Source organism: Acidovorax sp. FG48, from assembly GCF_057809085.1.
The window spans coordinates 1-89762 of sequence record NZ_JBMDJH010000020.1 but is presented as its reverse complement, the minus strand read 5'-3'; the positions used below and the strand labels follow the sequence as shown (position 1 = coordinate 89762).

80 protein-coding genes, 2 tRNA genes and 1 pseudogene are annotated in these 89762 nt (G+C 66.0%); 33 read left to right on the top strand and 50 right to left on the bottom strand.

Annotation, left to right across the window (positions count from 1 at the left end; genetic code table 11):
• Positions 1-136 precede the first annotated feature (136 nt).
• From lon to ACODSU_RS21300, 7 genes are all read right to left on the bottom strand, one after another.
• The gene (gene lon / locus ACODSU_RS21330) at positions 137-2578 is read right to left on the bottom strand and encodes an endopeptidase La (RefSeq protein WP_015014883.1); all 2442 of its coding nucleotides are present in this window, start codon (positions 2576-2578) and stop codon (positions 137-139) included.
• A gap of 200 nt (positions 2579-2778) precedes the next feature.
• Positions 2779-4044 (bottom strand): ATP-dependent Clp protease ATP-binding subunit ClpX, encoded by a 1266-nt coding sequence (clpX, locus tag ACODSU_RS21325; RefSeq protein WP_488844604.1) that lies wholly within the window; start codon positions 4042-4044, stop codon positions 2779-2781.
• A gap of 102 nt (positions 4045-4146) precedes the next feature.
• Positions 4147-4755, bottom strand: a complete 609-nt coding sequence (clpP, locus tag ACODSU_RS21320) for an ATP-dependent Clp endopeptidase proteolytic subunit ClpP (protein WP_015014885.1) — start codon at positions 4753-4755, stop codon at positions 4147-4149.
• A gap of 134 nt (positions 4756-4889) precedes the next feature.
• On the bottom strand, positions 4890-6203 hold the full coding sequence (tig, locus tag ACODSU_RS21315; protein WP_015014886.1) for a trigger factor: 1314 nt from the start codon (positions 6201-6203) through the stop codon (positions 4890-4892).
• 75 nt (positions 6204-6278) lie between these two features.
• Positions 6279-6365 (bottom strand) — tRNA-Leu (locus ACODSU_RS21310).
• A 90-nt stretch (positions 6366-6455) separates the two neighbouring features.
• Complete coding sequence (locus ACODSU_RS21305; protein WP_291446182.1) at positions 6456-9638, bottom strand: efflux RND transporter permease subunit; 3183 nt, start codon at positions 9636-9638, stop codon at positions 6456-6458.
• Between the two features lie 8 nt (positions 9639-9646).
• A complete protein-coding gene (locus ACODSU_RS21300) occupies positions 9647-10870 on the bottom strand; it encodes an efflux RND transporter periplasmic adaptor subunit (protein WP_288851132.1) in 1224 nt (407 codons plus the stop codon).
• A 243-nt stretch (positions 10871-11113) separates the two neighbouring features.
• Here ACODSU_RS21300 and hpnC point away from each other — a divergent pair, with 243 nt between their 5' ends.
• The 10 genes from hpnC to ACODSU_RS21250 all read left to right on the top strand — a co-directional run bounded on the left by hpnC (position 11114) and on the right by ACODSU_RS21250 (position 22696).
• Positions 11114-12022: a squalene synthase HpnC gene (gene hpnC, locus ACODSU_RS21295; RefSeq protein WP_488844601.1), complete on the top strand. Its 909-nt coding sequence runs from the start codon at positions 11114-11116 to the stop codon at positions 12020-12022.
• A gap of 302 nt (positions 12023-12324) precedes the next feature.
• The gene (locus ACODSU_RS21290; protein ID WP_488844599.1) at positions 12325-13734 is read left to right on the top strand and encodes an L-serine ammonia-lyase; all 1410 of its coding nucleotides are present in this window, start codon (positions 12325-12327) and stop codon (positions 13732-13734) included.
• Positions 13735-13800: 66 nt separating this feature from the next.
• Entirely contained in the window at positions 13801-14334 is a 534-nt protein-coding gene (locus ACODSU_RS21285) for a C4-dicarboxylate ABC transporter substrate-binding protein (RefSeq protein ID WP_488844597.1), read from the top strand.
• Between the two features lie 10 nt (positions 14335-14344).
• Complete coding sequence (locus ACODSU_RS21280) at positions 14345-15856, top strand: TRAP transporter large permease subunit (RefSeq protein WP_488844595.1); 1512 nt, start codon at positions 14345-14347, stop codon at positions 15854-15856.
• 111 nt (positions 15857-15967) lie between these two features.
• The gene (hpnD, locus tag ACODSU_RS21275; protein ID WP_488844593.1) at positions 15968-16807 is read left to right on the top strand and encodes a presqualene diphosphate synthase HpnD; all 840 of its coding nucleotides are present in this window, start codon (positions 15968-15970) and stop codon (positions 16805-16807) included.
• A 6-nt stretch (positions 16808-16813) separates the two neighbouring features.
• The gene (hpnE, locus tag ACODSU_RS21270; protein ID WP_488844591.1) at positions 16814-18145 is read left to right on the top strand and encodes a hydroxysqualene dehydroxylase HpnE; all 1332 of its coding nucleotides are present in this window, start codon (positions 16814-16816) and stop codon (positions 18143-18145) included.
• Positions 18146-18313: 168 nt separating this feature from the next.
• Complete coding sequence (locus tag ACODSU_RS21265; protein WP_488844589.1) at positions 18314-19324, top strand: Bug family tripartite tricarboxylate transporter substrate binding protein; 1011 nt, start codon at positions 18314-18316, stop codon at positions 19322-19324.
• Positions 19325-19550: 226 nt separating this feature from the next.
• Positions 19551-20219: a response regulator gene (locus ACODSU_RS21260; RefSeq protein WP_295940887.1), complete on the top strand. Its 669-nt coding sequence runs from the start codon at positions 19551-19553 to the stop codon at positions 20217-20219.
• A 3-nt stretch (positions 20220-20222) separates the two neighbouring features.
• Positions 20223-21611, top strand: a complete 1389-nt coding sequence (locus ACODSU_RS21255) for a sensor histidine kinase (protein ID WP_488844587.1) — start codon at positions 20223-20225, stop codon at positions 21609-21611.
• 35 nt (positions 21612-21646) lie between these two features.
• Positions 21647-22696 (top strand): tripartite tricarboxylate transporter substrate-binding protein, encoded by a 1050-nt coding sequence (locus ACODSU_RS21250; protein ID WP_488844586.1) that lies wholly within the window; start codon positions 21647-21649, stop codon positions 22694-22696.
• 170 nt (positions 22697-22866) lie between these two features.
• On the opposite strand, the gene ACODSU_RS21245 is transcribed toward ACODSU_RS21250, so the two are convergent.
• The 11 genes from ACODSU_RS21245 to ACODSU_RS21195 all read right to left on the bottom strand — a co-directional run bounded on the left by ACODSU_RS21245 (position 22867) and on the right by ACODSU_RS21195 (position 31913).
• Entirely contained in the window at positions 22867-23079 is a 213-nt protein-coding gene (locus ACODSU_RS21245; protein WP_060984975.1) for a DUF2788 domain-containing protein, read from the bottom strand.
• Positions 23076-23939, bottom strand: coding sequence for a DUF2189 domain-containing protein (locus ACODSU_RS21240; RefSeq protein WP_488844583.1), 864 nt, complete (start codon positions 23937-23939; stop codon positions 23076-23078). The genes ACODSU_RS21245 and ACODSU_RS21240 overlap by 4 nt, the downstream gene beginning before the upstream one ends.
• Before the next feature lie 112 nt (positions 23940-24051).
• Positions 24052-24759, bottom strand: coding sequence for an HAD-IA family hydrolase (locus ACODSU_RS21235; RefSeq protein WP_015014902.1), 708 nt, complete (start codon positions 24757-24759; stop codon positions 24052-24054).
• Between the two features lie 265 nt (positions 24760-25024).
• The gene (locus ACODSU_RS21230; protein WP_488844581.1) at positions 25025-26101 is read right to left on the bottom strand and encodes a LacI family DNA-binding transcriptional regulator; all 1077 of its coding nucleotides are present in this window, start codon (positions 26099-26101) and stop codon (positions 25025-25027) included.
• The gene (locus ACODSU_RS21225) at positions 26098-27123 is read right to left on the bottom strand and encodes a 2-hydroxyacid dehydrogenase (RefSeq protein ID WP_488844579.1); all 1026 of its coding nucleotides are present in this window, start codon (positions 27121-27123) and stop codon (positions 26098-26100) included. The genes ACODSU_RS21230 and ACODSU_RS21225 overlap by 4 nt, the downstream gene beginning before the upstream one ends.
• Positions 27120-28070, bottom strand: coding sequence for a sugar kinase (locus ACODSU_RS21220; RefSeq protein WP_488844577.1), 951 nt, complete (start codon positions 28068-28070; stop codon positions 27120-27122). The genes ACODSU_RS21225 and ACODSU_RS21220 overlap by 4 nt, the downstream gene beginning before the upstream one ends.
• Positions 28067-28822 carry a sugar phosphate isomerase/epimerase family protein gene (locus ACODSU_RS21215; protein ID WP_488844575.1) on the bottom strand — a complete coding sequence of 252 codons (756 nt, stop codon included), beginning with the start codon at positions 28820-28822 and terminating at the stop codon, positions 28067-28069. The genes ACODSU_RS21220 and ACODSU_RS21215 overlap by 4 nt, the downstream gene beginning before the upstream one ends.
• A 77-nt stretch (positions 28823-28899) precedes the next feature.
• Positions 28900-29679, bottom strand: coding sequence for an amino acid ABC transporter ATP-binding protein (locus ACODSU_RS21210; protein ID WP_488844573.1), 780 nt, complete (start codon positions 29677-29679; stop codon positions 28900-28902).
• A gap of 27 nt (positions 29680-29706) precedes the next feature.
• Positions 29707-30513, bottom strand: coding sequence for a transporter substrate-binding domain-containing protein (locus ACODSU_RS21205; RefSeq protein WP_066784158.1), 807 nt, complete (start codon positions 30511-30513; stop codon positions 29707-29709).
• Between the two features lie 63 nt (positions 30514-30576).
• Entirely contained in the window at positions 30577-31230 is a 654-nt protein-coding gene (locus tag ACODSU_RS21200) for an amino acid ABC transporter permease (protein WP_015014909.1), read from the bottom strand.
• An 11-nt stretch (positions 31231-31241) separates the two neighbouring features.
• Positions 31242-31913 (bottom strand): amino acid ABC transporter permease, encoded by a 672-nt coding sequence (locus tag ACODSU_RS21195; protein WP_015014910.1) that lies wholly within the window; start codon positions 31911-31913, stop codon positions 31242-31244.
• 202 nt (positions 31914-32115) lie between these two features.
• Here ACODSU_RS21195 and hemH point away from each other — a divergent pair, with 202 nt between their 5' ends.
• The 4 genes from hemH to ACODSU_RS21175 all read left to right on the top strand — a co-directional run bounded on the left by hemH (position 32116) and on the right by ACODSU_RS21175 (position 37562).
• A complete protein-coding gene (hemH, locus tag ACODSU_RS21190; protein WP_488844570.1) occupies positions 32116-33228 on the top strand; it encodes a ferrochelatase in 1113 nt (370 codons plus the stop codon).
• Positions 33229-33469: 241 nt separating this feature from the next.
• The gene (locus tag ACODSU_RS21185) at positions 33470-35956 is read left to right on the top strand and encodes a Lon protease family protein (RefSeq protein WP_488844568.1); all 2487 of its coding nucleotides are present in this window, start codon (positions 33470-33472) and stop codon (positions 35954-35956) included.
• 208 nt (positions 35957-36164) lie between these two features.
• Positions 36165-36584 (top strand): hypothetical protein, encoded by a 420-nt coding sequence (locus tag ACODSU_RS21180; RefSeq protein WP_121942520.1) that lies wholly within the window; start codon positions 36165-36167, stop codon positions 36582-36584.
• A 102-nt stretch (positions 36585-36686) separates the two neighbouring features.
• Complete coding sequence (locus ACODSU_RS21175; protein ID WP_488844566.1) at positions 36687-37562, top strand: hypothetical protein; 876 nt, start codon at positions 36687-36689, stop codon at positions 37560-37562.
• A gap of 155 nt (positions 37563-37717) precedes the next feature.
• Here ACODSU_RS21175 and ACODSU_RS21170 read toward each other — a convergent pair whose 3' ends face one another.
• The 4 genes from ACODSU_RS21170 to ACODSU_RS21155 form a co-directional block, all read right to left on the bottom strand.
• Positions 37718-38602: an alpha/beta hydrolase gene (locus tag ACODSU_RS21170; RefSeq protein ID WP_488844564.1), complete on the bottom strand. Its 885-nt coding sequence runs from the start codon at positions 38600-38602 to the stop codon at positions 37718-37720.
• 71 nt (positions 38603-38673) lie between these two features.
• Entirely contained in the window at positions 38674-39474 is an 801-nt protein-coding gene (locus ACODSU_RS21165; RefSeq protein WP_488844562.1) for an alpha/beta fold hydrolase, read from the bottom strand.
• Between the two features lie 174 nt (positions 39475-39648).
• Positions 39649-40074 carry a hypothetical protein gene (locus ACODSU_RS21160; protein ID WP_488844560.1) on the bottom strand — a complete coding sequence of 142 codons (426 nt, stop codon included), beginning with the start codon at positions 40072-40074 and terminating at the stop codon, positions 39649-39651.
• A 217-nt stretch (positions 40075-40291) separates the two neighbouring features.
• Positions 40292-40990 carry a class I SAM-dependent methyltransferase gene (locus tag ACODSU_RS21155; protein ID WP_488844559.1) on the bottom strand — a complete coding sequence of 233 codons (699 nt, stop codon included), beginning with the start codon at positions 40988-40990 and terminating at the stop codon, positions 40292-40294.
• A gap of 127 nt (positions 40991-41117) precedes the next feature.
• Here ACODSU_RS21155 and ACODSU_RS21150 point away from each other — a divergent pair, with 127 nt between their 5' ends.
• The 3 genes from ACODSU_RS21150 to ACODSU_RS21140 all read left to right on the top strand — a co-directional run bounded on the left by ACODSU_RS21150 (position 41118) and on the right by ACODSU_RS21140 (position 42678).
• Entirely contained in the window at positions 41118-41999 is an 882-nt protein-coding gene (locus tag ACODSU_RS21150) for a LysR family transcriptional regulator (protein WP_488844557.1), read from the top strand.
• Positions 42000-42121: 122 nt separating this feature from the next.
• Positions 42122-42370: a DUF2805 domain-containing protein gene (locus tag ACODSU_RS21145; RefSeq protein ID WP_488844555.1), complete on the top strand. Its 249-nt coding sequence runs from the start codon at positions 42122-42124 to the stop codon at positions 42368-42370.
• A 140-nt stretch (positions 42371-42510) separates the two neighbouring features.
• Entirely contained in the window at positions 42511-42678 is a 168-nt protein-coding gene (locus tag ACODSU_RS21140) for a hypothetical protein (protein ID WP_488844553.1), read from the top strand.
• A gap of 43 nt (positions 42679-42721) precedes the next feature.
• On the opposite strand, the gene ACODSU_RS21135 is transcribed toward ACODSU_RS21140, so the two are convergent.
• The 8 genes from ACODSU_RS21135 to ACODSU_RS21100 all read right to left on the bottom strand — a co-directional run bounded on the left by ACODSU_RS21135 (position 42722) and on the right by ACODSU_RS21100 (position 50931).
• On the bottom strand, positions 42722-43762 hold the full coding sequence (locus tag ACODSU_RS21135; protein ID WP_488844551.1) for a phosphotransferase enzyme family protein: 1041 nt from the start codon (positions 43760-43762) through the stop codon (positions 42722-42724).
• Between the two features lie 134 nt (positions 43763-43896).
• Positions 43897-44634 (bottom strand): SDR family NAD(P)-dependent oxidoreductase, encoded by a 738-nt coding sequence (locus tag ACODSU_RS21130; protein ID WP_488844549.1) that lies wholly within the window; start codon positions 44632-44634, stop codon positions 43897-43899.
• A gap of 47 nt (positions 44635-44681) precedes the next feature.
• Positions 44682-46232 carry a cryptochrome/photolyase family protein gene (locus tag ACODSU_RS21125; protein WP_488844547.1) on the bottom strand — a complete coding sequence of 517 codons (1551 nt, stop codon included), beginning with the start codon at positions 46230-46232 and terminating at the stop codon, positions 44682-44684.
• Complete coding sequence (locus ACODSU_RS21120) at positions 46229-47545, bottom strand: DASH family cryptochrome (protein WP_488844545.1); 1317 nt, start codon at positions 47543-47545, stop codon at positions 46229-46231. The genes ACODSU_RS21125 and ACODSU_RS21120 overlap by 4 nt, the downstream gene beginning before the upstream one ends.
• Entirely contained in the window at positions 47542-47715 is a 174-nt protein-coding gene (locus ACODSU_RS21115; RefSeq protein ID WP_488844543.1) for a DUF2256 domain-containing protein, read from the bottom strand. Before ACODSU_RS21115 ends, ACODSU_RS21120 begins: the two co-directional genes overlap by 4 nt.
• Before the next feature lie 3 nt (positions 47716-47718).
• Entirely contained in the window at positions 47719-49290 is a 1572-nt protein-coding gene (locus tag ACODSU_RS21110) for a cryptochrome/deoxyribodipyrimidine photo-lyase family protein (protein ID WP_488844541.1), read from the bottom strand.
• 43 nt (positions 49291-49333) lie between these two features.
• Positions 49334-50368, bottom strand: a complete 1035-nt coding sequence (locus ACODSU_RS21105) for an NAD(P)/FAD-dependent oxidoreductase (RefSeq protein ID WP_488844539.1) — start codon at positions 50366-50368, stop codon at positions 49334-49336.
• The gene (locus ACODSU_RS21100; RefSeq protein ID WP_488844537.1) at positions 50365-50931 is read right to left on the bottom strand and encodes a lipocalin family protein; all 567 of its coding nucleotides are present in this window, start codon (positions 50929-50931) and stop codon (positions 50365-50367) included. Before ACODSU_RS21100 ends, ACODSU_RS21105 begins: the two co-directional genes overlap by 4 nt.
• Before the next feature lie 116 nt (positions 50932-51047).
• Between ACODSU_RS21100 and ACODSU_RS21095 the strand changes: the two genes are divergently transcribed.
• Together ACODSU_RS21095 and ACODSU_RS21090 are read left to right on the top strand one after the other, a co-directional pair.
• Positions 51048-51290, top strand: a complete 243-nt coding sequence (locus ACODSU_RS21095; RefSeq protein ID WP_295940833.1) for a glutaredoxin family protein — start codon at positions 51048-51050, stop codon at positions 51288-51290.
• Positions 51291-51539: 249 nt separating this feature from the next.
• On the top strand, positions 51540-51791 hold the full coding sequence (locus tag ACODSU_RS21090) for a DUF2789 family protein (RefSeq protein ID WP_015014942.1): 252 nt from the start codon (positions 51540-51542) through the stop codon (positions 51789-51791).
• A gap of 47 nt (positions 51792-51838) precedes the next feature.
• Here the strand turns inward: ACODSU_RS21090 and ACODSU_RS21085 are convergent, their stop codons facing one another.
• The 14 genes from ACODSU_RS21085 to ACODSU_RS21020 form a co-directional block, all read right to left on the bottom strand.
• Complete coding sequence (locus ACODSU_RS21085) at positions 51839-52714, bottom strand: alpha/beta fold hydrolase (RefSeq protein WP_488844535.1); 876 nt, start codon at positions 52712-52714, stop codon at positions 51839-51841.
• A 175-nt stretch (positions 52715-52889) separates the two neighbouring features.
• Entirely contained in the window at positions 52890-54056 is a 1167-nt protein-coding gene (locus tag ACODSU_RS21080) for an ABC transporter substrate-binding protein (protein ID WP_488844533.1), read from the bottom strand.
• 98 nt (positions 54057-54154) lie between these two features.
• Positions 54155-56311 (bottom strand): D-(-)-3-hydroxybutyrate oligomer hydrolase, encoded by a 2157-nt coding sequence (locus ACODSU_RS21075; RefSeq protein ID WP_488844531.1) that lies wholly within the window; start codon positions 56309-56311, stop codon positions 54155-54157.
• 93 nt (positions 56312-56404) lie between these two features.
• Entirely contained in the window at positions 56405-57478 is a 1074-nt protein-coding gene (locus ACODSU_RS21070; protein ID WP_060986968.1) for a branched-chain amino acid ABC transporter permease, read from the bottom strand.
• A gap of 16 nt (positions 57479-57494) precedes the next feature.
• Positions 57495-58481, bottom strand: coding sequence for a branched-chain amino acid ABC transporter permease (locus tag ACODSU_RS21065; RefSeq protein WP_056640195.1), 987 nt, complete (start codon positions 58479-58481; stop codon positions 57495-57497).
• Positions 58482-58596: 115 nt separating this feature from the next.
• A complete protein-coding gene (locus ACODSU_RS21060; protein ID WP_488844529.1) occupies positions 58597-59334 on the bottom strand; it encodes an ABC transporter ATP-binding protein in 738 nt (245 codons plus the stop codon).
• Positions 59331-60113, bottom strand: coding sequence for an ABC transporter ATP-binding protein (locus ACODSU_RS21055; protein ID WP_015014949.1), 783 nt, complete (start codon positions 60111-60113; stop codon positions 59331-59333). Before ACODSU_RS21055 ends, ACODSU_RS21060 begins: the two co-directional genes overlap by 4 nt.
• Before the next feature lie 82 nt (positions 60114-60195).
• A complete protein-coding gene (locus ACODSU_RS21050) occupies positions 60196-61680 on the bottom strand; it encodes an extracellular catalytic domain type 2 short-chain-length polyhydroxyalkanoate depolymerase (protein WP_488844527.1) in 1485 nt (494 codons plus the stop codon).
• Between the two features lie 201 nt (positions 61681-61881).
• Entirely contained in the window at positions 61882-63075 is a 1194-nt protein-coding gene (locus tag ACODSU_RS21045) for a substrate-binding domain-containing protein (RefSeq protein ID WP_488844525.1), read from the bottom strand.
• Between the two features lie 151 nt (positions 63076-63226).
• Positions 63227-64738, bottom strand: coding sequence for a sigma-54 interaction domain-containing protein (locus ACODSU_RS21040; RefSeq protein ID WP_488844523.1), 1512 nt, complete (start codon positions 64736-64738; stop codon positions 63227-63229).
• A gap of 134 nt (positions 64739-64872) precedes the next feature.
• Entirely contained in the window at positions 64873-65502 is a 630-nt protein-coding gene (locus tag ACODSU_RS21035) for a DUF2325 domain-containing protein (RefSeq protein WP_488844521.1), read from the bottom strand.
• A 202-nt stretch (positions 65503-65704) separates the two neighbouring features.
• On the bottom strand, positions 65705-67210 hold the full coding sequence (locus ACODSU_RS21030) for a tripartite tricarboxylate transporter permease (RefSeq protein ID WP_488844519.1): 1506 nt from the start codon (positions 67208-67210) through the stop codon (positions 65705-65707).
• 64 nt (positions 67211-67274) lie between these two features.
• Positions 67275-67796, bottom strand: coding sequence for a tripartite tricarboxylate transporter TctB family protein (locus tag ACODSU_RS21025; RefSeq protein ID WP_060987085.1), 522 nt, complete (start codon positions 67794-67796; stop codon positions 67275-67277).
• Positions 67796-68755 (bottom strand): Bug family tripartite tricarboxylate transporter substrate binding protein, encoded by a 960-nt coding sequence (locus tag ACODSU_RS21020; RefSeq protein ID WP_015014956.1) that lies wholly within the window; start codon positions 68753-68755, stop codon positions 67796-67798. The genes ACODSU_RS21025 and ACODSU_RS21020 overlap by 1 nt, the downstream gene beginning before the upstream one ends.
• A 129-nt stretch (positions 68756-68884) precedes the next feature.
• Between ACODSU_RS21020 and ACODSU_RS21015 the strand changes: the two genes are divergently transcribed.
• Genes ACODSU_RS21015 through ACODSU_RS21005 form a run of 3 tightly spaced genes read left to right on the top strand, consistent with a single transcriptional unit; the run spans position 68885 to position 71450 of the window.
• On the top strand, positions 68885-69568 hold the full coding sequence (locus tag ACODSU_RS21015) for a response regulator transcription factor (RefSeq protein ID WP_043566725.1): 684 nt from the start codon (positions 68885-68887) through the stop codon (positions 69566-69568).
• Complete coding sequence (locus tag ACODSU_RS21010; RefSeq protein WP_488844516.1) at positions 69565-71025, top strand: sensor histidine kinase; 1461 nt, start codon at positions 69565-69567, stop codon at positions 71023-71025. The genes ACODSU_RS21015 and ACODSU_RS21010 overlap by 4 nt, the downstream gene beginning before the upstream one ends.
• Entirely contained in the window at positions 71022-71450 is a 429-nt protein-coding gene (locus ACODSU_RS21005; RefSeq protein ID WP_488844514.1) for an RNA-binding S4 domain-containing protein, read from the top strand. Before ACODSU_RS21010 ends, ACODSU_RS21005 begins: the two co-directional genes overlap by 4 nt.
• 104 nt (positions 71451-71554) lie before the next feature.
• Here the strand turns inward: ACODSU_RS21005 and ACODSU_RS21000 are convergent.
• The 6 genes from ACODSU_RS21000 to cysS form a co-directional block, all read right to left on the bottom strand.
• Positions 71555-71647 (bottom strand) — tRNA-Ser (locus ACODSU_RS21000).
• A 207-nt stretch (positions 71648-71854) separates the two neighbouring features.
• Positions 71855-72805, bottom strand: a complete 951-nt coding sequence (tilS, locus tag ACODSU_RS20995; RefSeq protein ID WP_488844512.1) for a tRNA lysidine(34) synthetase TilS — start codon at positions 72803-72805, stop codon at positions 71855-71857.
• Between the two features lie 176 nt (positions 72806-72981).
• Complete coding sequence (locus ACODSU_RS20990; protein ID WP_209819945.1) at positions 72982-74832, bottom strand: methyl-accepting chemotaxis protein; 1851 nt, start codon at positions 74830-74832, stop codon at positions 72982-72984.
• A 189-nt stretch (positions 74833-75021) separates the two neighbouring features.
• Positions 75022-75999: an acetyl-CoA carboxylase carboxyltransferase subunit alpha gene (locus ACODSU_RS20985; protein ID WP_015014962.1), complete on the bottom strand. Its 978-nt coding sequence runs from the start codon at positions 75997-75999 to the stop codon at positions 75022-75024.
• A 78-nt stretch (positions 76000-76077) separates the two neighbouring features.
• Positions 76078-76752, bottom strand: a complete 675-nt coding sequence (locus tag ACODSU_RS20980; protein ID WP_488844509.1) for a DNA-3-methyladenine glycosylase family protein — start codon at positions 76750-76752, stop codon at positions 76078-76080.
• Positions 76753-76799: 47 nt separating this feature from the next.
• A complete protein-coding gene (gene cysS / locus ACODSU_RS20975; RefSeq protein WP_488844507.1) occupies positions 76800-78182 on the bottom strand; it encodes a cysteine--tRNA ligase in 1383 nt (460 codons plus the stop codon).
• Positions 78183-78401: 219 nt separating this feature from the next.
• Here cysS and ACODSU_RS20970 point away from each other — a divergent pair, with 219 nt between their 5' ends.
• The 11 genes and pseudogenes from ACODSU_RS20970 (at position 78402) to ACODSU_RS20920 (ending at position 89572) form a co-directional block, all read left to right on the top strand.
• Positions 78402-79502 carry a L,D-transpeptidase Cds6 family protein gene (locus ACODSU_RS20970; protein WP_488844505.1) on the top strand — a complete coding sequence of 367 codons (1101 nt, stop codon included), beginning with the start codon at positions 78402-78404 and terminating at the stop codon, positions 79500-79502.
• 70 nt (positions 79503-79572) lie between these two features.
• Positions 79573-80880, top strand: coding sequence for a L,D-transpeptidase family protein (locus tag ACODSU_RS20965; protein ID WP_488844503.1), 1308 nt, complete (start codon positions 79573-79575; stop codon positions 80878-80880).
• Positions 80877-81458, top strand: coding sequence for a peptidylprolyl isomerase (locus tag ACODSU_RS20960; RefSeq protein WP_488844501.1), 582 nt, complete (start codon positions 80877-80879; stop codon positions 81456-81458). Before ACODSU_RS20965 ends, ACODSU_RS20960 begins: the two co-directional genes overlap by 4 nt.
• A gap of 21 nt (positions 81459-81479) precedes the next feature.
• The gene (locus ACODSU_RS20955) at positions 81480-82007 is read left to right on the top strand and encodes a peptidylprolyl isomerase (RefSeq protein WP_015014968.1); all 528 of its coding nucleotides are present in this window, start codon (positions 81480-81482) and stop codon (positions 82005-82007) included.
• A gap of 36 nt (positions 82008-82043) precedes the next feature.
• On the top strand, positions 82044-82820 hold the full coding sequence (locus tag ACODSU_RS20950; protein WP_488844499.1) for a UDP-2,3-diacylglucosamine diphosphatase: 777 nt from the start codon (positions 82044-82046) through the stop codon (positions 82818-82820).
• A gap of 46 nt (positions 82821-82866) precedes the next feature.
• The gene (locus tag ACODSU_RS20945; RefSeq protein ID WP_488844497.1) at positions 82867-83685 is read left to right on the top strand and encodes a M90 family metallopeptidase; all 819 of its coding nucleotides are present in this window, start codon (positions 82867-82869) and stop codon (positions 83683-83685) included.
• Between the two features lie 240 nt (positions 83686-83925).
• Positions 83926-86169 carry an NHL repeat-containing protein gene (locus tag ACODSU_RS20940; protein WP_488844495.1) on the top strand — a complete coding sequence of 748 codons (2244 nt, stop codon included), beginning with the start codon at positions 83926-83928 and terminating at the stop codon, positions 86167-86169.
• Between the two features lie 148 nt (positions 86170-86317).
• Entirely contained in the window at positions 86318-88537 is a 2220-nt protein-coding gene (locus ACODSU_RS20935) for an NHL repeat-containing protein (protein ID WP_488844493.1), read from the top strand.
• A 205-nt stretch (positions 88538-88742) separates the two neighbouring features.
• Positions 88743-88952 (top strand): pyridoxal-phosphate dependent enzyme, encoded by a 210-nt coding sequence (locus ACODSU_RS20930; RefSeq protein WP_488844492.1) that lies wholly within the window; start codon positions 88743-88745, stop codon positions 88950-88952.
• Between the two features lie 74 nt (positions 88953-89026).
• Positions 89027-89320, top strand: a pseudogene (locus tag ACODSU_RS20925) (pyridoxal-phosphate dependent enzyme); the annotation flags it as partial.
• A gap of 57 nt (positions 89321-89377) precedes the next feature.
• Positions 89378-89572 carry a hypothetical protein gene (locus ACODSU_RS20920; protein ID WP_488844490.1) on the top strand — a complete coding sequence of 65 codons (195 nt, stop codon included), beginning with the start codon at positions 89378-89380 and terminating at the stop codon, positions 89570-89572.
• Positions 89573-89762 lie beyond the last annotated feature (190 nt).

Sequence of the window (89762 nt, the reverse complement as noted above, 5' to 3'; positions counted from 1 at the left end):
CTCGACCTCAACCTTGGCAAGGTTGCGCTCTACCAACTGAGCTATTCCCGCATTTATCGAAGCCTTACATTGTACAACGTTTGCTGCGATGGGATGAATTGTAGCGCATTTTTTGGGGCTCCCAAAAAAATTTGCATCAATGTTTCAATCCATCGACGGCGGCAGACGACGCTGCGGCTTTATCCGTCGACACAGCTACCGCTGCAGCAGCCACGGCTACCTCTTCATCCGTCAGCGGCACAGGCTTGCTCTCCAGCGCCACCTCCAGTACCTTGTCGATCCAGCGCACAGGCACGATCTCCAGGCCGCTCTTCACGTTGTCCGGAATCTCTGCAAGGTCCTTCACGTTCTCTTCAGGAATCAGCACCGTCTTGATGCCACCGCGCAAAGCGGCCAGCAACTTTTCCTTGAGGCCGCCGATGGCCGTCACCTCGCCCCGCAGCGTGATCTCGCCGGTCATCGCCACATCGCCGCGCACAGGAATGCCGGTGAGGGCCGAGACAAAGGCCGTGGTCATTGCGGCCCCGGCGCTGGGGCCATCCTTGGGTGTGGCGCCATCGGGCACATGGATATGGATGTCGCGCTTCTCGAACGTTTCGTCCTTGATGCCCAGCATGCGTGCGCGGCTGCGCACCACCGTACGGGCTGCTTCCACGGATTCCTTCATCACGTCGCCCAGCGAACCCGTGCGCGTGATCACTCCCTTGCCAGGCATGATGGCTGCCTCAATGGTCAGCAGATCGCCCCCCACCTCCGTCCAGGCCAAGCCCACCACCTGCCCCACTTGGTTTTGCAGTTCGGCACGGCCGTAGGTGTACTTGCGTACGCCCAAAAAGTCCGGCAGGTTGTCGGCGGTGACGACGACCTGAGGCTCCAGCTTCTTGAGCTGCAAGCCCTTGACCACCTTGCGGCAAATTTTGGACAGCTCGCGCTCCAGCGAGCGCACGCCCGCTTCACGGGTGTAGTAACGCACCATGTCACGCACCGCAGGCTCGGTGATGAGCAGTTCTTCGTCCTTCACGCCATTGTTCTTGAGCTGCTTGGGCAGCAGGTACTTCATGGCGATGCTGGTCTTCTCGTCTTCGGTGTAGCCCGACAGGCGAATCACTTCCATCCGGTCTAGCAGCGCTGGCGGAATGTTCATCGAGTTCGACGTGGCGACGAACATCACGTCGGACAGATCGAAGTCCACCTCGACATAGTGGTCGCCGAATGTGTGGTTCTGCTCGGGGTCAAGCACTTCCAGCAGCGCGCTGGACGGGTCGCCCCGGAAATCCGTACCCAGTTTGTCGATCTCGTCGAGCAGGAACAACGGGTTGCGCGTACCGACTTTCGAAAGGCTCTGCAGCACCTTGCCCGGCAGTGCGCCAATGTAGGTGCGGCGGTGCCCGCGGATCTCGGCTTCATCGCGCATGCCGCCCAGGGCCATGCGCACGTACTTGCGTCCGGTGGCTTTGGCAATGGACTGTCCCAGCGAGGTCTTGCCCACGCCAGGAGGTCCCACCAGGCACAGGATAGGCGCTTTCACCTTGTCCACGCGCTGCTGTACAGCGAGGTATTCCAGGATGCGATCCTTGACCTTGTCGAGGCCGTAGTGGTCTTCGTTGAGGACGCCCTCGGCATTCACCAGGTCGTGCTTGATCTTGGTCTTCTTGCTCCAGGGCAGCGCGGTGAGCACGTCGATGTAGTTGCGCACCACCGTCGCTTCGGCCGACATGGGCGACATCAGCTTGAGTTTTTTGAGCTCAGCTTCTGCCTTCTTGCGCGCCTCGGCTGGCATCTTGGCGAGCTTGATCTTTTTCTCGATCTCCTCGATGTCGGCACCTTCGTCGCCCTCGCCTAGTTCCTTCTGGATGGCCTTGACCTGCTCGTTCAGATAGAAATCGCGCTGGTTCTTCTCCATCTGGCGCTTGACGCGGCCACGGATCTTCTTGTCGACGTTGAGGATGTCCACCTCGCGGTCGAGCTGCTCGAACAGGTTTTCGAGGCGCACCTTCACATCCGACAGGTCCAGCACCACCTGCTTGTTCTCAAGCTTAAGGGGCAGGTGCGCAGCGATGGTGTCCGCAAGACGGCCGGGATCGTCAATGCTGGAAATGGAAGTCAAAATCTCCGGCGGAATCTTCTTGTTGAGTTTGACGTACTGGTCAAACTGCTGCATCACGGCGCGCCGCAGGGCCTCAATTTCGCTGGGCTTGTTGGCGTCCGGCGTGGCCTCCACCGGCGTCACGGTGGCCATGAAGTGCGACTCCGCATCTTCAATCGACGTCACCAGAGCGCGCTGCTGGCCTTCCACCAGCACCTTCACGGTGCCGTCGGGCAGCTTGAGCATCTGCAGGATGGTGGAGACACAGCCCACATCGAACATGTCCGCCACCGAAGGCTCATCCTTGGCTGCGGCCTTTTGGGCCACCAGCATGATGCGGCGGTCGGCCTCCATGGCCATCTCAAGAGCCTTGATGCTCTTGGGGCGGCCCACGAAAAGCGGGATCACCATGTGGGGGAACACCACCACGTCACGCAGAGGCAACAGCGGCAGGTCAAGGGGGGTAGCTGGCAGGGGGGTATGTCCGGACATGGAAATCCTCAAAGTGCTCTGTGGAAGTGGGTCCACATGTGGGGATTTTCAACCCTCGCGCGCAGCCGTGCTGGCACAAGGGTTGATGGTTCGAAGGGCGGCCACAGGGCGCCCGCTCCGGTCATCTCAGACCGCGTGAAGAAATCCGTCTGATCCATGGAGGCACCAGCGGACTCTTGCACGCCTCTTCTCAGGCCTTTTCAGGCCTTCTTGGCTGCTTCGCGGTAGACGAGCAGCGGTGGCTTGTTTTCTTCGATGGTGGACTCGTCCACCACCACCTTTTCGACGTTGCTGGTATTGGGCAGGTCGAACATGGTGCCAATCAGCGCTTGCTCCAGGATGGAGCGAAGACCCCGCGCGCCCGTCTTGCGGGCCAACGCCTTGCGTGCGATGGCTTTCAGGGCAGCAGGGCGAATTTCTAGGTCTACACCTTCCATTGCCAAAAGCTTGCTGTACTGCTTGACGAGCGCGTTCTTGGGCTCTGTCAGGATCTGCACGAGCGCATCTTCGCTCAGCTCGGCTAGCGCCGTCACCACAGGCATCCGTCCCACCAGTTCAGGGATGAGACCAAACTTGATCAGGTCTTCTGGCTCGATCTCGGTGAACAACTCGGTGAGGGAGCGCTGCTTCTTGCTCTTGACCGAAGCGCCGAACCCGATGCCTGAGGCCTCGGTACGGTTCTCGATGACTTTTTCCAGCCCGGCGAAGGCACCACCGCAGATAAACAGGATGTTGGTCGTGTCGATCTGCAGGAAGTCCTGGTTCGGATGCTTGCGCCCCCCTTGTGGCGGCACGCTGGCCATGGTGCCTTCGATGAGCTTGAGCAAGGCCTGCTGCACGCCCTCGCCCGACACGTCGCGCGTGATGCTGGGGTTGTCGGACTTGCGCGAGATCTTGTCGATTTCGTCGATATAGACGATGCCACGCTGGGCGCGCTCGACTTCGTAGTTGCAGCTCTGCAGCAGCTTCTGGACGATGTTCTCCACGTCCTCGCCCACATAGCCCGCCTCGGTCAGTGTGGTGGCATCGGCCATCACAAAGGGCACATCCAGCATGCGTGCCAGGGTTTGCGCCAACAGCGTCTTGCCGGAGCCGGTGGGGCCGATCAGCAGGATGTTGCTCTTGGACAGCTCCACATCGTCCTTGTGGGCCTTGTCCTTGTGGCGCAGGCGCTTGTAGTGGTTGTACACCGCCACGGCCAGTGTGCGCTTGGCAACATCCTGACCAATCACGTAGTTGTCCAGGTTGGCCTTGATCTCGACCGGCGTGGGCAGGTCGCTGCGGCCTTCGCGGGCCAGATCACCAGCCGGCAGTTCGTCGCGGATGATCTCGTTGCACAGGTCAATGCACTCGTCGCAGATAAAGACCGACGGACCGGCGATCAGCTTCTTCACTTCATGCTGGCTTTTGCCGCAGAAAGAGCAGTAAAGGGTTTTTTCGCTGGAAGAGCCTTTTTTCTCGGCCATGGGGGCAATGCCTTGCTTGTTTCGGAAAGTTGTCGGGATGATAACCAAATAAAAAACGGCGTCTTCCCCTCGGGAAAACGCCGCTTCGCCGCCCTCGGGCGATCAGGCGCGCTGGCTGATCACCTGATCGACCAGACCATAGTCCTTGGCCTCGTCGGCCGAGAGGAAATAGTCACGTTCGGTGTCGCGCTGGATCTTCTCCAACGGCTGGCCAGTGCGCTCGGCGAGGATCTTGTTGAGCTGCTCGCGGGTCTTGAGGATTTCGCGGGCGTGGATCTCGATCTCGGTCGCCTGGCCTTGCATGCCGCCCAATGGCTGGTGGATCATGACCTTGGAGTTGGGCAGCGCAAAACGCTTGCCCTTGGCGCCTGCCGCCAGCAGGAACGCGCCCATGCTGGCCGCCATGCCCGTGCACAGGGTCGAGACATCGGGCTTGATGAAGTTCATGGTGTCAAAGATCGCCATGCCGGCACTCACAGAACCACCGGGCGAGTTGATGTAGAACGAGATATCCTTATCAGGGTTTTCGCTCTCCAGGAACAGCAGCTGTGCCACCACCAGGTTGGCCGTCTGGTCATTGACCGGGCCCACCAGAAAAATCACGCGCTCCTTGAGCAGGCGCGAATAGATGTCATAGGACCGTTCGCCACGGCCCGACTGCTCGATGACCATGGGGACCATGCCCAGGCCTTGTGTTTCCAATGCGCTCATGTATTTCTCCAGTCAAGCAGGTACTGTACCCAGAAATGAATTGGGGCTTGTGCACGAAAGCACAAGCCCCTGGTGTGTCTTGACAACCAAAGTCGGGCAGTTGCACGAAGCAGGCCACCCGGCCCGAGGGCCTATCAGCCCTGCTGCGCCATCAAGTCATCGAAGGAAATAGCCTTCTCGACCACCTTGGCCTTGGACAGCACGAACTCGGTCACGTTGTTTTCGATGACAACGGCTTCGACTTCGGCCAGACGCTGGCGGTCGCCGAAGTACCAGCGCACCACGTCTTCGGGCTTCTCGTAGCTGGCAGCCAGCTCGTCGATATGGGCCTTGAGCTGCTCGGGCTTGGCCTGCAGTTCATTGGCGCGCACCAGCTCGGCCAGCACCAGACCCAGGCGCACACGGCGCTCAGCCTGAGGACGGAACACGTCTTCAGGGATTTCTGCCTTATCGGCATCCTTGACGCCGCGTTGCTTGAGTTCAGCGCGTGCGCCTTCCATCAGGCGGGCGATTTCGGCCTGGATGCTTGCGTTAGGCAGGTCCAGCTCGGCCTTGGACACCAGGGCGTCCATCACGGCAGCCTTGTTGCGGGCCAGCAGGCGGAACTTGACTTCGCGCTCCAGGTTCTTCTTGATGTCAGCGCGCAGGCCTTCCACGGAACCGTCGGCGATGCCGAGCGACTTGGCCAGGGCGTCGTTCACTTCGGGCAGATGGGCTGCTTCGATCTTCTTGATGGTCACCAGGAAGTCGGCGGTCTTGCCAGCAACGTCCTTGCCGTGGTACTCGGCGGGGAAAGCCAATGGGAACGTCTTGCTCTCGCCAGACTTCATGCCGCGCACGGCGTCTTCAAACTCCTTGAGCATCTGGCCTTCGCCGACCAGGAACTGGAAGTCTTCGGCCTTGCCGCCGTCAAAGGGTTCGCCGTCGATCTTGCCTTCGAAGTCCACGGTCACGCGGTCACCGTCTTGCGCAGCGGCGTCCAGGGCGCGCTGGGCAAAGCTGCGGCGCTGCTTGCGCAGGATGTCGAGGGTCTTGTCGATGGCGCTGTCGGTCACTTCGGAGGACAGCTTTTCGACTTCGGCGTCCGACAGGTCGGCGATCTTGACTTCGGGGAACACTTCAAAGACGGCGTCAAACGTGACTTGGCCCTCGGGAGCGCCTTCCTTTTCGGTGATGCGGGGCTGACCGGCCACGCGCAGGTTGGCTTCGTTCGCAGCCACGGCAAAAGCCTCACCCACCTTGTCGTTCAGCACTTCGTACTGCACCGAGTAGCCATAACGCTGGGCAACCACGTTCATGGGCACCTTGCCGGGACGGAAACCGTCCATCTTGACCGTACGGGCCAGGCGCTTGAGGCGCGTGTCCACTTCGGACTGGATCAGGGTGACGGGCACGCTCAGCGTGATCTTGCGCTCGAGCTTCTCTAGGGTTTCAACAGTAACGGCCATGGCTATTCCTCTTATGAATGTGGATCGTGCTGGCTGCAGCGCAGCAGCGCCGTGTTCCGCAAAGTCTCACATGGGTGGTGCGCGGGGGGGGACTCGAACCCCCACACCATTGCTGGCGTCAGGACCTAAACCTGGTGCGTCTACCAATTTCGCCACCCGCGCGGTTCTACAAACAAACAGGCGGCAAGCTGAGCTGCCGCCTGTGTGAAATCGGTCAACCTTCTATTTTACCTGATGCGGACGCCCTGCCGTTCAAGCAGCCCCAGGAACCTCTGGCGCAGGCCGCTTGACACGGAACCAGGCCGCGTACATCGCAGGCAGTGCCAGCAGCGTGAGCACCGTGGCCACGACCAGCCCGCCCATGATGGCCACAGCCATCGGGCCCCAGAACACGCTGCGCGACAGCGGGATCATGGCCAGCACAGCGGCGGCGGCCGTGAGCACGATGGGGCGCAAGCGGCGCACGGCCGATTCCACAATCGCATCCCATGCGGGCACACCCCGAGCGCGGTCCTGCTCGATCTGGTCGATCAGGATCACCGAATTGCGCTGGATCATGCCCATGAGCGCGATCACGCCCAGCAGCGCCACAAAGCCGAACGGCCGGTTGAGCAGCAGCAGCGCCGCCGCCACACCCGCCATGCCCAGCGGCCCGGTGAGGAACACCAGCATGGCACGGCTGAAGCTGTGCAGTTGCAGCATCAGCAGCGTGAAGGTGATGAACAGCATGATGGGAAGGCCCGCCGCGATGGACGCCGAGCCCTTGGAGCTTTCCTCCACGGCGCCCGCCACCTCGATGCGGTAACCCGTCTGGCCCGCCGACCGCCACTTGGCCTCGATCTCCTTGAGGGACGGCAGCAGCGCCGCCGTCACCGTCGCGCCCTGCAGGCCCTCGGTCACGTCGCCCTGCACGGTGATGGCGTAGTCGCGGTTCTCGCGCCACATCACGCCGGGCTCCCAGGTGAAAACGGGCTTGGCGATCTGCGTGAGCGGGATCGACTTGCCCGACGCCGTGGGCAGGTAGGCGTTGGCAATGTCGGTGATGGCATTGCGCTCATCCAGCGGCTGGCGCAGCAGGATGTCGATGAGCTTATCGCCCTCGCGGTACTGGCCCACCTGGGTACCCGACAGAATGGTCTTGGACGCCTGGGCGATGGACTGGCTGGTCACACCCAGAGCGCGTGCCTTGGCCTGGTCCACTTCCAGGCGCAGCACCTTCACAGACTCGTTCCAGTTGTCGTTCACGCCGCGCATGTTGGGGTTCTGGCGCAACTGGGCCTTGACCTCGTCGGCACGCTCACGCAGCACCAGCGGGTCGGGGCCTACCACGCGGAACTGCACGGGGTACGGCACCGGTGGCCCGTTGGGCAGCAGCTTGACGCGGCCGCGCACTTCCGGGAATTCCTCAGCCAGCAGCGCGGGCAGCTTCACCCGCAGCGATTCGCGCACCTTCAGGTCCTGCGGCACCACGATGAACTGCGAGACGTTGCTCTGCGGGAACACCTGGTCCAGCGGCAGATAAAAACGCGGCACGCCCGAGCCCACCCAGGTGCTCACCGTGTTCACGCCCGGCTCGGCGAGGAGACGCTGCTCCACGCGCTTGGTGACGGCCTCGTTGCCCGCAAACGACGTGCCTTCCGGGAACCAGATGTCCACCAGAATCTCGGGCCGGCTGGAATCCGGAAAGAACTGCTGCTGCACCTTGCCCATGCCCACGATGCCCAGGGCAAAAGTGAGGATGGTCGCACCGATGGTGATCCAGCGGTGCTGCACGCACCAGTCCACCAGACGGCGGAAGCTGCGATAGAACGGACTGTCAAACACCTCATGCGGGTCGTCGGTGATGCCCTTGTTGGCCTGGGCGGCCAGCACATGGGGAGGCACCTTGAGCAGCAGCGTGCCCAGGTAAGGCACAAAGTAGACCGACACGAACCAGCTGAGCACCAGCGCAATCACCGTCACGGCAAAGATGGCAAAGGTGTATTCGCCCGTGGTGGACTTGGCCAGTCCGATGGGCAAGAAGCCCGCCGCCGTGATCAAGGTGCCCGTGAGCATGGGCATGGCCGTGATCTCGTAGGCGAAGGTGGCGGCGCGCACCTTGTCATAGCCCTCTTCGAGCTTCAGCACCATCATCTCAACCGCAATGATGGCGTCGTCCACCAGCAGGCCCAGCGCGATGATGAGCGAGCCGAGCGAAATTTTGTGCAGCCCGATGCCCCAGTACCACATGGCCAGGAACGTGACAGCCAGCACCAGCGGGATCGTGATGCCCACCACAAGCCCCGGGCGGGGGTCGATGTACCAGCGCTTCCACAGCGGGTTGTTGCCAGGGCGTTTGTGAAATCCCAGGCTGATGAAGCTCACCGCCAGCACGATGACCACAGCCTCGATCAGCACCTTGACAAATTCATTCACCGAGGTGGACACCGCCTTGGGCTGGTCCTGCACATTGACCAGCTTCACACCGGCCGGCAGCGTGGCGCCGATGCGGTCGGTGGCCGTGTGCAGGGCCTTACCCAGCGCAATGATGTCGCCGCCCTTGGCCATGGAGACGCCCAGCGCGATCACCTCGCGGCCCTGGTGGCGCACCTTCACGCCCGGTGGGTCCACATAGCCGCGCTGCACTTCAGCGATGTCGCCCAGCCGCAGTTGCGCGCCCGAGGGGCCACGGATCGGCATCGCGCGCAGGTCCTCGATGGCGTTGAACTGGCCCTGCACGCGCACCTGCACCTGGTCTTGGGGCGTCTGAATGGTGCCCGCGCTCTCCACTGCGTTCTGCTGGCCCAGCTGAGCGAGCACCTGATTCATGTCCAGGCCCAGTTGCGACAAGCGCTTTTGCGAGATCTCGATGAAGAGCTTTTCGTCCTGCACGCCAAACAGCTCGACCTTCGCCACATCGGGCACGCGCAGCAGCTGCTGGCGCGCGTCATCGGCAAACTGCTTGAGCTCGGCGTAGCTGAAGCCCTCGGATTCCAGCGCGTAGATCACGCCGTACACATCCCCAAAGTCGTCATTGAAGAACGGACCCTGGATGCCCTGCGGCAAGGTGTAGCGCATGTCGCCCACCTTCTTGCGCACGCTGTACCAGACGTTGGCCACGTCGCCGGGCTTGGAGGAGTCCTTGATCTGGAAAATGATCTGCGACTCGCCGGGCTTGGAGTAGCTGCGGATCTTGTCGGCGTACGGCACTTCCTGCAGCGTGCGCTCGATCTTGTCGGTGACCTGCTCGGCCACCTGCTGGGCCGTGGCACCGGGCCAGTAGGTGCGCACCACCATGGCACGGAAGGTGAACGGCGGGTCCTCGTCCTGCCCCAGCTGGAAGTAGGCCGCAAAGCCCAGCAGCATCAGCACCACCATGAGGTAGCGGGTGAGCGCGGGATGGTCGAGCGCCCATTTGGAGAGGTTGAACCCCTCTTTGGGTTGGATTTGCGTCATGGCGGGCCTCAGTTGGCGGCAGAGGCCGTGGCGGTGGCGGGTGCAGCAGCGGTTGCAGGAGCCGATGGCACCGCCGGAATTGCTACAGATTCAGGAGCTGTCTGTGCTTTATTCACTGGCGCCTGGGCCACTTTTGGCTGGTATACCGTCACTTTTTGGCCGGGAGACAGCACATGCACGCCGGTAGCCACCACCTGCATGCCGGGGGTCAGGCCCCCTGCCACCACGGCATCGTTGCCGTCGGCCGTGGCGATCTGCACCACCTGCGACTTGACGGTGCTGGTCGCGGGGTCGTACACCCACACGGCGGTGGACTGGCCCTCCTGCCGCAGCGCGCTGGTGGGCAGCTTGATGGCGGCAATGCCGGCATGGCTCAGTGCCTTGGGCGTGGCGTACACGGTGGCGCCCAGCGCTGGGGCGTCCGCAGCGTCAATGGCCACCTTGACCTGGAAGGTACGGGTCGCAGCGTCGGCGCTGGCAGCCACTTCGCGCACGCGGCCCGTCAGGGTCGCGCCGCCAGACCAGCCGCGCACAGCCACCTCGGAGCCCGTCGTGATCTGCGCCACCTTGTCCTCGGGCACAGCAAACACCACGTCGCGCGGGCCGTCCTGCGCAATGCGCACCACCGGCGCACCGGCCGACACCACCTGGCCCGGCTCGGCATCGATGCCCGTCACCACGCCCGACACGTCGGCCACCAGCGTGGTGTAGGCCGCCTGGTTGCCCTGCGACGACAGCTGCGCGCGCGCCTGGTCCAGCGTGGCCTGGGCCGCCTTGAGCGTGGCCTCACGGCGTTCCAGCTCGGCACCGCTGATGAAGTTCTGGTCCTTGAGCGCCTGGTAACGCTTGAGGTCCGCCGCCGCCAGATCACGCTGCGTGGTAGCCGATGCGAGTTGCGCACGCGCCGCATCAGCCGCCAGCTGGTAGTCCTTGGGATCCAGTTGCGCCAGCACCTGCCCGGCCTTCACGCGCTGGCCCAGCTCGGCCTGGCGCTGCACGATCTTGCCCGCCACGCGAAAGCCCAGGCGCGACTCCACCCGCGCGCGCACCTCGCCCGAATACTCCAGGCTGGACTGCAGCGCGCCCACGCCCACCGTCATCAGCTTGACGGAGCGCACGGGCTCCTCAGGCGGTGCGGGACGCGAACAGGCGGCCAGCACGGTAGCGGTGGCCAGCACCAGCAAAAGCCTGGAATGCCGTGAAGAGGGCCGCAGGGCGGAGGATGTGCGCATGGGAAATCCGGTGAAAAAAGAAGGGGCCACAAGGATCAGCAAGCAAAACGCAGGCCGGAGCGCCCGCGCAGCGACAGTAAACCAGGCACCCGCCCACCACCGACCCGCAGCCATGCAGGGCGCTTGTGAACAGGTGCAGGGGCCAGCCGCCTTGTCCCCCACTGAATTGGTTTTTATGATTACTGACTGACCGGTTAGTAATCTATGAGAAGCCCTTGAGCTTGTCAAGCGACAATCCGGGGTGTGAACGACCGTCCCAGCCCCTCTCCCCACCCCGGCGCAGCCTCCGCGCCACAGCCCACTGCGACTGATGCGGTGGCGCCCCCCGTGACCCATTACGAAAACTTCCCGGTCGCATCCCTGCTGTGCCCGCCCCGCCTGCGTCAGCCGATAGCCGCCATCTACGGCTTCGCGCGCACGGCGGATGACATGGCCGACGAAGGCGATGCCCTGCCCGCCGCCCGGCTGGCAGACCTGGCCGCTTACCTGGCCGATCTGCGCGCAATTGCTCAGGGCCAGGCGCCCTCGCCCCGCTGGGCCAGCGTGTTTTTGCCGCTGCAAAGTGTTTTGCGCAGCCACCAGTTACCTGTGCCGCTGCTGGAAGACCTGCTGAGCGCCTTTGCTCAGGACGTGGAAAAAACCCGCGACGGCGAGGGCTACGCCGACCGCGACGAGCTGCTGGACTACTGCCGCCGCTCTGCCAACCCCGTGGGCCGGCTGCTGCTGCACCTGTATGGCGTACACGACGCCGAGGCGCTGCGCCAGAGCGACGCCATCTGCACTGCGCTGCAGCTCATCAACTTCTGGCAGGACCTGTCCGTGGACATTCCCCGGGGGCGCCACTATCTGCCGCGCGCCGACTGCGCGACCTATGGCGCCTGCCAGGCCGAGCTGCTGGCGCTGCAAAGCACCCGCGAGAACGCCCGCCTGATTGCCGACTGCGCCCACTGGGCCCGCACCATGATGCAGAGCGGCGCCCCCCTGGTGCATCGCCTACCCGGCCGCGCTGGCTGGGAGCTGCGGCTGGTGGTGCAAGGCGGCCTGCGCATCCTCGACAAGGTCGATGCCCTCAAAGGGGGCAGCCTGCACACCCGGCCCAAGCTCCGTGGGTGGGACTGGTGCGTGATGCTGGGCCGCGCGCTGGTGATGTAAGAAAGATTCATGGGCCGCAAGGCGGGCTCACACACTCGCCCGCCAGAGCGCCATGCAGTGCCAAAATGGCCTATAGCGCTTGATTTATGTGCACCACCAGCTATGTAATTCATAGCAATCTGCAGAGATTTTCCACGCCCTCGGCCTGGCCGGGGCAGGGATAGCGAGCATGCCCCGGCCACCGCACCCGGTTAGCCTCGCGGCCACCGTGGCAGGGCGGCGGCCAGCGCACCACCCTGCCGGCCCGTGCCCGCGCGCCACAAGCACTGCGGCACTTCTTTTTAGCCAGGGTCACCCCCACCATGTCCGTCAGCGTTTTCGACCTCTTCAAGATCGGCATCGGGCCGTCCAGCTCCCACACCGTGGGGCCCATGATTGCGGCGAGGCAGTTTGCCTGCCATGTGCGCGACACCGTCGGCTTGGCGGCCGTGCACCAGGTCACGGTGGAGCTGTTCGGCTCCCTCTCGGCCACCGGCGTGGGCCACGGCACCGACCGGGCCGTGCTGCTCGGCTTGGCCGGGCATGAGCCAGACCATATCGACCCCGACCAGATCGCCCCCGCCATCGCACAGATCCGCCAGAGCGGCACGCTCGCGTTGCTGGGCGAGCATGTGGTGCCGTTTGTCGAAAAGGACCACCTGCTGTTTCGCCGCAAAAGCCTGCCGCTGCACCCCAACGGCATGGCGTTCCATGCACTGGATGCGCAGGGCAACGACATCGCCATGCGCGAGTACTACTCGGTGGGCGGCGGCTTTGTGGTCGATGCGGCCGGCCAGCGCGTGCTCAACACGCCCGCCAGCGCCGGCGCCGATATAGCAGGCCATGGCCAGGGCCTGCCACACCCGTTCCGCACCGGGGCCGAGCTGCTGGCGCAGTGCCGCACTACGGGCCTGAGCATGGCCCAGCTCATGGCCGCCAACGAACAGCACTGGCACAGCCCGGCCGAGGTAAGGCGCCAGCTGCTGGCCATCTGGCAGACCATGGCGGGCGCCGTGCAGCGCGGCTGCGCCAGCACTGGCACCCTGCCCGGCCCCATGCATGTGCGCCGGCGTGCGGCCGAGCTGCACAAGAACCTGAGCCGCTCGCCCGAGGCCGCGCTGCGCGACCCGCTGTCCATGCTGGACTGGGTGAACCTGTACGCCATGGCAGTGAACGAAGAAAACGCCGCAGGCGGCCGCGTGGTGACGGCCCCCACCAATGGTGCAGCAGGCGTGATACCGGCCGTGCTGCACTACTACGTCAACTTTCTGCAGGGCCCCATCCCGGCCAACGATGACGGCATTGCCACCTTTTTGCTCACCGCAGGCGCCATCGGCATCATCTACAAGGAGAACGCGTCACTCTCCGGCGCCGAGGTGGGTTGCCAGGGCGAAGTGGGCGTGGCCTGCTCCATGGCCGCCGGCGCACTGGCCGCCGTGATGGGCGGCACGCCCGAGCAGGTGGAGAACGCCGCCGAGATCGGCATGGAGCACAACCTGGGCATGACCTGCGACCCCGTGGGCGGGCTGGTGCAGATCCCCTGTATCGAGCGCAACGCCATGGGCGCGATCAAGGCCATCAACGCCGCCCGCATGGCGCTGCGTGGCGACGGGCAGCACGTGGTCTCGCTCGACAAGGTCATCAAGACCATGATGCAGACCGGCGCAGACATGAAGGTGAAATACAAGGAGACATCGCGCGGCGGGCTGGCGGTGAATGTGGTCGAATGCTGAACCCAGCCGCCCAACGGCCTCTATTGCATCCCCTCTCGCAGCACGTTTCGTAGCCCTTTCACCTGCATGCATCCGCCGCCTGGCCTGCCCCCCCCCTTACCACTGGAGCGCTGGCTCAACCGCCTGGGCGCACTGGTGATGCCGCTGGCGCTGCTGGTCGTGCTGCTGCTGTTTTTGCAATGGCCGTTGCGCGACGGGTGGGGCGCGGGGTCCAGCCAGGCCAACGACCTCGCGCAGGTGCTGTTTGCGCTGTATGTGGCGGTGGCCCTGCGCCATGCGGACCGGCGCGGCGCCCACCTGGTCAGCCGCCCCGACCTTGCCCATGCGGGCCGGGGCCCGGTGCGCGCCATGCGCCTGCTGGGCGCGCCCCTGGCTGTGCTGCCCTGGGCGGTGTTTGTGTGCATCAACGCCGCGCCCACGGTGTGGCGGTCGGTGCGGGGGCTGGAGAGTTTTCCTGAAACCGCCAACCCCGGCTACTTCGCCATCAAGCTGGCCTTGCTGATGCTGGCCGTGCTGCTGGCACTGCAAGCACTGGCCGACCTGTGGAAGGCCATGCATACCCTGCGCACGCCCACTGGCACACCGGCGGACCCTGCATGAGTCTCATCCCATGAATGCCATCGGCCTGTTGCTGCTGGTGCTGGCCCTGGTGCTGATGATGACCACCGGCTGGGCCACCTACGCCGTGCTGCTGGGCGTCAGCACCCTGGGCGCGGTGGCAGGCCTGGCGCTGGGCGCGTTTGATGGCGCGGTGCTGCGCAGCCTGCCGGAACGCGTGGTGGGCCTGCTCGAACACGACCTGCTGCAGGCGCTGGTGCTGTACGCCGTGGTGGGTGCGCTGCTCAACCATATGGCACTCGTCAACGGCCTGTACAGCGGCCTACGCAAGCTGCTAGCGCGCGTGGTGGGACAACGGGCCGCGCCCGATATGGCGGGCCTGGGCGTGGGCATGCTGATGGCGCCCATGAACGGATCGGTGGGGGCCAGCCTGGTGACCCTGTCGCACACCGCCGGGCAGGCCTGGGCCCACGAAGGCATGCCGCCCGCCCGCCGCACCGCCCTGGTCGCCGTGGCCAGCACGCTGGGCATCATCGTGCCGCCGTCGCTGGTGCTGTTGCTGCTGGGCGATGCCATGCTGCGCGCCCACACCGAGGGCCTGACCCTGGCCACGCAACTTGGGCTGGCCAGCGCCCGCGCGGGCACCCGCATCATCAACACTCAGGACGTGCTGCAGGCCGCCCTGGCCCCCGGTGCGCTGCTGCTGGTGCTGTGGATGGGCGTGACCTGGTGGCTGGCCCAGCGCCGCACTGGCGGCATCGCAGATCAAGGGGCCGCATCCTCAGCACCCGTGCCGCTGACCCGCGGCGAGCGCTGGACGCTGGGCGTGGTGCCCACGCTCATCGTGGCCCTGCTGGCACTGGTCACCACCGGCCGCGTGCGGGCGGTGGAGGCGGCCGCCACCGCCGGGGTGCTGCTGCTGGTGTGGGGCGTGGCGTCGCGCCAGCTCACGCTGCGGCGGCTGGCGCAGGTGCTGGACGACGCCATGGCGCTCACCGGCGCGCTGTTTGCGCTGCTGGTGGCGGCCGTCACGTTCTCGCTGGTGCTGCGCGCTTACGGCACCGATGTGCTGGTGGCCGAATGGATGCGTGCCCTGCAGGGCCAGCCCCTGCTGGCCATGGGGGTGGTGCTGGCCGTGCTGCTGGGCTCGGCGTTTGTGCTGGATGCGTTCGAACTGATCTTTCTGATCATCCCCATCGTCATGCCCCCTTTGCTGGCGCTGGTGGACGACGCGGCCTGGGTGGCCGCGCTCACCTTGCTGGTGCTGCAGGCGGGGTTCCTGCTGCCGCCGCTGGGCTACGCGCTGGTGCTGTCCCGCGCCCAGGTGGCGCCCCGGCCCGCCATGGGCGCGGTGGCGCGCGCGCTGGCGCCCTACCTGCTCTGCCTGGCCGGCGTGATTGCCCTGGTGATGACCGTGCCCGCCACCACGCAGTGGCTGCGCAGCACACCCGCCACACTGCCCGAGATGTCGATCCAGGGCGACGACCTGGATGCGCTCATGCGCGAGATGTCGCAACCCGAGGCGCCTGCCCCTGCACCCGCCGCCTCTGCAACACCACCCTAAAGCTATCATTTGAATAGCAACCCGGGCATGCTGCACTAGCGCATCCGCCCGAAAACACCTCAAACCCCGACAACCGGCCCGCCCCAGTGCGCCATGGGACAATCTCGCCCCATGACACCGCAGCAGTACGTACAGCAAAAAGCCGTGGCCTCGGGCAGCAGCTTCTATTACGCCTTTCTCTTTCTGCCCGCGCCCCGCCGCGCGGCCATCACGGCGTTCTATGCGTTTTGCCGCGAGGTGGACGACGTGGTCGATGAAGTGAGCGACCCGGGCGTGGCCCGCACCAAGCTGGCCTGGTGGCAGGCCGAAGTGACCAAAGCCTACGCGGGCCAGCCCACGCACCCCGTGATGCTGGCGCTGATGCCGCTGGCGGCCGACTACGGCATCGAACAGCGCCACCTGCAGGCCGTGATCGACGGCTGCCAGATGGATCTGGAGCAGACCCGCTACCTCGACTTTGCAGGCCTCACGGGCTACTGCCACCTGGTGGCGGGCATCGTGGGCGAAGTGGCCGCGCGCATCTTCGGCCAGACCGAACCGCGCACCACCGAATACGCGCACCGGCTGGGTCTGGCGTTCCAGCTCACCAACATCATCCGCGACGTGGGCGAAGACGCCATGCTGGGCCGCATTTACCTGCCGGTCAGCGAGCTGCAGCAGTTTGACGTGAAGGCGCACGAGATCTTGAAGCGCCAGTACTCCGACCGGTTCACCGCACTCATGCGCTTTCAGGCCGAGCGTGCACACCGGCTGTACGACGAGGCCTTTGCCCTGCTGCCCGACGCAGACCGCCGCACCCAGAAGCCCGGCCTGATGATGGCCAGCATCTACCGCACCTTGCTGCGCGAGATCGAGCACGAGAACTTCCAGGTGCTGCACCAGCGCATCCGCCTCACGCCGCTGCGCAAGTTCTGGCTGGCCTGGAAGATGCAAGCCCTGGGCAGGATGTAGCCCCGCGTGGCACCGCAGAAAGTCGCCGTCGTCGGGGCTGGCTGGGCCGGCATGGCCGCGGCCATCGCCCACCGGCAGGCAGGCCGCCAGGTCACCGTGTTCGAGGCCGCGCGCACCGTGGGCGGCCGCGCCCGCGCCGTGCCGGTCGTGCTGCCGGACGGCACAGCGGCCACGCTGGACAACGGCCAGCACATCCTGATCGGTGCCTACACCGAGAGCCTGCGCCTGATGCGCCTGGTGGGCGTAGACCCCACCACCGCGCTGCTGCGCCTGCCGCTGACTCTGCAGTTCCCCGACGGCCAGGGCCTGCAACTGCCCGACCTGCCCCCGCCGCTTGATGCGCTGCTGGGCATCGTGCGCGCCAAAGGCTGGGGCTGGCAAGACAAGGTCGCCCTGCTGCGCACGGCCATCGCCTGGCAGCTGCGCGGCTTTCGCTGCGCACCCCACACCTCGGTGGCAGACCTGTGTGCCCCGCTCACGCCCCGGCTGATGGCCGAGTTCATCGACCCGCTTTGCGTATCGGCACTCAACACCCCCGCCCGCGAGGCCAGCGGCCAAGTGTTTTTGCGGGTGCTGCAAGACAGCCTGTTCAGCGGGCGCGGTGGCTCCAACCTGCTGCTGCCCCGCACCGACCTGGGCGCGCTGTTCCCCGAGGCCGCGATGCGCTGGCTGGTGCAGCAAGGCGGCCAGGTGGTCACCGGCCAACGCATCCAGCGGCTCGTGCCCCTGCCCAGCGGACGCTGGCAGTTAGCGGGGACTGTGGGCGCGGCACACGGGGCGGAAGAACCCGACGCCTTCGACCACATCACCCTGGCCTGCCCCTCGTGGGAGGCCGCGCGTCTGGTCGATGGCCTTGCCACCACGGCGGGCCTGGCCGCTGCTGCACGCTGGGGCGCCACCGCCAATGCCCTGCGGTTTGAGGCCATCACCACCGTTTACGCCCACGCCAGCGGCGCGCGCTTGCCCCTGCCCATGCTGGCGCTGCGCAACACGGCCGAGCACCCGGCGCAGTTCGTGTTCGACAGGGGCCAGCTGGACGGCCAGCGGGGCTTGCTGGCCTTTGTGGTGAGCGCCAGCGATGGCGACCGGGCACTCATCGAGCAACAGGTGCTGCAGCAAGCCGCCGCTCAGCTGGGCCTGCCCGGCCTGCGCCCCGTGCAGACCGTGGTCGAAAAGCGCGCTACGTTTGCGTGCACCCCCGGCCTGCAGCGGCCCGCAATGCAGGTGTTGCCGGGGCTGACGGCCTGCGGCGACTATGTGAACGGCCCCTACCCCGCGACGCTGGAAGGCGCGGTGCTCAGTGGCACCGCCGTGGCGGCCTGCGCGGCAGCGGGCTGACACAACACTACCCGGGCCAGCAGGCCACCCCCGGGTAACTACCAAGCCCGCTGACAGCATTCCGAAAGCACGGTCCGGGCACCATGGGGCCACACGCATACCGCATGCGCCTTGTTCGCCTTTGGGCCCTTTGGCCTTTCGGCCTATCGTTTTGACGGAGACACCCCCATGCTTTCACACGAACACCCAGCCCTCTGGTCCCCCACCCGCCGCCATCTGCTGGACGCCAGCGGCGCCTTGGCCCTGGGCGGCCTGCTGCCCGCTGGTGCCTCGGCCCAGGCGGCCTGGCCCTCCAAGTCGGTGCGGTTTGTGGTGCCGTTCGCTCCCGGCGGCAGCTCGGAGATCGTGGCCCGCTCCACCGCTGCCGAGCTGGGCAAGACGCTGGGCCAGAGCGTTTATGTGGACAACAAGCCCGGCGCCGCCGGCAACATCGCCATGGGTGAAGTGGCACGCTCCGACGACCAGCACACGCTGATCCTGGGCCACATCGGCACGCTGGCCGTCAACCCCTTCATCTTCGACAAGCTGCCCTACGACGCCAACAAGGACTTCAAGCCCGTGAGCCTGCTGGCGAAGGTGCCCAGCCTGTACGTGGTGCACCCCGACGTGCCCGCCAAGAACCTCAAGGAGTTCATCGCCTACGCCAAGAAGAACCCGGCCAAGCTCAGCTACGGGTCTGCGGGCAACGGCAGCGCAGGCCACCTGGCGTTTGAATACCTCAAGATGACCGCCGAGATCTTCATGCTGCACGTGCCCTACCGTGGCACCGGCCCCATGATGACCGACCTGCTCTCGGGCCGCCTTGATGCCGCTGCCGTGGGCGCCGCCGCCCTGCTGCCTTTCATCAAGGCCGGCAAGGTGCGCTGCATCGCCACCGGCTCGGCCAAGCGCCTGCCCCAGTTGCCCGACGTGGCCACCGTGGCCGAACAGGGCTTCCCGGGCTTTGAGATGACGCAGTGGTACGGCATGCTGGCCCCTGCGAACCTGGCACCGGCCAACCTCGACAAGCTGGCGGCCGAGACCGCCAAGGCCGTCAAGGCACCCGGCTCGCTGGAGCGTCTGAACGCGGATGCGGCCGAGGCCATTGGCGGCACGCCCGCGCAGTTTGCGCAGTTCATTGCGTCCGAACAGGAGCGCTGGAAGAAGGTGCTGCTGCGCGCGAAGGTCAAACCCGATTGACCCCCTGAGCCGCTTCGCGTCTTCCCCCTTTCTCTCGCCCCGCTGCGCGGGCCGGGAAGGGGGACGCAGCCAGTGCGGCGGGGCGGCCCTTGCACGGCTGCCTGGCCTGAGCAGCGCGTGCGCACAGTTTGGCTGCTGGCGCCTACGCGCCCTCACCGCTCCGCATTGAATGGCTCCACGCTGAATGCAAGCCCTGGGCCTTCCGCACAAACGGTAGCATCCCTCCATGCGCATCCTTCTGGCCGAAGACGACCACAACCTGGGCACCTGGCTCAGCCGCGCGCTGGAGCATGCGGGCATCCAGGTCGAATGGGTGAACGATGGCCGCCTGGCCGACCGCTCGCTTCAGCAGCACGACAACTACGACGCGCTGGTGCTGGACCTGGGCCTGCCGGGGCTGGACGGGCAGGCGGTGCTGCAGCGCTTGCGCGACCGCGACCAGCGCCTGCCCGCGTTGATCCTGACGGCGCGCGACTCGCTGGACGAGCGCGTGCGCTCGCTCAACGCGGGGGCGGACGACTTTCTGGCCAAGCCCTTCGAGCTGGCCGAGCTGGAGGCACGCCTGCACGCCCTGGTGCGCCGCGCGCGTGGCAACGAGCACCAGCGCCAGGCCTGCGGCGCGCTGGTGTATGACAGCGCCCGCAAGCAGTTCACGCTGCGCGGCGAGCCCCTGGCTCTGTCCCCGCGCGAACACGCCGTGCTGCGCGTGCTGGTGCAGCGCAGCGGCGAGCCGTTTTCCAAGCAGCAGATCCTGGACCGCGTGTTCACCGACGATGACGACGTGCACCCCGAAGCCGTGGAGGTGTTTGTACACCGCCTGCGCAAGCGGCTGGATGGCAGCGGTGTGCGTATCACCACGCTGCGCGGCCTGGGCTACGCGCTTGAGGCTGACTGACCGATGGGCCTGACCGCACGCCTGCGCCGCGCCAGCCTGTGGCGCCTGCTGGCCATGCTGTTGCTGCCGCTGCTGGCCCTGGTGACGGGCGTGGAGCTGTGGATGACCCGGCACGATGCGCTGGAGGCCGCCAACGCGGCCTACGACCGCTCGCTGCTGGGCGCGCTCAAGTCCATCGACGCCAACATCTCCACCGCCTCGGGCGGCCTCTCGGCCGAGCTGCCATACAGCATGCTCGAATTCTTTGAGCTCACGGCCAGCGGCAACGTGTACTTTCGCGTGGCGTCGTCCGACGGGCTGGTAGAGCTGGGCAATGCCGACCTGCCCCTGCCCGCTGGCGATCTGGAACCCGGCGTGCCGCGGTTTTATGACGCCACCTACTTTGGCGAATCCGTGCGGCTGGCCGCCTACCGCCGCGCGCTGGACCGCGCAGAACCCGCATCCACCGTGCTGGTGCAGGTGGCCGAAAGCACCCGGTCGCGGCAGGACTTCACCGACCGCTTTGTGCGCCGCGCGGTGCAGCGCGATGCGCTGGTGCTGGCCCTCATGGTGCTGGGCACTGCGGCGCTGCTGGCCGTGGCGCTGCGCCCGCTGGCGCGGCTGGCGCGCGAAGTGCAGGCCCGCAGCAGCGACGACATGACCCCGCTGGCATCCAACGACCTGCCCGCCGACATCCGCCCGCTGGTGGACGCGGTCAACCAGCAGATGGCGCGCACACAAGACCTGGTGGCGCAGCAGCGACAGTTTCTGGACGACGCCTCGCACCAGCTGCGCACCCACCTCACCACGCTGCAGATGCAGATCGACTACGCGCGCCGCGAGGGCGACAGCACGCAGGTGCAGCACACGCTGGCCGCCATCGGGGGCGAAATCGCCCGCGCCACGCGCAGCACACAGCAACTGCTGGCACTGGGCCGCAGCGACACAGCGGCGGTGGAGCTGACCCCGTTCGACCTGGCCCCGCTGCTGCGCACGGTGGCGCTGGAGCTGCTGCCCCAGGCGCGCGCCAAGCAGATCGACTTTGGCATACATACGCCCGCCGCTGGCATCGAGGCCGTGGGCGACAGCGGCCTGCTGCGCGAGGCCCTGACCAATCTGGCCGCCAACGCCATCGCCTACACCCCTGCGCAGGGCACCGTCACGGTGTCGGCCGCGGGTGACAGCCTGGGCTGGAGCATCAGCGTGGAGGACAACGGTCCCGGCCTGCCCGCCGAGGAGCGCGACGCCCTGGGCCAGCGCTACCGGCGCGGCTCGCAGGCCACGGCGGGCGGGTCGGGCCTGGGGCTGGCGATTGCACGGTCGATTGCCGAGCGGCACCGGGGCAGCCTGCGGCTGCAGGCACGCGCCGAGGGGCCGGGGCTTCTGGCGATACTCTGGTGGCCCCGCGCCTGACGCAGCCCGCTGAACCACTGAACGTTGCACACCCCATGCCGCAGCCCTTGCCCGCCACGGACCGCCTGCTGACCGCGCCTTGCAGCCGCCGCCAGCTGCTGCAGACGCTCGCGGCCGCCGCCAGCGCTGGCGCGGGCTTGGCTCCCTTATCAGCAGCGGCCGACGCATCCCGTGAACCGGCAGAGTGCATTGCGCCCTCACGCCCCGGCGGTGGATTTGACCTGACCTGTGGCTTGGCCTCCCAGGCGCTGCAGGCCGTGCGCCCCGGCCGCACGCCGCTGCGCACCCGCTACCTGCCCGGCGGCATTGGTGCAGTGGCGTTTGACCAGGTGGCCACGGGCCGCCTGGGAGGGCCCGGCACGCTGGTGGCGTTCTCCAGCGGCTCGCTGCTCAACCTGGCGCAGGGCCGCTTCGGCCCCCACCCGGTGAGCGCCGTGCGCTGGATTGCAACGCTGGGCAACGACTACGGCGTGGTGGCGGTGCACCGCGACGCCCCCTACCAGCGCTTGCAAGACGTGGTCACCGCGTTGCAAAAAGATTCGGGCCGCGTGGTGTTTGGCGCCGGCGGCACGCTGGGCAGCCAGGACTGGGTGAAGGCTGCGCTGCTGGTGCGCGCAGCGGGGCAAGACCACAAGCGCATGCGCTTTGTGTCGTTTGAGGGCGGTGGCGAAGCGCTCAAGGCGCTGGGCGGCCGGCACATCGACATCTTCACCGGCGACGCCGCTGAGGCCACCCGTGCCGCTGCCGAAGGCCTGCCGGTGCGCATCCTGGCGGTGCTGGCCCCCGCGCGGTTGCCCGGCACCCTGGCCGCCCTGCCCACCGCACGCGAGCAGGGCATTGACCTGCAATGGACCACCGTGCGCGGCCTCTACATGGCTGCCAGCGTGCCGGACGCGGCTGCCCACGCCTGGACGACCGCCCTGCAGGAAGCCCAGGCGGCGCCCGGATATGCCGCGTTGTGCGCCCGCCATGGGCTGTACCCCTTCGCGCTGAGTGGCCCAGCCCTGGACGACTATGTGCAGCGCAGCCTGGCCGACTATCGCCGCCTGGCGCAGGATCTGGGGCTGCGGTCCTGGCCGCGTTGAAGCGGCCAGCGGGCCGGGTCGGCCGATGCCCATGAGTCCAGCCCCAATGAACGAACTGCCTGCAACGCAGTCATCCACCCAGCCGACACATACTGACTGGGAATCAGCGGCTTATGCCCAAAGAACAGCCCATGTGACATGGGATCGGACCAGACTGTGAAGATGCCTGATCACTTCTCCAGCCACCACTGAATCACCACCTTGGCCAGAAACCCCAAAAAGCCCACGCCCAGGCCCAGGAAGATCACGAACGTGCCAAAGCGCCCGGCCTTCGATTCCCAAGCCAGCTGCCCGATGATGAACAGCATGTAGGCAATGAACGCCCCCACCCCGTAGGTGAGGAAGAAGCCCGAGATCTGCGCCTCGGTAAATCCAAAAATCACGATGTCCCTCCTGGCCGACGCATAGAGGCATTCGGTACAGCGGGGGCCACCAAGTCACGCTCGGGCAGGCTGGATGCATCCACTAGGTCGCGGTAGGCATGCCAGCTGGCGTGGCCCAGCATGGGCATCACAGCGATCAGGCCCAGCAGCAGCGAGCCCAGGCCCAGCAAGGTAAAGCCCAGAATGATGGCGGCCCAAAATGCCATCGGCAGCGGGTTGGTGATGACCGCCTGCCAGCCGGTGAGAACGGCCTGCAGCAGCGTGGCGCGGCGGTCCAGCAGCAGCGGCATGGCCACCACGCTGGACGCAAAAATGGGCGCGGCCATCAGGCTGCCCAGCGCCAGCCAGATTTCAAACAACCAGCCGTCACGCGCCATGACCACATGGCGCAGAAAATCGAGCGGCGTCTCGATGGGCACGGGCGCCAGCAAGGTGATGAGCGCCGCCGAGGTCATGACCCAGCCCGAGGCGGCCAGCGCCAGCAGGGCCCCGAACTGCAGCATGCACCAGTAGTCGCTGCCCCATTTGTTCACATGGCTGTTCTGCCAGTTGAGCCAGGTCTTGAGCACCACGCCCAGGTTGGCGGCCTCGCCACGCTCCAGCGCGCGGCTCAGCGCGTACAGGCTGGTGGCCAGCACCGGTGCCACCACCAGAAACCCCGACAGCGCACCCGCCAGCAGCCAGAAGCGGTGGTGTGCCACCGCAAAGATGGCGGCGCCAAATAGGGTGAGCGCCAGGCCATGCGCAAAACTGATCCAGCCCGCCCGTGCCATGTCGCGCCAGGCCAGCACCAGCCAGGTCATGGGCTGCATCAGGCCGATGGTGCGGATGGCAGGTAATGGTGGGGGAGTACGGGGCATGGTAAGAGGGGTCGCTGAGCGACGATGGAGTGTGACCTGATCGGGCCGCAGCTTCAACCGCCGCGCGCCCAAACCTTGACCTGAGGCAAGAAACCGAACCCTGTAGAACCCGTCAGGCCAACAGCCGGCAAAGCGCGGTAAGGCTGTCCACCGTGGCATGGGGCGGTGTGTCGTCGTGCGGCCAGGGGTGGTTGGCACTGTTGATCCACACCGCCTGCATGCCCGCGTTCAGCGCGCCCTGCGCATCCAGCGTGGCGTCGTCGCCCACGTGCAGCACCTCGTGGGGCAGCACATCCACAGCCGTGGCGGCCGCATGGAAGATGCGCACATCGGGTTTGGCGATGCCAAAGTCCGACGCGCTGATGCTGTGGCGAAAGTAGTGGCCGATGCCGATGCGGTGGATATCGGCATTGCCGTTGGACACCGCCACCACCGGGTAGCGCGCTGACAAGAAAGCCAGCGTGTCGTGCGCATCGTCAAACAGCTCCACCCGCTGCCGCTCGGCAAAGAACAAATCAAACGCCGGTTCGGCCAGCGCGGGCTCGTCACCGGCCTGCGTCAGCGCCAGCCGGATGGACTCGCGCCGCAGCGCGCTCAGGTCGCCCTTCAGGTCGGGGCGCAGGGTCACCATCTGGTTGCGGATCGCGCGCAGCGCCTCAGTGTCCGAGAACAATGCTGCCGTGGCGGGCGCGTGGTGGGTCAGCCAGTCCAGCAGCACACTTTCGGCCCGCGTGATGGTGGGCCAGATGGGCCAGAGCGTGTCGTCCAGATCAATGGAGATGGCGCGGATGCGGGAGGTGTCCAGAGAGGGGTTTGGCACAGGGCGCACCTGAAGGATGAAGGCGAAAAAAGAGGCCCTGGCGATGCACCGGGGCGAGGGCCACAAAGCATACCGCAGGCCCTAGGGACCCTCTGCACAAATCAGCGCGCCGTGTGCATCAGCGGGCTCGGGCGGTCTGCCGCGTTGCAAATACTCGCAATAGCTACGGCTATTGCTGCGTTTTGCGCCTTGCAGCCCCTCCCGATCCGCTGCGCCCACTTGGCCAGCGAGATTCGTGCAGAGGGTCCCCGGGGATGCAGCGCGTTCAGTCTGCGGATGCAGCGCCCGCAGGCCCCAACGACGATCCGCGCACCACCAGCAAGCCCGGCAGCAGGCTCTCGCGTGCAGGGCCTTCCAGGCCGTTGATGCGCTCCAGCAGGCACTGCGCGGCGCGTTGCCCGATGGCATCGGTGGGCTGTGCCACAGCGCTCAGGCCGGGCCGGATCAGCGACGCCCACTCAGGGTCGTCAAAGCCCACAAAGCCCAGCTGTTGTCCAAAAGTCCACCCCATGCGCGAGACGGCTGCAGCCACCCGCAGCGTGACCACTGAATTGCCCGCCACCACAGCGCAGCGCTCGCCGGGCCGGGCCTGCCGAAGCAGATCGGTGAGTGCCTGGTCCAGCACCTCATCGCCCTGCTCCGCCGCTAGCTCCAGCACCGTGCCGCGCACCGCCGAGCGTTTGGACGACACCAGCGCACGGAAGGCCTCTGTGCGCTCGATGCGGGAACTCACGCCCAGCAAGGGCTGGGTGATGTAGAGCAGACGCTGCCAGCCTTGCTGCTGCAGGTGGGCACAGGCTTCGCGCATGGCGCCCTGGTTGTCCAGCGAGACGAAGTCTGCGGCCAGCCCGGCGTGGCGCCGATCCACCAGCACGGCGGGTTTGCCGTGCAAGGTGTTCACATCCGCCTGCCCCTCGCCCTGCCCCAGGGTGTTGAGGATGAAACCGTCCACCTGGTAGCTGGCCAGCGCGTCGATGGCCGCGCGCTCGCGCTCGCGGTCATTGCCCAGGTTGAACAGCATGACCAGGTAGCCCGCGTCCTGGCAGGCTTTCTCGGCGCCCCGCAACACGGCCACCGAATAGGGGTTGGTGATGTCGGCCACCACCAGGCCAATCAGGCGCGAGCGGCCGTGGCTCAGCGCCTGGGCCATGGGGCTGGGCACGTAGGCCAGCTTGGCGATGGCGGCCTCAACCCGCGCCGCAATGTCGGGGCTGAGCAGGCGTTCACGGTGGTTGAAGTAGCGCGACACCGTGGCCTTGGACACCCCGGCCTCAGCCGCCACATCGGCAATGGTGGGGCGGGCGCGGGGCGTGGCGGAGGATGCGGGTGTCGGCGGGCTCATGCGGGTACGGGGTTGTACACAGCGGCGGGCCGTTCGCCCGCCAGAGCCTGCAGCAGGTTGGTGGTGGCCAGCGCCGCCATGGCATGGCGCGTGTTGTGCGTGGCCGAGCCGATGTGGGGCAGCGGCGTCACGCGCGGGTGGGTGCGCAGGGGCGACGCCAGCGGCAGCGGCTCGGTGGCAAATACATCGAGCCCCGCAGCGCGCAGCGGGCCGTAGTCCAGCGCGTGCAGCAGGTCTTGCTCGACCACGGTGGCGCCCCGGCCGCCGTTGATGAAGATGGCGCCGGGCTTCATGGCCGCAAACAGTTCGGCGTTGACCATGCCCCGCGTGCTGTCGGACAAGGGCAACATGGCCACCACAAAGTCCGATTGCGCCAGCAACGCGGGCAGCGGCGTGTGGATGGCCTTGCCCTGCAATTCAGGAGCCTGGGTGGCGAGGTCCACCGGGCGGCGGGCGTGGTACGTCACGGGCATGCCAAACCCCAGTGCGGCGCGGCGCGCCACCGCCTGGCCAATGCGGCCAAATCCGAGCAGGCCCAGCGTCTTGCCATGCACATCGCTACCAAACAGGTCTTCTCCAATGTTCTTCGTCCACCGGCCCTCGCGCACCAGCTGCGACAGCTCCACCAGCCTGCGGCTGGTGGCCATGAGGAGGGCGAACACCGAGTCTGCCACCGTTTCGTCGAGCACTCCGGGGGTGTGGCACAGCATGATGCCGCGCGCCTGCAGCACGTCCAGCGCGTAGTTGTCCACGCCCACCGAAATGCTGGACACCACCTGCAGCTGGGGCGCACGCGCCAGCACGGCGGCATCGATGGGAAAGCTGGAGCCGATGAGCCCGTGCGCCTGCGCCAGCGCGGCATCGAATCGCGCGCGTTCACCGGGCTTGCGCGGGTCGGCCACGGTCACGTCGTGCATGGCGGTCAACCGCGCCAACTGGTCGGGCGGCAGCTCGCGAAACACCAGCACCTGCTTGCGCGCTGGGTTTGTGGTGCTGTCTGTTGAAGGTAGCGTCAGGCTCACAGGCCCGCCTCCTGCAGTTGTGCGCGGGTGGGAAGCCCCTCGGTGTCGCCCAGCACCTGCACGGCGCGGGCACCAATCCAGGCGCCACGGCGCACAGCGGCGGGCACGGGCAGGCCTTCCAGCAGGGCGCTGATCACGCCCACCGCAAAGCCGTCGCCCGCGCCCACGGTGTCCACCACCTGGGCCACGGGCACGCCGGGCACGCGGCCGGTGCCAGCCACGTCGCTGTCGTAGTAAGCGCCCTCGGGGCCGAGCTTGACGACCACCAGCTTGGCGCCCCGCTCACGGTAAAAGCGCGCCACGCCCTCGGGGGTGGTTTCGCCGGTCAAAAACACGCCCTCCTCCATGCCCGGCAGCACCCAGTCGGCGTAGGTGGCCAGGGTGTTGATCCAGTGGCGCATGGTCTCGGGCGACGACCACAGCGTGGGGCGCAGGTTGGGGTCGAACGAGATGGTGCGGCCTGCGGCGCGCATCACCTCCAGCGTGCGGATGGCGGCCTGCAGGCTGGTGTCGGAGATGGCGGCAAACACGCCCGTGGCATGCAGGTGGCGCGCAGAACGCAGCCAGGGCTCGTCCACATCGGCGGGCCCCATCTGGCTGGCGGCGGAGCCCTTGCGGTGGTACTCCACCTGCGGGTCGCGGCCATCGGTCACGCGCTCCTTGAACTGGAAGCCCGTGCGCTGTGTGGCATCACACACAACGTGCGAGCAATCGATGCCTTCGCCCTGCATGGCGGCCAGCAGCGCGCGGCCCATCGAATCGGTGCCCAGGCGGCTGACCCAGCCCACCTTCAGGCCCAGGCGCGCCAGGCCAATGGCCACATTGGTCTCGGCCCCGGCTGTGCGCTTGTGAAATCCGGTGGCGTTCTCCAGCGGGCCCGGCTCGTTGGCCACCAGCAGCAGCATGGCCTCGCCAAACAGTGCCACGTCGAAGGCTGAATCGCTCATGCAGCCTCCCGTGCAGCGCGGATGAAGGCAACCTGCTCGCGCGTGACGGCCACCAGGTCGTCACCCACCAGAGGGTATTCAATAGCATGCGGCACATCGGCAGGCAAGGCGCGCAACACGGCGCGCCAGGGCGCCACCGAGTCGGCCAACGGCACCGCCACCCACTTGGCGGGCAGGCGCTGCACACCCTTGCAGTGCACATAGCGCACATAGGGTGCCAAGGCCTGCGCGGCCTGCAGCGGGCATTCGCCCTGCCAGTGCCAGTTGCCCATGTCAAAGGTCATGCCCAGGTCGAGCCCGGCCTGCGCCTGGGCTGCAAAAAAGGCCTGCATGGCGGCCAGCGTGCCTGCGGTGGCGGTCTGGTCGTTTTCGATCACCAACTCCACCTGCGGGGCGGCCTGCAGCAGGGCCTTGAGGCGGTGCAGCGATGCCTGCGATTGCTGCAGCGTTGGGCTATAGCCGCCAACCGACATCTTCAGGCGGGGCGCACGCAGCACCTGCGCAGCCTGCAGGCCACGCGCCAGGGCTGCTTCATCCAGCGCGCCCTGCTGGGTCCACAAGCCTTCGGGGCTGGAGTACACCGCTGCCCGGCCTGCCAGTGCGGGCAGCTCGGTGGCTGCGTCGCGCAGCAGTTCGCCGCGCACCTCCACGCCGTCCGCACCCGCTTGCTGGGCGAGGTCGGTGCACCACAGCTGGCCGTGGCGGCCGGTTTCGGCCGCGCCGAAGGAGGACAGGGAAATCAATACCTTCATGTGTTTCTTTCAGGCTCCGCCCACCAGGGCAGAGGCCATCAACCGCACGACCTGCCAGGTCTGATTGTGCGTGGGTCTCAATGTGCGTGGTGCGAAGTCAGGATCTGGCCCAGGAACTGCCGCGTCTTGTCATGCTGCGGCTGACCGAAGAACTGCTGGGGCGGCGCCTGCTCCAGGATCTTGCCGTCGGCCATGAAGATCACACGGTCGGCCACGCTGCGGGCAAAGCCCATCTCATGCGTCACGCACAGCATGGTCATGCCGTCTTCGGCCAGACTGATCATGGTGTCCAGCACTTCCTTGACCATCTCGGGGTCGAGCGCCGACGTGGGCTCGTCAAACAGCATCACCTTGGGCGCCATGCACAGCGCACGCGCAATGGCCACGCGCTGCTGCTGCCCGCCCGACAGCTGGCTCGGGTGCTTGTGCGCCTGCTCGGGGATGCGCACGCGGGTCAGGTACTTCATGGCCACTTCTTCGGCCTGCGCCTTGCTCATGCCGCGTGAACGCATGGGGGCCAGCGTGCAGTTTTCCAGAATGGTCAGGTGCGGGAACAGGTTGAACTGCTGGAACACCATGCCCACTTCGGCACGCACGGCGTCCACGTTCCTGCCGCCGGCGGTCAGGTCGATGCCATCGACCTCAATGCGGCCCTTTTGCACCGTCTCCAGCCGGTTGATGCAGCGAATCAGCGTGGACTTGCCCGAGCCCGATGGCCCGCAGATCACGATACGCTCGCCGGGCCGCACCGACAGGTTGATGTCGGTGAGCACCTGGAAGCTGTCGTACCACTTGTTGACCCCTTCCATGCGGATGATCGGCGGCGTGCCGGGGGCGGTCGTGACTGCGTCGCTCATCAATGGCTCCTTGTCGTTCAGGCCGGCTTACTGCAGCTTGGGCAGGTCGGCGCCCAGCCACTTTTGGTACAGCTTGTTCAGCTCGCCATTGGCGGTGTTGCGGGCCACAAAGTCGTTCACGGCCTTGGTCAGCTCGTCCTGGCCGGGGCGCAGGGCAATGCCCATGGCTTGCTGCAGCAGGTTGAACTTGTTCTCGAACGTGTTGGCGGGCACGCGCTTGGCGATCTGCGCCGCCACGGTGACCGAGCAGCCGATCGCATCGACCTGGCCCGAGATCAGTGCCTGCATGGCCGATGCGTCGTCGTCAAAGCGGCGGATTTCGGTGCCCTCGGGCGCGGCCTTGGTCACGGCCACGTCTTGGGTGCTGGCACGGGCCACGCCCACACGCACGGTCTTGAGGTCTGCCGCGCTCTTGATGTTGGCGCCCGTCTTACCGTACAGCACGATGGTCGCGGCCGCATAGGGCTGCGAGAACTGCACCTGCTTGGAGCGCTCGGGCGTGATGGCCAGCGAGGCCACCAGCACATCAACCTTGTTGGTCAGCAGAAACGGAATGCGGTTGGGGCCGGTGACGGGCACGATGTTGGCCTTCACGCCCAGGTCCTTGGCCAGCAGCTTGGCCACGTCGGCGTCGTAGCCGTCGGGCTGGTTTTGTGCGTTGGTGGTGCCGTAGGGCGGAAAGTCCACCAGCATGCCGATGGTGATCTCACCCTTCTTCTTGATGTCCGCCACGGACTGTGCCGCGGCCAGCGGCGCAAACGCCGTGAGGGCGGCGCCCAGGCCCAAGGCGGCCAAAGCGGCGGTAGCGGTGCGGCGTTGCAAAGAAAAAGTCATCGCATGTCTCCTGGTGGTTGGTGTGAACGAGAACAGAAAGAAAAGAGGGTTGCGGCGCGTGGGTCAGCGCGCCAGAGCACGGGCGCGCTTGCGCTCCATGCGTGCGGCCAGCAGCGACAGCGGCCAGCAGATCACGAAGTACAGCGCGGCCACGGTGGTGAACACATGCAGCGGCTGAAACGTGGCGTTGTTGATGATCTGCCCCGCCCGCGTGATTTCGGTGAAGCCGATGATGGCGGCCAGCGATGTGCCCTTGATGATCTGCACCATGTAGCCCACCGTGGGCGGCAGCGCAATCTTGAAAGCCTGGGGCAGCACCACAAACCGCATGCGGGCCACGTACTTGAGGTTCAGGGCCTGCGCGGCCTCCCACTGGCCGCGTGGCACGGCCTCGATACACCCGCGCCAGATCTCGGCCAGAAAGGCCGCGCTGTTCAGCACCAGCGCCACGCCCGCCGCCACCCAGGGGTTGATGTCAAACCCCAGCACCGGCGCGCCAAAGAAAATGAGGAACAGCTGCAACAACAGCGGCGTGCCCTGGAACACCTGGATGAACACGCGTGCCGCATTGCGCGCTGCGGCGTTCTCTGAGGTGCGCGACAGCGCAACCACCAGCCCCAGCAGTGCACCGCCGACGAAGGCAATGGCCGACAGCGCCAGCGTCCACTGCGCGGCCTGCACGATGAAAAGAAACTCGGAGAGTCCGAAGGTACGCATGGTCGGTCTCCTTATCGGCGGTCGGGGTAGTTAAGGACGCGCTGATAAATCAGCTTGAACAGCGCCGAGAAACTCAGCGCCAGCGCCAGGTAGATGGCCGTCACCACGATGTAGATCTCAAAGCTGCGGAAGGTCTGCGACTGCAGGTTGGCCGCCACCGAGGTCAGGTCGTCCGCCGAGATGACCGACACCACGGCCGAGCTGAGCATGAGCAGGATGAACTGGCTGGTGAGCGCCGGGTAAATGGCCTTGAGCGCGGGCTTGAGGATCACAAACCGGAAGATCTCCCACGGCTTGAGGTTGAGCGCCTTGCCCGCCTCGATCTGCCCCTTGGGGATGGACTCGATACCCGCCCGCACGATCTCGGCCGCATAGGCTCCCAGGTTGACCACCATGGCGGTGAGCGCTGCGGTGTAAGGCGACCAGCGCAGGCCGATGGACGGCAGCGCAAAGAAGAAGAAAAAAAGCTGCACCAGAAACGGCGTGTTGCGGATGACCTCGATGTACGCATTGATCAAAAACCGCAGCCAGCCCGGCCCGCCGGTCTTGCCCCAGGCGCAAAAGATGGCCACCACCAGCCCCAGCAAAGTGGCGGTGAGCGACAGCTGCACGGTGATCCAGGTGCCCTTGAGCAGCAAGGGCCACGCGGCAAACACGGCATCGAACTGGAACTGGTAATTCACGGTGAACAGTCGTTATTTCGAAGTGACGCCAGTTTATGAAACCGGTTTCATAAGCACATCAGGGAATACCCGATGCACCCCAAAAAGGGGCTGCAAACGCATCAAGACGCTATGACCCGGACTGATCTCACAGGCGGTGATGCGCCAGGCCGCAAATGGGCTGCCGGCCCGCACTGGCTCGGCGCGTGGGTGAAAATGCCGCATGCCTTCCTTCCACCCCGAACCCCCCTTCACCCACGGCCAAGCCGACCGCACTGCCGTGCTGCTGTGCAACCTGGGCACGCCCGACGAACCCACGGCCCCAGCCGTGCGCCGGTATCTGGCGCAGTTTCTGGGTGACCACCGCGTGGTGGAGATCCCCAGGCTGCTGTGGATGCCCATCCTGCACGGCATCATCCTGCGCTCCCGCCCGGCCAAGTCGGCCGCCAAATACGCCAGCATCTGGACGCCCGAGGGCTCGCCCCTGGCGCACTGGACGGCCAAGCAGGCCACACTGCTGCGCGGCTGGCTAGGCGAGGCAGGCCACAACGTACTGGTGCGCCACGCCATGCGCTACGGCAACCCGTCCATTGCCAGCCAGCTCGATGCACTGCAGGCCGAGGGCGCCACGCGCATCCTCATCCTGCCGCTGTACCCGCAGTACTCGGCCACCACCACGGCCAGCGTGTTCGATGCCGTCTACACGTGGGCCGCCGCTACGCGCAACGTGCCCGAACTGCGGTTCGTCAACCACTATCACGACGCCCCCGGCTACATCGACGCCCTGGCCCGCACCATCGAAACCCACTGGAAGACCCACGGCCAGCCCGACCAGCTGGTGATGAGCTTTCATGGCGTGCCCGAGCGCACGCTGCACCTGGGCGACCCCTACCACTGCGAGGCCCGCAAAACCGGCCGCCTGCTGGCCGAACGCCTGGGCCTGCGCGAGGAGCGCTACCGCATCACCTTCCAGTCGCGCTTTGGCAAGGCCAAGTGGCTGGAGCCCTACACCCAGCCCACCATCGAGGCGCTGGGCAAGGCGGGCACGCGGCGGGTGGACGTGGTGTGCCCCGGCTTCACCAGCGACTGCCTGGAGACGCTGGAAGAAATCAACATGGAAGTGCGCGAGGCCTTCTTGCACGCGGGCGGCAAGGAGTTTCACTACATCCCCTGCCTGAACGACAACCACCACTGGATCACTGCCCTGAGCCGTGTGGCCCAGCAGCACCTGGCGGGCTGGCCCACCGAGGCCCCCACCGCCGCCGCATTGGCCGATGCGCGCAGCCACGCGCTGGCCGGTGGTGCGCCCGCCGGGGTATGCCCGGTGGCGCATTGATGCAGCTGCCGCTGCAGATGACCATGCCATCGCGCATCCGAACGGGAAAGCGAATGGCACCGGGCGGCCTGCACGCCCGGCGTCATTCACTACATTATTGATAGCAACCAGGGCATATTGCACTAGCGCATCTGCCCGTTTTGGCTCATATTTTGGTCGCCGGGTGCTGCACGGCTGCCTGCCACGCCCTCCGCACCGCCCTTCTGCCCTTACGCCCTTTCGCCGTCCCACACCCACATCAATGCCCGCATTTGCCCTTGCCCCCCACCAGTTGCGTCTGACCATTGACCCCGCCACGCTGGGCTTTGCCAGCACCGCCGAGCTGCAAGACCTGCCTCTGCCCTGGATCGGGCAGGAGCGTGCCCAGGCCGCCGCGCAATTTGGTCTGGCCATGCAGCAGCCCGACTACCACCTGTTTGTGCTGGGCGAAGTGGGCAGCGGGCGGGCATCGCTGCTGCGCCAGGCCATGCAGGCCGAGGCCGCAAAACGCGCCGTGCCCCCAGACCTGTGCTACCTGCACCACTTTGACCAGCCCGACCGCCCCCGCGCGCTGCGCCTGCCCGCAGGCGAAGGCCGCCTGCTGCGCCAGGGCATGGCCGACATGGCGCGCAGCCTGCAGGCCGACATCCCCAAGCGCCTGACCAGCCCCGACTTCAAGGCCGAGGCCGAGCGCATTGAAAAGACCTGGCAAGCGCAAGAAAACGAAGCCTTTGCCGCGCTGGATGCATTTGCCGAAGCGCGCCAGTTCCGCCTGAGCCGCGAGGCCGGGCACATGGTGTTCACCCTCACCGGCCCCAAGGGCCAGCCGCTGACCGAAGGTGAAGCACGCGCCCTGCCCCGCGAGCGCCGCGCCGAGATCGACGCCGCCGAGCTGGAGCTGCGCGCCGAGATCGCCAAGTTTCTGGAAACCACCCGCCCGCTGGAGCGCATGCGCGACGACGCCCTGGCCACCCTGCGCCGCCAGACCATCAAGCCCCTGGTGGAGCACGCGCTGCACGGCATCCGCCAAGGCCTGCGCAAGCAGATCAAGGACGCCGTCAAGCTCACGCAGTGGCTGGACCAGGTGGAACGCGCCGTGCTGGACCACATCGACCTGTTCGAGCCAGGTGACGCTGAACAAGGCCAGGACGCCGAGGACGACCGCAAGGACGCGCTGGACGACCTGCTGGCCCGCTGCCAGGTGAACGTGGTGGTGGACAACCACGGCCGCACCAGCGCCCCCGTGGTGGTGGAAGACAACCCCACGGCCCGCACCCTGTTCGGCAGCATCGAACACGGCGCCGACGCCGACACCGTGCAGGCCGACCACGCCAGCATCCACGCGGGCAGCCTGCTCAAAGCGCATGGCGGCTTCATCCTGCTGCACCTGCACGACCTGGCCGCCGAAGAAGGCCTGTGGCCGCGCCTGCGCCGCTTTCTGCGCTGTGGGCGCCTGCAGATCGAGGACGGCAGTGGCGGCGGCGGCCCCGCCCATGCGCCCGGCGGGGCCGGTGCACTGCAGCCCGAGCCGGTGGACGTGGACGTGAAGATCGTGCTGATCGGATCGGTGGAGGAGTACTACGCCCTGCAAGAGGCCGACCCCGACGCCGCGCGCCGCTTTCGCGTGAAGGTGGACTTTTCAGACCGGTTCATCGCCACCCCCGCCACCCACCAGTCCTCCGCCATCCTGGTCGCGCAAGTCTGCAAAAAACGCGGCCTGCCCCACTTTGCCGCCGACGCTGTGGCCCTGCTGCTGGAGCAATCACACCGCGAGGCCGACGACCAAGGCCGTCAAAGCGCGCGCTTTGCTCACACCGAAGCACTCGCCATCGAAAGCGCCGCCCTGTGCCAGGCCCGCGCAGGCACCCTGGTGCAAGCCGCCGACGTGCAAGCCGCCCTGGCCGCCCGCACCCTGCGCCACAACCAGCCCGAAGAAGAACTGCACGAATCCATCACCGAAGGCGAGCGCCTGATCACGCTGCAGGGCTCCATCACCGGCCAGATCAACGCCATGACGCAGATCGACCTGGGCGACTACCGCTTCGGCTTCCCCGTACGCATCACCGCGCGCACCTTTGCCGGACAAGAGGGCCTGCTCAACATCGAGCGCGAGGTCGATATGTCCGGCCCCATCCATGACAAGGGCGTGCTCATCCTGCACAGCTATCTTACCGCCCTGTTCAGCCACGTCGCGCCGCTGGCACTTAACGCGTCCATCGTGTTCGAGCAGGAATACAGCGGCGTGGAAGGCGACTCGGCCTCGTGCGCCGAGCTGTACGCGCTGCTGTCCAGCCTGTCAGGCCTGCCCCTGCGGCAGGGCATTGCAGTGACAGGCGCGCTGAACCAGCACGGCGAGGTGTTGCCCGTGGGCGGCATCAACGAAAAGATCGAAGGCTGGTTCCGCGCCTGCGCGACGGCAGGGCTGGACGGCACCCACGGCGTGCTGATCCCCGCCCGTAACCAGCGTCACCTGATGCTGGACCGCAGCCTGCTGGACGCGGTGCGGCGCGGGCTGTTCCACGTCTACACCATGGGGCATGTGAGCGAGGGGATTGCGCTGCTGACGGGCGAGGCGTCAGGCATGAGCCCGGCGGAGTTGCTGCAGGCGCAGGCGGATGAACTGGCCGGGGGGGCGGCCACGGTGGAGGACACTGTGATGCAGCGGGCGGAGGTGACGCTGCGGGCGTACCGGAGGGCTTGTCAGGTGGCGGGGGGGACGCGGAAGGTGCGAGGGGGGCGGAGGCGGTAACGGGCCAGGACTCGTGCAGTTCAGATTTCTGCGTACTGGCTGCATGTCAGCTACCACCGGCAGTCATTGCCACTCAACAACCTTACGTTGTTGGCTAACGAGGGATACGCCCATTTGCGATAGGGTATAAAGATGGTTAAAACGTGGTTCATTTATGTGTCTGCCATAATCTACGTCCCATCTCCTCAACCTCATCGACAAGGCAATCATGGAAGCAAACGCAGCCCGCCAAGACTCTGGCCAGTCTGGATTTGGTCTGTTCGACACCGTGCCTGATGACCTTTTGCAGTTCGGCCACGGGGCGACTTTCGACGCTAAAAAGGCTGCCCAGTTTTTGTCCCTAAAGAAGGCTGACGTAGGCCGGATTGCAGCTGTCGCAGAGTCCTCCGTCCGCTGGGATAGCAACATCCCAGAGGCAGTTCTGGTTCGGATGGAAGAGATAGCCTCAACTATCAATCTGGTTGCAAGGCAGTTTTCAGGGGATCCCGAGAAAACAGTTGCTTGGTTTCGAGCCAGAAACCCCCTGCTGGGAGACGTATCGCCTCGCGACATGATTCGCCTGGGTCGGTACGATAGACTGCGCCGATTTATCATCCAAGCGATGACAAATCAGGTACAGGTCAAGTAATTGAAAGGGCGCAGCAGAAAGCCGGTCCCACCAGCACCCCGGGGTGCTGCCGCAGGCACGCCTCCAATCAAAGGAATTCTTGAGTTAGACCGCTTCAACGAAGTGTCTCTCGAACGCTGGAGCGAACTCTCAGCAGACCTGGATGAACTCCAGGACATTCTTTACTTCAATCTCGAGCCTGAGCGACGCCGTCGGCGCCCCGACCTGCTCGCGGCTTTGCAAGAAACGCCGCCTGAATCCTTGCAACTCGAGAACTGGGTCCGGATTGTTGACTACCAGTGGACCCTTCATCCGCTGTCGGCGGCCGGTAGCCTTACCAGCATTGGCGGGCGATTCAACGCCGGAACCGAGATCGACAGCCAGATTTTCAGTCCGTGGCCGTCTCTGTATTTAGCGTCCGATCACGCAACAGCGTATCGGGAGAAATTCCAAATAGAGGCGGGCCAGTTGGTCGAAGGATTAAGCCCGGAGGAATTGGCTCTTACCCCGGGCAAAAGCCACACCACCGTTGTCCTCAATGGCAAGCTTTCGCGCGTCTTCCCTCTGACGCCAACGACTCTCGGACCTGTGGCACGAATCCTCGGCAAGATAAAGATGCCAGACAGGGCTGAGCGGATCAAGAAGAAGCTGAAGTTCAATCCAAACGATCTGCGCATGATGACAACTGGAAAGCAACTCCACGACGCAGCTGCTCTTCACAATTGGCGTGTGCTCCCCGTTCAATTTGGCTTGCCCGCGCCAAGCCAAATCTTGTCTGAACTCATCAGGGCTGCAGATTTCGAAGCTATTGCGTACCAGTCCAGTAAGAGCGGGGGCAAGTGCCTGGCCATCTTCTTGGATCGCCTCGCGCCAGGGTCTTTCATTGAGCTGTCAGGCAATCCTCCTGCAGGTGCAATAGCGCGTCTCGATGAAACAACAGCTGAACAGCTGGCCGGCTGGGCTCAACTGGGCATCAAGCCTCCCCGAGTGTCTGAATAGAGGGGTCACGACCACTCGTCCGCGCCGCAATGTACACGGTGCACTCGACATGTCCGGTCACATGCGAGGCTACCACTCACCCAAAGAATCTGAGCAACCGCAATCAGTCGCGAAACATGCATTGACCAGCTCAACAACGCAACACCGAGCACCCACTACATCACCCCGGCACGCCCCCGCAGCCACCCCACAACATCCCCCATCACCTCATCCCGATTCGTCTCATTCAAGATTTCATGCCGCGCCGCCGGGTACAGCTTGACCGTCACATCGGCCACACCAGCATCCCGATACCGCTGCCCTAATTGCTCCAACATAACCCCACCCGCAGCCAGCGGGTCTGCGTCGCCGGATGCGATGAGGATGGGCAGGTCGTTGCGGATGCGCGCGAGTTGCGCGGGGTCGGCCAGCCGGGGCGCGGGGGCGAAGAGTGAAGGGATCACATCGGGTGGCACGTCCCAGCCGCACCACGGGTCGGCCACGTAGGCGTCCACCTCCGCAGCGTCGCGCGATAGCCATTCGTAGCCGGTGCGGTGCTCAAAGCCTGCGTTGAAGGCCGCGAGCCCTGCGGGCGCGTCTGCAGGGGCGTTGGCCATGGCGGCGGCGAACAGGTCGAGGGCGGTGGAGCCTGACAGGATGACGCCGGACCAGGTGGATGAATGGTCAATGATGGCCGCCTGCGCTGCGAACGAGCCCATGGAGTGGCCGAACAGGAACACGGGCAGTTGCGGCCCATGCTGCGCGCGCAGCAGTGCGCCGAACTGCGCCACGTCGGCAATGAGGCCGCTGAACCCTGCGCTGCCAAAGTCGCCCAGCTTGCCACCTGCCGTGCGCCCGTGGCCGCGATGGTCCACAGCGTGGACGATGAAGCCTGCGGCGTTGAGGGCCCGCGCAAAGCGGTCGTAGCGCTCGCCATGCTCGGCAAGGCCGTGGGAGATTTGAACGACGCCCACCGGTTGGCCCGGGGTTTGAGCCCAGGTGTAGGTGGTGACCTGGGTGCCGTCTGCGTTGGACTGGAAGGAGGAGGTGGTGGTGCTCATCGTTTCATTCTGGCACGGGGTTTGGTTGCCACGCCACGATGAAATTGCCACTGGCGTGGCCGCCTCCGCCTTCAGCGAAGCGCGCGGGCCGCCTGCAATGCTGCGCGAATTGCGCTGACCACGGCCTCGGGCTTCTCCAGCGGAATGCCGTGCCCGCTGTCCACCCACACCTGGGTGGAGCCGGGGTAGAGGTGTGCGAAGTCGGCGCGCTTTTGGCGCACGTCTTCGGCCAGCGCAGATGAAGCCCCAGGGGTTTGCAGTGCGCTGAGCACAAACACGGGCACCGATGGGTCCACCGGCAGGCTGGCAACGCGCTGCCCGGTGGCGTCCAGCGCTGCCAGCTCTTGTTTGACCACGTCAGAGGTGCCCAGGCGGAAGGCCACTTTCAGCCATGTCGGCCACAGGTCGGGGTTGCCAGCCCCCCGCATCTGCTCGGGGTGGGTGGAGTCCACCAACACCAGTGCCGCCACCTCTGCGGGGTATTGGCGCGCATACAACTGCATGTACAAGCCGCCCAGCGAGTGGCCGACCAGCACATAAGGCGGCGGTAGCTGGCGGGCCCTGAGCAAGGCCCGCAGCTCTTGCACTACCTGCGCACCTTCGCGCGGCTGGGAGGACGCATCGCTGCGGCCGTAGCCCGCGCGGTTGTAGGCCAGCGCGCGGGTTTCTGCCACGGTGTCGGGCCAGACCTTGGACCACCAGTCCAGCCGGGCGCCCAGCCCGTTCTCAAACACCACCACCGGGGTGCCCTGCCCCGCCTGCACGTATTCCACCGTGCGCCCGTCCACCGTGTCGGTGGTGGCGCCGGGCAAGCTTGCGCAACCGCTCAAGCAGACTGCCAGCAGCAAGCTGGCCCAGTGCCATCGGTTCATGGTCTCAAGTCCTTTGCATTCAGGTTCGTGGCCCGCAGGCCAAAGCAGCGCGGTGCCATTGAGAGCGGCTAACAAAACTCAGCGAAGCGGTTCTGGCAAGGCGCTGTGTCGCAGGCAGTACGAGCAGTACGACAAGACACAGCAACGACGCCAGAAGAGTTTTGTTGGCCGCTCTTAGCAGCGCCCTGCCGTGCGCAGCAGTGCATTGCATTCCTTGGCCGCACTGCGCCCCTGTGGCTGGGCGGCGGCTGCCGGTGCCTGGGCGCCGCCGTTGCCCGCGCCGCCCACCATGGCGGTGCAGATGGCGTCGGAGTGTGGCGTCTGGCCGAAGGTCATGGCCTTCTGAAAGCCCGTTACTCCGTACACGTAGCACCGGTAGCTGGCGCCGTCGCGGGTGTTGACGGTGTAGTTGATGCGGCCGCCGGTTTCCTCTTGCCGGTCGGTGATGGTGAACTGGCCTGCCGAGCGCCCAATGGCTTGCCCCGTGCGCTGCTCTAGGCCTGCCTGATCGAGGGTGGACGCGCAGCCGGTGAGGAATGCCACGGCTGCGACAAGGCCAGCGGCGGAGGTGAGAGACAGGGGGTGGTTGCGATGGTTCATGGTGTGAGTGGCAGTGATGGAAGGTGGTGGGTGAGCGAGCGAAGGCGTGTGGGCAACAAGGTGGGTGATGACGGCAGGGCCGCAGCAGGGCGAATGCCAGGGTGCCCTTCTGCAGTCCCTGGGGTGAACGCAGGGGACCGGTAGCGCATGCGTGGGCAAAGCTCCGCCCGGCGGCCTTGTAAAGCCGCCAGCCTGTGTTGAAAGGGGTGGGTAAAACTCAGCCCGGCTTGCGGGCCACGATGAAGGCGCGGATGTCCTTGCCGCGCGTGCCGTGCCGCTCGGTGCAGACGATTTGCAGGCCCTGCTGCACCATGGCCGAGCGCAGCCGCTTTTCGTCAAAGCACAGCACCGGCGGGGCCTTGCCAATGGCGCGCATCAGGGGCACGGCCAGGTAGGGAATCAGCGGGTTCATCTCGGCGACGCAGGCGGTCTTGGAGATCAGCAAACCACCCGGGCGCAGCACCTTCACCATCTGCCTGAGCGCGTCGTCCAGGTCGGTCATCAGGTGCAGTACGTTGAAGGCCAGCACTGCGTCATACACCTCGGGCCCCGGGGCCATGGCCTCGGCGTCGGCCACGGCAAAGCGCAAGGCGGGCAACGGCTGCGCGGCCAGCCGCTGGTGGGCGATGGCGATCATCTGCGACGACACATCGGTGGCCAGCAGGCTGCGGGTGAACGGCGCCAGGCGCAGCGCCGTGCTGCCGGTGCCGCAGCCAATCTCCAGCACGTCATGCTGGGGCGACAGCAGGCCCTGCACGCGCTGCAGCGTGGCCTCGTACCCAGCGAGGTCGGCAATGGGGTCAGTGGCGTACTTGGGCGCAATGCGGTCCCAGAACCGTGCCTTGGCGGACGCAGCCGGCGGGTTGGCGGCGGAGGGCAATGCGCGGGAGGCGGGAGCAATGGCAGAAGACGACATGGTGTGCAGACCGGGTGAAGTGCTGAAGCAGCGAAGTACAGAGGTGCAATGAGCAACACCCAAATGCTATCCATGCATTGAAGCGCAGGAAACTGCGATAAATTGCAGTGAAGATATACGTTTACGCATGGATAACCTCGACTGGAACCAACTCAAGGCTTTTTTGCAAACGGCGCAGACCGGCTCGCTGTCGGCCGCCGCACGCAAGCTGGGCCTGACCCAGCCCACCCTGAGCCGGCAGGTGGCCGCCATTGAGCAGCAGATGGGGGTGACCCTGTTTGAGCGCGTGGGCAAAGCCATGGTGCTCACGCCCACCGGGCTCGACCTGCTGGAACATGCCCGCGCCATGGGCACTGCCGCAGAGGCCCTGGGTCTGGCTGCCAGCGGGCGGTCGCAAGCGGTGGGGGGCGTGGTGTCGGTGTCGGCCACCGACGTAGTGGCGACGCACTTGCTGCCGCCCATCCTGCAACGCCTGCGGGCGCAGGCGCCCGGCATTGCCGTGGAGGTGATCCCGTCCAACGCGCTGAGCGACCTGCAACGCCGCGAGGCTGACATTGCCATCCGCCACGTGCAGCCCGAGCAGCCCGAGCTGATTGCCCGCCTGGTGCGCGAGGCCCGGGCCTGCTTTTACGCGTCGGAGAGCTGGGTGCAAGCCCACGGCCACCCGCGCAGCGCGGAGGACGCGGTGAATGCGGAGTTTGTGGGTTCAGACCGCGCTGGCCGGTACCTTGCCTATCTGCGTCACTACGGCTTGAACCTGAGCGAAGACAACTTCACCTGCTACGCCGACCACACCGTGACCCACTGGGCGCTGGTGCGCCAGGGCATGGGCATCGGCGCCATGATGGACGAGATCGCCCGCGAAACGCCGGGCATCGTCCGCGTCCTGGACGATGTGGCGCCGGTACGCTTTCCCGTCTGGCTGGTGTCGCACCGCGAGCTGCGCACATCGCGGCGGATTCGGGTGGTGTTTGAGGCGCTGGCAGAGGGGCTGGCGGTGGATCGCTGAACGCCCGTACCGAAGGTATGTGGAGGGCGAGCATGGCAAGGGTGAAGGGATGAAAGAGCCACCGTAGCGCAAGGTGAATGCAGGCGCACTACCCTCGCAACAACGCCAGCACCCCGATGAACATGACGACACCGCACGCCGTGAACCCGCCAAACGCCCAGCCACGCGCACCGCTCGATGCCGCCACCGTGGGCGAGATCATCCAGATGGCGCTGAGCGACCACGTGAGCTTTGCGCAGATCCGCGCCGTCCATGGTCTGCACCACGATGAAGTGAAGGTGCTGATGCGCACCCACCTGGCGCCGGGCAGCTACCGGGCGTGGCGCAAGCGGGTGAGAAAGTTTGGGGAGCGCCGGGAGAACTACAAGTAGGCGATGGAGCAAGCGCCGTTCCGCACCTTTTCAGCACGTGTTCAGCGCCCGTTCAGCCTGGCACTGGCAACATGGCGACAAGGGTCAAGGCGGCATCTGACCCCGACCCTTCTCCACCTCTAGCCGCTGCAGGAACCACCATGAACACCGCCCTCAAGAACTTTGTACTCCCTATCGCCCGGGCCGTCTCCGCCACGCTGTTTTTTGTGTTGAGCGTGGCTTTTGTCTCGGTGCCGTACAGCCTGGAGCAAGACCCCAGCGACGCGCAGCAGCTGACGCACCCCACAGCCCCACGCCACATGACCTGAGCCTGGGTGCCTGCGCAACCCACAGGGGGCCGGACAAGCCCCATCAAGCGGGCAAATCCAGGCGGGCCCAGGCGGCCATCACCTCTGGCTGCTTCTTGATCCAGTCGGCAGACATCATGTTGGCGCCCCAGTGGTGGATGCGCGCCACGCCCTCCCCCATGTTCCACAGGTGCCGCAACTGCACAAAAAGCGGCAAGGCGGCAAGGTCGGCATCGGTGACATGGCCGCCGCCTGCGCGGTAGCCAGCAAGGTACTGCTGCCAACGCTGGAGCAAGGCTTCGTCAGGCTCCATGGGGGCTTTGCGCGGCAGGTTCGACCACAGCCACACGCACAGGTCATAGGCCAGAAACCCAGGCCCGGCGTCATCAAAGTCGAAGAACGCGGCGCGGCGCACGCCCTCGGCATCGGTGTACACATGGTTGTTGAAGCCATGCGTGTCGCCGTGGCACATCACGCGGGTCAAGGTGCTTTCAACCTCCGCCAACTCGCCCAGAAGGCGATGGATCAGTTCGCGGTAGGCATCCAGCGCAGATGGGGCCAGCGCAGATGGGGCCAGCTCGGGATGGGCGGCAAGGTAGTCCAGCGTGCGGCCTGCCAGATGGTGGCCGTCCAGCACATAGCGGCTGGCGGGTCCGGTGTAGCTTTGCGCGGCGCTGTGAATCTGGGCGAGCGTTGCGCCCGTCAGGTACAGGTCTTCGGGCGTATCGGGTACGGCGCCTTCGCAGTGACGGAAGAGGACCAGCACACGAGGGCCCTCCGGGAACGACAGGGTCACGCTGGTCGTGCCGTTCGCAGCCAACACCGGAGAGGCCACACCCACGCCCTGCGCTTCCAGATGTGCCAGCAGTGCGACCTCAAAATCCACGTTGAACGGACCGCGCGGTCGGATGGCGCAGAGCCTTGCCACGTAACGGCTGCCGTCCGCTGTTCGCACAGCGTAGTTGTCATTGAGGTTTCGTCGGATCAGGTAGCACTGCTGCACGGGCAGGCCGTAGTGGCGCTTTACCCACTGCGCCACAGACGCGGCTGTGGCCGTGGTGTGGGAGGCGAACAGGACCGTGTCGGGCGATGGGGTTGGATGCATGCGGCATTCTGCATGCAAGCCATACGACGGGTGCCGACGGACAGTGGCATATGGCATGCCTTTGATCGAAAGGCCCGCCAGCGCTTACTGGTAATGCGGAAGCGATATCAAAACCATAGCACCGCACGCCATTCTTACCAGGGGAGTGGCGCGCCACTGTAGGCGTAGAAGCTGCCCGTCTCCTCGGGCGCGAGCCCATCCAGCACCCGCAGCATGTCGCTCGCTGCATCCGCCGCCGGGCGGCCTATTTCTGCGCCATTGAAAGGGGCCGACAAGGCCGAGTTGACGGTGCCCGGGTGCAGCGCCACCAGCACGGCCTGCGGGTGGGTGCGGGCCACTTCGATGGACGCCGTTTTGACCAGCATGTTGAGCGCGGCCTTGCTGGCGCGGTAGCTGTACCAGCCGCCCAGGCGGTTGTCGCCAATGCTGCCCACCTTGGCCGAGAGCACCGCCAGCAGGCCGCGCCCCTGCTTGGGCAGCAGCGGTGCAAAGTGGGCCAGCACCAGCGCTGGGCCGAAGGTGTTGGTGCGGAAGGTGGCTTCCATCTGCGCGTAGTTCAACTGGCCCAGGCGCTTTTCGGGCATGCCGTGGGGGCCGTGCAGCAGGCCTGCAGCGTGGATGATGCAATGCCACGGGCCCTGGGCCTTGAGCTGCTGGGCGGCGGTGGCAATGGTGGCTTCATCGTCCAAGTCCACCGCCGGATGGGTGTGGCGGCCCAGGCCCACGGCCAGGGCGCAGCGCGGATCAGCCTGCAGGTGGGCGAGGAAGGCACTGCCGATGGCGCCGGTGGCGCCGATGACGATGGCGCGGTAGCCATCAGGCAGCGATTGCAAAGAAGTGAACGGCGTTGCGGCGGGTTGTGCTTGAGACATGGCGCGGTCCTGGGGTGAGGGTCTCGTGGTGTGGTTCGGCAAGCGGGCTACAGCGCATCCAGCCGCGTGCGCAGGCTGGCCGCATGCTCGCGCAGTGCATCCAGTTGCGGGCCCTGCATTTTTTGCAACTGGCGGTACACCATGCCTAGGCGAAAGTTGTTGCCCAGCGTGCCTTCGTTGCGTGCGAAGAAGTCCCAGTACAGCGCGTTATAAGGGCAGGCCCGTTCACCCACTTTTTGCTTCTTGTCGTAGTGACAGCCGCTGCAGTAGTCGCTCATGCGATCGATGTAGGAAGCGCTGCTCACATAGGGTTTGGTAGCGAGCAGGCCGCCGTCGGCAAACTGGCTCATGCCCACGGTGTTGGGCACTTCCACCCATTCAAAGGCGTCGATGTACACGCCCAGGTACCAGCGGTGCACGGCAGCGGGGTCGAGCCCCGCCAGCAGCGCAAAGTTGCCGATGACCATGAGGCGCTGGATGTGGTGGGCATACGCATGCTCCAGCGACTGACCCACGGCGTGCTGCAGGCAGCGCATGCGGGTTTGGCCCGTCCAGAACCAATCAGGCAGCGGCGTGTGGTGGCCCAGGGCGTTGCGCTCGTCGTAGCCGGGCATGTGGGCCCAGTAGATGCCGCGCACATATTCGCGCCAGCCGAGGATCTGGCGGACAAAGCCCTCCACCGCAGGCAGGGGCGCGGTGCCCGCGTGGTACGCAGCCTGGGCGCGTTGCACCACCTCGTGCGGGCGGAGCATTTTGGTGTTGAGCGCGAAGGACAGCAGCGAGTGAAAGAGCCGCGCGCTCTTGGTGCTCATGGCGTCTTCATACGCGCCAAAGTCGGGCAACGTGGTGGTGATGAAGTGGTCAAGCCAAGCCAAAGCCTCGGACCGGTTCAGCGGCCAGCGCAGCGCATGGGCCTGCGGGTTGCCAAAGCTTTGCACGCCTGCGGCCTGGATGGTGGCCCACAGGGCGCTGAGGTCGTGCGTGGGGCGGGCGTCGGGGGGCAGCGCGGGCGTACCGGGCCAGGGCTTGCGGTTGTCGTGGTCGTAGTTCCATTGGCCGCCTTCGGGCTCTCCGGCTTCATCGATCAGCACGCTGTGGCGGTGCCGCATGCGGCGGTAGAAGTGCTCCATGAGCCACTGCTTGCGGCCCTTGAACACCTCGGCCATTTCGGTGCGGGAGGTGTAGAAGTGCTCGCTGCTGACGGCATGCACCGTAAAGGCTTGCTGTTCACCCCAGGTGCGCAGTTGCTCGTCCAGCCGCCATTCGTCGGGGTGCTGGTATTGCAGCGTGTGCGCACCGTAGTGGGCCATGAGGGCGGCCAGGTTGTCGGGGATGGACTGGCGGTTGCTGGCATCGTCAATGGCCACATAGCGCACGCGGTGCCCGGCCTCGCGCAGGTGGCGCGCCAGGTCGCGCATGGCGGCAAAGATGGCGAGGATTTTTTGCGCGTGGTGCAGCACGTAGTCGGTCTCTTGCCGCACTTCCATCAGCACGTAGACCACGCCGTCGTCCTGCGTGGCAAACCATGAATGCTCGGGGTTGAGCTGGTCACCCAGCAGCAGGCGCAACGTATGAGTGCGGGGTTGCTGCGTGCTCATGCCGTGCCCCACATGCGGCGGTAGCTGCCATCGGCATCATGGTCTTGCGCCTGCTTGATGGGGTTGAAGCGGCGGCCGCCGCGCGGGTCGGTGCCACGCCCGGCAATGTAGAGCCAGTTGGCCTGGTTGCTGTACACGTCGTAGTCCACCAGTTGCGATTCAAACCACGCGGCGCCCCCGCGCCAGTCGCTGTGCAGGTCGTAGATGAGGTAGCTGGCAACCACCTGGCGCAGGCGGTTGCTGAGGTAGCCGGTGGCAGCCAGCTCGCGCATGGCGGCATCGACCAGGGGCTGGCCGGTATCGCCCCGACACCAGCGCTCAAAGCCGCGCGGGTTGTGCGGGGCGGGCGGCAGTTCTGACAGACCGCGCGCCCGGTACAGCGCCGCGCCGTATTGCAAGTGCAGCAGCCGAAAGTAGTCGCGCCACAGCAACTCAAACCACAGCCAGTAGGTGCCATTGTTGGCACCGTGGTCGCGCTCAAAGGCTTTCAGGTCGGCATCAATCTGGCGCGGAGATAGCGCACCCGTGGCCAGCCAGGGCGAGAACTTGCTGGAGTAGTCCAGCCCCGTGAGTCCATTGCGTGTGTCCTTGTAGCTGTGGGGCAGCTTGCGGGCCAGATACTGGGCCAGGTGGCCTAGTGCGGCGACCTCGCTGCCATCGCAGCCAGGCGTGCCGTATGGGAAGGATGAGCGGGCATCGCTGCCCTGCGGCGGCGCGGGTAGCTGGATGGCTTCGGCGCCCTGCTCTGCACCCACCGCCTGCAAAACAGACACGGGTACGTCAGGTGGCGGAAGCAGCCGGGCGGGTGCAGGCAATGGCACGGCGGGGGTGATGCCTGCGCGCTCCACCTTTTGGCGGAAGGTGGTGAACACGCCGGGCAACTGGTTTACCGGCCATGGCATGCGCGCCGGTGGCAGCAGGCTGCTGTGCCACACGGTGCGCACCTGCAGGCCAGCAGCGCGCAGCGCGGCCACCTCGGCCTGCTCGTAGGGGGCGGCAATGTCTTCGCACACCACGGTGGTGGCACCCACAGCCTGGGCCAGTTGCGGCAAGGCGGTGGCGGGCGGGGCTTGGCAGATGAGCAGCGGGTTGCCCAGTGCGCTCATTTGCCTTTGCAGCCCGCGCAGTGCGGCGGAGGTGAAGGCCCGGCGGTGCGCGCCTACACGGGCAAAGCCCCAGGGTGTGGGTTCATCCGGCGCGGGCAGGCATACCACGGGCAGCAGGTGCGTGGCACCGCTGATGAGGGCTGCACGCAGCGCTGGTTGGTCGTGCAGGCGCAGGTCGTTACGAAACCAGAACAGCACGGTGCTCATGCTGCGCCCTCCCCTGAAGACTTGTCAGTGCGCTTGCGTTCGCTGCGGCAGCGGTCGGAGCAGTACTTCACCTCGTCCCAAACCTTCTCCCACTTCTTGCGCCAGGTAAAAGGCAGGCCGCAGTGTTGGCAGGTCTTTTGCGGCAGGTCGGATTTTTTGCGCATGCGCATGGTTCAAAAGTCCAGGGTTTGCTGCTGGGGGTGCTGGGCGGCGTTGCGTGCGCGAGCCCGGGCGCGTGCCTGGGGGCCGCCTCCATCGCGAAACTGGCGGGAGCCGTGCTTTTCCACAATCGCAGCCTGGGCGGCGCGCACGGCGGGCTGGGCGCGCAGGCCGTGCACGCGGGCCTTGGCCGTGCGGGTGGTGGTGTCCAGGTCTACCAGCGGCACGGCAATGTCGTGGCCCACGCGCACGCCGCAGCGGGCCTGCACATCGGGCGGCATGCGCCAGGGCTCCAGCAGCCAGGCATCGGGCACGCGGCGCAAGGCGGGCAGCCACTGGCGCACAAAGTGGCCGTGGGGGTCGTGGTCTTGCGCCTGCTTGATGGGGTTATAGACGCGGGTGGTATTGATGCCGGTGGTGCCCGCCTGCATTTGCATCTGGCTCCAGTGGATGCCGGGCTCGTAGTCCAGAAACTGGCGGGCCAGCCATTCGCCCACGGGCCGCCAGTGCAGCCACAGCGGGTACGAGGCCACCGACACCAGCATGGCCCGCATGCGGAAGTTGACCCATCCCGTCTCGCGCAGCATCGCCACGCAGGCATCCACCATGGGCCAGCCGGTGCGCCCGGCCACCAGGGCCTCGAAATGGGCGGGGTTCCATTCCCCTTCGCGCAGGCCGTTGTAGCCCCGGTGCAGGTTGTGGTGCTCCAGCGCGGGTTCGGATTCGAGCTTCTGAATGAAATGGCAGTGCCAGTGCAGGCGGCTCATGAAGGCGGTGAGCCCCTTGCGCTGCCATGCGGCTCCAGGCTCGGTGCTGGATTTGAGTTGCTGCTGGCGGCGCTGGGTGGCCTGCACTACCTCGCGCATGCCCAAGCAGCCCAGGGCCAGGTAGGGCGAGAGGCGCGAGCAGGCACTGGGCGAGGTGAGCGGCGATGAGATGCCGCCCCGATAGCCCTGGCTGCGCTCTGCCAAAAATTCTTGCAGCACGCGCAGACCTTCCTTTCGGCCGCCGCGCTGGCGCTGGGGTGGGTCGTGCGCAGCCAAGCCCAGCGCGGCCCCGCTGGGCCAGGGCTGTGAGGGCCACGGCAGCGTGCGGCTTTGCAGTGCACCTGCTGCGGGGGCGAGCACCACGGGCGAATGCATGAAGGTTTGCCAGTGCTGTTGCCAGTCATTGCGCGAGCGCAGGCGGCGCACCACGCCGTGCTGGGGCCATTCGCGCCAGGCCACGCCCTGCGTGCGGCACCAGCGCCCCACGGCCACGTCTCGTGCGTAGGTGTGGGCGTTGCCCGTTTCTTCGTGTGCCACCAGGGTGTGGAAGGGGGCCAGCGCGTGCAGGCGGGCCAGCACGTCCACCACCTCGCCCACGGCCACTTGCAGCGTGGCACCCCGCCGGTGCAGGGCTTGGGCCAGGTCGTGCAGGCCTTCTTGCACAAAGTGGTAGTGCTGCAGCGCGGCATCGGGCTGCGCCCACAGGCTGGGCTCAATCACATACAGACACAGCACCGGGCCACTGGCGGCAGCGTGGTGCAGCGGCGCGTGGTCATGCACGCGCAAGTCGCGTTTGAACCAGACGACGGTGTAGCTCATGCCCTGCTTTGCCCTGCGCCGCTCTGGCCCCGTCAGCCCGCGATCAGCCCGCCACGGCGCGGGCCAGCGACTGGCCGCTGAGCCATGCGCCCTCGACCTTGCCGCCGCTGATCCAGTCGCCGCACATGCCCAGCTGCGCGTCAGCATCCCGCCAGTAGCCCAGCGTGAGGGCGGGCTCGGTGTCGGCATAGCGCCAGCGGTGGGCCGTGGCTTGCACCTGCGTAGGTGCGGGGCCGCCCAGTGCCTGGAAGGCGGCGAGCAAGGTGGCGGTCACGCTGTCGGCAGCGTCTTCAATATGGGCATCGCTCCACTCGGGGCTGGCGTGCAACAACCATGTCTCCGTGCCCGCGGGGGCTGTGCGGCCGGGCTTGCTGCTGTCGCGCGCCACCCAGCGCAGCGGGCCGGTGTTGATGAAGGCACCGTCCCACAGCAAGGTCAAGGGTGCGGGGCAACGCACCATCACGGCCCAGCTGCCGCGCATGCGTGCGCTAGCAGCCACCGCAGCGCCTGTGGGGGCTACGGGGTGCAGCAAGGGCACAGCTTGCGGGGCGGGCACGGCCAGCAGCACGGCGCTATAGCGCTGCGGGTGCAGGCCATGCTCGGCCGAGGCAATGGCCCAGCCATCGGCATGGCGCTCCAGCTTTTGGACGGTGGTTTGCCACTGCGCCAGCGCGCTATCGCCCGCCTGCTGCAGGCTTTGCACCAGCCAGCCCGCGGGCGATGTCATGCGGGGGGTGCCCACAAAGCGCTCCAGCGGGGTGGCGGGCGTGGTCCACGCTGTGCCGTCAAAGCTGGCCATGCGTGCGTCCCACAGAGCGGCGACACCAGCCTGCTGCCAGCGGGCGACTTCAGCGCGGAACTGCGGATCGCGCGCGGTGAAGTACTGCGCGCCGTGGTCGCACTGCCAGGGGCCTGCAGCGTCTTCAGCGCGGCGCGTGCTCATGCGGCCCGAGGGACCGCGGCTCTTGTCGAACACATGCACCGCGTGCCCCGACTGCAGCAGGGCTTGTGCGCACGACAGGCCCGCCAGGCCTGCGCCGATGACGGCGATGGGAAGTTTGGGAATGGGTGCGCTCATGGCTGCGGATCGGTGCGGTCGTGGGTCACCCAGATGAGGGCCTGCGTGTCGATGCCCAGTGCCTGAGCGCGGGCGATGAGCTGCTCGCGAACGGCAGGGGCCAACTGCTTGGTGCGCGACAGAATCCAGCAGTAACTGCGGTCTGGCCCCACCACCAGCGCCCATTGGTAGTCGGCATCGAGCGCGGCCACGTGGTAGCCGCCGTAGAACGGGCCAAAGAACGAGACCTTGAGCGACGCCGTGTTGGTATCGCCCGTGAATTGGGCCTTGCCTTCGGCCTGCCGCCAGTCGTTCTTGCCAACGTCAAAACCCCGGTTCAACACACGCACGCTGCCGTCGCTCTGTCGCTGGTACGTAGCGCTCACGTCGGTCATGCCACGTTCAAAAGAGTGGTCGAGCCGGGCCACCTCGTACCAGCGGCCCTCGTACCGCGCCAGGTCAAATGGCGTGACGGGGGTGATGCCGGAGGGCGGAGTGGTGGAGGAGCAACCGACCAACGCGAGCACCAGAGCTGTGGTCACCAGCAGCACGGAACGGCGCACCCAAGGGAATATCAAGGACATAAATTACCAATCAGTCACAAAACAAACCGAATGGTAAACCACTCCACCTGCGTCGGGGTGCGGGCCTGTGAGTTGCCGTGCCGAGGCGCCCGCTCCACGCCCCGTAAACTCGCACCATGACCCTTCAAATCACCGTGTATTCCAAGTCCGCCTGCCCGCAGTGCGAGTCGGCCAAGATGCTCCTCAAATCCCGTTCGCTGCCCTACGAAGAAATCAAGATCGATGACGAGGCCGAGCGCCTGGCGTTTTATGCCAAGTGCGGCCCCTCGGTGCGGCAAATGCCGCAGATTTTCATCAACGACCAGCGTGTGGGTGGGCTGGCTGGCCTGCAAGCTGCGCTGGCACAACTGGGCCTCTGAAGGTTCGGGCAAGCCCCTGGCAGCACCTGCAGCGTGGCGGCTGCGGTGCTGGCACTGGCTGTGGGCCAGCTCCCCTCATGTGCCCTATGCCTTTGAACAGGTTCTTCAGCGGCATGGAGACAGCCCAACAACTCCGAGACCGTCCTACATTCCGCCGGGCCGGCCCATGCTGCAATAGCGCTCTGGCCACGGAGGCGGGCGATAGCCGCCGCGTGATCAATCTTCACCCCACACACCAAGGATGCACCCATGGAAACCGGTATTCACACCATGTCCGACCTGTTTGACCAACTGGGACTGCCGTCCGACGAGGCGTCGATGACCACGTTCATCGCAACGCACCGCACGACGGCTGTTAATTTCACGCTGCCGGATGTGGCGGTGTGGTCGCCCGCCCAGGCCAAGTTCTTGCGCGAAGCGATTGCGGCGGATGCCGACTGGGCCATCCCTGCCGAGCAGCTGAGCCAGGCCTTGGGCTGCGGGCCCGGCGTGCCACGCTGACGGCCTCAGCGCGGGCGAGTATGCGGGCGGGCGAACGGGCAAACGGGCTATTGCCCGCCTGGCGCACTGGCCAGAAACCCGTCCACCAGCGCGTAGTGCTCGGGCACATTGAGCGCCGGGGCATGGCCGCAGCCGGCCACCTCCACCACCTGCGCCTGGCCACGTGATCCCGGGCCCCGGGTCAACATTTCGGCCGTGACGTCTGGCAACACCAGATCGGACTCGGCCCCGCGCAGGCACAACAAGGGAATGTCGAGCGCGTCGTAGTGGTCCCAGATCAGGTAGTCGTTGGTGTGGTGGGTGAACTGCTGCACCATGGCGGGGTCGTAATGCGGCGTGACACGGCCGTCTGGCAGGCGGCGGGTGCTGCTCTCGGTGAGCAGGCGCCACTGCTCATCGCTGAGCCAGCCGTACGGCTTGTATACCTGCCGAAAGAACGCCTCCAGCTCCTTCACCGTGTCGAATGCAGGCGGATGGCCTGCATAGGCCTTGATGCGTTCCAGCGCGGCGTCGGCCAGGCGCGGGGCGTTGTCGTTGAGCAGCAGGCTCTGGATGCGGCCCTTGAGCTGCGGCTCGAACAATCCCGATGCGCAGACCGTACCGATGGCCCCGCCCATCGATGTGCCCACCCAGTGCGCTTTCTGAATGCCCAGCTGGTCAAACAGGTCGGCCGCGATGCGCGCGTAGAACGACAGGCGGTACTCGTCCTGCGGCGCACGCGCCCACTGACTCAGGCCCCGTCCCAATGTGTCGGGACAGATCACGCGGTAGCGCGATGCCAGGTGGGCGGCCAGCGGGTCCATGTCGCGGCCGGTGCGCGCCAGCCCGTGCCACGCGATCACCACCGGGGCATCCGGCGCGCCCCACTCCATGTAATGGATTTCATAGCCAGCGCAGGTGGCGTAGCGCGATAACGGAGTCATGGTGGTCAACCTTGTGAGTCGGTGGATAGATGCAGGCTGCGGACACAACAACCTGTGGACGGGTAGCGGCTCACAAAACTCAGCGAAGCGGTCCTGGCTAGGCGTTGCGTGGCAGACAGTACTGAAAGTACGGCAAGACGCAACAACGACGCCAGGAGAGTTTTTTGAGCCGCGCTCATTTCATGAGGCGGCCGTTGCTGCCGATGACAGTGACCTCGACATAGCGCGAGCCGATGCGGTTGGTGGGCGAATAGCCCAGCGTGATGCCGCCGAGGTCATAGCTTTGCAGTGACTCCAGCGCCTTCACGACCTTGGCGCGTGTGGGCGCCGGCCCGGCGCGGCGCAGGGCCTCGACCAGCACCTTGGCCCCGAGGAACTGCTCGAAGCTGGTGTAGTTGACCTCGGCATCGGGCGCGTACTTTTTCAGCAGCGTCTGGTACTCGCGCACCACGGGCAGTTGCGGCCGGTAGGGGTACGGCACCACTTGGCTGATGCCCAGGCCGTGCGCGTTCTTGAGGCCCGCGAGCTTGACCAGCTCCGTCGGGTCCACCACCGAGATGTTGTACAGCTGCGCGCCGCCGCCCTGCTCGCGGTAACGCTGGATGAAGGCCGCCGCGGGCTTGTTCACCGCAATCATGATGACCGCGTGCACATCGGCGGCCTTGATGGCCTTGACGGCGTCGTCCACCTTGTCTGTATTGCGCTCATAGCCCGCAGACACCACGAGCTTGAGGCCACGCTTGGCCAGCGCCGCCTCCACCCCCGCAAGGCCCGCCTTGCCAAACCCGTCGTCCTGGTACATCACGGCCACACGATTCATGCCCAGCGTGGTGAGCTGCTGCACCATGTGCTCGGTTTCGTCGGCATAACCGGCACGCACATGAAAGATCCACGGGTTGAACGGGTTGCGCAGCGACTCGCCCCCCGTGTACGGCGCCACCAGTGCGGCGCCGCCCTGCTCCAGAACGCCATCGGCCAGCAGTTGGGTGATGTTGGCCGTGCCTGCAAAGCCGTACAGCGCCACCACTTCGGGCTTGGCCAGCAGCTCGCGGGTGCGGGCCACCGTGTCCGCCACCTTGTAGCCATCGTCGGCCACCGCCTGGCGAATGCTGGCGCCGTGCACGCCACCCTGTGCATTGACCCAGTCAAAATAAATCTTGCCGCCCAGCACCATCTGCGCGCCGGTGCTGGCCAGCACGCCAGACAGCGGGGCCACCTGCCCCACCACCACATCGGCGGCCCGCGCGGGGGCCAGCGCCCCCACGACCAGTGCCAACGCCATCGGTCCACCCCACCGCAGGGTGGCCGACACGCGGCCTACCCAACTCTTCACAGTGTTCATTGCTTCCGTCCTTGTGATGACTGCGCCTGGAATGGCCCGGGGCATGCACCTGCAGTGCACGGGCCCCGGGCTTCCACAGAGGTCGTTCAGCGTCCTGGTCAGTCAGGGATGGAGATGGCGCCCGCCGTGATGGCAATGGCGTTGGCGGCAGCGGGCGTGGTGGCCAGCGGCGGCACGTTGGCTGCGGTGATGGCCGGTGCGCTGCCCGGTGTGCCGCCACGTGGCACCGTGCGCACCACCTGGCTGGCGGGCAGCGCCTTGCCGTTGGCGAGGTGGTCGTACACGGCGTCGAGCGCGTGGTTCAGGTACACGTGCAGCGGCACATAACGGCTGTCATAACCCGGCAGCACGGTGGGCAAGCCGATGAAGCTGTCGAAGTGCTGGGCATTGGCCACTTCCACATAGCTGAGCTTGCTGGCGGCGCCTTCGACCTTCTTGTTCAGCGCAGCGTAGGGGCGCGAGGTGTGGCTCACGGGCAGCAGTGCATCGGCACGGCCATGCACGATCACGGCGGGCTTGCCGCGCAGGTTACCGTTGCGGCGGGTTTCCTGAACACCGGCCTGCAGCTTCTTGGCAGCAGCGTCGTTGCCGGTGACGAGGTTGCGCAGGCACAGCGCACCGCTCAGGTTCCAGTCGGCCACGCCAGCATCCGACACCGACAGGAAGTCGCGTGCCGGCCCCAGCTTGCCCAGGTTGTTGACCAGGTTGATGCCGCCCGATGGAGGCACACCATTGCCGGTGGCAAACATGCCAGCCAGGGCTGCGGGTGCCAGTGATGTCACCGCGCCCGTAGCCGCTGTCGCCGCGTAGCTGAAGCCGCACAGGTGGTCCTTGACACTGGCACGCGACAGGCTGTTGGCGAAGGTGAGGGCCACCGCCGGAGCGACTTCAAAAGCAGCCAGCGACGCATGCAGGTCGTTGGACTCCGGCTCCCAGCCGTAGGCGCGCAGCTTTTGCAAAGCCTCCTCGGCCTGCGTGGCCGTGGTGGAGGCCGTGAGCAGGCCTGCCGCCTTGAGCGAGGCACAGCGATTGGGCGCAATCGGCAGGGCCGCACTGCCAAAGCCGGCGGCAAAAGCGGCAGCGTAGGGGCTGGTGCTGACCGATGGCGCCAGCGATGCGCAGGCCTGGTACAGATTGGCGTAGGTCGTGAAGTCCACCAGCGTCTTGCCGGTGACGGCCACTTCAGAACTGCCACGGCGCACGGTGACACCGGGGTTGGAGGGCATCTCGATGGCAGGCTCGGACACGGCCACGCCGCTGATCAGGCCCTGCGTGTCCAGCTCGGCCGCGGCAATCGCTGAACCGCCACCATTGGAGATGCTGGATGCAATCACGATGGTGTTGGCCGGGGTCAGCGTCTTGAGGCGCTGGCCCGCTGCATCGGTGGCGCCATAACGTTGGTTGAGCACGTAGTAGCCAAACTCCACGGCCTGCAAGGTGGTGGTGCCCCAGTCCTTTTCAGAGTTCTGGCCCGAATGCGCGTGCTTGAAGGCAAAACGATTGGGCGTGGCGGTGTTGAAAGCGGCCAGCTCGGTGGCCGTGAGGCCCGCGTTGAAGGCTGCGGCCTTGCCCGCTGCGGCGGCCATGGTGCGCGTGCCGTCCATCAGCGGTACGGTGTCGTTTTGCAGGTCGTGCGGAGCACCGCCCGTGCCCTTGTCAGAGTACGCCACGGCGCAGCCCTTCTTCAGGCCCCACTCGCCGGTGGAGATGCCGCCGTACACACCGCGCGAGCCCGACGCCGTCGCGGTGATCATGCAGGGCTTCTTGGGGTCGAAACTGGCAGGTACCTGCACCATGAGGGTGACGTTCTTGCGGCCTGTGCCGTCATCGGCAAACGCGATGTACTCAGTGCCCGCCACCTTGCCTTCGCCGGTGGTGACCTTGCCCTGCGCGTCCACATTGGGGCCATACAGCGTGCCGTAGCCACCGGCCGCCGTCATGTCGAGCATGGCGCGGTAGTTGGTGTGGATGGCGGTGCGGCGCAACTCGGCTGCGGTGGGCTTGAGCGGGTCAGCATAGGCTGGTGGCACGGCGGCCGCCAGCCCCGTGGCGCCCAGGCCAGCCGTCAGCAGGTCGTTGCTGGTGCCGTCGTACGTGGACTCGCTGATGGCGCCCAAGTAGGCGGGCTTGGTGTTGAGTGCGGCGCTGTCGCCATCACTGCCGCCGCAGGCAGCCAACACCGCAGCGGCCAGCACTGCGGGAACGAACGGACGAGAAAAGGGACGAAAACGCGGGTTCTTCATGCTCATCTTCATGTGCTTGTCTCCTGGAGTTTTTTCTTTGCGTCTTTGTTGCACAGCTCACCCACACACCCAGGCCACGCCAGTCACCCGGCGCGGCCGGGCCACTCACCCCACCTTGCGCGCAGCTGCCGCGCGCAGGCGCCCCACCACACCGGTGGGGAAGTAGTAAACGGACAGAACGAACAGCACGCCCAGCCACAGCAGCCAGCGGTCAGGCGACAGCAGCGCAGACAGCCAGGGCAGGCCTGAGGCGGCCTCGCTGCCAAGGCGCAGCAGATCCTGCAGGTAGCTTTGCGCCACCAGGAAGAGCACGGCGCCAATGGCCGAGCCATAGATCGTGCCCATGCCGCCGATCACCACGATGAGCAGGCAGTCCATCATGATTTCGAAGCTGAGCGAGGTGTCCGGCCCGTTGTAGCGCAGCCAGAGCGCCAGCATGGCACCCGCCATGGTGGCAAACAGTGCCGACAGCACGCTGGACGTGGTGCGGTACACCACCACGCGGTAGCCAATGGCCTCGGCGCGAAACTCGTTCTCGCGGATGGCCTGCAGCACGCGGCCGAAGGGCGAGTTGACGATGCGCAGCAGCGCCAGCACCAGCGCCACGGCCGTGACGAAGAGCAGGTAGTAGCAGATCAGCCGCCCATCAATGCTCACGCCCAGGAAGGGGTCGTCAAACGGCTCGAAGCTGGGCGAAAGGAACTCGGGCACCTTGAAGGTCAGGCCGTCTTCGCCGCCGGTGATGTCCGACAGTTGCGAGGCCAGTGTCTGGAACGCGGCGGCCACGGCCAGCGTGATCATGGCAAAGAAGATGGCCCGCACGCGCAGCGAGAACAGCCCCACCGCGAGCGACAGCAGCAGCGAAAGCACCAGCGCGCCTGCCAGCCCCACCAGCAACGCCGACCACGTGGGCCCCATGCGGGTAGTGGCCACGGCAATGCCGTAGGCCCCGATGCCAAAGAACATGGTGTGCGCAAAGCTCACGATGCCGGTGTAGCCCAAGAGCAGATCGAAGCTGGCGACCAGCACCACAAAGATCAGCACCTTGGCTGCCACGGACAGCGCCTTGACACCCGGGAAGAGGAACGGCGCGAACGCCAGGCCCAGAAAGATGGCCACCAGAATCACCGCCAGCACCTTGCTGCGCGGATAGTCGCCAGAGAGAAGTCGGTTCAGCATGTCAGTCGGCTCCTCATCAGCGGTTGGCCACGGGATAGACGCCCTGCGGACGCCACAAGAGAATGGCCACCATCAACGCGATGTTGGAGAACAGCGCCACCTTGGGCACCAGGAAGCCGGTGTAGTTGGCCATCAGCCCCACCAGCAGCGCACCGATGAGCGCGCCGCCGGTGCTGCCCAGGCCGCCGATGATGATCACGATGAAGATCAGCACGTTGACCTGTGCGCCCATCTGGGGCACCACGTTCTGCTGGTACAGACCCCACATCACGCCGCCCAGGCCCGCCAGGGCCGAGCCCACCACGAACACACCCACAAACAGGCGGCGGATGCGGTAGCCCAGGCTTTCGACCATCTCGCGGTCTTGCACACCCGCGCGGATCAGCAGGCCGACCTTGGTGCGCGACAGCGTCCAGGCCAGCACACCAAACACCAGCAGGCCCACGGCCACCGCCACCAGGCGGTACTTTTCGATGGCCGCATCGCCCACCAGCAGCGAGCCACGCATGCCCTCGGGCAGCGGCAGCGGGATCTGCGCGGGGCCCCAGATGACCTTGATGAGTTCTTCACCAATGATCATGCCGCCCATGGTGATGAGAATCTGCTTCAGGTGCTGGCCGTACACGGGGCGCACGATGAAACGCTCGAACGCCAGGCCCACGGCGCCTGCTACGGCCATGGCCACCACCATGGCGGGCAACACGGCCATCAGGTTGCGCCACAGCTCGGCGCTCTGGGTGTAGTCGCCCATCGCGCCCAGCACGCTGGTGGCCACAAAGGCGCCAAGCGCTATGAACACGCCATGGCCGAAGTTCAGCACGTCCATCAGGCCAAACACCAGCGTGAGGCCCGAGGCGATGATGAAGATGATCATGCCCATGGCCAGCCCCGCCACCGTGAGCGTGAGCCAGGTGCTGGGCGAGCCGATGAAGGGCAGCACCAGCAGCGCCAGCGCCGGCACCAGCGCCAGCGGCTTCCAGTCGAAATCGCGGGTGATGCTCATGCCCGACCTCCAGCAGCTACTGCCGCACCACGCACATCAGCTACATATTTGATAGCTGCCACGGCAATAGATACCTGCGCTACCGCCCGAAAACACCTGAAATTGCTCATACGACTCATAGCGCCAACCCCAGCAGCGAGCGCTGCAGTTCTTCGTCTTGCGCCAGTGCGGCCATGCTGCCCGCATGCACCACCTGGCCGTTGTCCATCACGGCCACGGTGTCACCCAGCCGCTTGGCAAAGTTGATGTTCTGCTCGACGAGCAGGATGGTCACGCCGCTCTTCTTGAGCTGGTCGAACGCATCGATCATGTTGTTGATGATGGCGGGCGCGAGGCCCTTGCTGGGCTCATCGACGATGAGCAGATCGCGCGGCTCGACGATGGCGCGGCTCACGGCCACCATCTGCTTCTGGCCGCCGCTGAGCTTGCCGGCGGGGTGGTTCCAGAACTTCTCCACGGCGGGGAAGAGCTTGAAGATCCACTGCAGCCGCGCCTCGTCCATCTGCGCAGAGTTGCGCGCGCTGCGGGCGGCCAGCAGCATGTTTTCCTTCACCGTGAGGTCGGCAAAGATGCCCATGTTCTCGGGCACATAGGCGATGTTCATGCCCGCAATGGCGGGAGTGTTCATCGCCGTGATGTCTTTGCCGCCAAAGTGGATGGAGCCCTTCGACGCATGCCACAGGCCCATGATGGTGCGCAGCGTGGTCGTCTTGCCCGAACCATTGCGGCCCAGCAGCATGGTGAGCTGGCCCTTGGGCACGGCCAGATCCACGCCGTGCAGGATGTGGTACGCGCCGATGTGGGTGTGCACACCCTTGAGTTCGAGCAGGTTGGTCGTTGGCGTCGTGCTCATGCGGCCTCCTTCTCTGCGTCCTTGGAGACGCCCAGGTAAGCCTCTTGCACCACGGGCGATGCAATCACCTCGGCCGGTGGGCCGTCGGCCACCAACGTGCCGTTGGTGAGCACGATGATGCGGTCGGCCAGCTCGCGCACCACGTCCATCTTGTGCTCCACCAGCAGGATGATCTTGGTCTTGTCCTTCTTCAGCTCGCGGATCAGATTCAGGATCACGGGCGCCTCGTCATGGCTCATGCCGGCCGTGGGCTCGTCGAACATGTAGACCTGCGGCTCCAGCGCCATGAGCAGTGCCACTTCGAGCTTGCGCTGGTCGCCATGCGGCAAGCTGGCCACGGGCGTGTCGGCCCGGTCGGTCATGGCCACGGCCTGCAGGATCACGCGGGCGCGCTGGGTCAGCGCGTTGTGGTCGCTCCAGATACTCCACAGGTTCATGCCCCGGCGGTGCTTGCCTTCTTGCGTGGCCTGCACGGCCAGGCGCACATTCTCCAGCACGCTGAGGTTAGGGAACAGGTTGGTGAGCTGAAACGCCCGGCCCAGCCCGGCGTGCGTGCGTGCCGAGACGGACTGGCCCGTGAGGTCCTGCCCGCCCAGCATCACGCTGCCGCTGGTGGCCTTGAGTTGCCCCGAAATCAGGTTGAAGTAGGTGGTCTTGCCCGCGCCGTTGGGGCCCACGATGGCGGTCAGCGTGCCGGGCTCGAAAGAGCAGGTCACGCCGTTGACCGCCACATGGCCGCCGAAGCGGATGGTCAAGTCCTTGGTGGCCAAGGTGCTCATGGGTGGGGGTTCACTTTCACGGTCTGAGTCAATCGATGGAATGGGTGGGGCGCCCTGCCCTGCGGCAGCGCGCCCCGGCACTTTAGGGGCAGGTGCCGATCACGTAGTAGTTGGTGCTGGTCTGCTTCAGGGTGTTGGTGACGAACACGTTCCACAGGCCCATGTTCTGGTTGGAACCCAGCGCATAGGTGTAGCCCCCGGCGGCATACGCGCGCCCGGCCAGGGTGTGTGCATAGTTGCTGGCCGTGGTGCAGGTGGCCGTGCCGCCGCCCGATGCGGCCAGCGTGGTGCCCGATGCAGCGGCCGATGGGGCGCCTTCGGCCCCGTTGGCATCGGCAGCGCGCACTGTCCAGCTGTAGGTGGTGGAGGCAGCCAGGCCGGTGTCGGTGTAGCTGGTGGCGGTCACGGGCAGCGCGTTGACCTTGTTGGCGTTGCGGTACACGTTGTAGCTGGCCGCGCCCGTGACGGCGGCCCAGCCGATGGCCATGCTGCTGGCCGTGGCGCCCGAGGTGCTCACGCCCGTGGGGGCTGGCAGGGCTACAGGGTCGGGGGGCGTGGTGCCGCCCGTGCCGCTGGAAACGCGGTCCACCATGGCCTTGATGGCCGCCATTTGCGGGCCGGACTTCTTGGAGTAGTTGGCGCTGTCATAGCCCCACCAGTCCCAGCAGCTGTTGGTGGCTGCGGTGCTGGTCTGCGGGTACAGCATCACGATGTTGTTGGTGTCGGCCCAGCGGTTGTAGCCGGTGTTGCGCACGTACTGCTGCTGCACGTCGCTGATGTTCTGCTTGCAGCCATGCAGCACCACGTGCAGCTTGCAGGTGGCCGTGCCGCCCGCCTGGCAGGCCTGGGGCACATAGGCCCAGCCCGTGGTGGCCATGCCGTGGTTGGTGATGAATTCGCTCTGGTTGAACTCGATGTAATTGCCGGTGGGCAGGGTGGCGTTGTTGCGGGCGTTCAGCGTGCCGTACAGGTGCTGCAGCATGGCGCCGGCCAGGTCGAAGTTGCAGTCGCTGATGTAGGGCGCGCCCTTGGTGGAGCAGGCGTTGCCGTAGTCGTCCGTCACCATCGCGTGTTCTGCCGCAATGTCCTTCTTGTAGACCACGTTGGCGGCGGGCACGAAGCTGTTGTAGTAGGTGCGCAGCGCGTCCATCACCCCGGTTTTGACCACGCTGTCGAGCGTGCCCGAGAACAGGTAGACCTTGGAGTTCTGCAGATTGGCCACGGGGTCGATGACTCCCTGACTGGCCCAGGTGTTGGTGGTGCTGACCAGCGTGCTGGTGGGAATGCCTGCAGGACTGGCCATGCAGCGCCCGGTGGCGTTGACGATGGACCCTTCGGCGCAATAGAACGGGCCGCCCGCCACCACGCCCGCCCCCTTGGCAAACGTGGCCGAGTACGCCACGTGCAGTTGCACCGCCATGAAGCCGCCCGAGGACAGGCCCGACACCGTGGTCTGTGTCTTGTCGATCTTGAGTGCTGGCAGGTTGACGGCAGCGTGAACACCGCCCGCACCACAAAGTGCCATCGCAGCCCCTGCTGCAGCCGCCCGGATGAAATTGAAAGCCATGTTGTCTTGTCTCCAAATAATTTTTGAGAAAAACCGACCCAGCCCCCGTGTCAACCCGGGAGTTCATGCATCAATTCACTGGAAAAAGAGGGGCGGCCGCCCCTGCGGGATGTGCCCCGACGGAGCAGGACGGTGGTCCTGTCCGACGGGCCTCGCTAACTCACCAACTCGCCAACTCTCCGGCGGAGTCGAAAGACCGGCTTATCGCTTGTTGCGAATCGGCACGTTCATTTCTTCAGGCTTGATCTCGCGCACCAGCTCGGGCACGCCCCAGGCAAAGGCCGGGTCCACCTTGATCTTGAAGTGGTACATGCTCTGCATGGCCTGGTGGTCTTCCTTGCGGAAGGTCATCTTGCCCTTGGGGGTCTCGAAGCTCATGCCCTCCATGGTCTTGATAAGCTTGTTGGTGTTGGTGTCGCCGTTCGTGGCCTTGAGGGCCGTGACCAGTGCCATGGCAGAGCTGAAGCCACCGGCCGTGAAGAAGTCTGGCGGGGTCTTGAACTCCTTGTAGTGCGCGGCCACCATGGCTTCGTTCACGGGGTTCTTGGGAATGCCGAAGTAGTAGTACGTGGCGCCTTCCATGCCGGGGAAGTTCTTGTACGCAGCCATGGCGGGCAGGATGTTGCCGCCGGTGGCGATCTCGATGCCATAGCGCTTCAAGTCCATGTCAGCGATCTTGAACGGGTTGCCCGCGCCAGCCCAGATGATGAAGATGACCTTGCGGCCGGGCACGTCCTTGAGCTTGTCGATCAGGCGCTGGGCACCGGCGGTGAAGTCGGTGGTGGTGGTGGGCAGGTATTCCTCGTGCACCAGCTTGGCGTTCTTCAGCGCGTCCTTGAAGGCCTTCACGCCGTCACGGCCAAAGGCGTAGTCCTGCGCCAGCGTGGCTACCGTGACGCCGGCCTTGTCGATGGCCACGGCGTTGGAGATGGCGTCCTGGCTACTGTTGCGGCCGGTGCGGAAGATGTACTTGTTCCACTTGTCGCCGGTGATGGCGTCGGCCACGGCGGGCTCGACCAGCAGGATCTTCTTGTATTCCTCGGCCACGGGCAGCAGGGCCAGGGCCACGCCGCTGGAGGTGGGGCCGACGGCGATGTCGGCCTTGTCGTCCGAGTAGGCGGAGGCCAGCAGGCTCTTGCCCAGGTCGGGCTTGCCCTGGTCGTCCTTCTCGATCACGACGAGCTTCTTGCCATTGACGGTCATGCTGCCGCCGGTGGCGTAGTTCAGGCCCATCATCAGGCCGGTCTGGGTCTGCTTGCCGTAGGCTTCCAGCGGGCCGGTCTTGCTGTAGATGTGGGCGATGCGGATTTCGCTGGTCTGCGCGAACGCGGGGGCAGAAAGTGTGGCGGCGGTAACGGCTGCGGAAGCGAGGGCGACCAGAGTGCGACGTTGCATGGCGATGTCTCCTGTTGTGATGCTTCTTTATTGCACAGTCTGTGCCAGCATCCAAGTGCTTGATTTCAAAGATACTTTTACTGACACCTTGGCGACACTGACTGATTTCAATACACATCAAATGTCCAATAATTAGACATTTGTCTGATTTTTATTCAGGGTTTTCCAGACGTCCATAGAGCGTGGCGCGCGAGATGCCCAGCTGCCGTGCGGTGGCCAGCTTGTTGCCGCCATGGGCCTTCAGGGCGGCGGCAATGGCCTTGCGCTCCAGCTCGGCCACCTGCTCGGCCAGCGGGCGCAGGTAGCGGCTTTCGTCGTCGGCATCGATGGCGTGGCCAGGGTCCTGCACCGGGGCGGGGGCGGCGGGCTCCACGCCGGCCTCGCGCAGGATGCGCTCCAGCTGCGCGGCGTCGATGGACTGGGAGTCGCTGCGCATGACCGCCTGCTCCAGCACATTGCGCAGCTCGCGGATGTTGCCGCGCCAGGGCTGGCCCGCCAGCAGGGCCATGGCGTCCGGCAGCAGCTCGGGCGGTGCGGTGCCGTTGCGCAGGGCCAGGTCTTCACCCAGGGCTTCGACCAACGCAGGGATGTCGCTGCGCCGCACCCGCAGCGGCGGCACGCGCACGGGCAGCACATGCAGGCGGTAGAACAAGTCCTCGCGAAACTTGCCCTCGCGCACCAGCGCGGCCAGGTCGCGCGAGGTGGCGGCCAGGATGCGCACATTGAAGGGCACAAGCTTGTTGCTGCCCAGCGGCTCGATCTCGCCCTCTTGCAGCGCGCGCAGCAGCTTGGCCTGCAGGCTCTGCGGCATGTCGCCGATTTCGTCGAGGAACAGCGTGCCGCCATCGGCCAGCTTGAACTTGCCGTCGCGGCCCTTGCGGTCGGCGCCGGTGTAGGCGCCCGGCGCCACGCCAAAGAACTCGGCTTCGAGCAGCGTGTCGGGCACGGCGGCGATGTTCACGCTGACGAACGGACCACTGGCGCGGCTGGACGCTGCGTGGATCGCATGGGCCAGAAGCTCCTTGCCGGTCCCCGTCTCGCCCAGCAGCAGCACAGGGCTGGTGGACTGCGCTGCACGGCGCGCCTGGCGCTTGACCTCGGCCGCCGCGGGGCTGGAACCGATGAAGCTGGCAAAGGTGTACTTGGACCGCCGCTCGCCATCGCCCGCCACCGCGAGGCTGCGGCGGCGCTGGCTGGCCAGCTCGCGCCGGGCGTCGTCCAGGTCGCGCTGCAGCAGCGCAAACTTGCTGATGAGCGGCTGCAGCGTGGTCTCGGGGTGGTCGAACAGCACGATGCCGATGGCACCGATCACGCGGTCCGCATCGTCGCGCAGCGGGATGCGGCTGACCACAAAGGTGCCCGCCTTGTTGGTGAGCAGGTCGATCAGCACGGGCTGGCCGGTCTCCAGCACGCGGCGCATCTGGGTGTTGGGGATGACCTCTTCCACCGTGCGGCCGACGAACTGGTCCACTGACGAAAAACCAAGGTCCGGCAGAAAGCGCTGATAGCCCTCGTTCACCCACACGATGCGTCCGCTGCGGTCCACCAGGAACATGCCCTGGCTGACGCTGGAGAACAGCTGGAACATGGAGCGTGCCGCCAGTTCCAGAATGCCCTGGGCATCCAGCGGCAGTGCGGGGGCGTCGTCGGTGAGAAGGGGCATGGGCGGATGGTAGCGCGGAGGTGCGTGCGGATCCCTGTCCCTGCCACGGTCATCGGGAGGACAGCGCGTAGCCCTCAGCCATTTGCTACTCTATTTATAGCATTCAAGGCATGATTTATCTGCGCATCAGGCATTTACTGCACCTTGTCAGCCGCCTGACGCTCTTCGGTATGCCCCCACTGCAGCACCACTGCGGACGGCGGCTGCACCGGCTGCGCCGCCAGGGGCTGGGCCATCAGGATGCAGGTCTTGCCGGTGCGGCGGCAATGGTCCTGCACCCGCCAGTACTGGTCATGGCTGATGCAGCCGGTCTGGCAAATCACCCAGTCTGCGGCCGCCAGGCTGGTATGCAGTGCCACGTCGCAGATGACTGGCGCGTCCTCCTCGATAGCCACCTCTTTGCATGGGTGCGCGCTCTGGGGTGCTGCAGGGGCCTGAGACGACGCACCCGGCATCGAAGCAGCCAGCTTCCATCGCAGGCACTCGCGCGACAAGGCAGTGATGCGCTCCGCCAGCACGGCGATATGGCGGGCCATGGACTGTCGCCGCGGCAGGCCCGGCTGAGCCGCCTGCCACTGTGCCAGGGCATCCTGCGCCCACGCGAGGCGCGTATCCCGGATGATCACTGCAGCACGCAAGCGCATCACCTCCGCCGACAGCGCTTCCAGTTGCGCGGCCTGAGCGGCCACCAGCTTGCTGCAGCGTTGCTGCGCCTCACCCCACTGCCTGCACAACGCCATAAATTCCTGGGGAAGTGAATCCATGCACCACCTTGCAAATAAGAATTATTCGCATTTTATGTTATCATCCAGCCCCGTTGAGCAAGTCTCCTGGTGGGGAGGCTCGGGATCTACAACCCGGTGCCAGACTTGCCACAACAACCCAAGCTGAAAACAAAAAACCGCGCCCTGGAGCGCGGTTTTTTTACGTGCAGCGTGCGCCACGAGTGCGCAGACGCAGGGGCCTCTATGAAGACGCCAGCTTGCGTGCCGCCATGCGGCGCATCACGCGCGGAACGATCAACACCAGCGCCACGATCACCACCAGCGTGAGCGACATCGGGCGCTGCAGGAAGATCCACCAGCTGCCCTCGCCCAGCGCCACGGCGTTGCGCATCTGTGCCTCGGCCAAGGGGCCCAGGATCATGCCCACCACCACCGGCGCGGTCGGGAAGTCGAACCGGCGCATCACCACACCCAGAATGCCGATGGCATACAACAGGAACAGGTCGAACGCGCTCTGGCGCATGCCGTAGGCCCCCACCGTGGCGAAGATCAGGATGCCTGCGTACAGCTGCGGGCGTGGCACCTTCAGCAGCTTGACCCACAGACCCACCATCGGCAGGTTGAGCACCAGCAGCATGATGTTGCCGATGTACAGCGAGGCGATCAGCGCCCACACCAGCGCCGCCGAGCTGGAGAACAGCTGCGGGCCCGGGTTGATGCCGTAGTTCTGGAACGCGCCCAGCAGCACGGCCGTGGTGTTGCTGGTGGGAATGCCCAGCGTCAGCAGCGGGATCAGCGCAGCCGTCACGGTGGCGTTGTTCGCCGCCTCGGGGCCGGCCACGCCTTCAATGGCGCCCTTGCCCCCAAACTCTGCCTTGTCCTCGCCCTTGGCCAGCTTCTTCTCGGTGGCGTAGCTGAGGAAGGTGGGGATCTCGGTGCCGCCCGCAGGGATACAGCCAAACGGTGTGCCAATGAGGGTACCGCGCAGCCAGGCGGGCCAGGACCGTTTCCAGTCCCGTGCGGTCATGTGCACACGGCTCATCTTGTTCTGCGTCTCGTTCACGCTGCCTTCGTAAATGGCAGCGTAGAGCACCTCCGCCACGGCAAACAGCCCCACGGCCACCAGCACGATGTCGATACCGTCCAGCAACTCCATCTGGCCTGCGGTGTAGCGCGCGGCACCAGAGATCTGGTCCATGCCTACGCAGCCCAGCGCCAGCCCCACAAAGAGGGCTGTCATGCCGCGCAACGCGCTCTGGCCGAGCACCGCGCTGACAGTGGTGAAGGCCAGCACCATCAGCATGAAGTATTCCGGCGGCCCCAGCTTGACGGCAAATTCCGCAACGCCCGGTGCGAACAGCGTCACGACCACTGTGGCAATGGTGCCCGCCACGAAGGAGCCAATCGCCGAGGTTGCCAGCGCCGCACCGGCGCGGCCACTCTTGGCCATCTTGTTGCCCTCCATCGCGGTCACCATACTCGCCGTCTCCCCCGGCGTGTTCAGCAGGATCGACGTGGTGGACCCTCCATACATGGCGCCGTAGTAGATGCCGGCAAAAAAGATCATCGAGGCCGTGACCTCGACCTTGGCGGTAATGGGCAGCAACATGGCCACAGCCACAGCGGGCCCGATGCCAGGCAGCACGCCCACGGCCGTCCCGAGGGCACAGCCCACCAGCGCCCACAGCAGGTTGGCGGGCGTGATGGCGGTGGCAAAGCCAGCCAGAAGCGCATCAAAGATTTCCATCAGAACCTCTTCTTGATGTTGTTGTCAGGGGTCTTGCCGGGCTGCGGCAGAGGATGCGGCGGCCTTACAGCCAGCCCGTTCCCGTCAGGCCCGGCAGGTTGATGGCGAGAAACTGCGTGAAGGCCCAGAACACGGGCGCCGAGATCGCCAGCCCGGTCAGCACATCCTTCACCCACGTACCGACGGAGCCAGCTTGGGGCTGCCGTGCTGCGCGGCGAAGGCCTTGCACGGCCAGCACGTAGCAAATCGTGCAGCTCACGATGAAGCCCACGGTGCCGATCAATGCGGCGTTGACCAGAAGGCCTGCAGACACCCACACGAAAGAACCGATGTCGGCCTTGGGGTGCCCGCTGGCTTCGGACATCTCGCGGTAGCCGCCAGTGCGTGCCTCCCACACGAGCCACGCGCCGCAAATGGCCAGCACCACGGTACACAGCCACGGCAGAAAGTTGGGACCGACGCCGCCGTAGCCGGCCTCGCCGGAAATCTGCAAGGCGCCGAAGGCCATGCCTCCGGCCACCAGCAGCACACCGGCGCCGACGATGGTCTGCGCGCGCGGCGATGGAATGGTGCTGCCTTCAGTCATCACACCATCCCGGACTTGACCATGGTGGCGCGCAGGCTGGCGAATTCCTGGTCCACGAAGCTGGCAAACGCATCGCCAGCCATCCACGCGGGGGTCCAGTCGTTCTTGGCCAGCGCCTCGCTCCAGGCCTTGCTCTTCGTGGCCTTCTCGATGGAGGCGATCAGCGCGTCACGCTGGGCCTTGTCGATACCGGGAGCACCGTACACACCACGCCAGTTGCCGATCTCGACGTTGATGCCCTGCTCCTTGAGCGTGGGCACCTCGACGCCCTTGAGGCGCTTGCCGGACGTGACCCCGATGGCCCGCATCTTGCCCGCAGCGATGTACTCGGCAAACTCGCTGTAGCCGCTGCCGCCGATGGTGACGTTGCCGCCCAGGATGGCGGCAGTTGCCTCGCCGCCCCCACGGAACGCCACGTAGTTGATCTTGGCCGGGTCCACACCCACTTCACGGGCAATCATGGCGGCTGCGATGTGCTCGGTGGAGCCGCGCGAGCCGCCGCCCCATTTCACGCTGCCAGGGTCCTTCTTGAGCTGGTCCACCACATCCTTCATGGACTTGAAAGGCGAGTTGGAAGGCAGCACAAACACGTTGTATTCGCTGGTCAGGCGTGCCAGCGGCGTGACCTTGTCCAGGCCCACCGGGGGCTTGCCCGTGATGATGCCGCCCAGCATCACCGCACCCATCACCATCACGGCGTTCGGGTCGCCCTTGCTGCCGTTGACGAACTGCGCCAGACCGATCGCGCCGGCGGCACCGCCCTTGTTGTCATAGGTGACCGAGCTGGCAACCCCTGCGTCCTGCATTGCCTTACCCAACGCGCGACCGGTGGTGTCCCAGCCTCCACCCGGGTTGGCGGGGATCATCATCTTGATGGCAGATGCCGTCTGGGCCGAGACGGGCAGCGCACCCGCTGCGGCCAGGGCGGCCAGGGATTTCAGAAAGGTATCGCGACGCATGGTGTCTGTCTCCTGATAAGGTTTGCGAACCGCCCGATGATGCGCGCGCTGCCTGTCAAACGGCTGTCCTCAGACTCAGGGAAAACACTCATGCGCGGGGCCCGACGAGACGGTGCTATGGTGCCGCGCATGCAATTGCTCCTTGTAGAAGACGACCCCACCATGCAGGCCACGCTGCACCGCGCGCTGACCCGGCGCGGCATGGAGGTCACAGCCGTGGGCGACGGGCGCGCGGCGCTCAGCCAGTGGACCGCGCTGCAGCCCGATGCCGTCATCCTGGACCTGACCCTGCCCGGCCTGGACGGCCTGCAAGTGCTGCAGCAGGCCCGGTCGCGCGGCCTGCGCACCCCTGTGCTCATCCTGACAGCGCGCGGCACCGTCGGCGACCGGGTGATGGGCCTGAACGCCGGAGCCGACGACTACCTGCCCAAACCTTTTGACCTGGACGAACTGGAGGCCCGTCTGCGCGCCCTAGTGCGCCGCAGCGCAGACCCCACAGTGGCGCCCCTCGCCCCCAGCACCGTGCAGATCGGCGCCATCCGCTACGACAAGGACAGTGGCGCCCTGTACCTCCACGGCGAGGTGATGGAGCTCACACCGCGCGAACTCGCTTTGATGCACGCCCTGCTGGCCCAGCCCGGCCATGCGGTGACCAAGGAAAGGCTGTATGAGCTGGTGTTTCCGGGCCAGCTGGACGTGCAATACGAAGCCATCGAGGTCGTGGTGTACCGGCTGCGCAAAAAGCTGGCCGGCACGGGCCTGACGTTGATGACGCTGCGCGGCCTGGGCTACCTGCTGCGGGCCGACACATGAGCCCCAAAGGCGTGCGCCACCACTCGCTAAGGCGGCGCCTGCTGCTGGGCATCTTGCTGCCGGTGGTGCTGTTCATTGGCTTCAACACCTGGAGCCTGTACCACCAGACCCTGGCATCCCTCAACACGGCCTACGACCGCACCCTGCTGGCATCCGCCAAGAGCATCAGCGAACAGCTGGATGTGAAGGGTTTTGACGAGGAGGCGCAGCTGCGCGCCATCGTGCCCTATTCCGCGCTGGAGGCCTTTGAAGCCGACAACCAGAGCCAGATGTTCTACCGCGTCTCGACCCTGAAGGGCGAGATGGTGTCGGGCTTTGAAGACCTGCCGATGTGGCATGGCAGCATCCCTGCCCGCCCGCCCTATGCGGCCTTGGTGGACTTTTACGACGACCGCTTCCGCGACCGCGATGTGCGCGTCGCCGTGCTGCTGCAGCCGGTGGCCAGTTCCCAGGGGCGGGCCATGGCGGTGATCCAGGTGGCCGAGACGCTGGAGGTGCGCGAAACCCTGGCCCTTCAGATCCTGCGCAACACCCTGCTGCGCCAGGCACTGCTGATCGCGGTGATCGCCTTCACCGTGGTGCTGGTGGTGCAGCGCGCCACCCAGCCCGTTCGCCAGCTCAGCCAGCAGCTGCAGGCCAGGCGCGAAGGTGACCTGAGCCCCATCGCCGCCCCGCTGGCCCCGCGCGAGCTGCAACCGCTGGTGGACGCAACCAACGAGGTCATGCAGCGCCTGCGCCACCTGCTGCGGCACCAGAAGCGCTTTGTGCGTGATGCATCGCACCAGTTGCGCACGCCGCTGGCCGTGCTCAAGACCCAGGTGCAGTCCGCCCTGCATGGCGATGTGGAGCCACAGCAAGCCCTGCACGAAATCAGCGACACCGTGGACCGCGCCACGCTACTGGCCAACCAGATGCTGGCCCTGGCCAAGGTGGAGCAACTGCGCCAGCAAAGCGCGCCGCCCGCTACCCGGTTCGACGAGGTCCTGCGCGCAGTGGCACTGGAAATTTCGCCGCTCATCGCCCAGCGCGACCTCGACTTCGGCATCCACACCGAACCCGCGCTGGTGCAGTCCCACGAATGGATGCTGCGCGAGCTGAGCCGCAACCTGCTGCACAACGCCGTGCGCCACGCACCACCGGGCAGCGAGCTGACCGTGGACCTGCGCAGCGACGGACGGCATGTGGCGCTCACGATCAGCGACCACGGTCCGGGCATTGATGACGAACTGGCGGCCCGCCTGTTCCAGCCCTTCTCGGCGGGCGACGTGCGCACCGGCAGCGGCCTGGGTCTGGCCATCTGCCATGAGATCGTGCAGGCGCTGGAAGGCAGCATCGCGCTGACCAACCGGGTCCAGGGCCACAAGGTGACCGGGCTGGATGCGGTTGTCCGCCTGCCACTGCCTGCGCCCCTGGCTGACAGCGCATCGGTGGCACAAACGGCACAATCTCGCCCATGAACACGCTGGAGACGATGCGGCTGGACAAATGGCTCTGGTGCGCCCGCTTTTACAAAACCCGCAGCCTCGCCACGGAAGAAATCGGCAAGGGCCGGGTCACCGTCAATGGCCAACTGGCCAAACCTGCCCGCGACCTGCGTTGCGGCGACACCGTGGCGCTGCGCCAAGGGCCCGTGGCGCGCACCGTGCTCGTGCGGGGCCTGAGCGGCGCCCGTGGCCCTGCGCCTGTGGCCCAACAGCTGTATGAGGAAACCCCTGACAGCATCGCCGCCCGCGAAAAGGCAGCGGAAATGCGCCGACTGGCCCCCGAGCCCGCCGCCACATTGCAAGAAGGCCGCCCCACCAAACGCGACCGCCGTGAGATCGACAAGGTCCACAAAGGAAGCGATTGGGGCAGCCGATGGAGCGCATCCATCGACGAGTGACCTGTGCGAGGAGCCTGACAGTTCGAAGGCGATGCCTGAAAGAACGAGGCGGCTGAAAACACCAAAGAAAAAGCCCCAAGCGCTTGAGCACTTGGGGCTTATCTTGGCGGAAACGGAGGGATTCGAACCCTCGATGAGGCTCTACACCCCATACTCCCTTAGCAGGGGAGCACCTTCGGCCACTCGGTCACGTTTCCAATCCCGCTATTATGCCTCATTTTGGAGGGGGTCCAGCCGATGCCAGCCTTCGCCAAACTACGCCAGGCTCACGCAAACCATGGTTGAGGCCCAGGGGCACTTCGTGCAAACCACCAAGCGGTGAGTTTCAAAAGCCTAAGGCGACACGCCCCAGAAGCTAACGAATATCCGCCGCACAGTTGCCGCCCGGCCAAGTCAGACGCCGCCTAGGGTTTCAGCCAATCCAGCGTAGTGTCCGAGCGCACCACAAACCCACTCCCTACTTTGATACGGATGCTGTGCGCCCGCGTGGAGCAGGCGCCGATTTGATTCAGCAGTTCGCTCAGCTGTGCGGCCGTTGGGGTTGTCAGGTGGGCGTGGCGCAGCCAGTGTCGCAACACGTTGGCCTGGCGGGTGCGACTGAGCATCTGCAGGGCCTTGATCTTCGGGGGCTGTCCCACCTGCAACAGGTCTTCCTGGGCCAGCTCTTGCAGCAGTTCTGCCGCCTGGGCGGCGTTGGCCGCTGACCGTGCAAAGGTCTCCCGAAAGGACGGGAAGGCAGCCTCGAGAACCGGGAGCAGTTGCGCCCTGATGCGGTTGCGCGTGTAGCGCTCGTCTCGGTTGGTGGGGTCTTCCACCCACGCTTGGCCCTGCGCCTTCAACCACTGGCGCACGTCCGACGCGGCCACCTGCAGCAAAGGACGATGCCAGACCAGCCCTCCCCGCTCCCATTGGGCCGGCATGGCGGCAAGGCCCGCGACGCCCGCTCCGCGCGACAGGGCCAGCAACAGGGTTTCGACCTGGTCATCGGCGTGCTGTGCGATTGCTACGGATTGAATAGCACCCAAGACATGATCTTCTAGCGCTACAGCCGTCAAAGCCTGGTATCTAGCTTGCCGGGCAGCATCCTCCGGGCTCTGACCGGGCGCTGGGCGCGCATCCAGCCTCTGCACGCGCAAAGGCACACCCAGCTGGCCGCACAAGGCCACGCAATGCTGCTCAAATCCGTCGGCAGCCGCCTGCAGCCCATGGTGTACGTGGATGGCCAACACCTGCCCCGGCCAGCGGTGCGCACAGGCCAGCAACAACGCGGTCGAGTCCGCTCCGCCGCTCAACGCCACCGCCAGAGGTAAGGCGGGCGCGAAAGCTTGCAGGGCGACGTCCATGGATTGGGTCATGGCGCCTGGCCCCCAGGCGCTGAAGGCCCAGCGCTCGGACCAGCAGCCATTGGAGTCAACTCACGGCTACAAGCATCTGGACAGGGGCAACAGTTCATGGGCGCCGATTATCACGGGGCCCCGTTCTCCGGCAGCAAGGTGCACTAGGGGCGCCGCGACGCCCCGACCCTTGCGACTCAACCGCCCGGCGGGGACAGCCGTGGCGAAGCGTGGGCAGAATCGGTGGACAGGCGGAAGGTACCCACCACCTCCGACAGCCGCACCGACTGATCCTTCAGACTCTGCGCCGCTGCCGCGCTCTCTTCCACCAGCGCTGCGTTCTGCTGGGTCATCTGGTCGAGTTGGGCCACGGCCTGCCCCACCTCGTTGATGCTGGTGCTCTGCTCGTTGGTGGACGCGGTGATCTCGGCCATGATGTCCGTCACGCGCTGCACCGAGGTCACGATGTCGGTCATCGTGGTGCCTGCGTCGTGCACCAGCCGCGAGCCGTTTTCCACCTGCTCGACCGACGTATTGATCAAGGTCTTGATCTCGCGGGCCGCTTCGGCACTGCGCTGGGCCAGACTGCGCACCTCACCCGCCACCACCGCAAAGCCCCGGCCCTGCTCGCCTGCGCGCGCGGCCTCCACCGCTGCGTTGAGCGCGAGGATGTTGGTCTGAAACGCAATGCCGTCGATCACGCCGATGATGTCGTTGATCTTGCGCGAGGCCGCATTGATCTGGTCCATGGTGGTCACTACATTGCCCACCACCTGACCGCCGTGCTGCGCGACGCTGGAGGCCTGGGCGACCAGCTGGTTGGCCTGCCGCGCAGAGTCTGCGTTGTGCCGCACCGTTTCGGTCAGCTGCTGCATGGAGGCCGAGGTCTGCTGCAAGCTGGATGCCGTGAGTTCAGTGCGCCCGCTCAGGTCGTGATTGCCGGTGGCGATCTCTTCGGCGGCCACACGCACCGAACTGCTGGCGTCCCGGATCTGAGCCAGCACCCCCGAGAGCTTGCCGGCAAAACTGTTGAAGCTGCCGGCGATCTGGGCCAGTTCATCCTCGCCGTGCGCGTCAATGCGGCGTGACAGGTCGCCGTCGCCCGCGCCGATTTCGTGCATGGCATCGCGCACCAGCGTGAGCTGGCGCAGGCGCCGGGTGAGCACCACCCCCAGCAGCGCCACGGCCACGACCAGCACCAGCACACTGGAGATCAGCGATGTGGCCAACATGGCGCGGATCGGCGCCATGGCTTCGCTCTCGTCCAGGGCCACGACCAGCATCCAGGACGTGCCAGCGATCGGCACCACACTCAGCAGGCGGCTGCGCCCGGCGATGTCGGTCGGCAGCAGTCCTTTGTTCTTGGCAGCAGCCAGCAGCGGCTCGATCGCGAGGTCTTTGGAGAGTTCGGTGATGGGCTTGAGCGTGAGCCCCTGGTCTTTGTGGGCGATGATCTTGCCGTCCGCGGACACCAGAAAGGCAAAGCTTTGCGGCGTGGGCTGGATGGACGCGACATTGGCCACGACCGATTCCATGTACACGTCCCCGGCAGCCACCCCCTTGAGTGCGGAGCCCGCACCCACCGGCGTCGCAAAGGTCACCACCAGTTTCTGGTCGGAGGCCGAGATGTAGGGCGGCGTGACCACGGACGCGCCAGCCTGGGCAGCCTGCTTGTACCAGGGGCGCGCAGTGGGGTCGTAGTCGGCGGGGAGGTTGCGGGCTTCGGAGAAAACGTACTTTTTGTCTGCGTAGCCAAAGTACGCGGTGCTGAACTTGCCCGCATCACGCAGCATGGCCAGGGACTTAGCCGGCTCGGGCTCTTCAAACGCGACGATGGAGGCCGCGATGATGCCCGCCTTCGCGCGGGTCCACTCTTCGATGGCCTCCGCATGGCTCTTGGCGGTGGCCTGCCCCTCCTCCGCCAACGCAACACGCGCTTGTGCGCGGGCGGAGAAATAGTTGACCAGCGTAAGCACCAACAGGGCGGCCACCATACAGGCGGCAGACACCACCAGGATCTGGCCCTTGAGCGTCTTAAGAAGCGACATGGAGCACCCCTTCAACCGCCCGCGCAGGCGGTGTTCGAAGATGTTACATCCGGTAGCAGTCTGCGCGCCAGAGGTAAAACAGGCGCCGCGTGAACGATTCGGCGCCAAAAACAACAACGACCCCGAAGGGTCGTTGAAAGCGCACCGGACTGGTGCAAAAGCCCCGGCCAGCGCCGGGTTCAAGGCTGCTCAGCGAGCGTCTGCCTTGGTGTCGCTGAAGCGGCCGTAGCTCTGCAGGCGCTCGTAGCGGCGGTCCAGCAGGTCCTTGGTCTTGAGGTCTGCCACCTGGCGGAAGGCATCACCCAAAGCGCGTTTGAGGAAGGCTGCCATCTGCTTGTGGTCACGGTGGGCGCCGCCCACGGGCTCGCTCACGATCTTGTCCACCAGGCCCAGGGCCTTGAGGCGGTGGGCGGTGATGCCCAGGGCGTCGGCCGCCTCTTGCGCCTTCTCACTGGTCTTCCAGAGGATGGACGCGCAACCTTCGGGGCTGATGACTGAGTAGATGGCGTACTGCAGCATCACGACCTGGTCGGCCACACTGATGGCCAGGGCGCCGCCGGAGCCACCTTCGCCAATGATGGTGGTGATGATGGGCACTTCGAGCTGCGCCATCTCGAAGATGTTGCGGCCGATGGCCTCGGACTGGCCGCGTTCCTCGGCATCGATGCCGGGGTAGGCGCCGGGCGTGTCCACAAAGGTGAACACGGGCAGCTTGAACTTCTCGGCCGTCTTCATCAGGCGCAGGGCCTTGCGATAGCCCTCGGGCTTGCTCATGCCGAAGTTGCGCATAGCGCGCTCCTTCGTGTCACGGCCCTTCTGGTGGCCAATGACCATGCAGGCGTGCCCGTTGAAGCGGGCCAGGCCACCCACGATGGACAGGTCATCCGCATAGTGGCGGTCGCCGTGCAGCTCGACGAAGTCGGTGAAGATGTCGCGCACGTAGTCGAGCGTGTAGGGGCGCTCGGGGTGGCGGGCGATCTTGGTGATCTGCCAGGGCGACAGTTCGCTGTAGATGTCTTTGGTGAGCTGCTGGCTCTTCTTGCTCAGCTGGTCGATCTCTTCCGAGATATCGACGGCACTCTCGGTCTGCACGTAGCGCAGTTCTTCAATTTTGGACTCCAGCTCGGCGATGGGCTGCTCGAAATCCAGAAAGGTCTTTTTCGCCAACGTTTTTCTCCTTGGGGATCGCACCCGGCGGGGTTGCCACGAATGGCACGCACTGTAACCGGCGTGCCTGCAGTGGTGTCAATAGGTTACAGGCAGGGGGTCCAGAGACCGCCAAATATACCAAGTCGCGACGCTGCACCAGGGCTTCCAGGCCTCGGCCACCTCGCGGGCGTCGCTGCGGCTCACCGGGTCGCCAGAGAAGTAATTCTGGCTGATCCCGCTGATCAACCCCGGGTCGTCCAGGGGCAAAACATTGGGCCGCATCAAATAGAAGATCAAAAACATCTCGGCCGTCCAGCGGCCAATGCCCCGGATGGCCACCAGCTCGGCAATGATGGCCTCGTCGTCCATGGCGGCCCAGTCCTTGACGTGCAGCTTGCCACCCTCAAAGTGCATGGCCAGGTCCACCAGGTAGTCCACCTTGCGGACCGACAGGCCTGCGGCCCGCATGTCATCGATCTTGAGCTTGAGCACGCTGGCGGGCTTCAGGCCGCGCGGCAGCAGCGCCACAAAACGCTCCCACACGGCCTGCGCCGAAGCCACGGACACCTGCTGGCCCACGATAGAACGCGCCAGGGTGATAAAGGGGTCGCCCTTGGTCTGCAGCGCGGCGTCGCCAAACTGCGGGATCAGGCGCTTCATCACCCGGTCTTTTTTCACCAGGTGCTTGCAGGCCTCGGCCCAGTAGTCGGGCGTGGCCAGCACCAGTGGCGGCGCCGCGGCGTCGCTTGCTATCTTTTTAGAAGCTGCCACCGCTTATTCCACCTGCACTACTGGCATATTTGGCTTCAAAACCAGGCTCATTGGGCGGCTTCCCAGGTGGTACCGGCGGCAGAGTCCTTGAGCACGATGCCCTGAGCCAGCAAGTGGTTGCGAATGCGGTCGGCCTCGGCAAAGTTCTTGGCCGCCTTGGCTGCGGCCCGGGCAGCAATCTGCGCCTGAATCTCGGCCTCATCCACCCCCGCCGCACCCGACTGAAGAAACGCTTGCGGGTCGCCCTGCAAGATGCCCAAGCAACCACCCAGCGCCTTCAGCAGCCCGGCCAGTTCGGCTGAGCGGGTCTTGTTGACCTCGCTCGCCAGGTCAAACAGCACGGCCACTGCCTCGGGCGTGCCAAAGTCCTCGTCCATCGCGGCCTTGAAGCGGGCTGCGTAGGGGCTGGTCCAGTCGATCGACGCCACCTGCGCCGGGGTCACCAAACTGAGGGCCGTGTACAGGCGCTTGAGCGCCAGGCGTGCGTCGTCGAGGTGGGCATCGCTGTAGTTCAGCGCGCTGCGGTAGTGGGCCCGCACGATAAAAAAGCGCACCGTCTCCGCGTCATAGGTCTTGAGCACGTCGCGGATGGTGAAGAAGTTGCCCAGGCTCTTGGACATCTTCTCGTTGTCCACGCGCACGAAGCCGTTATGCACCCAGAATTTGGCCAGCGGCTTGCCCGTGGCGCCTTCGCTCTGGGCGATTTCGTTCTCGTGGTGGGGGAATTGCAGATCCGCGCCGCCGCCGTGGATGTCGAAGGTTTCGCCCAGCGTGGCGCAGCTCATGGCCGAGCATTCGATGTGCCAGCCGGGGCGGCCCGCACCGAAAGCGCTGTCCCACTTGGCTTCGGGCGGCTCCTCAGGCTTGGCGGACTTCCACAGCACAAAGTCGAGCGGGTCTTCCTTGCCGTCCAGCACGGCCACCCGCTCGCCAGCGCGCAGCTCGTCCAGCGACTTGCCCGAGAGCTTGCCATAGCCATCGAACTTGCGTACCGAGTAGTTCACATCCCCGTTGCTCGCGCGGTAGGCCAGGCCCCTGCCCTCCAGCTGGCCGATCAGCGAGAGCATCTGCGGCACGTACTCGGTGGCACGCGGCTCCACCGAGGGTGGCTCGATGCCCAGCAGGCCGATGTCCTGGTGCATCGCGGCAATCATCTCGTCGGTGAGCTGGCGGATGGTGATGCCCCGCTCCAGCGCGCGCTTGATGATCTTGTCGTCGATGTCGGTGATATTGCGTACATAAGTCACGCGCAGGCCGCTGGCCTTGAGCCAGCGCTGCACCACATCAAACGCCATCATCATGCGGGCGTGGCCGATGTGGCACAGGTCGTAGATGGTCATGCCGCACACATACATGCGCACATGGCCAGGTTCGAGCGGGGAAAAGTCCTCCAATGCACGCGACAGCGTGTTGTAGATGCGCAAACTCATGGGATTTCAGTAACGGGAGACTTGATGGGGGTGGGTGAGCGCCTGAGACTCACCCGGCAGCAGCGGAACTCAGCCCTGGGAAGGGGGTGGCCCGGCAAGGGGCGTCCAGCAAAATCACCAGCGGCAACAGCGTACCGTCATGACAACCCCCTCAGCTACAATCCGCCGCAGTATAAGCCCCCGCCCGGGCTGGCTGCCGCCCAACTCCTTTGTACCCCCATGAAGCAAGTCCGACGCACACTCCCACGCCTCCTGCGCCTTCTGGCACTGACCGCCCTGATGGGCACGGGCGTGGTCCATGCGGACGACTATGCCGACATCACCCAGCTGCTCAAGGCAGGCAAGGCGTCCGAGGCGCTGGCCAAGGCCGACCAGCGCCTGGCGGCCAACCCGCGTGACCCCCAACTGCGCTTCTTGCGCGGCGTGGCCCAGACGGACTCGGGCAAGCAGGCCGACGCCATTGCTACCTTCACCAAGCTCACCGAAGAGTACCCAGAGCTGCCCGAGCCCTACAACAACCTGGCCGTGCTGTACGCCAACCAGAACCAGCTGGACAAGGCCCGCACAGCGCTAGAAATGGCGATCCGCACCAACCCCAGCTACGCCACCGCGCAGGAAAATCTGGGCGACATCTACGCCAAGCTCGCCAGCCAGGCCTACAACAAGGCGCTGCAGCTGGATGCCAACAACGCCAACTCCGTCAAACCCAAGCTGGCGCTGATCCGCGAGCTGTTCTCCAACGAGCCCGGTAGCAAGGCCGGCCGCCCTGCCGCTGCCGCACCGGCTCCCGCCGTGGTAGTGACCCAGCGTCCCGCAGCCGCTCCTGCGCCCACGCCAGCCCCTGCAGCGGCTGCACCAGCGCCGGCCACCCCGGCTCCTGCACCTGCCTCGACTTCAGCGCCTGCGGCCGCCCCCGCACCAGCGGCCAGCCCTGCTGCGGCACCCGCGCCGGCACCTGCCGCAGCAGCGGCGGCTGACGCGTCCACCCAGGCGGTGACCGCCGCCGTTCAGGCTTGGGCTGCAGCCTGGGCCGCCAAGGACATGAAGGCTTATCTGGGCGCCTACGACAAGTCGTTCGACCCGCCAGGCCGCCAGGGCCGTGCCGCCTGGGAGAAAGAGCGCGAAGCGCGCATCGTCGGCAAATCCAAGATCAGCGTGAAGCTGTCCGACATCAATGTGTCGGTCCAAGGAGACAAGGCCACCGCCCGCTTCCGCCAGGCTTACAGCGCTGATTCGCTCAACGTCAGCAGCCGCAAGACCCTGGACCTGGTGCACAACAACGGTCGCTGGACCATCGTCCGCGAATCCACGGGCGGTTGACCATGCTCCCCGAGGCGGCGCCTGCGCCTTCCGCGCGGGCTTTTTTTTTGCCCCAGCGCACAGCTGATTGATGTTCCGCATGTTCGTGCCCCTGACCTCCCCGGGCCGCCGGGCCGCATCGGCGATGCTGTTGCTGCTCGGCACCTCGCTGGCCACGCCCGCCCTGCCGCAGGGCGCCAAGGCACGGCGTGCGGCCGCTGCGCACGCAGCATCCACCACGCCCCCTGTCGCCCCCGCGCCGGCAGAGTTGCGTGACGGCCAGGCGGAGGCCCGCCTCATGGCGGTCTACAAGCTGGTAGCCGAAGGGCGCGGGCGGGAAGCCCTGGCACAGGCAGAAAGCCTGGCGCGCGACTACCCCAACTTCCAGCTGGCCCAACTGGCGGTCGGCGACCTGCTCATGTCGCGCACACGCCCTCTGCGGCACCTGGGCGATGTCGCCCCCGAGCCAGACTCGGCCCGCAGCATCCAGGCAGCAGCGGCGCTGGCCGAACTGCGCACCGAATCGCGCCAGCGCGTGGATGCACAACGCAGCCGCCCCCCCGCCAACGCCATCCCCGCGCAGTTCCTGGAGCTGTCGCCCCGCTCGCGCCACGCCATTGCGGTGGACACCTCGCGCTCGCGGCTGTACCTCTTTGAAAACACCGCGCAGGGCCTGCGGCTGGTGGCCGACTATTACGCCTCCGTGGGCAAGCTCGGTATCGAAAAAGAGGTGGAAGGCGACCAGCGCACGCCGCTGGGGGTTTACTTCATCACCAGCCGCCTGGACCCAGCCAAGCTCAAGGACTTCTACGGCGCGGGCGCCCTGCCCATCAACTACCCCAACCCCCTGGACCAGAGCCGGGGCAAGACCGGCAGCGGCATCTGGCTGCATGGCACGCCGCCCGACCAGTTCTCGCGCGCGCCCCTTGCCACCGACGGCTGCCTGGTGCTGGCCAACCCCGACCTCGAACGCATCCTGCGCACGGTGGAGCCCCGCTCCACCCCCGTGGTCATTGCGCGGCAGCTGCAATGGGTACAACCCCACAGCGTGGCTGCCGACCGCAAATCGTTCGACGCCGTGCTCAATGCCTGGCGCACCGCCAAGACGGAAGGGGACATGAAGCGCCTGCTGGGCTTTTATGCGCCCGACTTCCAGAGCTACCGTAAGAAACCGCTGGAAGAATGGACCCAGGTGCTGCAGGCCGAGGCCCGCGCCCTCAAGGGACGGGAACTCCAGCTCAAGGACAAGTCTTACCTGCGGTGGACAGACTCGGCCGACACCATGGTGGTAACGTTCGGCGAAGTCGCTGAAGGCGCACGCACGGGGCCGGTCAAGCGCCAGTACTGGACGCGCCGCGGCCAACAATGGCAGATCTTTTTCGAAGGAGTGATTGGATGATTTCCAGAAGAAATTCGACGGTAGCGCTGGCAAGTATTGCCCTGGCCGCTATGTTTTCAGTAGCACCCGCCCAGGCGCAAGACGCTCCCAAGGTCAAGCTGGCCACGTCGATGGGTGACATCGTGGTGCAGCTCGATGCGGCCAAGGCTCCCAAGACGGTCGAGAACTTTCTGGCCTATGTGAACAGCAAGCACTACGACGGCACGATCTTCCACCGTGTGATCGACGGCTTCATGATCCAGGGCGGCGGCTTCACCCCCGACATGCAGCAAAAGCCCACCAAGGCACCCATTCCGCTCGAAGCCAAGAACGGCCTCAAGAACGACACCTACACCATCGCCATGGCGCGCACCGGTGATCCCAACTCGGCCACTTCGCAGTTCTTCATCAACGTGAAGGACAACGCCATGCTCAACGCCCCCAGCCCCGACGGCCACGGCTATGCCGTGTTCGGCAAGGTGGTCGAAGGCACCGCCGTGGTGGACAAGATCAAGGCTGTGGCCACCGGCAACAAGGGCCCGCACCAGAACGTGCCCAACACCCCAATCACCATCAACTCCGCCACCGTGGTGAAGTAATTTTTTGAAGAAAGCACTGCAATGAGCAATCCACAAGTTGAACTCCACGTGACCATCAACGTGGCCGAGACCGCCACCCAGGGCGTGATCACCCTGGAACTGGACGCCGAGAAAGCCCCCAAGTCCACCGCCAACTTCCTGAGCTATGTGAACAGCGGTTTCTACAACGGCACCGTGTTCCACCGCGTGATCAAGAACTTCATGATCCAGGGCGGCGGCATGACGGCCGACATGAAGCAAAAGGAAACCCAGGCCCCCATCGAGAACGAAGCCAAGAACGGCCTGAAGAACGACAAGTACACCGTGGCCATGGCCCGCACGGGCGACCCCCACAGCGCCACTGCGCAGTTCTTCATCAACACGGTGGACAACGCCTTCCTGAACCACAGCTCGCCCACTGCCCAAGGCTGGGGCTATGCCGTGTTCGGCAAGGTCGTGAAGGGCCAGGACGTGGTGGACGCCATCAAGGCCGTGCGCACCACCCGCAAGGGCTTCCATGACGACGTGCCTTTTGACGCCGTCGTGATCGACAAGGCCGTGGCTCTGTAAATCCACCGCCTGGTCCGGGCCTTGACTGCCGACCCGTTGACGACCGTGCCCCTGTTCGAGGAGCTTGCCGCTCCACCGCACTGGCGCACGGTCGATTTCATTTCAGACCTGCACCTGCAGACCAGCGAGCCCGCCACCGTGGCCGCATTCCAGCACTATCTGGAAAGCACCCCGGCAGACGCCCTCTTCATCCTGGGCGACCTGTTCGAGGTGTGGGTGGGCGACGATGCCCTGCGCGAGCCCGGCAGCTTCGAGGCCCAGGGTTGCGGGCTCCTGCGGGCTGCGACGCAGCGCCTGCCGGTGTACTTCATGCACGGCAATCGCGATTTTCTGGCGGGCCCTGACTTCCTGGCCGCGTGCGGTATCACCGGCCTGGCAGATCCCACGGTCCTGGCCTTTGGCAGCCAGCGGTACGTGCTGAGTCACGGCGACCTGCTGTGCCTGGACGATGTGGACTACCAGCGTTTTCGCCTGCAGGCGCGCAGCGCCGCTTGGCAGCAGCAGTTTCTGACCCAGCCCCTGGCCAAGCGCCGCGTGCAGGCGCGTGGCATCCGCCAGGAGAGCGAGGCCAAAAAACAATCCGGCGCCAGCTATGCCGATGTGGACGGCCCCGCCGCCGTCGCCTGGCTGCAGGCCGCTGACGCACACACCCTCATCCACGGCCACACCCACCGGCCTGCCCAGCATGTGCTGGCCCCTGGGCTGCAGCGCGTGGTGCTGAGCGACTGGGATGCTGCGGCATTGCCCCCCCGTCTGGAAACACTGCGTTTGTCCAGCACGGGCTTGGAACGGCTGTCCTTGGCCCCCAAGTAACAGCGGTCATGAACTGAGCGGGCTCACCTCCCGCAGCCCGATCGCCATGCCCCCCTTGCTCAACCGCCTCTGGCGCCGCGTGCGCGCCACCGTGGCCCCGGTGCCGGACCTCTCCGCCACGCTGTGGCTGCAGACCGTTCAGCGCTACCCGTTTCTGGCCGCGCTGTCGCTGCACGACCAGGCCAAGCTGCGCGTGCTGAGCGCCCTCTTCTTGCACCACAAGGAATTCCACGGTGCCCATGGCCTCGTGGTGACCGACGCCATGGCCATCGACATTGCCGCGCAGGCCTGCCTGCCCCTGCTGCACTGGGGCGACCCCGCCCAGGCACTCGACTGGTACGACGATTTTGTGGGCATCGTGCTGCACCCCGGCGAAGCCGTGGCGCGCCGCCAAACGATGGACGAGGCAGGCGTGGTGCACGAGCACACCCAGGTGCTGCTGGGCGAGGCCATGGAGCGCGGCCCCATCATGCTCAGCTGGCAGCATGTGAGCAACGCCACCGAGAACACGGCGCGCGGACACAACGTGGTGGTGCACGAGTTCGTGCACAAGCTCGACATGAAAAACGGCCAACCCAACGGCTGCCCGCCCTTGCCCGCAGGCTTTATGGGCGCACGCACCGGCCGTGCGGCGTATGAAGCGTGGTGGGCAGCCTGGGAGCCCGCCTACGAACAGTTTCGCGAGCGTGTGATCATGGCCGAGCGCTTCGGCGCCGAACGGCCCTGGCTGGACGCGTACGGCGCCACCTCGCCCGCAGAGTTCTTCGCGGTAGCTTGCGAAGCCTATTTTGTGAACCGGGCGCGCTTTTCGCTTGAGTTCCCTGGGCTCATGCTTGTACTCAACGCCTTTTTCCGGGCCCGTTGACACAGTGAGCCCAGCCTGCCCCCTGCACGAGAGCTACAGTGGGCATCCACCGTGCCCCGCGCAGGGATGTGGCCAACCGGGTCCGGTGCGCTCGAGATTGCTTCCATTTGAAACATCTTCCGCATCCATCCGACACGGAAATACCCCCTGAATGGTTATATAAAAGAGCCAAGTGGTCCGCAGCGAATGCACATGCATCGTTCAGGCGTTTTTGCCGTGCGGCCCGCAAGGGAGATTTGCATGACAACGTATACCTCCGCAGTGCGACTGCGGCATCTTGGCCCGCTCGCCGCGCTCACCAGCGTCTTGCTCAGCGCCTGTGGCGGCTCGGGCGGGTCGTCCGAACCCACGGCCCCGCCGCCGCCGTCTGCGCCACCGGCGCCCGCCACCGCCCTGTCTTTGCTGGCAGGCAATACCGACGCTGCGGGCAACCAGGATGGCGCGGCACTGACCGTCGCCCGGCTGAGCACCTACCTGGGCGGCATGGCCGTGGCCAGCTCCGGCGAGGTTGTCTTCCTGGATAGCGGCAATAACCAGGTTCGCAAGCTCAGTGCCGACAGGACTCAGGTCACCACCCTGGCGGGCGACGGCGACCGGGAGGTGTTCAATCTTCCCTCCCACCATGCCGACGGCACCGGCACCGTCGCGCAGTTCCACCGGCCCATGGGCGTCGCCGTGGATGAGGCTGGAAACACCTACGTGGCGGACACCGACAACCATCTGGTGCGCAAGATCACCGCGGCCGGCGTGGTGACCACGCTGGCAGGCAAGGTCGGGGTCTGTGGCAACGAGGATGGCATCGGTAACGCCGCCAGTTTCTGCCGCCCCACCGGCATCGCCGTCGACAAAGCGGGCAATGTGTACGTGTCCGAAATCACGCAGTCGCCCACCCAGATCGTCGCCAACCCCATTCGCAAGATCGCGCCCACAGGTGCAGTGACCACGCTGACCAGCAAGGCCAGCCAGTACCCCAGCACGGTCTTCATTTCCGGTCCCGTTACTGAAATCTATCGGCCTGTCTTCCTGGCCGTTGACGCCAACGGCGTCCTGCACGCGGCCGATCCAAACGACCACGTCATCCACCGCTATGCGGCCAGTGGCCAAGCCACCACAGTGTCCGGCGTGGCAGCCGCGCAAAACAGCGGCAACGCCGATGGTCCCGCGTCAGCGGCAAAGTTCGGTGATTTGAAGGCGATTGGCTTTGACGCGGCGAACCGCCTGTTTGTGCTCGACTGGTACGCCACACCATCCATCCGCCAGATTGGCAGCGACGGGAGCGTGACGACCCTCGTGCGGGCCACGGACTGCAACGTGGGAAACGATGGCCGTGGCGCCGGGCCCGGCACCCTGTGCAGCGCGGACCAGATGGCCGTGACCGCTGGCGGGCAATTCCTGGTCGCCGAAACCGGCTCCAGCAACAACGGCGTCGGCATGCGCACGGTCAGGTACGCACAGTTGCGCCAGTACACGCCCCAAGGCAACTCCACGGCGGTGGCGGGCATCCCCTCGGCCGAAGGTGCGAACGACGGGCAAGGCAACACCGCGCGCTTTGACATGCCCGGCTCAATTGCGTTGAACCCGGCGGGCACGCTGTACCTGCGCGACGAGGGCAACCGCACCATCCGCACGGTGCAGACGGACGGGCTGGTGCGCACCCTGGGCAAGCCCGGCGGCCATTGCACGGCGATCACCGGCGTAGCCACCCAGATTCCCTCCCGCTACCAGGCGCCCCTGGCCACGGATGGCGCGGGCAACCTTTACACCATGGATAGCGCACGCATCTACAAGACGGCCAATTGCAATACCGTGCTTCTGGCCGACCTGGCGCCGTGGCTGGACAAGGTGCCAACGGCTTTCCTGGGTGTGGCATCCGGCATGACAGCCGATACCACCGGCAACGTGTATGTCTCCAGCCTCAAGGGCGCGATCTTCAAGATCGACACCAAAGGCGAAATCACCTCGTTTGCCGGCACCCTGGGCACTGTGGGCCATGTGGACGGGCAAGGCGCGGCAGCACAGTTCTCGGCGCTGGGCCACATGACGACCGATGCGGCGGGCAACCTGTACGTTGTCGATGGCCTGTACCACGACACCAACAAGGTGGGACCAACGATTCGGAAGATCACGCCGTCGGGCATGGTCACCACGCTGGCGGGCGACGCCACCGCGGCGCCCGCCTACGGCGATGGGCCTGCCGATGCCGCACGCTTCCATGTGCAGCGCGGTACGAGCTGGCCTGCGCAATCGGCCAGTCTCGCCGTGGACAGCAAGGGCAATGTCTATGTCACCGATCCCTTCGCTAGTGTGGTCCGCAAGATCGGTACCGACGGCAAGGTCAGCACTTTCGCTGGCCAAGCCTGGAAGCACGGGTTTGCGGCAGGCGATCTGCCTGGCGTTATCGACCGCCCCAGCGGCATCGCCGTGCGGGGCAGCATGATGTACCTCTCGGTGCCCAACGCCGTGGTGCAGGTGCACTTGCCGTGATCAACCCGCAGCCAGCTGTCGTGCACCGTGCTCGCGCCGGGCGTGCCGCCGCCATGGCGCCACCGTCAATCCTTGTGCAGCATCGCTGCGGCACGCTAGCCAGCGGCGGCGCCCCACCCGTTCATTGTTATTCCTGAGGTACGCAACCATGCCCGATGCATCCATGTCCAGCCGCCGTCGGCTGTTCCGCTCGCTCTGGACCTCGCTGGCCATGTCTGCGCTGGTATCGTGCGGTGGAGGGTCAGGGGGTGATGCGCCACCGCCTCCTCCGCCGCCCCCCGCCACGCCCCTGGCGTTGCTGGCTGGCACTACCGAGGGGCCAGGAACACAGGACGGCCTGGGCACTGCTGCCAAGATCAGTACCGACAGCGGCGGCATGGCACTGGCACCCAACGGCGATGTACTGATTACCGACCCGGGAAACCAGACCATTCGCCGGCTAGCGCCCACCGGGCAGCTCAGCACCTGGGCGGGCGGAGGTCCCACCCGCAGCGACGCCAGCAGCGAAGGGCCGCGCTACCTGGATGCCTCGGGCACTGCAGCCCGCTTCAATGTCCCTCAGGCCGTGGCGGTGGATGCGGCCGGCAACGCCTATGTGGCAGACGCCGGCAACCACCTGGTGCGCAAGATCGATGCCGCGGGCAACGTCACCACGCTGGCCGGCAAGGTGGGCGTGTGCGGCAACGCCGATGGCACCGGTACGGCAGCCACGCTGTGCAGCCCGACCAGCATTGCGGTGGACCGGGAGGGTAATGTGTTTGTGTCCGAATGGGCGCCAACCTTGCAAGACATCTCCCAGACGCCGACAGGCAATCCCATCCGCAAAATCACGCCCGCAGGGGTGGTCACAACGGTCATCTTCAGGGCCAGCCAGTACGCAACTCCGGGCTTCGGGAGAAACAACCCAGACCGCCTATACCCCGTCAACCTGGCGACCGACTCGGCAGGAACCCTGTACGCTGCAGATCCCAACGATCATGTGGTGCGCAAGTACGCGCCCAACGGACAGGCCACTGTGCTGTCGGGCACGGTGACTCCCAATAACGCGGGCTACGTGGATGGGGCGGCTAGCGCGGCCAAATTTGGTGCATTGCAGGCCATCGCGATAGACCGCTCCAACCGAGTGTTCGTCCTGGACCGCTATGAGGGCACGCCCGTTCGCGAGATCGCGGCCGATGGCTCCGTCACAACCGTGCGGCGCGCGGACAACTGCAGCTTTGGACCCAACATGCTGCCCCAACCCTTCTGTGCGGGCAAACATCTGGCGGTGGATGCCGAAGGCCGCTTCCTCATCACGGAAAACGGTCCCTCCGACGCCTATCGAACGTATGCGGTTGTCTACCGCACTCCGCGCGCCGGCGCGCCCGACCTGCAGGTGGGCACCGCCTCGCTGGCAGGGCACACCGATGGCCGCGGCAGCGCCGCGCGCTTTGACAGCCCCGGCGCGCTGGCGGTGGACAAGGCAGGCACGCTGTACGTGCGCGACCGCAACAACGCCGCGCTGCGCACCGTCACATCCGATGGCACGGTGGCTACCCTCGGCCGCGCCAAGAACCCGTGCGCACAGATGACAGGTCCGATCAACGACGTGGCCTTCTGCGGCTCAGCACCGCTGTCCATCGATGGAGCGGGCAACATCTATTCTTTCGACTTCAAGCGCATCCTCAAGACAAGTCCTGCGGGCAACGTTACTGTGCATGCCGACCTCTCCGCCCAGCTCGACGCGATACCGGGCTTTCTACTTGAGGGATTGACCGGCATGGTCGCCGACAGTGGCGGCACCGTCTATGCGGTTTCCTTGCAGGGCGTGGTCTTCAAGGTCACCCCGGCCGGCGCCGTCAGCGTGTTTGCGGGAAATCCCAATGCGCGCGGACACGCGGATGGTCCGGCGGCCTCGGCGCAGTTCTCGGCCTTGGGCCATATGACCATAGATGCCGAGGGCAACCTCTACGTGGTGGACGGCCGCTATCACAACATCACGGGCATCGGCCCCACCGTCCGCAAGATTACGCCCGCCGGGGTAGTGAGCACGATTGCGGGGCGCCCGGACCTGCCGCCCGCGCTGGTGGACGGTCCGGTGGCCTCGGCGCAGTTGACCGTGGACACCGGCGCAGCCATCTCGGACTCCCACGCCTGGCTGGCCGCCGATGCCAGCGGAAACGTTTACGTGACCGATCCGCGCAACCGCGTGGTGCGCAAGATCGGCGCCGACGGCCAGGTGAGCACCCTAGTAGGCCAGCGCTGGAACAAGGGCTTCGCGGCCGGCCCGCTGCCGGGCTTCATCGACGAACCCACGGGCATCGCAGTGAATGGGTCTACGCTGTACCTCTCCACCTCAAACGCATTGGCGGCCGTGAAGCTGCCCTGACACGCTAGGCGCGGCCGCCAACGCCTTCTTCACTCGCGCTGAGCCCCCTGAACGAAGACTCCCATCGCCCCCACGGCCCTGCCCACCTACGACGACGTGGTGGCCACAGCCGGCCGCATCGCAGGGCACGCCCACCGCCCCATGCTCGCCTCGCGCAGCCTCGACGCGGAATGGGGTGCGCAGGTGCTCTCCAAGTGCGAGAACCATGCCGCGCATGGGCGCCTTCAAGTTCCGGGGGGCGTTCACCATGCTCTATCGCTTCGATGCAGCCCAGCGCAAGGCGAGTGTGGTGGCGCTTTCGTCCGACAACCGCGCCCAGCGCATCGCTCTCGCAGCGCGAGAGCTGGGCATTCCGGCCACCATCGTCATGCCGCGGGAGGTGCCCGCCGCCGAGGTCGCCACCACTCTGGGGTAGGGCGCCACGGTGGTGCTCTATGACCGCTACATCGAGGACCGCGAACAGAGCACCCGCGCCATGGCGCCGCAGTACGGCCTCAAAGTGATTCCCCCGTTCGACCATGCCGACGTGCTGGCAGGCCAGGGCACGGCACGGCGGCGAAGGAGCTGTTCGAGGCAGTCGGCGCACTCGACGCGCTGTTCGTGTGCCTGGACAGCGGCGGGCTCCTGTCGGGCACGGCGCTGTCCACGCGGGCCCTGCCGCCCCGCTGCAAGCTCTACGGCGTAGTGCCCGCTGCGGGCAACGACGGCCAGCAGTCCTGGCGCAGCGGGTCCATCGCGCACATCGATACGACCAAGACGATTGCCGATGGCGCGCAGACGTAGCACCTGGGGCAAATCAGTTTTGCCATCATCCGGCGCGATACGGACGACATCCTCACGGTGACGGACGAGCAACTGGTGGACGGCATGTCCATTTTTTGCCGAGCGCATGCACCCGGTGGTGGAACCCAAGGGTGCCTGGGCTTTACAGCGGCAAGCGCTATGCGCGTCGAGCTACGCGGCCGGCGTGTGGGCGTGGTCGTCAGCAGCGGCGGCGTGAACCTGGCACGCCTGGGCGCGTTGCTGGTCGGCTGAAGGCAACTCCATGCCTCACGCGCCGTACTTTGGCAATTTTCAGGCTCTTCTAGCGAATGCTAGTGATGCCCCTTTAATCGCGCCCCATGGTCCTCATCTTTAGGGCACGACGCCCTTGCGTCTGCCCCAGGAGAGGGCCATGCGACAGCAACAGATGACGCGCTTGATCCACAGCTTGCCCCAGCTGACG

Bases quoted from the DNA above. Each gene is read 5' to 3' on its own strand.
- lon (WP_015014883.1), bottom strand. From the start codon at position 2,578: ATGTCCGGACATACCCCCCTGCCAGCTACCCCCCTTGACCTGCCGCTG.
- clpX (WP_488844604.1), bottom strand. From the start codon at position 4,044: ATGGCCGAGAAAAAAGGCTCTTCCAGCGAAAAAACCCTTTACTGCTCT.
- clpP (WP_015014885.1), bottom strand. From the start codon at position 4,755: ATGAGCGCATTGGAAACACAAGGCCTGGGCATGGTCCCCATGGTCATC.
- tig (WP_015014886.1), bottom strand. From the start codon at position 6,203: ATGGCCGTTACTGTTGAAACCCTAGAGAAGCTCGAGCGCAAGATCACG.
- ACODSU_RS21305 (WP_291446182.1), bottom strand. From the start codon at position 9,638: ATGACGCAAATCCAACCCAAAGAGGGGTTCAACCTCTCCAAATGGGCG.
- ACODSU_RS21300 (WP_288851132.1), bottom strand. From the start codon at position 10,870: ATGCGCACATCCTCCGCCCTGCGGCCCTCTTCACGGCATTCCAGGCTT.
- ACODSU_RS21290 (WP_488844599.1), top strand. From the start codon at position 12,325: ATGTCCGTCAGCGTTTTCGACCTCTTCAAGATCGGCATCGGGCCGTCC.
- ACODSU_RS21285 (WP_488844597.1), top strand. From the start codon at position 13,801: ATGCATCCGCCGCCTGGCCTGCCCCCCCCCTTACCACTGGAGCGCTGG.
- ACODSU_RS21280 (WP_488844595.1), top strand. From the start codon at position 14,345: ATGAATGCCATCGGCCTGTTGCTGCTGGTGCTGGCCCTGGTGCTGATG.
- hpnD (WP_488844593.1), top strand. From the start codon at position 15,968: ATGACACCGCAGCAGTACGTACAGCAAAAAGCCGTGGCCTCGGGCAGC.
- ACODSU_RS21265 (WP_488844589.1), top strand. From the start codon at position 18,314: ATGCTTTCACACGAACACCCAGCCCTCTGGTCCCCCACCCGCCGCCAT.
- ACODSU_RS21260 (WP_295940887.1), top strand. From the start codon at position 19,551: ATGCGCATCCTTCTGGCCGAAGACGACCACAACCTGGGCACCTGGCTC.
- ACODSU_RS21255 (WP_488844587.1), top strand. From the start codon at position 20,223: ATGGGCCTGACCGCACGCCTGCGCCGCGCCAGCCTGTGGCGCCTGCTG.
- ACODSU_RS21250 (WP_488844586.1), top strand. From the start codon at position 21,647: ATGCCGCAGCCCTTGCCCGCCACGGACCGCCTGCTGACCGCGCCTTGC.
- ACODSU_RS21240 (WP_488844583.1), bottom strand. From the start codon at position 23,939: ATGCCCCGTACTCCCCCACCATTACCTGCCATCCGCACCATCGGCCTG.
- ACODSU_RS21230 (WP_488844581.1), bottom strand. From the start codon at position 26,101: ATGAGCCCGCCGACACCCGCATCCTCCGCCACGCCCCGCGCCCGCCCC.
- ACODSU_RS21220 (WP_488844577.1), bottom strand. From the start codon at position 28,070: ATGAGCGATTCAGCCTTCGACGTGGCACTGTTTGGCGAGGCCATGCTG.
- ACODSU_RS21215 (WP_488844575.1), bottom strand. From the start codon at position 28,822: ATGAAGGTATTGATTTCCCTGTCCTCCTTCGGCGCGGCCGAAACCGGC.
- ACODSU_RS21210 (WP_488844573.1), bottom strand. From the start codon at position 29,679: ATGAGCGACGCAGTCACGACCGCCCCCGGCACGCCGCCGATCATCCGC.
- ACODSU_RS21205 (WP_066784158.1), bottom strand. From the start codon at position 30,513: ATGACTTTTTCTTTGCAACGCCGCACCGCTACCGCCGCTTTGGCCGCC.
- ACODSU_RS21200 (WP_015014909.1), bottom strand. From the start codon at position 31,230: ATGCGTACCTTCGGACTCTCCGAGTTTCTTTTCATCGTGCAGGCCGCG.
- hemH (WP_488844570.1), top strand. From the start codon at position 32,116: ATGCCTTCCTTCCACCCCGAACCCCCCTTCACCCACGGCCAAGCCGAC.
- ACODSU_RS21185 (WP_488844568.1), top strand. From the start codon at position 33,470: ATGCCCGCATTTGCCCTTGCCCCCCACCAGTTGCGTCTGACCATTGAC.
- ACODSU_RS21180 (WP_121942520.1), top strand. From the start codon at position 36,165: ATGGAAGCAAACGCAGCCCGCCAAGACTCTGGCCAGTCTGGATTTGGT.
- ACODSU_RS21170 (WP_488844564.1), bottom strand. From the start codon at position 38,602: ATGAGCACCACCACCTCCTCCTTCCAGTCCAACGCAGACGGCACCCAG.
- ACODSU_RS21165 (WP_488844562.1), bottom strand. From the start codon at position 39,474: ATGAACCGATGGCACTGGGCCAGCTTGCTGCTGGCAGTCTGCTTGAGC.
- ACODSU_RS21160 (WP_488844560.1), bottom strand. From the start codon at position 40,074: ATGAACCATCGCAACCACCCCCTGTCTCTCACCTCCGCCGCTGGCCTT.
- ACODSU_RS21155 (WP_488844559.1), bottom strand. From the start codon at position 40,990: ATGTCGTCTTCTGCCATTGCTCCCGCCTCCCGCGCATTGCCCTCCGCC.
- ACODSU_RS21150 (WP_488844557.1), top strand. From the start codon at position 41,118: ATGGATAACCTCGACTGGAACCAACTCAAGGCTTTTTTGCAAACGGCG.
- ACODSU_RS21145 (WP_488844555.1), top strand. From the start codon at position 42,122: ATGACGACACCGCACGCCGTGAACCCGCCAAACGCCCAGCCACGCGCA.
- ACODSU_RS21140 (WP_488844553.1), top strand. From the start codon at position 42,511: ATGAACACCGCCCTCAAGAACTTTGTACTCCCTATCGCCCGGGCCGTC.
- ACODSU_RS21135 (WP_488844551.1), bottom strand. From the start codon at position 43,762: ATGCATCCAACCCCATCGCCCGACACGGTCCTGTTCGCCTCCCACACC.
- ACODSU_RS21130 (WP_488844549.1), bottom strand. From the start codon at position 44,634: ATGTCTCAAGCACAACCCGCCGCAACGCCGTTCACTTCTTTGCAATCG.
- ACODSU_RS21125 (WP_488844547.1), bottom strand. From the start codon at position 46,232: ATGAGCACGCAGCAACCCCGCACTCATACGTTGCGCCTGCTGCTGGGT.
- ACODSU_RS21120 (WP_488844545.1), bottom strand. From the start codon at position 47,545: ATGAGCACCGTGCTGTTCTGGTTTCGTAACGACCTGCGCCTGCACGAC.
- ACODSU_RS21115 (WP_488844543.1), bottom strand. From the start codon at position 47,715: ATGCGCATGCGCAAAAAATCCGACCTGCCGCAAAAGACCTGCCAACAC.
- ACODSU_RS21110 (WP_488844541.1), bottom strand. From the start codon at position 49,290: ATGAGCTACACCGTCGTCTGGTTCAAACGCGACTTGCGCGTGCATGAC.
- ACODSU_RS21105 (WP_488844539.1), bottom strand. From the start codon at position 50,368: ATGAGCGCACCCATTCCCAAACTTCCCATCGCCGTCATCGGCGCAGGC.
- ACODSU_RS21100 (WP_488844537.1), bottom strand. From the start codon at position 50,931: ATGTCCTTGATATTCCCTTGGGTGCGCCGTTCCGTGCTGCTGGTGACC.
- ACODSU_RS21095 (WP_295940833.1), top strand. From the start codon at position 51,048: ATGACCCTTCAAATCACCGTGTATTCCAAGTCCGCCTGCCCGCAGTGC.
- ACODSU_RS21090 (WP_015014942.1), top strand. From the start codon at position 51,540: ATGGAAACCGGTATTCACACCATGTCCGACCTGTTTGACCAACTGGGA.
- ACODSU_RS21085 (WP_488844535.1), bottom strand. From the start codon at position 52,714: ATGACTCCGTTATCGCGCTACGCCACCTGCGCTGGCTATGAAATCCAT.
- ACODSU_RS21080 (WP_488844533.1), bottom strand. From the start codon at position 54,056: ATGAACACTGTGAAGAGTTGGGTAGGCCGCGTGTCGGCCACCCTGCGG.
- ACODSU_RS21075 (WP_488844531.1), bottom strand. From the start codon at position 56,311: ATGAAGATGAGCATGAAGAACCCGCGTTTTCGTCCCTTTTCTCGTCCG.
- ACODSU_RS21070 (WP_060986968.1), bottom strand. From the start codon at position 57,478: ATGCTGAACCGACTTCTCTCTGGCGACTATCCGCGCAGCAAGGTGCTG.
- ACODSU_RS21065 (WP_056640195.1), bottom strand. From the start codon at position 58,481: ATGAGCATCACCCGCGATTTCGACTGGAAGCCGCTGGCGCTGGTGCCG.
- ACODSU_RS21060 (WP_488844529.1), bottom strand. From the start codon at position 59,334: ATGAGCACGACGCCAACGACCAACCTGCTCGAACTCAAGGGTGTGCAC.
- ACODSU_RS21055 (WP_015014949.1), bottom strand. From the start codon at position 60,113: ATGAGCACCTTGGCCACCAAGGACTTGACCATCCGCTTCGGCGGCCAT.
- ACODSU_RS21050 (WP_488844527.1), bottom strand. From the start codon at position 61,680: ATGGCTTTCAATTTCATCCGGGCGGCTGCAGCAGGGGCTGCGATGGCA.
- ACODSU_RS21045 (WP_488844525.1), bottom strand. From the start codon at position 63,075: ATGCAACGTCGCACTCTGGTCGCCCTCGCTTCCGCAGCCGTTACCGCC.
- ACODSU_RS21040 (WP_488844523.1), bottom strand. From the start codon at position 64,738: ATGCCCCTTCTCACCGACGACGCCCCCGCACTGCCGCTGGATGCCCAG.
- ACODSU_RS21035 (WP_488844521.1), bottom strand. From the start codon at position 65,502: ATGGATTCACTTCCCCAGGAATTTATGGCGTTGTGCAGGCAGTGGGGT.
- ACODSU_RS21030 (WP_488844519.1), bottom strand. From the start codon at position 67,210: ATGGAAATCTTTGATGCGCTTCTGGCTGGCTTTGCCACCGCCATCACG.
- ACODSU_RS21025 (WP_060987085.1), bottom strand. From the start codon at position 67,796: ATGACTGAAGGCAGCACCATTCCATCGCCGCGCGCGCAGACCATCGTC.
- ACODSU_RS21020 (WP_015014956.1), bottom strand. From the start codon at position 68,755: ATGCGTCGCGATACCTTTCTGAAATCCCTGGCCGCCCTGGCCGCAGCG.
- ACODSU_RS21015 (WP_043566725.1), top strand. From the start codon at position 68,885: ATGCAATTGCTCCTTGTAGAAGACGACCCCACCATGCAGGCCACGCTG.
- ACODSU_RS21010 (WP_488844516.1), top strand. From the start codon at position 69,565: ATGAGCCCCAAAGGCGTGCGCCACCACTCGCTAAGGCGGCGCCTGCTG.
- ACODSU_RS21005 (WP_488844514.1), top strand. From the start codon at position 71,022: ATGAACACGCTGGAGACGATGCGGCTGGACAAATGGCTCTGGTGCGCC.
- tilS (WP_488844512.1), bottom strand. From the start codon at position 72,805: ATGACCCAATCCATGGACGTCGCCCTGCAAGCTTTCGCGCCCGCCTTA.
- ACODSU_RS20990 (WP_209819945.1), bottom strand. From the start codon at position 74,832: ATGTCGCTTCTTAAGACGCTCAAGGGCCAGATCCTGGTGGTGTCTGCC.
- cysS (WP_488844507.1), bottom strand. From the start codon at position 78,182: ATGAGTTTGCGCATCTACAACACGCTGTCGCGTGCATTGGAGGACTTT.
- ACODSU_RS20970 (WP_488844505.1), top strand. From the start codon at position 78,402: ATGAAGCAAGTCCGACGCACACTCCCACGCCTCCTGCGCCTTCTGGCA.
- ACODSU_RS20965 (WP_488844503.1), top strand. From the start codon at position 79,573: ATGTTCCGCATGTTCGTGCCCCTGACCTCCCCGGGCCGCCGGGCCGCA.
- ACODSU_RS20960 (WP_488844501.1), top strand. From the start codon at position 80,877: ATGATTTCCAGAAGAAATTCGACGGTAGCGCTGGCAAGTATTGCCCTG.
- ACODSU_RS20955 (WP_015014968.1), top strand. From the start codon at position 81,480: ATGAGCAATCCACAAGTTGAACTCCACGTGACCATCAACGTGGCCGAG.
- ACODSU_RS20945 (WP_488844497.1), top strand. From the start codon at position 82,867: ATGCCCCCCTTGCTCAACCGCCTCTGGCGCCGCGTGCGCGCCACCGTG.
- ACODSU_RS20940 (WP_488844495.1), top strand. From the start codon at position 83,926: ATGACAACGTATACCTCCGCAGTGCGACTGCGGCATCTTGGCCCGCTC.
- ACODSU_RS20935 (WP_488844493.1), top strand. From the start codon at position 86,318: ATGCCCGATGCATCCATGTCCAGCCGCCGTCGGCTGTTCCGCTCGCTC.
- ACODSU_RS20930 (WP_488844492.1), top strand. From the start codon at position 88,743: ATGCCGCGCATGGGCGCCTTCAAGTTCCGGGGGGCGTTCACCATGCTC.